Origin of the sequence: Pseudomonas sp. Ant30-3 (genome assembly GCF_000690905.1) — a bacterium.
GTDB lineage: Bacteria > Pseudomonadota > Gammaproteobacteria > Pseudomonadales > Pseudomonadaceae > Aquipseudomonas.
In genome coordinates, this window is sequence record NZ_JMCL01000007.1 from 1 (window position 1) to 113037 (window position 113037).

112 protein-coding genes, 2 tRNA genes and 2 pseudogenes (1 of these 116 only partly in view) are annotated in these 113037 nt (G+C 57.6%); 46 read left to right on the forward strand and 70 right to left on the reverse strand.

Features of this window, described 5'->3' with window-relative positions:
• Both DU29_RS0100995 and ligD read left to right on the forward strand, forming a co-directional pair.
• Window positions 1–386 (forward strand): annotated as a pseudogene (locus DU29_RS0100995) (SAM-dependent methyltransferase); the annotation flags it as partial.
• The gene (gene ligD / locus DU29_RS0101000; protein ID WP_028620005.1) at window positions 383–3058 is read left to right on the forward strand and encodes a DNA ligase D; all 2676 of its coding nucleotides are present in this window, start codon (window positions 383–385) and stop codon (window positions 3056–3058) included. The pseudogene DU29_RS0100995 and the gene ligD, both read left to right, overlap by 4 nt.
• Window positions 3059–3071: 13 nt before the next feature.
• Here ligD and DU29_RS0101005 read toward each other — a convergent pair whose 3' ends face one another.
• Window positions 3072–3473: a hypothetical protein gene (locus DU29_RS0101005; protein WP_028620006.1), complete on the reverse strand. Its 402-nt coding sequence runs from the start codon at window positions 3471–3473 to the stop codon at window positions 3072–3074.
• A gap of 279 nt (window positions 3474–3752) precedes the next feature.
• Here DU29_RS0101005 and DU29_RS0101010 point away from each other — a divergent pair, with 279 nt between their 5' ends.
• Window positions 3753–4652 (forward strand): polysaccharide deacetylase family protein, encoded by a 900-nt coding sequence (locus DU29_RS0101010; RefSeq protein WP_028620007.1) that lies wholly within the window; start codon window positions 3753–3755, stop codon window positions 4650–4652.
• A gap of 81 nt (window positions 4653–4733) precedes the next feature.
• Here DU29_RS0101010 and DU29_RS0101015 read toward each other — a convergent pair whose 3' ends face one another.
• The gene (locus DU29_RS0101015; protein ID WP_028620008.1) at window positions 4734–5618 is read right to left on the reverse strand and encodes a LysR family transcriptional regulator; all 885 of its coding nucleotides are present in this window, start codon (window positions 5616–5618) and stop codon (window positions 4734–4736) included.
• A gap of 123 nt (window positions 5619–5741) precedes the next feature.
• On the opposite strand from DU29_RS0101015, the gene DU29_RS0101020 reads away from it, so the two are divergent.
• From DU29_RS0101020 to DU29_RS0101035, 4 genes are all read left to right on the forward strand, one after another.
• Window positions 5742–6890, forward strand: coding sequence for a muconate cycloisomerase family protein (locus DU29_RS0101020; protein WP_033050211.1), 1149 nt, complete (start codon window positions 5742–5744; stop codon window positions 6888–6890).
• Window positions 6891–6900: 10 nt separating this feature from the next.
• Window positions 6901–7191, forward strand: a complete 291-nt coding sequence (gene catC, locus DU29_RS0101025; protein WP_028620010.1) for a muconolactone Delta-isomerase — start codon at window positions 6901–6903, stop codon at window positions 7189–7191.
• Between the two features lie 51 nt (window positions 7192–7242).
• A complete protein-coding gene (gene catA, locus DU29_RS0101030) occupies window positions 7243–8172 on the forward strand; it encodes a catechol 1,2-dioxygenase (RefSeq protein WP_028620011.1) in 930 nt (309 codons plus the stop codon).
• A gap of 138 nt (window positions 8173–8310) precedes the next feature.
• Window positions 8311–9267: an AraC family transcriptional regulator gene (locus DU29_RS0101035; RefSeq protein WP_028620012.1), complete on the forward strand. Its 957-nt coding sequence runs from the start codon at window positions 8311–8313 to the stop codon at window positions 9265–9267.
• A 281-nt stretch (window positions 9268–9548) separates the two neighbouring features.
• Here DU29_RS0101035 and DU29_RS0101040 read toward each other — a convergent pair whose 3' ends face one another.
• Genes DU29_RS0101040 through DU29_RS0101050 form a run of 3 tightly spaced genes read right to left on the reverse strand, consistent with a single transcriptional unit; the run spans window position 9549 to window position 11883 of the window.
• The gene (locus tag DU29_RS0101040; RefSeq protein ID WP_028620013.1) at window positions 9549–9935 is read right to left on the reverse strand and encodes a hypothetical protein; all 387 of its coding nucleotides are present in this window, start codon (window positions 9933–9935) and stop codon (window positions 9549–9551) included.
• Entirely contained in the window at window positions 9932–11401 is a 1470-nt protein-coding gene (locus DU29_RS0101045; RefSeq protein ID WP_028620014.1) for a hypothetical protein, read from the reverse strand. The genes DU29_RS0101040 and DU29_RS0101045 overlap by 4 nt, the downstream gene beginning before the upstream one ends.
• Complete coding sequence (locus DU29_RS0101050) at window positions 11398–11883, reverse strand: Hcp family type VI secretion system effector (protein WP_028620015.1); 486 nt, start codon at window positions 11881–11883, stop codon at window positions 11398–11400. Before DU29_RS0101050 ends, DU29_RS0101045 begins: the two co-directional genes overlap by 4 nt.
• Before the next feature lie 192 nt (window positions 11884–12075).
• Here DU29_RS0101050 and benA point away from each other — a divergent pair, with 192 nt between their 5' ends.
• From benA to DU29_RS0101070, 4 genes are read left to right on the forward strand one after another with little or no spacing between them, the layout of a single operon-like run.
• Window positions 12076–13440 carry a benzoate 1,2-dioxygenase large subunit gene (gene benA / locus DU29_RS0101055; protein WP_028620016.1) on the forward strand — a complete coding sequence of 455 codons (1365 nt, stop codon included), beginning with the start codon at window positions 12076–12078 and terminating at the stop codon, window positions 13438–13440.
• The gene (gene benB / locus DU29_RS0101060) at window positions 13437–13925 is read left to right on the forward strand and encodes a benzoate 1,2-dioxygenase small subunit (RefSeq protein WP_028620017.1); all 489 of its coding nucleotides are present in this window, start codon (window positions 13437–13439) and stop codon (window positions 13923–13925) included. Before benA ends, benB begins: the two co-directional genes overlap by 4 nt.
• Window positions 13926–13935: 10 nt before the next feature.
• On the forward strand, window positions 13936–14949 hold the full coding sequence (benC, locus tag DU29_RS0101065) for a benzoate 1,2-dioxygenase electron transfer component BenC (RefSeq protein WP_028620018.1): 1014 nt from the start codon (window positions 13936–13938) through the stop codon (window positions 14947–14949).
• Window positions 14950–14961: 12 nt separating this feature from the next.
• On the forward strand, window positions 14962–15735 hold the full coding sequence (locus tag DU29_RS0101070) for a 1,6-dihydroxycyclohexa-2,4-diene-1-carboxylate dehydrogenase (protein WP_028620019.1): 774 nt from the start codon (window positions 14962–14964) through the stop codon (window positions 15733–15735).
• A gap of 6 nt (window positions 15736–15741) precedes the next feature.
• On the opposite strand, the gene DU29_RS0101075 is transcribed toward DU29_RS0101070, so the two are convergent.
• Complete coding sequence (locus tag DU29_RS0101075) at window positions 15742–16104, reverse strand: NUDIX hydrolase (protein WP_028620020.1); 363 nt, start codon at window positions 16102–16104, stop codon at window positions 15742–15744.
• Between the two features lie 217 nt (window positions 16105–16321).
• On the opposite strand from DU29_RS0101075, the gene DU29_RS0101080 reads away from it, so the two are divergent.
• From DU29_RS0101080 to DU29_RS0101100, 5 genes are all read left to right on the forward strand, one after another.
• Window positions 16322–16522, forward strand: a complete 201-nt coding sequence (locus DU29_RS0101080) for an SPOR domain-containing protein (protein ID WP_028620021.1) — start codon at window positions 16322–16324, stop codon at window positions 16520–16522.
• A 175-nt stretch (window positions 16523–16697) separates the two neighbouring features.
• Window positions 16698–16916 (forward strand): hypothetical protein, encoded by a 219-nt coding sequence (locus DU29_RS0101085; RefSeq protein ID WP_028620022.1) that lies wholly within the window; start codon window positions 16698–16700, stop codon window positions 16914–16916.
• A 68-nt stretch (window positions 16917–16984) separates the two neighbouring features.
• Window positions 16985–17320, forward strand: a complete 336-nt coding sequence (locus DU29_RS0101090) for a hypothetical protein (RefSeq protein WP_028620023.1) — start codon at window positions 16985–16987, stop codon at window positions 17318–17320.
• 411 nt (window positions 17321–17731) lie between these two features.
• Window positions 17732–17805 (forward strand) — tRNA-Cys (locus DU29_RS0101095).
• 194 nt (window positions 17806–17999) lie between these two features.
• Window positions 18000–18086: transfer RNA gene (locus tag DU29_RS0101100), tRNA-Leu, on the forward strand.
• Window positions 18087–18413: 327 nt separating this feature from the next.
• On the opposite strand, the gene DU29_RS0101105 is transcribed toward DU29_RS0101100, so the two are convergent.
• The 11 genes from DU29_RS0101105 to DU29_RS0101155 all read right to left on the reverse strand — a co-directional run bounded on the left by DU29_RS0101105 (window position 18414) and on the right by DU29_RS0101155 (window position 26100).
• Window positions 18414–18644 carry a hypothetical protein gene (locus DU29_RS0101105; RefSeq protein WP_028620024.1) on the reverse strand — a complete coding sequence of 77 codons (231 nt, stop codon included), beginning with the start codon at window positions 18642–18644 and terminating at the stop codon, window positions 18414–18416.
• 113 nt (window positions 18645–18757) lie between these two features.
• On the reverse strand, window positions 18758–18979 hold the full coding sequence (locus DU29_RS0101110; RefSeq protein ID WP_028620025.1) for a hypothetical protein: 222 nt from the start codon (window positions 18977–18979) through the stop codon (window positions 18758–18760).
• Between the two features lie 72 nt (window positions 18980–19051).
• Window positions 19052–20122 (reverse strand): DNA topoisomerase IB, encoded by a 1071-nt coding sequence (locus tag DU29_RS0101115; RefSeq protein WP_028620026.1) that lies wholly within the window; start codon window positions 20120–20122, stop codon window positions 19052–19054.
• A 74-nt stretch (window positions 20123–20196) separates the two neighbouring features.
• The gene (modC, locus tag DU29_RS0101120) at window positions 20197–21276 is read right to left on the reverse strand and encodes a molybdenum ABC transporter ATP-binding protein (RefSeq protein ID WP_028620027.1); all 1080 of its coding nucleotides are present in this window, start codon (window positions 21274–21276) and stop codon (window positions 20197–20199) included.
• A gap of 3 nt (window positions 21277–21279) precedes the next feature.
• Entirely contained in the window at window positions 21280–21960 is a 681-nt protein-coding gene (gene modB, locus DU29_RS0101125) for a molybdate ABC transporter permease subunit (RefSeq protein ID WP_028620028.1), read from the reverse strand.
• Window positions 21961–22728: a molybdate ABC transporter substrate-binding protein gene (gene modA / locus DU29_RS0101130; RefSeq protein ID WP_028620029.1), complete on the reverse strand. Its 768-nt coding sequence runs from the start codon at window positions 22726–22728 to the stop codon at window positions 21961–21963.
• Window positions 22729–22938: 210 nt separating this feature from the next.
• Window positions 22939–24003: a bifunctional DNA-binding transcriptional regulator/O6-methylguanine-DNA methyltransferase Ada gene (gene ada, locus DU29_RS0101135; protein ID WP_028620030.1), complete on the reverse strand. Its 1065-nt coding sequence runs from the start codon at window positions 24001–24003 to the stop codon at window positions 22939–22941.
• Window positions 24004–24088: 85 nt separating this feature from the next.
• Window positions 24089–24754 (reverse strand): DNA oxidative demethylase AlkB, encoded by a 666-nt coding sequence (gene alkB, locus DU29_RS0101140; RefSeq protein WP_028620031.1) that lies wholly within the window; start codon window positions 24752–24754, stop codon window positions 24089–24091.
• Between the two features lie 3 nt (window positions 24755–24757).
• Entirely contained in the window at window positions 24758–25465 is a 708-nt protein-coding gene (locus DU29_RS0101145; RefSeq protein ID WP_028620032.1) for a 2OG-Fe(II) oxygenase, read from the reverse strand.
• Between the two features lie 127 nt (window positions 25466–25592).
• Window positions 25593–25763: a hypothetical protein gene (locus DU29_RS1000000132905; RefSeq protein WP_162472726.1), complete on the reverse strand. Its 171-nt coding sequence runs from the start codon at window positions 25761–25763 to the stop codon at window positions 25593–25595.
• Window positions 25764–25797: 34 nt separating this feature from the next.
• Window positions 25798–26100 carry a DUF1883 domain-containing protein gene (locus DU29_RS0101155; RefSeq protein ID WP_028620033.1) on the reverse strand — a complete coding sequence of 101 codons (303 nt, stop codon included), beginning with the start codon at window positions 26098–26100 and terminating at the stop codon, window positions 25798–25800.
• A 212-nt stretch (window positions 26101–26312) separates the two neighbouring features.
• Between DU29_RS0101155 and DU29_RS0101165 the strand changes: the two genes are divergently transcribed.
• Complete coding sequence (locus tag DU29_RS0101165) at window positions 26313–26669, forward strand: hypothetical protein (protein WP_028620034.1); 357 nt, start codon at window positions 26313–26315, stop codon at window positions 26667–26669.
• Between the two features lie 72 nt (window positions 26670–26741).
• Window positions 26742–26972 (forward strand): hypothetical protein, encoded by a 231-nt coding sequence (locus DU29_RS0101170; protein WP_028620035.1) that lies wholly within the window; start codon window positions 26742–26744, stop codon window positions 26970–26972.
• Between the two features lie 11 nt (window positions 26973–26983).
• On the opposite strand, the gene DU29_RS0101175 is transcribed toward DU29_RS0101170, so the two are convergent.
• Both DU29_RS0101175 and DU29_RS0101180 read right to left on the reverse strand, forming a co-directional pair.
• A complete protein-coding gene (locus DU29_RS0101175) occupies window positions 26984–27265 on the reverse strand; it encodes a hypothetical protein (RefSeq protein WP_028620036.1) in 282 nt (93 codons plus the stop codon).
• 142 nt (window positions 27266–27407) lie between these two features.
• Window positions 27408–27596 (reverse strand): hypothetical protein, encoded by a 189-nt coding sequence (locus tag DU29_RS0101180; RefSeq protein WP_028620037.1) that lies wholly within the window; start codon window positions 27594–27596, stop codon window positions 27408–27410.
• Window positions 27597–27884: 288 nt separating this feature from the next.
• On the opposite strand from DU29_RS0101180, the gene galU reads away from it, so the two are divergent.
• From galU to gorA, 3 genes are all read left to right on the forward strand, one after another.
• The gene (gene galU / locus DU29_RS0101185; RefSeq protein WP_028620038.1) at window positions 27885–28724 is read left to right on the forward strand and encodes a UTP--glucose-1-phosphate uridylyltransferase GalU; all 840 of its coding nucleotides are present in this window, start codon (window positions 27885–27887) and stop codon (window positions 28722–28724) included.
• Between the two features lie 228 nt (window positions 28725–28952).
• A complete protein-coding gene (locus tag DU29_RS0101190) occupies window positions 28953–30482 on the forward strand; it encodes an MFS transporter (RefSeq protein WP_028620039.1) in 1530 nt (509 codons plus the stop codon).
• 104 nt (window positions 30483–30586) lie between these two features.
• The gene (gene gorA / locus DU29_RS0101195; RefSeq protein WP_028620040.1) at window positions 30587–31945 is read left to right on the forward strand and encodes a glutathione-disulfide reductase; all 1359 of its coding nucleotides are present in this window, start codon (window positions 30587–30589) and stop codon (window positions 31943–31945) included.
• On the opposite strand, the gene DU29_RS0101200 is transcribed toward gorA, so the two are convergent.
• Complete coding sequence (locus DU29_RS0101200) at window positions 31942–32952, reverse strand: DNA-binding protein (protein WP_028620041.1); 1011 nt, start codon at window positions 32950–32952, stop codon at window positions 31942–31944. The two genes, gorA and DU29_RS0101200, sit on opposite strands and share 4 nt — an antisense overlap.
• Before the next feature lie 181 nt (window positions 32953–33133).
• Between DU29_RS0101200 and DU29_RS0101205 the strand changes: the two genes are divergently transcribed.
• From DU29_RS0101205 to ahpF, 3 genes are all read left to right on the forward strand, one after another.
• Window positions 33134–34072, forward strand: a complete 939-nt coding sequence (locus DU29_RS0101205; RefSeq protein WP_028620042.1) for a site-specific integrase — start codon at window positions 33134–33136, stop codon at window positions 34070–34072.
• 138 nt (window positions 34073–34210) lie between these two features.
• Entirely contained in the window at window positions 34211–34774 is a 564-nt protein-coding gene (gene ahpC, locus DU29_RS0101210; protein WP_028620043.1) for an alkyl hydroperoxide reductase subunit C, read from the forward strand.
• A 127-nt stretch (window positions 34775–34901) separates the two neighbouring features.
• Window positions 34902–36467: an alkyl hydroperoxide reductase subunit F gene (ahpF, locus tag DU29_RS0101215; protein WP_028620044.1), complete on the forward strand. Its 1566-nt coding sequence runs from the start codon at window positions 34902–34904 to the stop codon at window positions 36465–36467.
• 66 nt (window positions 36468–36533) lie between these two features.
• Here ahpF and gloA read toward each other — a convergent pair whose 3' ends face one another.
• A complete protein-coding gene (gene gloA, locus DU29_RS0101220) occupies window positions 36534–37055 on the reverse strand; it encodes a lactoylglutathione lyase (protein WP_028620045.1) in 522 nt (173 codons plus the stop codon).
• Between the two features lie 144 nt (window positions 37056–37199).
• On the opposite strand from gloA, the gene DU29_RS0101225 reads away from it, so the two are divergent.
• Entirely contained in the window at window positions 37200–37724 is a 525-nt protein-coding gene (locus tag DU29_RS0101225) for a DUF4946 domain-containing protein (protein WP_028620046.1), read from the forward strand.
• Between the two features lie 163 nt (window positions 37725–37887).
• On the opposite strand, the gene DU29_RS0101230 is transcribed toward DU29_RS0101225, so the two are convergent.
• Window positions 37888–38253 (reverse strand): histone-like nucleoid-structuring protein, MvaT/MvaU family, encoded by a 366-nt coding sequence (locus DU29_RS0101230; RefSeq protein ID WP_028620047.1) that lies wholly within the window; start codon window positions 38251–38253, stop codon window positions 37888–37890.
• Window positions 38254–38488: 235 nt separating this feature from the next.
• Window positions 38489–40024, reverse strand: coding sequence for an EAL domain-containing protein (locus DU29_RS0101235; protein WP_028620048.1), 1536 nt, complete (start codon window positions 40022–40024; stop codon window positions 38489–38491).
• A 426-nt stretch (window positions 40025–40450) separates the two neighbouring features.
• Here DU29_RS0101235 and hppD point away from each other — a divergent pair, with 426 nt between their 5' ends.
• Window positions 40451–41527, forward strand: a complete 1077-nt coding sequence (gene hppD / locus DU29_RS0101240; protein ID WP_028620049.1) for a 4-hydroxyphenylpyruvate dioxygenase — start codon at window positions 40451–40453, stop codon at window positions 41525–41527.
• A gap of 59 nt (window positions 41528–41586) precedes the next feature.
• Here hppD and rarD read toward each other — a convergent pair whose 3' ends face one another.
• A complete protein-coding gene (rarD, locus tag DU29_RS0101245; protein WP_028620050.1) occupies window positions 41587–42468 on the reverse strand; it encodes an EamA family transporter RarD in 882 nt (293 codons plus the stop codon).
• 254 nt (window positions 42469–42722) lie between these two features.
• Window positions 42723–43736, reverse strand: coding sequence for an aldo/keto reductase (locus tag DU29_RS0101250; protein ID WP_028620051.1), 1014 nt, complete (start codon window positions 43734–43736; stop codon window positions 42723–42725).
• 273 nt (window positions 43737–44009) lie between these two features.
• Here DU29_RS0101250 and DU29_RS0101255 point away from each other — a divergent pair, with 273 nt between their 5' ends.
• From DU29_RS0101255 to DU29_RS0101270, 4 genes are all read left to right on the forward strand, one after another.
• A complete protein-coding gene (locus tag DU29_RS0101255) occupies window positions 44010–45134 on the forward strand; it encodes a sugar diacid recognition domain-containing protein (RefSeq protein ID WP_028620052.1) in 1125 nt (374 codons plus the stop codon).
• A gap of 173 nt (window positions 45135–45307) precedes the next feature.
• Complete coding sequence (locus DU29_RS0101260) at window positions 45308–46450, forward strand: glycerate kinase (protein ID WP_028620053.1); 1143 nt, start codon at window positions 45308–45310, stop codon at window positions 46448–46450.
• 286 nt (window positions 46451–46736) lie between these two features.
• Entirely contained in the window at window positions 46737–48362 is a 1626-nt protein-coding gene (locus DU29_RS0101265; protein WP_028620054.1) for a methyl-accepting chemotaxis protein, read from the forward strand.
• A gap of 40 nt (window positions 48363–48402) precedes the next feature.
• Window positions 48403–49590 (forward strand): pyridoxal phosphate-dependent aminotransferase, encoded by a 1188-nt coding sequence (locus DU29_RS0101270; protein ID WP_028620055.1) that lies wholly within the window; start codon window positions 48403–48405, stop codon window positions 49588–49590.
• Between the two features lie 147 nt (window positions 49591–49737).
• On the opposite strand, the gene DU29_RS0101275 is transcribed toward DU29_RS0101270, so the two are convergent.
• The 10 genes from DU29_RS0101275 to DU29_RS0101320 form a co-directional block, all read right to left on the reverse strand.
• Window positions 49738–50715, reverse strand: coding sequence for an NAD(P)-dependent oxidoreductase (locus DU29_RS0101275; protein ID WP_028620056.1), 978 nt, complete (start codon window positions 50713–50715; stop codon window positions 49738–49740).
• A gap of 21 nt (window positions 50716–50736) precedes the next feature.
• Complete coding sequence (locus DU29_RS0101280) at window positions 50737–52035, reverse strand: MFS transporter (protein WP_028620057.1); 1299 nt, start codon at window positions 52033–52035, stop codon at window positions 50737–50739.
• Between the two features lie 44 nt (window positions 52036–52079).
• Complete coding sequence (locus DU29_RS0101285; RefSeq protein ID WP_028620058.1) at window positions 52080–53162, reverse strand: sugar kinase; 1083 nt, start codon at window positions 53160–53162, stop codon at window positions 52080–52082.
• Window positions 53155–53937, reverse strand: coding sequence for a sugar phosphate isomerase/epimerase family protein (locus tag DU29_RS0101290; RefSeq protein ID WP_028620059.1), 783 nt, complete (start codon window positions 53935–53937; stop codon window positions 53155–53157). The genes DU29_RS0101285 and DU29_RS0101290 overlap by 8 nt, the downstream gene beginning before the upstream one ends.
• Window positions 53938–54011: 74 nt before the next feature.
• Window positions 54012–55037, reverse strand: a complete 1026-nt coding sequence (locus DU29_RS0101295; RefSeq protein WP_028620060.1) for a LacI family DNA-binding transcriptional regulator — start codon at window positions 55035–55037, stop codon at window positions 54012–54014.
• Window positions 55038–55169: 132 nt separating this feature from the next.
• On the reverse strand, window positions 55170–55778 hold the full coding sequence (locus DU29_RS0101300; RefSeq protein ID WP_028620061.1) for a LysE family translocator: 609 nt from the start codon (window positions 55776–55778) through the stop codon (window positions 55170–55172).
• A 45-nt stretch (window positions 55779–55823) separates the two neighbouring features.
• The gene (locus tag DU29_RS0101305; protein ID WP_028620062.1) at window positions 55824–56663 is read right to left on the reverse strand and encodes an AraC family transcriptional regulator; all 840 of its coding nucleotides are present in this window, start codon (window positions 56661–56663) and stop codon (window positions 55824–55826) included.
• Between the two features lie 75 nt (window positions 56664–56738).
• A complete protein-coding gene (locus DU29_RS0101310) occupies window positions 56739–57380 on the reverse strand; it encodes a DUF1345 domain-containing protein (RefSeq protein ID WP_028620063.1) in 642 nt (213 codons plus the stop codon).
• Window positions 57381–57585: 205 nt separating this feature from the next.
• Window positions 57586–60684, reverse strand: coding sequence for an efflux RND transporter permease subunit (locus DU29_RS0101315; protein WP_028620064.1), 3099 nt, complete (start codon window positions 60682–60684; stop codon window positions 57586–57588).
• Between the two features lie 14 nt (window positions 60685–60698).
• Window positions 60699–61856: an efflux RND transporter periplasmic adaptor subunit gene (locus DU29_RS0101320; protein WP_028620065.1), complete on the reverse strand. Its 1158-nt coding sequence runs from the start codon at window positions 61854–61856 to the stop codon at window positions 60699–60701.
• 294 nt (window positions 61857–62150) lie between these two features.
• Between DU29_RS0101320 and DU29_RS0101325 the strand changes: the two genes are divergently transcribed.
• Together DU29_RS0101325 and DU29_RS0101330 are read left to right on the forward strand one after the other, a co-directional pair.
• Complete coding sequence (locus DU29_RS0101325; protein WP_028620066.1) at window positions 62151–62852, forward strand: response regulator transcription factor; 702 nt, start codon at window positions 62151–62153, stop codon at window positions 62850–62852.
• 4 nt (window positions 62853–62856) lie between these two features.
• On the forward strand, window positions 62857–64158 hold the full coding sequence (locus DU29_RS0101330; protein ID WP_028620067.1) for an ATP-binding protein: 1302 nt from the start codon (window positions 62857–62859) through the stop codon (window positions 64156–64158).
• Between the two features lie 176 nt (window positions 64159–64334).
• Here the strand turns inward: DU29_RS0101330 and DU29_RS01000000129335 are convergent, their stop codons facing one another.
• The 6 genes from DU29_RS01000000129335 to DU29_RS0101360 form a co-directional block, all read right to left on the reverse strand.
• Complete coding sequence (locus DU29_RS01000000129335; RefSeq protein WP_236645560.1) at window positions 64335–64538, reverse strand: hypothetical protein; 204 nt, start codon at window positions 64536–64538, stop codon at window positions 64335–64337.
• Window positions 64539–64702: 164 nt separating this feature from the next.
• Entirely contained in the window at window positions 64703–65656 is a 954-nt protein-coding gene (locus tag DU29_RS0101340) for a D-2-hydroxyacid dehydrogenase family protein (RefSeq protein WP_028620068.1), read from the reverse strand.
• 18 nt (window positions 65657–65674) lie between these two features.
• Entirely contained in the window at window positions 65675–66697 is a 1023-nt protein-coding gene (locus DU29_RS0101345) for an alpha/beta fold hydrolase (RefSeq protein WP_028620069.1), read from the reverse strand.
• A gap of 85 nt (window positions 66698–66782) precedes the next feature.
• Complete coding sequence (locus DU29_RS0101350; protein WP_028620070.1) at window positions 66783–67217, reverse strand: YqaA family protein; 435 nt, start codon at window positions 67215–67217, stop codon at window positions 66783–66785.
• Window positions 67217–67663 carry a DUF411 domain-containing protein gene (locus DU29_RS0101355; protein ID WP_028620071.1) on the reverse strand — a complete coding sequence of 149 codons (447 nt, stop codon included), beginning with the start codon at window positions 67661–67663 and terminating at the stop codon, window positions 67217–67219. Before DU29_RS0101355 ends, DU29_RS0101350 begins: the two co-directional genes overlap by 1 nt.
• A gap of 234 nt (window positions 67664–67897) precedes the next feature.
• Window positions 67898–69889, reverse strand: a complete 1992-nt coding sequence (locus DU29_RS0101360) for a methyl-accepting chemotaxis protein (protein ID WP_028620072.1) — start codon at window positions 69887–69889, stop codon at window positions 67898–67900.
• Window positions 69890–70253: 364 nt separating this feature from the next.
• Here DU29_RS0101360 and DU29_RS0101365 point away from each other — a divergent pair, with 364 nt between their 5' ends.
• Window positions 70254–70787, forward strand: coding sequence for a hypothetical protein (locus tag DU29_RS0101365; protein WP_028620073.1), 534 nt, complete (start codon window positions 70254–70256; stop codon window positions 70785–70787).
• Window positions 70788–70964: 177 nt separating this feature from the next.
• Complete coding sequence (locus DU29_RS0101370) at window positions 70965–71153, forward strand: hypothetical protein (RefSeq protein ID WP_028620074.1); 189 nt, start codon at window positions 70965–70967, stop codon at window positions 71151–71153.
• Between the two features lie 19 nt (window positions 71154–71172).
• Here DU29_RS0101370 and DU29_RS0101375 read toward each other — a convergent pair whose 3' ends face one another.
• The gene (locus DU29_RS0101375; protein ID WP_028620075.1) at window positions 71173–71544 is read right to left on the reverse strand and encodes a fe2+ zn2+ uptake regulation protein; all 372 of its coding nucleotides are present in this window, start codon (window positions 71542–71544) and stop codon (window positions 71173–71175) included.
• A 249-nt stretch (window positions 71545–71793) separates the two neighbouring features.
• Here DU29_RS0101375 and pvdQ point away from each other — a divergent pair, with 249 nt between their 5' ends.
• Entirely contained in the window at window positions 71794–74136 is a 2343-nt protein-coding gene (gene pvdQ / locus DU29_RS0101380) for a bifunctional acylase PvdQ (RefSeq protein ID WP_028620076.1), read from the forward strand.
• 47 nt (window positions 74137–74183) lie between these two features.
• Here the strand turns inward: pvdQ and DU29_RS0101385 are convergent, their stop codons facing one another.
• Window positions 74184–75185 (reverse strand): FecR family protein, encoded by a 1002-nt coding sequence (locus DU29_RS0101385; protein WP_028620077.1) that lies wholly within the window; start codon window positions 75183–75185, stop codon window positions 74184–74186.
• Window positions 75186–75281: 96 nt separating this feature from the next.
• Window positions 75282–80093: a dermonecrotic toxin domain-containing protein gene (locus DU29_RS0101390; protein ID WP_028620078.1), complete on the reverse strand. Its 4812-nt coding sequence runs from the start codon at window positions 80091–80093 to the stop codon at window positions 75282–75284.
• 231 nt (window positions 80094–80324) lie between these two features.
• On the opposite strand from DU29_RS0101390, the gene DU29_RS0101395 reads away from it, so the two are divergent.
• Complete coding sequence (locus DU29_RS0101395) at window positions 80325–81365, forward strand: Ldh family oxidoreductase (RefSeq protein ID WP_028620079.1); 1041 nt, start codon at window positions 80325–80327, stop codon at window positions 81363–81365.
• A 67-nt stretch (window positions 81366–81432) separates the two neighbouring features.
• Here the strand turns inward: DU29_RS0101395 and DU29_RS0101400 are convergent, their stop codons facing one another.
• Entirely contained in the window at window positions 81433–81750 is a 318-nt protein-coding gene (locus DU29_RS0101400; RefSeq protein ID WP_028620080.1) for a DUF883 family protein, read from the reverse strand.
• Between the two features lie 164 nt (window positions 81751–81914).
• Here DU29_RS0101400 and DU29_RS0101405 point away from each other — a divergent pair, with 164 nt between their 5' ends.
• Window positions 81915–82166 carry a hypothetical protein gene (locus DU29_RS0101405; RefSeq protein WP_028620081.1) on the forward strand — a complete coding sequence of 84 codons (252 nt, stop codon included), beginning with the start codon at window positions 81915–81917 and terminating at the stop codon, window positions 82164–82166.
• 7 nt (window positions 82167–82173) lie between these two features.
• Here DU29_RS0101405 and DU29_RS0101410 read toward each other — a convergent pair whose 3' ends face one another.
• The gene (locus DU29_RS0101410; protein ID WP_028620082.1) at window positions 82174–83463 is read right to left on the reverse strand and encodes a hypothetical protein; all 1290 of its coding nucleotides are present in this window, start codon (window positions 83461–83463) and stop codon (window positions 82174–82176) included.
• Window positions 83464–83719: 256 nt separating this feature from the next.
• Window positions 83720–83986: a hypothetical protein gene (locus DU29_RS0101415; protein ID WP_028620083.1), complete on the reverse strand. Its 267-nt coding sequence runs from the start codon at window positions 83984–83986 to the stop codon at window positions 83720–83722.
• A gap of 345 nt (window positions 83987–84331) precedes the next feature.
• Between DU29_RS0101415 and DU29_RS0101420 the strand changes: the two genes are divergently transcribed.
• Window positions 84332–85657, forward strand: coding sequence for a sigma-54 dependent transcriptional regulator (locus DU29_RS0101420; protein ID WP_028620084.1), 1326 nt, complete (start codon window positions 84332–84334; stop codon window positions 85655–85657).
• 29 nt (window positions 85658–85686) lie between these two features.
• Here the strand turns inward: DU29_RS0101420 and DU29_RS0101425 are convergent, their stop codons facing one another.
• The 3 genes from DU29_RS0101425 to DU29_RS0101435 form a co-directional block, all read right to left on the reverse strand.
• Window positions 85687–86211 carry an AAA family ATPase gene (locus tag DU29_RS0101425; RefSeq protein WP_028620085.1) on the reverse strand — a complete coding sequence of 175 codons (525 nt, stop codon included), beginning with the start codon at window positions 86209–86211 and terminating at the stop codon, window positions 85687–85689.
• Window positions 86208–86771, reverse strand: coding sequence for a nicotinamide riboside transporter PnuC (gene pnuC, locus DU29_RS0101430; protein ID WP_028620086.1), 564 nt, complete (start codon window positions 86769–86771; stop codon window positions 86208–86210). Before pnuC ends, DU29_RS0101425 begins: the two co-directional genes overlap by 4 nt.
• 351 nt (window positions 86772–87122) lie before the next feature.
• On the reverse strand, window positions 87123–88757 hold the full coding sequence (locus tag DU29_RS0101435) for a methyl-accepting chemotaxis protein (RefSeq protein ID WP_028620087.1): 1635 nt from the start codon (window positions 88755–88757) through the stop codon (window positions 87123–87125).
• Window positions 88758–89044: 287 nt separating this feature from the next.
• Between DU29_RS0101435 and DU29_RS0101440 the strand changes: the two genes are divergently transcribed.
• Together DU29_RS0101440 and DU29_RS0101445 are read left to right on the forward strand one after the other, a co-directional pair.
• On the forward strand, window positions 89045–89875 hold the full coding sequence (locus DU29_RS0101440) for an undecaprenyl-diphosphate phosphatase (protein ID WP_028620088.1): 831 nt from the start codon (window positions 89045–89047) through the stop codon (window positions 89873–89875).
• Window positions 89872–90288 (forward strand): DUF1294 domain-containing protein, encoded by a 417-nt coding sequence (locus DU29_RS0101445; RefSeq protein WP_028620089.1) that lies wholly within the window; start codon window positions 89872–89874, stop codon window positions 90286–90288. Before DU29_RS0101440 ends, DU29_RS0101445 begins: the two co-directional genes overlap by 4 nt.
• Here the strand turns inward: DU29_RS0101445 and DU29_RS0101450 are convergent.
• Window positions 90285–90644, reverse strand: coding sequence for an MmcQ/YjbR family DNA-binding protein (locus tag DU29_RS0101450; protein ID WP_028620090.1), 360 nt, complete (start codon window positions 90642–90644; stop codon window positions 90285–90287). The two genes, DU29_RS0101445 and DU29_RS0101450, sit on opposite strands and share 4 nt — an antisense overlap.
• Window positions 90641–91549 (reverse strand): LysR substrate-binding domain-containing protein, encoded by a 909-nt coding sequence (locus DU29_RS0101455; RefSeq protein WP_028620091.1) that lies wholly within the window; start codon window positions 91547–91549, stop codon window positions 90641–90643. The genes DU29_RS0101450 and DU29_RS0101455 overlap by 4 nt, the downstream gene beginning before the upstream one ends.
• 127 nt (window positions 91550–91676) lie before the next feature.
• Between DU29_RS0101455 and DU29_RS0101460 the strand changes: the two genes are divergently transcribed.
• Window positions 91677–92288 (forward strand): FMN-dependent NADH-azoreductase, encoded by a 612-nt coding sequence (locus tag DU29_RS0101460; RefSeq protein WP_028620092.1) that lies wholly within the window; start codon window positions 91677–91679, stop codon window positions 92286–92288.
• Window positions 92289–92450: 162 nt separating this feature from the next.
• Window positions 92451–93485 (forward strand): alpha/beta hydrolase family protein, encoded by a 1035-nt coding sequence (locus DU29_RS0101465; protein ID WP_028620093.1) that lies wholly within the window; start codon window positions 92451–92453, stop codon window positions 93483–93485.
• 107 nt (window positions 93486–93592) lie between these two features.
• Here DU29_RS0101465 and DU29_RS0101470 read toward each other — a convergent pair whose 3' ends face one another.
• From DU29_RS0101470 to DU29_RS1000000133110, 3 genes are all read right to left on the reverse strand, one after another.
• Complete coding sequence (locus DU29_RS0101470) at window positions 93593–94780, reverse strand: MFS transporter (RefSeq protein WP_028620094.1); 1188 nt, start codon at window positions 94778–94780, stop codon at window positions 93593–93595.
• Window positions 94781–95052: 272 nt separating this feature from the next.
• On the reverse strand, window positions 95053–96642 hold the full coding sequence (locus tag DU29_RS0101475; RefSeq protein ID WP_028620095.1) for an ABC-F family ATPase: 1590 nt from the start codon (window positions 96640–96642) through the stop codon (window positions 95053–95055).
• Window positions 96643–97054: 412 nt separating this feature from the next.
• Window positions 97055–97483 carry a hypothetical protein gene (locus tag DU29_RS1000000133110; RefSeq protein WP_236645562.1) on the reverse strand — a complete coding sequence of 143 codons (429 nt, stop codon included), beginning with the start codon at window positions 97481–97483 and terminating at the stop codon, window positions 97055–97057.
• On the opposite strand from DU29_RS1000000133110, the pseudogene DU29_RS01000000129340 reads away from it, so the two are divergent.
• Window positions 97388–98030 (forward strand): annotated as a pseudogene (locus DU29_RS01000000129340) (aspartyl/asparaginyl beta-hydroxylase domain-containing protein). The gene DU29_RS1000000133110 and the pseudogene DU29_RS01000000129340 sit on opposite strands and share 96 nt — an antisense overlap.
• Window positions 98031–98189: 159 nt before the next feature.
• Here DU29_RS01000000129340 and ku read toward each other — a convergent pair.
• The gene (ku, locus tag DU29_RS0101485) at window positions 98190–99074 is read right to left on the reverse strand and encodes a non-homologous end joining protein Ku (protein WP_028620096.1); all 885 of its coding nucleotides are present in this window, start codon (window positions 99072–99074) and stop codon (window positions 98190–98192) included.
• Between the two features lie 207 nt (window positions 99075–99281).
• Here ku and DU29_RS0101490 point away from each other — a divergent pair, with 207 nt between their 5' ends.
• Together DU29_RS0101490 and DU29_RS0101495 are read left to right on the forward strand one after the other, a co-directional pair.
• Entirely contained in the window at window positions 99282–99632 is a 351-nt protein-coding gene (locus DU29_RS0101490; protein ID WP_028620097.1) for a hypothetical protein, read from the forward strand.
• A 51-nt stretch (window positions 99633–99683) separates the two neighbouring features.
• Entirely contained in the window at window positions 99684–100835 is a 1152-nt protein-coding gene (locus DU29_RS0101495) for a PQQ-dependent sugar dehydrogenase (RefSeq protein ID WP_028620098.1), read from the forward strand.
• Between the two features lie 106 nt (window positions 100836–100941).
• Here the strand turns inward: DU29_RS0101495 and DU29_RS0101500 are convergent, their stop codons facing one another.
• From DU29_RS0101500 to eco, 3 genes are read right to left on the reverse strand one after another with little or no spacing between them, the layout of a single operon-like run.
• Window positions 100942–101259, reverse strand: coding sequence for a DUF2834 domain-containing protein (locus DU29_RS0101500; protein WP_028620099.1), 318 nt, complete (start codon window positions 101257–101259; stop codon window positions 100942–100944).
• Window positions 101260–101298: 39 nt separating this feature from the next.
• A complete protein-coding gene (locus tag DU29_RS0101505) occupies window positions 101299–101604 on the reverse strand; it encodes an NIPSNAP family protein (protein ID WP_028620100.1) in 306 nt (101 codons plus the stop codon).
• 18 nt (window positions 101605–101622) lie between these two features.
• On the reverse strand, window positions 101623–102105 hold the full coding sequence (gene eco / locus DU29_RS0101510) for a serine protease inhibitor ecotin (RefSeq protein ID WP_028620101.1): 483 nt from the start codon (window positions 102103–102105) through the stop codon (window positions 101623–101625).
• Between the two features lie 304 nt (window positions 102106–102409).
• Between eco and DU29_RS0101515 the strand changes: the two genes are divergently transcribed.
• Window positions 102410–102679, forward strand: a complete 270-nt coding sequence (locus DU29_RS0101515; RefSeq protein ID WP_028620102.1) for a DUF1652 domain-containing protein — start codon at window positions 102410–102412, stop codon at window positions 102677–102679.
• 24 nt (window positions 102680–102703) lie between these two features.
• On the opposite strand, the gene DU29_RS0101520 is transcribed toward DU29_RS0101515, so the two are convergent.
• The 11 genes from DU29_RS0101520 to DU29_RS0101560 all read right to left on the reverse strand — a co-directional run.
• Complete coding sequence (locus DU29_RS0101520; RefSeq protein ID WP_028620103.1) at window positions 102704–102970, reverse strand: DUF2790 domain-containing protein; 267 nt, start codon at window positions 102968–102970, stop codon at window positions 102704–102706.
• A 253-nt stretch (window positions 102971–103223) separates the two neighbouring features.
• Entirely contained in the window at window positions 103224–103874 is a 651-nt protein-coding gene (locus DU29_RS0101525) for a DUF2931 family protein (protein ID WP_028620104.1), read from the reverse strand.
• Between the two features lie 17 nt (window positions 103875–103891).
• Window positions 103892–104365, reverse strand: a complete 474-nt coding sequence (locus DU29_RS01000000129345) for a DUF2931 family protein (protein WP_081832413.1) — start codon at window positions 104363–104365, stop codon at window positions 103892–103894.
• A 791-nt stretch (window positions 104366–105156) separates the two neighbouring features.
• A complete protein-coding gene (locus tag DU29_RS1000000130850) occupies window positions 105157–105558 on the reverse strand; it encodes a sel1 repeat family protein (protein WP_152635502.1) in 402 nt (133 codons plus the stop codon).
• Window positions 105507–106028 (reverse strand): hypothetical protein, encoded by a 522-nt coding sequence (locus tag DU29_RS1000000130855; RefSeq protein ID WP_050483050.1) that lies wholly within the window; start codon window positions 106026–106028, stop codon window positions 105507–105509. Before DU29_RS1000000130855 ends, DU29_RS1000000130850 begins: the two co-directional genes overlap by 52 nt.
• 72 nt (window positions 106029–106100) lie before the next feature.
• Window positions 106101–106361 (reverse strand): hypothetical protein, encoded by a 261-nt coding sequence (locus DU29_RS1000000132120; RefSeq protein WP_152635503.1) that lies wholly within the window; start codon window positions 106359–106361, stop codon window positions 106101–106103.
• Window positions 106362–106629: 268 nt separating this feature from the next.
• The gene (locus DU29_RS1000000132125; RefSeq protein ID WP_152635504.1) at window positions 106630–107085 is read right to left on the reverse strand and encodes a hypothetical protein; all 456 of its coding nucleotides are present in this window, start codon (window positions 107083–107085) and stop codon (window positions 106630–106632) included.
• Window positions 107082–108098: a tetratricopeptide repeat protein gene (locus DU29_RS0101545; protein ID WP_028620105.1), complete on the reverse strand. Its 1017-nt coding sequence runs from the start codon at window positions 108096–108098 to the stop codon at window positions 107082–107084. Before DU29_RS0101545 ends, DU29_RS1000000132125 begins: the two co-directional genes overlap by 4 nt.
• A 5-nt stretch (window positions 108099–108103) precedes the next feature.
• Window positions 108104–109090 carry a tetratricopeptide repeat protein gene (locus DU29_RS0101550; RefSeq protein ID WP_028620106.1) on the reverse strand — a complete coding sequence of 329 codons (987 nt, stop codon included), beginning with the start codon at window positions 109088–109090 and terminating at the stop codon, window positions 108104–108106.
• Window positions 109077–112334, reverse strand: a complete 3258-nt coding sequence (locus tag DU29_RS0101555; RefSeq protein WP_028620107.1) for a hypothetical protein — start codon at window positions 112332–112334, stop codon at window positions 109077–109079. The genes DU29_RS0101550 and DU29_RS0101555 overlap by 14 nt, the downstream gene beginning before the upstream one ends.
• Before the next feature lie 36 nt (window positions 112335–112370).
• A protein-coding gene (locus DU29_RS0101560) for a DUF4123 domain-containing protein (protein WP_028620108.1) crosses the window boundary here: on the reverse strand, window positions 112371–113037 show its 3' portion. The gene runs 194 nt beyond the window's last position; only the last 667 of its 861 coding nucleotides appear in the window; its start codon lies off the right edge, out of view; the stop codon is at window positions 112371–112373.

Consider the following 113037-nt stretch of genomic DNA (forward strand, 5'->3'; position numbering starts at 1 on the left):
AATTCGATTTGATCGTTGCCAACCCGCCGTACATGGCCGATCCCGCCGAGCGTGCCTATCGTCATGGCGGTGGCGAGTTTGGCGAACAACTGTCTTTGCGCATCGTCGAGCAAGCCATGAATCGACTGGCTCCGGGCGGTTCTCTGGTGCTGTACACCGGGGTGGCGATGATCGACGGTCACGATCCGTTTCTCGACGCGTTAATCCCGCGCCTGGAATCACCACTGTTCGCCTGGACCTACCGTGAGCTCGACCCCGATGTATTCGGCGAAGAGCTACTGACCCCCGGCTATCAACGGGTGGAAAGGATTGCGGTGGTCGCCTTGATCGTCACCCGTATCGGCCCCGGAATCGGGGGCAGCGTTGAATCGGCAGGTGCGCCATGAGCAAAAATCTGGATGACTACAACCGCATGCGCGATTTCTCGGCGACCTCGGAACCGGCCGCCAAGCCTTCCAAGCGCAAAGCCGCGAAAGACCATGCGTTGCAATTTTGCATCCAGAAACATGACGCCTCGCGTCTGCACTATGACTTCCGATTGGAGCTCGACGGCGCGCTTAAAAGCTGGGCAGTGCCCAAAGGCCCCTCGCTGGATCCGCACGTCAAACGCTTGGCCGTGCATGTCGAGGACCATCCGCTCGACTATGCCACCTTCGAAGGCAGCATCCCTGAAGGCCATTACGGTGCCGGGGATGTGATCGTCTGGGACCGGGGCGTGTGGATTCCGCAAGAGGATCCTGCCACGGCGTATGCCAAGGGCAAGCTCAAGTTCGAGTTGCAAGGTGAGAAGCTCGGTGGTTTATGGAATCTGGTGCGTACGCACATGCCTGGCAAGCAAGAGCAATGGTTTCTGATCAAACATCAGGACAGCGCCGCCAAACCTGAAAGTGACTATGACGTGGTAGTCGCCGCGCCAGACAGCGTGCTCAGCGACCGCACCATCGTGCCGAAAAAATCGAAAACAGCAGCGGCCAAACCTAAAGCGGTGAAAAAACCGGCCGCCGTTGCGCCCAAGGCCAAGCCCACGCCATTGACCGGCGCACATAAAGCCAAGTTGCCGGACACGTTGAAACCTGAACTGGCGACCCTTGTGGAAAAAGCCCCGGGCGGCGAGTGGAGCTACGAGATCAAGTTTGACGGCTATCGCATCATGGCGCGCCTGGATCACGGTGAAGTCAAACTGTTCACGCGCAATGGCCATGACTGGACCCACAAATTGCCGAAGCAGGCCGAGGCGTTGACGGCGTTAGGCCTTGAATCGGCCTGGCTTGACGGCGAAATGGTGGTGGCCAACGAGCAAGGCGTGCCGGACTTTCAGGCACTGCAAAACGCCTTCGATTCGGGACGCAGTGGCAACATCATTTACTACCTGTTCGACATGCCGTACCTCAATGGCGTGGACCTTCGCGAAGTGCCGGTGGAGGAGCGGCGGGCGGCGCTCGCCACGGTGCTCAAGCCGAATGAGGACCCGCTGCTGCGTTTTTCCGATTCGTTTGGCGAAGAACCCGAAGCACTGCTCAACAGTGCCTGTCAGATGCAAATGGAAGGGCTGATCGGCAAGCGTCTCGGCTCGCCTTATGTGTCGCGGCGCAGCAATGACTGGATCAAGCTCAAGTGCAAACATCGGCAGGAATTCGTCGTTGTCGGGTTTACCGATCCCAAGGGATCGCGTAACGCCTTCGGCGCGTTGCTGCTGGGCCTGCATGACCGCGATAGCGGCGAACTGCGCTATGCCGGCAAGGTCGGCACCGGTTTCAATGAGTCGACCCTCAAGCGAATCTACGAACAGCTGAAACCGTTGCAGACGAAGAAACCGGCGGTGGTCAACCCGCCGACCGGCTTCGAGGCTAAAGGGGTGCACTGGCTCAAACCAACGCTGCTGGCGGAGGTCGCCTTTGCGGAAATGACCAAAGAGGGCTCGGTGCGTCACGCCGTCTTCCATGGTTTGCGCAACGACAAGCCTGCCGAAGACATCACTGAGGAGCGTCCGAAAGCCGTGAAAGCCGATCCTGCGAAAAAGCCCGCTGCTGCGGCGAAAAAGTCTTCCGCCGAAAAGCCCGCTGCTGCGGCGAAAAAGTCCGCTGCGGCAAAGAAGACCAGCACAGACAAACCCGCTGCCGCTCCCGTGAAGAAATCCGACAAGGCCGACACCGCTCCCTCACAGCTCGGGCTCGGCGGTGGCAAAGTGCGCATTACCCATCCAGACCGGGTGATAGACGCCAGCAGCGGCACCACCAAGTTGCAGCTGGCCGAGTACTACGCCAGCATTGCCGAGTGGATCCTGCCCGAGCTGAAAGATCGCCCGGTGGCGCTGGTGCGAGCCCCGGACGGGATTGCCGGCGAACTGTTTTTTCAAAAGAACGCCGAGCGCCTGGCGATCCCGGGGATCAGCACGCTGGACAAAGCGCTGACTGGTCAGCCGGTCATGCTGATCAATAATCCTGAAGCCCTGATCGGCGCGGTGCAGATGAGCACCGTCGAGCTGCATACCTGGAACGCCACCTCGGTCAACCTCGATAAACCGGACCGCTTCGTTCTCGACCTCGACCCGGACCCGGCGCTGCCGTGGAAAAGCATGGTCGAGGCGACGCAATTGACGCTCACGGTGCTGGAGGAGTTGGGGCTCAAGGCGTTTCTCAAGACCAGCGGCGGCAAGGGCATCCATTTGATGGTGCCGCTGACTCGCAAGGCCGGCTGGGATGAGGTGAAGGATTTCAGCCACGCCATCGTCACCCATATGGCAAAGCTGCTGCCAGACCGTTTTTCCGCCGTGTCCGGGCCAAAGAACCGGGTAGGGCGGATCTTCATCGATTACCTGCGCAACGGCTTGGGCGCGACCACCATTTGCGCCTACGCGGCCCGCACGCGCGAAGGCCTGCCGGTGTCCATGCCGATCTTTCGCGAAGAAGTGGCGGAGCTCAAGGGCGGCAATCAGTGGAACGTGCACAACGCCCATGAGCGTTTGGTCGAGGTCGGCAACGAGCCGTGGGCGGACTGGAAGAAAGCCAGGCAGACAATCACCGCTGAGATGCGCCGTCGGGTCGGGATGAAGAAATAGTGGGAATGGCCGCTCAGGCGTCGCGCAGCAAGTCGTTGGCGTTAAGCAATTCGTAGGCGATTTCCGGGCGCTTTTCGAGGCCGCGGCGGATGGCTGCCGGAATCGCCTGGCGGGTCTTGCGACACAGCCCCGGCATTTCGTCGATGGAAATGGCGATGCCGCGCATGGTACGCACTTCATTGAAACCGGGCGCGATCGCGACCCGGATCCCCAGCTGTTCAAACATGCGCTGTTGCAGCCGTTCGAGGTCGCTAAGGCTCTGCAGATTCTCCAGGCGATCGAGCAGACGCTTTTCTTCATTGCGCGTCAGCAACAGAATTCGAATGTCTGCATCCGGCTTTTCCAGCAGCGGTTCGCGCTCGCAGTTGCAAGCGCCGGGCGGGCAGGGTTGGCGGATCGAAAGCGGGGTTGTCATGAGCCCAATCATAGAGTGCTGCCCCTAGGTTTGCCCATCCCCGCTGAAGCCCATTCATCTCTCCCGAAAATGCCCAAAGCTGTAATGCCGACTCTGTAGCAGCTGGCGCAGCCTGCGTCCGACTCCGGCACGTCCGAACGCAGCCTTCGGCAGCTGCTACAGAGGCTCAGTTCAGTGGACCAACGTTGTACCCGCACAAGTCCGGAACAAAACCTGTGTACCCTGTTCCTACCCGTGCTCGCACCTTTGGCGGGCACGACGTCAGAGTGCACGGTACACATGAAGCAGTTGTTCAAGGTTATTTCGATGTTCGCCCTGGCAATCAGCCTGTTCGGATGCATCGCTGCGCCCATCGACCTGACACCAGAAACCGAGCAGTGTCTGCGCGAGCAACCGCCGATCCGCTTTCTGCTGACCTTCGACGATGGCCCCAGTGCGTCCAGTTGGTGGAATCCGACCGCAACCGTGCTCGATAGCCTGGCGCTTAATCCGCTGCAGCCCGATATCAAAGGGGTGTTTTTCGTCCAGACTCGCGCTTCCCGCGCGGGCGGCAGTGAGCAGGGGCGCGAGCTAATGGGCCGCGAGCACGCTGAGGGCCATATCCTGGGTTTGCACACCGCCACATCCGGCCACAGCAACCATCGACTGCTGAGTCCGGCAGAACTGGAAGAAACGCTCGGGTATGGCCGCGCGGACATCGCGTCAATCACCGGATCGCCGCCGAGCCTGATTCGCCCACCTTTCTGGAACTACGACAAACGCACCTTCGCAGCCTATCAACGCCATGGCCTGCATGTGCTGCTGACCGACCTGAGCGCCCATGACGGCAAAATCTGGGGTTTCAACGCCAGCCCCCGGCGACGTGCCAACATGCTGCGCCAGTTATCCGAAGTGCGCGAGCGGGTAGCGCGGGGTGAGTTGCCTGTGGTGGACGGGGTGATCCCGGTGGTCGTGACCTTCCACGACCTCAACCGTTACACCGCCCGCCACCTGCGCGAATACCTGCAGATACTGATCGACAGTGCCCGGGCCACTGGCGTGAATCTTGCCCCTAAAGCGTTTTACGATGATCACGCCGAACTGCAGCGAGCCGCCATGGCGCGCACGGTTCGCGACAGTTCAGAACCGGCGGCATTGCCGGGGATGTGGAACTGGATTTGGGGCAGTGATAGCCGTTGAGTGATTCCTGAAACAGAGAGATCGTTTGATAGCTGACGCAGCCTTCGGCAGCTGCTACAAGGGTTGGGAGGGCCGAAAAGTTCACTGGCGGGGCAACAACTCCTCAATCATCCGCAAACAATGTTTCAACCCCGGCGAACCGTCGCCCACGCGCTGGCTTAGGATGATCGGCGAGGTGGCATTGTCTTCCAGCAAAGGCGTGAAGCCGATGTCGTCGCGATGCAGCAGTTGCACCGAGGCCGGCACCAGTGTTACGCCGATCCCGGCTCCCACCAGACCAATGGCCGTTTGCAGCTCGTTGGTCCATTGCGCTACGTTGATGCTCACACCACAGGATTCGAATAAGGCGATCACATGGTCGGCATAACTCGGGCGCGGATTGCCGGGGTAGAGCACGAAAGGTTCTTTGGCCAGTTCCCGCAGGCTGATCGGGCCGGCGAGTAACGGGTGACCGGCGGGCAGGGCGGCAACCAGGCGGTCTTCGGTCAACACCGTCTGAATGATCGCCGGATCGTCGATGCGGATTCGACCGAAGCCGATATCGATGCGCCCGGCCTTCAGCGCTTGTACCTGCTGCAGCGTGGTCATTTCCGACAGCCCCAGCTCAAGCTCCAGAGGCTCACCGCTGCGCAGCCGGCGTATCAGTTCCGGCAGCACACCATATAAAGTCGATGGCGCAAAACCGATGCCCAACCAGGTTTTTTCGCCAAGACCAATGCGCCGGGTGTTGTCACACACCTTGCCCAGCTGCTCGAGCAGCGCGATGGAATGTTCATGAAAAAACCGCCCTGCATCGGTCAGCTTCAGCGGCCGTCCGCGCTCCAGCAGCAGCACACCCAGTTCATCCTCGAGTTGCTGAATCTGCCGGCTCAACGGCGGCTGAGCGATGTGCAGCAGCTCGGCGGCGCGGGTGAAGTTGAGGGTTTGAGCCAGCACCTGGAAGTAACGCAGGTGACGCAGTTCCATGGGACCTCCGAGATGAGTTTGCATACCTTAAAGGTATCAAGCCAGACCAATTCTATATTGGCCGCCCGGAAAAAGCCGTACGAGAATCGGTTCAAGAACTTTAAGAACCTGACGGGTATCGCCATGCGTGCAACAGCCATTGAATCGATCGAGACGATCATTGTCGATCTGCCGACTATCCGCCCACACAAGCTGGCGATGCACACCATGCAGAACCAGACGCTGGTGATCATTCGTGTGCGCTGCGCCGACGGCTTCGAAGGTCTCGGTGAATCGACCACTATCGGTGGCCTGGCCTATGGCAATGAAAGCCCGGAAAGCATCAAGACCAACATTGATCGACATTTTGCGCCGCTGCTGCTGGGCCAGGACGCGAGCAACATCAACGCTGCGATGTTGCGCCTGGAGCGCAGCATCCGTGGCAATACGTTTGCCAAATCCGGCATCGAAACCGCGTTGCTCGATGCGCAAGGCAAACGCCTTGGCCTGCCTGTCAGCGAACTTCTGGGCGGCCGCGTTCGCGATGCGCTGCCGGTGGCCTGGACCCTTGCTAGCGGCGACACGGCCAAGGACATCGCCGAAGCGGAGCAGATGCTCGACCTGCGCCGACATCGCATCTTCAAACTGAAAATCGGCGCCGGCGAGGTCAATCACGACCTGGCTCACGTCATCGCTATCAAAAAAGCCCTGGGCGATCGCGCCAGTGTTCGGGTCGACGTCAATCAAGCCTGGGACGAGGCGGTTGCCTTGCGCGCGTGCCGGATCCTCGGCAGCAACGGCATCGACCTGATCGAACAGCCGATCTCACGCAACAACCGCGCCGGCATGGCGCGTCTGAACCTGATGAGCCCGGCGCCCATCATGGCCGACGAATCCATCGAGTGTGTGGAGGACGCGTTCAACCTGGCGCGCGAGGGCGCAGCGTCGGTATTCGCTTTGAAGATCGCCAAGAACGGCGGCCCACGCGCCGTGCTGCGTACCGCCGCGATTGCCGAAGCTGCCGGCATTGGCCTGTATGGCGGCACCATGCTTGAAGGCGGCCTCGGCACCATGGCTTCTGCGCACGCCTTCATCACCCTGAACAAACTGGCTTGGGACACCGAGCTGTTCGGACCGTTGCTGCTGACTGAGGATGTTCTCGGCGAACCGCTGATCTACCGCGATTTCGAGCTGCACGTGCCGCAAACACCGGGCCTGGGCCTGAATCTGGATGAAGAGCGCCTGGCGTTTTTCCGTCGCGACAAGTCATCTACTGTCGTCCATCAAGTCTAAGGAGAGCATCATGCTGTTCCACGTAAAAATGACCGTGAATCTACCGGTCGACATGAATCCCGAAGCGGCCGCCAGTCTGAAGGCTGAAGAAAAAGCCCTGGCCCAGCGCCTGCAGGATCAGGGCAAGTGGCGCCATCTGTGGCGCATCGCCGGGCTTTACGCCAATTACAGCGTGTTCGATGTCGACAGCGTTCAGGAACTGCACGACCTGCTGATGCAATTGCCGCTTTACCCGTACATGGCGATCGAAGTCACCGCAATGTGCCGGCATCCTTCATCCATTCGCGAGGATGACCGCTGAACCGAGCCTGTGCAGTTCGCTACGCCAATAATTACAAGATGAGGAACCACCATGAACGTCAAGATTTCCCACACTGCCAGCGCCCAGAAGTTTCTCGAAGAGGCCAGCGGGCTGAGCAACGATGCCGGTAACCCGCGCACCAAGGCACTGATTTATCGCATCCTGCGCGACTCGGTGAATATCATCGAAGACCTCGCCGTGACCCCGGAAGAATTCTGGAAAGCCGTGAACTACCTGAACGTGCTGGGTGCGCGGCAGGAGGCCGGACTGGTCGTCGCCGGGCTCGGCCTGGAGCACTACCTCGACCTGTTGATGGATGCCGAAGACGAACAAAACGGCACGGCCGGCGGCACACCACGGACCATCGAAGGGCCGTTGTATGTGGCGGGTGCGCCGTTGTCGGATTTCGAAGCGCGCCTGGATGACGGCGTCGATCCTGGCGTGGTGCTGTTCATGCAGGGCGAGGTGAAAAACACGGCCGGTGAGCCGCTCGCCGGGGCGGTCGTCGATGTCTGGCACGCAAACACCGGCGGCACCTATTCGTATTTCGATACCACGCAGTCGGAGTTCAACCTGCGTCGCCGCATCGTCACCGATGCCGAAGGACGTTACCGTTTTCGCAGCATCGTGCCGTCGGGCTACGGTTGCCCGCCGGACGGTCCGACCCAGCAGTTGCTCGACCAACTGGGCCGACATGGTCAGCGTCCCGCGCACATCCATTTCTTCATCTCCGCGTCGGATCATCGTCACTTGACCACCCAGATCAACCTGGATGGCGACCAGTACCTGCACGACGATTTCGCCTACGCCACACGTGATGAGCTGATTGCGAAAATCACCTTCAGCGACGATCAGCAGCGTGCAGCGGCGTACGGTGTGAGCGGGCGCTTTGCCGAAATCGATTTCGACTTCACCCTGCAGAGCTCCGCGCAACCCGAAGAGCAACAGCGCATCGAGCGGGTTCGCGCGCTCGAGGACTGACAGCGCACTGTGGGAGCGAGCCTGCTCTCGAAGAGGCGTTCAGCAACAACATCCATGTTGACTGAAACTGCGCGAGCAGGCTCGCTCCCACAGTGTTTGCCAATGAAACCCCATAACAACAATGAGAGTGACCCGACGATGCAAGCGCAGTTACTGAGTCAGCGCAGCAGAATATTTGACCATGCCGACCCGTACGCGGTGTCGGGCTACGTCAACCAGCACGTCGGCAATCATTGCATCCGGATGCCCAGGGTCGGGCGACCCTTGGCCAGCCTCGATCATCGCAAGTTCGCCAGCCTCGACCTGTGCCGTATCAGTTACGGGGCCAGCGTGCGCGTGACATCGGGTGCGCTGGAAAGCGTTTATCACCTGCAAGTAATGCTGCGCGGTCACTGCCTGTGGCGCGGTCACGGTCAGGAACATTACTTCGCTCCCGGCGAATTACTGCTGATCAATCCCGACGATACAGTGGACCTGACGTATTCGGCTGATTGCGAAAAATTCATCCTGAAAATCCCCACTAGGCTGCTCCAGTCTGTCTGCGACGAGCAGCGTTGGCGCTATCCGGGGCAGGGCGTGCGGTTTCTGGAAAACCGCTATCAGCTTGATCAGCTGGAAGGATTTGTCGGATTGCTGGCGATGATTTGCCAGGAAGCCGAAGCTACCGATCAGGTGCCCAAAGTGCAGGAGCATTACGCGCAAATCATCGTCAGCAAGATGCTCAGCCTGATGAAGACCAATGTCAGCCGCATCAGCTTAAGCTCACGGACGGCCACGTTCGATGTACTGGCTGACTACATCGCCGACCACCTCAAGCACGACATCGACAGCGAGGAACTGGCGCGCCAGGCCCGGATGAGCCTGCGTTCGTTGTACGGGTTGTTTGAGCGCCACGCCGGCACCACGCCGAAAAACTACATCCGCCAAAAACGCCTCGAACGGATCAACGCCTGCCTCAGCGACCCGACCTGCAACGTGCGCAACGTTACAGAAATCGCCATGGATTACGGGTTCGTGCATTTGGGGCGGTTTTCCGATCATTACCGCAAGCAGTTTGGCGAGTTGCCGTCGGACACCCTCAAGGGGCGGCATTGACCACCTGTGGCCAGCGGGCTTGCCCCCGCTGGGTGGCGAAGCCGGCCTAAATTTTGTCAGATCAAAACGTCTCTGTGCCTGCTGACATCGGGGGCCGCTTCGGGCCCCAACGGGGGCGAGCCCCCTTGCCACAAGGGAATGCTTTAGCCACAGGTTGTGCCATGACCACAGTTGAAGCCTTTAGAAAATAAATTAATCCAATCCAGGCAATTACTGGATTATTGGTCCCAAAATGATCAGATTAGTAATCTCATAAATGCAATTTGCGTCCCCGCAACTATTCAGATTAATTCGAGCTCAGCCGTTGCGACGAGGCCAACCATCGCAAGTAAAAGTGCCCATCCGGTCCATTGCAGGATCACCAGCTTCCGCTTAAGGCTGACGGGGAAGTTTTTCAGGTCTTCAACGCAGGCGCCTCCGTCGCGAAGATACAGGCGGGGTGTAGTCATTACTCCCATGATTGCGCCGAGTACAAACATATGTCCCCATGGCCCACCGTTTCTGAAAGGCGCCCGAATCATAACTGCTGGGCAGTTTTTTAAATGATCAAGCATCACATCCATTTTTGTATAGGCGAGGTGAAGTGAAGCGCCAATTACTATAAATATGCCTCCAAAGGTTATCAAACCGACGCAGAGGAATATTTTGTCAGCGGTGCTTATGCTCATTTAATTGCCTCATAGATTTTTTCTCCCATGATTTCTCCACCTCTTCCTAGCGCTTCCCCTGCCGCCATGGAACTCACGCCAACTATTAATAAGCCGCAGGCTAGGGTTCCCACTCCGCCGGTAGGCACCCCAAGCGCGGCACAAACTACCCCAGTAGCGGTGCCGCTTAGGAACACACCGGCGGCAATTCCGCCGGTCATGCCCCCGAGAAAACCACCTGCTTCGGTATATTTAACCTTCTCACAAGCCTCCACATTCCCTTCTGCACAAACACCCTGAACCTTGAGTGCTGACGCTCCACCTCCAACCGCCGTACCAACCCAACCGCCATACTTCACATACTTTGCCGCCCTGGAAACAGCATCAATATGCGTGGCATAACCGGGGATCTGTCCAGCGGCCCCGGATTTCCTCCAGCGATGGACAAGTCTTTTAGTCGATAGACCTAACACGTTTTTCAGGTTGGGATGATCCGGAAACCCGATGCTTTTCTTTGTTAGTTTGGTAAGTTGGGTATCCAGTTGAGTCAGCAGGCGTTTGCGCTCGGCATAGAAATCAGGAGAGTTGAGGTGACCGTTTGTTTGAAACGTTTTTGTGTGCAACTTATCGATGGCACGCAACACAGCATCCACGTCATTCAGATTCTTCGAGAACATCGCCAGCCCGGCGCTGGCTCCGAGCGATCCTTTGGAAACAAGGAACGCGATTTCGTCATAGTGGCGAGCCATGAAGTCGGCCTCTTCCGCGCTGAGCGGCTCCAGCGCTTTATTTACGGTTTCCGCCGCTTGCATTAACAACGCATCTTCGAAGGTACAGAGATGATTGTCTGGATCACTGAGAACAATCAGCGTCCCGGCTTTTACCTGATCCAGATTCGGGTTCAGGGTTCTGAATTTCGCAATGACCGCGGGGGAGGCTGAACTAAAAAGCTGAGCTTCCAGTTTGTCAGCCGTTGTACTTCTGGGTACGACATAAAAACCAGGTTCTTCCTGGGGTACTTCCGCTGGCCATTGCTCTTGGGGGAAAAATTTCAAATCCGGCACTGGATGGGGCGAGGGTGCTGCCTTCAATACGTTTAGTGAATTCGTAGCATTCGACTTGAGATTTTGCGCATGCACATAGCGCAGTAGACGCTCCGGGTCAGGCTTTGAAGCGGGTTGTATAAGCGTTGAGGCCTGGGCTCTTTTAACCCGTGGGGTTATCGCAACCTTAGCGTTCCGCCTAAGTGCTTGCGATTGGATGATCAAGTCCAGTTGTTCTTGCTGTAGGGCATGTAAACCGTGCACCGGCGTTCGGTGGCCCTGCGCGACATCATCTGCTATGCGCTTGGCATAGAGAGCGACTTCTCTATTGAACCGCTCGCGTGCCACACCGTGTACCAAGTGACGGGCGCTGATTGTCCGGGCCTGTGCTGTAAGTTTGCCTGCCGCACTGTTGACCTCCCTGATGTCATGATTTGAATTCATCCCTCCTCGCCCCACGAGCTGTATCCGGCCGTTTTCGCCAGATGGTGGGTCCAGCTGATATCGCGGTAACGAATCGCCACCTGCTCTTGGGGCTCTGCGTCGTTTTGAAAAATGGCATGAGGCATCTCAAGCGTCAGGTCGGCAATGACCCCGCCATTGATCGAAACGGTATAGAACTTCTCCTGAATTCCGGCGGGTGACACTCGGTAGAAACTGATCGTGCAGTTGATCTCCTCTCTGTTGGAAAGCGCTTGAGCAAGTAGCGGTGATGATTTGTCGACGCCTTTCGTGATGATGATCGGGTTGTGTGTTGACCTGTTGAGGTTCCCGATCGTGGTGATGTTGTGGCTGTAGGCGAGCACCATGATTTCGTCTGTGTGCGCTGCCTGATATTTGTTGCCAATGGAATCCTGGGTCGAGCAGCCTTCTGAAATCAATCCTTGGGCTGTGCCGTTTATGGTCATGTAACCGTGATTAGCCATACAACCACTCCTTGTAGTCAGGGGGGCAGTCTATGCAAAACATGTAAGCAGTTATGTAGTCCGATTCCGAAAATGCTGATGTGGAATGAGTGCTGCACTAATCGGACAAAGTTCTGCACCCCGCGGATAGTCCTCCCCATTGCCCCGTCCTAGCATGGCCCTGCCTGAACAATAACAATGGAGGCGGCGGCCATGACCCTGCGACCCGAATATCTTCATTCCCTGCTCGAAGATGACAAAGAAACCGGCATCTACCGCTGTAAGCGCGAAATGTTTACCGATCCGCGCCTGTTCGATCTCGAGATGGAACACATCTTCGAAGGCAACTGGCTGTACCTCGCCCACGAAAGCCAGATCCCCGACAAAAACGATTTCTACACCACCACCATGGGGCGCCAGTCGATTTTCATTGCGCGCAACAAAGACGGTGTGCTCAACGCGTTCCTCAACGCCTGCAGCCATCGCGGCGCGACGCTGTGTCGGCATAAATCCGGCAACAAGAGTTCGTACACCTGTCCATTTCATGGCTGGACCTTCAACAACTCCGGCACACTGCTCAAGGTCAAAGACCCGGCGCAAGCGGGATACCCGGCCAGCTTCAACTGTGCCGGCTCCCACGACCTGACCAAAGTCGCCCGTTTCGAATCCTATCGCGGCTTTCTGTTCGGCAGCCTGAAGGCCGATGTCGAGCCGCTGGTCGAGCACCTCGGCGAGTCGGCCAAGATCATCGACATGATCGTCGACCAGTCCGCCGATGGCTTAGAAGTGCTGCGCGGTTCGTCCAGCTACATCTACGAAGGCAACTGGAAACTCACCGCTGAAAACGGTGCCGATGGCTACCACGTCAGTTCCGTGCACTGGAACTACGCTGCCACGCAGAATCAACGCAAGCAGCGCGAAGCGGGGGATAGCAACCCGACCATGAGCGCCGGCACCTGGGCCAAACAGGGCGGTGGTTTCTATTCGTTCGACAAGGGCCACATGCTGCTCTGGACGCGTTGGTCCAACCCCGAGGATCGCCCGCTGTACGAACGCCGTGATGAGCTGGCGCAAGACTTCGGCCAGGCCCGTGCCGACTGGATGATCGAGAACTCGCGCAACCTGTGCCTGTACCCGAACGTATACCTGATGGACCAGTTCAGCTCACAGATTCGCATCGCCCGGCCGATCTCGGTCAACCGCACGGAAATCACCATCTACTGCATCGCGCCCAAAGGCGAAAGTGACCAGGCGCGCTCGAGCCGGATTCGTCAGTACGAAGATTTTTTCAACGTCAGCGGCATGGCCACGCCCGACGATCTTGAAGAGTTTCGCTCTTGCCAGGCCAGCTACGAGGGCAGCGTGACCACGTGGAACGACATGTCCCGCGGCGCCGAGCACTGGATCGAAGGCGCCGACGAAGCCGCCAGGGAAATCGACTTGCACCCGCTGCTCAGCGGCGTGCGTACCGAGGACGAAGGTCTGTTCGTGCTGCAACACAAATACTGGCAGGAAACCATGCTCAAGGCGCTCGCCGGCCAGCAGTCCGAACTGATCGCAGTGGAGGCCGTGCAATGACCATCTCTCATGATGCCGTGCGCGACTTCCTCTATCGCGAAGCGCGCTATCTCGACGACAAACAATGGGACGACTGGCTGGAACTGTATGCACCGGACGCGACGTTCTGGATGCCGTCCTGGGACGACAACGACGAGCTGACCGAAGACCCGCAGCGGGAAATCTCGCTGATCTGGTACGGCAATCGCACCGGCCTCGAAGACCGCATCTTCCGCATCAAGACCGAGCGTTCCAGCGCGAGCATTCCGGACACACGCACCTCGCACAACATCAGCAATATCGAGCTGCTGGAACAGGCCGACGGTTTCTGCAAGGTGCGCTTCAACTGGCACACATTGAGCTTTCGCTACAAGACCGTCGACAGCTATTTTGGCAGCAGTTTCTACACCCTCGACCTGCGCGGTGAAAACCCGCTGATCAAGGCCAAGAAAGTGATCCTGAAGAACGACTACGTTCGACAGGTCATCGATGTCTACCACCTCTGAGGCGGCCGTCATGACTCATTCCATCGCGTTCAATTTCGAAGACGGCGTCACCCGTTTCATCGGCGCGAACAACGGCGAAACCGTGGCCGATGCCGCGTATCGCCAGGGCATCAATATTCCGCTGGATTGCCGCGACGGCGCGTGCGGCACCTGCAAATGTTTTGCCGAGGCCGGGCACTATGATTTGGGCGAGGAATACATCGAAGAGGCCCTCAGCCCGCTAGAGGCGGAGCAGGGCTTCGTCCTCACCTGCCAGATGCGCGCCCGGAGCGATTGCGTGATCCGCGTGCCCACCTCATCGCAAGTCTGCCGAACCCGCCAGGCCAGCTACGAGGCGGCGATCAGCGCTGTGCGTCAGTTGTCCGCCAGCACCATCGGGCTGTCGATCAAAGGCGAATCGCTGAGCACCCTCGCATTTTTGCCAGGGCAATACGTTAACCTCGGGATTCCCGGCAGCGAGCAGACGCGCGCCTATTCGTTCAGCTCTTTGCTGCGTGATGGAGAGGTGAGTTTTCTGATCCGCAACGTGCCGGGTGGCTTGATGAGCAGTTTTCTTACCGGCATGGCGAAGGCGGGCGACAGCATTAGCCTGGCCGGGCCCCTGGGCAGTTTTTATCTGCGCGAGATTCGGCGTCCTCTACTGCTTTTGGCTGGTGGAACCGGGCTGGCGCCTTTCACTGCGATGCTGGAGAAAATCGCCGGACTGGGCAGTGAACATCCGCTGCATTTAATCTACGGCGTGACCCACGATTTCGACCTGGTGGAAATGGATCGTCTGGAATCCCTCGCGGCGCGCATCCCCAACTTCAGCTTCAATGCTTGCGTCGCCAGCCCTGCCAGCCAGCATCCGCTCAAAGGTTACGTGACTCAGCACATCGAACCGAAGCACCTGAACGATGGCGACGTCGACGTTTACCTGTGCGGCCCGCCGCCGATGGTCGAGGCGGTCAGTCAGTTCATTCGCGAACAGGGCATCGCGCCAGCGAATTTCTACTATGAAAAATTTGCCGCCAGCGCGGCGTGATCGGGAGCGACCATGAACAGGTTCACAGACAAAGTCGCGCTGATCACCGGCGCTGCACAAGGCATTGGCCTGCGCGTCGCCGAACGCATGGCGGCGGAAGGGGCGCGACTGATTCTGGTCGATCGCTCCGAGCGGGTGTTCGAGGTGCAAAAGCAGTTGGGGGCGGCGGGCCAGGTGCTGGCGTTAACGGCCGATCTCGAGCAATACGAAGAATGCAATCGTGTGATGCAAACCGCAGTGGAGCGCTTCGAACGTCTTGACGTGTTAATCAACAACGTCGGCGGCACAATCTGGGCCCAGCCGTTCGAGCATTACCAAGCGGCGCAGATCGAAGCCGAAGTCCGTCGCTCGCTGTTCCCGACGCTGTGGTGCTGCCATGCGGCTCTGCCGTTCATGCTGAAGCAGGGCAGCGGCGCCATCGTCAACGTTTCGTCGATTGCCACGCGCAGCATCAACCGCGTGCCGTATGGCGCCGCGAAAGGTGGGGTGAATGCGCTGACGGCGTGCCTGGCATTCGAGACGGCCGGGCGCGGCGTGAGGGTCAATGCGACCGCACCCGGCGGTACGGAAGCGCCGCCGCGGCAGATCCCGCGCAACAGCGCCGAACAGACTGCTCAGGAAAAGATCTGGTATCAGCAAATCGTCGATCAGACGCTCGGCAGCAGTATGATGAACCGCTATGGCACTCTCGATGAGCAGGCGGCGGCCATCCTGTTTCTGGCCAGCGACGAGGCCTCGTTTATCACGGGTATGGTCATGCCGGTGGGCGGCGGGGATCAGGGCTGACGGCAACTACAAGCGACGCTGAAATGCCCGGACGATCCTGCGCGTGGCGTCACTGGTGTCGAGATTCTGCACGGCATCCAGCGGGTACCAGATGCAATCGAAGATCTCGTTCTGCGGCCGCGCTTCATCGCAATTCAGCACCGACGCTTCGTAGACATGATGCTCGGTGCTGCGCGAATGCAATTCCATCAGGTACAGCAGGCCATCGACACCCAGACCGGTTTCTTCGCGCAACTCGCGCCTCGCCGCACCCGCCGTTGTTTCACCTCGCTCGACCTTTCCACCGGGCAAGGCCCAGCGACTTCCTGGCTTGCGCACCAGAAGGATATGTCGGTCTTGTTCACAAATAACGGTTGCGCGTATTTTCATGTATTACCTGACCGCTCGGTGTCACAAAAGTGTCATGTAAATGCTATGTACGGGCGCGAGGTGGAGTGTCGAGATCTCATCGATTTGAGTACTGGATTGTTGCAATCGTGCGATCGATCCCGAGGACATCACGACGTCTGGTCGGCCAATTTGTCGGGCGCAGGTGTAAGGTAGGCTGGTCAGTTCTGGATATCAGTACCGAAAATGGAGGTGACTTATGAGCGTTCCGATGCTGAATAAGATGCACATGAACGGTTATGACGTACTCAGCGTGAATAATGGGCCCTGGCGGGTATGCACTCAAGGCGATCGGCTCGGTTCTTTCGCCAGCAGGGAGGAGGCACTGGCGTTCGCGGCGTCGCTGCCGGGCTACCGATCGCGAGCCAAGACTTCGGTGAGTCAAAAGGCCGATAAATAACACTATTGAAACCCCGGTTTGCCGGGGTTTTTTTTGGGATCGGGTCAATAAATTGCTCGCCTGGCCTTTGTGAACAGGCGGTAGCACCTTTTGTCGGGACGGTGCACGTGATCGTCTGGATCGGATGTCGTATTGAAGGTAGTTAATTCTCGCAGGCGCTTGAGGCCTCTTCAAAATGACGACCACCGATGATTTTCGATTCCACGCGCATGAACTGATCGTCGACCTCGACGCAGCCACCACTGAAATGATGAAGCTGATTTGCGCTCATCAACTGAACGGGGCGGAATGGGAGCGGGTCTCCAAATGGCAGCATGAAGCCTACGAAAGGTGGACGACCTATTTGAACGCAAGGTCGTACCCGGACCCCGGCGATCAGAATGCACCGCAATAAACAGCTCAATGATTGGATGTCTGCGCGATGACGCGCTACATTTCCCGTTTTAGGTTAAAGGAAGCATCATGCGGATGTTGTTTGGGGGAGTGGTGATGGCGGCGCTGTCGGGATGTTCGTTGCCTGCTTCGCTGGTACCGGGTGAGCCAAATGTCAGCAAGTACAGTGAAAAGCCGCCCAAGGAATACGCCGCCTGCGTGTTGCCGATCTGGCAGTCGCACGTCTCCAAGTCGGCCCAGATGGGCATTTCCAACGGCTACCGAATCACCGCCCCGAGCATTATCACGTCGGATGAGATTCTCGACATTGTGAAATCGAAGAGCGGTAGCCACGTCTCATTGTACCAAGGACCGCCGTGGGCCAAATCTGGCGCGTTGCGTCAGGCTGTGCGCGATTGCTTGTAGGAGCCGAAGGCAGAGTGAGCGCCCGTACCTGCTGCCCAATAGGTGCAGTCCCCCTTAAAAATGTGTGGATATTTAAAGGGTTATGATTTTTAGTAACTGGATAGTGAGTCATAACATCTTGTTACGAGGTGAAATATTCAGTAATATTCGCCCCGCGTTCACCACCACGGTTTATGCATTTTGAGTCCCGGGCGTCCATCAGCTGCCCGGGATTTTTTTTGCCCGGTATTTGTCCGGACAGATTTTTTTTTGAAATCAAGGGGTTGCCAGCCTTCGGATTTCAGTACATAATTCACGCCATCGAAAGCACTGACCGCTGAAAAAGCTCAATGTTTTCAAGGAGTTAGATCTTGAATCTAATTCCAAGTTTGTACGCGTTAGGTGTTGTGTTTCATGACATCAGATGCTTGAGGCCGAGTAGCAAAATGGTTATGCAGTGGATTGCAAATCCACCTACGCCGGTTCGATTCCGACCTCGGCCTCCACTTTAAACGAGCTCCGTAGATCTATGATTTACGGAGCTTTTTTATTGCCGCCACCTTGCAAGATTTAGTCTTGAAATGATCGTCGGCGAACTTGCTTCACCGGGGGCGGGTGTATATATTTCCCCCTCTGCAATACAAGCGTCAGGACTGCCAGGTTTTATGGGTCTGTCTTAAGACTGTTTGATCGCGCTACCGCCCGAATGGCGAAACTGGTAGACGCATGGGACTTAAAATCCCCCGCTCGTAAGGGCGTGCCGGTTCGATTCCGGCTTCGGGCACCATTTTAAATCAAGGGTTTGCCGGCGAAAGCTGATGCAAGCCCTTGTTTGTTTCTGGCTTCTGACTTTTTCGCTTTTCTTGCCTGAACGATAAAAAGCGGACAAAAAAATGGCCCGCATGCGGGCGGGCCAAGGGGGGTTCATCAGAAGGAGTAAGTGGACTGTACTGCTTCAGTTGTGAATGCCGTGTGAAATCCAAGTCAAAAAAATCCCAGCGCTCGGCTGGGTGACGTGAGACGGTTGGCCTCTCAGGCAAGGACGCACCCGGTGACACAATGGTCGCCGTTCATGCGTCCTGAACTTTCCAGTACCGCGGATTAAAAACGTCGCTCATCTAAACCGCGGCAATGGCCGGTCGACCGGTTTGAGCGACGACAATGTGTTGCGAATCAGTGGCGCGTCTCTCTCTACTTCGTTGAGACGATCACGAATTCTCAGCGCTGTCGGGTGGCCACCTTGATGGTCGACCCAGTCGGCGATTTCCTTGCACGCGGCTGCAAGGCGCGCCTGGCGAGTATCAAGCAAGGTGAGCAGGGTGGTGATGGACTCTTTTTCGGACATGGTGAACACCTCCGTTGAAGAAATCGTGTAATGGCAACATAAGCCCGCCGTGAGCGAGCGTTCTGCTGATGAAGCGCCAGTCCTTGAGCTACCCGTCAGTATAGACCGCGGGATCAGCCCTGCAGGACGGATACCAGCGACCGGGCATTCAATTGCTTACACTCACGCTCGGCGGCTTTTTCGGTGTCGAATCCGTCGCCAATGAAGCCCATGGTGCGAGTATCGACAATGCGATACCAGACTTCGGCTTCAGGTGGCGAGTGACTGGCTTCTCCGGCTCGGCGACCATGAATAATAATTTTGTTACACCGCTTCACGACGAAAATGTCTTCCATGGCCTCACCGAAGCTGATTTGTGTCCCCCCCAACTATAGAAGTCATTCGTCTTCCTGCAAAGAATGTACGGATCAACTCGTCGGTTCGGCGGCGGAGCGTAGTACTTGTACTGCGTCTGCCGATTCCATGGCCTTCTCCAGGAACATCGCCAGGGCCACTTCTTCGGCCTTAAGTCCTTTGCGCACTTTCGGCCGCGGCAACTGCTCAAGTGCACCCGCGAGGAAACCGTCCATCACGGCAGGGTGGATATAACATTTGCGGCACACGGCGGGCGTATTGCCCAGCTGCTGCGAAACGCTCTTCACCATTTCCACTACGTGACGCTTGGCGTCCGTTTCCGGCTGCCACTGCAACTTGCGTAATACCGACAAAGCCAGTGCACTGCCGGCCCAGGTGCGGTAATCCTTGGCGGTAAAATCTGCCCCGGTCAAAGTCTGCAGGTAGGCATTAACGTCGGAAGAACTGACCGTGTGGCGTTCGCCATTTTCATCCAGGTACTGAAAAAGATTCTGCCCCGGAATCTCCTGGCAGCGTTTGACAATCCGCGCCAGACGCCGGTCCTTCACCGTGATTTCATGCTCGACGCCGCTCTTGCCGCGGAACTGGAAGCGGATCGCGCTGCCGTTGATTTCAACGTGACGGTTGCGCAGCGTGGTCAGCCCATAGGACCGATTGTCCCGAGCGTACTGCGTGTTGCCGACACGGATCAGCGTCGCATCAAGCAAGGTAATCACTGTGGCCATGACCTTGTCGCGGCTGAACCCCGGTGCCTCCAGCAAGGCCTCGAGCTGCTTGCGCAATTTCGGCAGCGCCAGGCCGAACTGGTACAGGCGCGAGTATTTGTCGGCATCGCGCACTTCGCGCCAGCGTGTGTGATAACGGTATTGCTTGCGTCCACGGGCATCGCGCCCGGTCGCTTGCAGATGCCCGCGAGGGTCGGCGCAGATCCACACATCGGTATAGGCGGGAGGGACAGCGAGGGCATTGATGCGTTTCACTTCATCGGGGTCAGTTATGCGTTGACCGCTTGGGTCGAAATAGCAGAACTTGCCGCGCAATTTCTTGCGTGTGATGCCGGGCAGCGTGTCGTCAACGTAGTGCAGGTCGGGCGGGAGCCCGTCGAGTAGTGCGGAATCGGGCATGGCGGTAATCCTTGGCGAAGATCAAAGGGCCGATAAGCCATTGACCGCACGCCCTTGCAGTCGTGCCAGCGAATTTACGCCAGCACCGCCACGGCTTTGATCTGTGCCCAGAGTTGCTGGCCGGGGTGCACATTCAATTGATCCCGAGAGTAACGGGTGATGCGCGCCAGCAGCGGCGTGCCGGCCGCATCCAGGCGAATCAGCACGTGAGCGGTATTGTCGGCCGCCAGTTCGCTGATCACCGTCACCGGCAGGCGATTGAGAATGCTGCTGTGCTCGATACTTTGCAGGCTTAGGCTGATATCACGCGCCTGGACCTTGCAGCGCAGCGTCTGCCCAATGTGCATCGGCGTGTGCGCGACGCGAATGTTCAACGCCGTGCCGGGCAGTTGCAACGTCAGCAACTGGTAATCGGCGTCGTATTCACTGACGTGGCCCTCGATGACCACACCCGCGTCATCACCCATCGCCAACGGCAAGTCCAGTCGTGCCAGGGTTTCGCCGATAGGGCCGCTGGCCAGCGCTTTTCCGTCGCTCAGCAACACAATGTGGTCGGCGAGTCTCGCGACTTCATCCTGGGAATGGCTGACGTACAGCACCGGGATGTCGAGTTCGTCGTGCAGGCGTTGCAAGTACGGCAGGATTTCACTTTTGCGCTGAGTATCCAGCGCGGCCAACGGTTCATCCATCAACAGCAGTTCAGGGCTGGTGAGCAGCGCGCGGGCCATGCCGATCCGCTGGCGCTCACCGCCCGAGAGATTGTGCGGGTGTCGGTGCAGCAAATGGCCGATCCCCAACAATTCGGTGGCATGCGCCATGTTCACCCGGCGTTGTTGCTTGGGAACCCGTTTAAAACCGAACTCCAGATTGGCCTGCACGGAAAGATGCGCAAACAGACTCGCTTCTTGGAACACATAGCCCACAGCGCGCTTGTGTGGAGGGACGAAAACATGGTTGTCACTGTCCTGCCAGACGTCGCCATTGACCTGAATGAATGCACGTTCGGCACGTTCGAGTCCGGCGATGCAGCGCAGACAGGTGGTTTTGCCGGAGCCGGAATGGCCGTAAAGCGCCGTCACCCCACGGCCTGGCACTTGCAAGTCTACGTTCAGGGCGAATGAGGAATAGTTCACAGCAAGGCGCATATGGATCATTGATCAGCTCCAGCCTGCTTTGGTTTTACGGCTGGAATAGAGCGCCAGCAGCACAACAAACGAAAACACCAGCATTGCGCCGGCCAGCCAATGGGCCTGGGCGTATTCCATGGCTTCGACGTGGTCGTAGATCTGCACCGACACCACTCGGGTTTTGTCGGGAATGTTACCGCCGATCATCAGCACCACGCCGAATTCACCCACGGTATGCGCGAAGCCGAGGATGGCGGCGGTGATAAATCCCGGCCGTGCGAGTGGCAGGATCACGCTGAAAAACGTATCCCAAGGATTGGCGCGCAGCGTTGCTGCCACTTCCAAAGGCCGAGTGCCGATGGCGGAAAAGGCGTTTTGCAACGGCTGGACCACGAAGGGCATCGAGTAGATCACCGAACCAATCACCAGCCCGGTGAAGCTGAAGGTCAGCGTGCCCAGGCCCACCGCCTGCGTGAACTGACCGACGAACCCGTTCGGGCCCAGTGCAAGTAACAGATAAAAGCCGATCACCGTCGGCGGCAATACCAAGGGAAGGGCAACAATCGCGCCGACCGGGCCGCGCAGCCAGGACCGGGTGCGCGAGAGCCACAAGGCAATCGGCGTGCCGATGATCAGCAGGATGACCGTCGTCACGGAGGCCAGTTTGAAGGTCAGCCAGATGGCGGATAGATCGGCACTCGATAACGTCATTTAGAGTTGGTAACCGTAGGACTTGATAACCGCCGCGGCTTTTGGGCCCTTGAGGTAATCCACCAATGCTTTGGCGGCCGGGTTGTCTTTGCCTTTGTTGAGGATCACCGCATCTTGCTTGATCGGGTCGTGCATATCGGCCGGAACCACCCATGCCGAGCCGCCAGTGACTTTGCCGTCTTTGAAGATCTGCGACAAGGCAACAAAGCCCAGTTCCGCGTTGCCGGTGGAAACAAACTGATAAGTCTGAGAGATGCTCTGGCCTTCGACCAGCTTGGTTTTGACCTTGTCGGTCAGGTCCAGTTTGGCCAGTACCTGCTTGGCGGCCAAACCATAAGGCGCGGTTTTCGGATTAGCGATGGAGAGGTGCTGGTACTGGTTGTCGCTCAGGACTTTGCCATTGGCATCGACGTAATTGTCCTTGGCCGACCACAAGGCCAGGGCGCCGGTGGCGTAGGTGAAACGTGATCCCTTGACCGTGTCGCCCTCGGTTTCGAGTTTTTGCGGAGTACTGTCGTCGGCGGCGAGAAATACTTCGAACGGCGCGCCGTTCTTGATCTGGGTGTAGAACTGGCCGGTAGCGCCAAAGGAGGTGACCAGTTTGTGCCCGGTGTCTTTTTCGAAGTCTGCAGCGATGGCCTGGATCGGCGCGGTGAAATTCGCTGCGACGGCGACCTGGACTTCGTCTGCACTAGCAGTGCCGCTCACGGAAGCAGCAATCAGACCTGCCAGGCATAGTGGGGCGAAGCGTTTGGCGCGCGCGATCATGAAACGGCTCCGAATCTGAAAATGAGTGGTTCGCTGTATAGCGGAATATATAGCGAATATTTCCAGAAAGGAACGCGGATTTAGACGCACACCTGTAGCAGCTGCCGAAGGCTGCGTCTGGTTTGGTAGGTTTTGCGACAGGCGCATAGCCGGACGCAGCCTTCGGCAGCTGCTACATGGGGCGGTCGTTGGGCGAGCGCTTCCTTTGGATCAGTGCGACTCGCGTTCGAGCAACTGCCGTTTACGTTCGACACCCCAGCGGTATCCCGAAAGGTTGCCGTCGCTGCGCACCACGCGGTGACAAGGGATCGCCACGGCCAGGCTGTTCGCCCCGCAGGCTTGTGCCACCGCGCGCACCGCTTTCGGCGATCCGATGCGCAAGGCGATGTCGGCGTAGCTGGCGGTGCTGCCCGGCGGAATTTCCCGTAGCGCCTGCCAGACACGCTCTTGAAACGCCGTGCCGCGCACGTCCAGCGGCAAATCGAGACCGATGGCCGGCGCCTCGATAAAGCCGACAACTCGAGCGATCAACTGCTCGAAATCATGATCGGCGCCCACCAGTGTGGCCTGGCGAAACTTGTCCTGCAGATCGCACACCAGCTGTTGCGGGTCATCGCCCAGCAAGATCGCGCAAACCCCGCGAGCACTTTGCGCGACCAGAATGGCGCCCAATGAACACTGGCCGACGGCGAAACGAATTTCATTGTTCTGACCTTCGGCACGGTAATCGCCCGGCTTCATGCCCAGCATTTGCTCCGCTGCTTCATAGAACCGGCTGTTGGAATTAAAACCGGCGTCGTACAAGGCGTCGGTGATCGAACCGCCTTCACTCAAATGTTCGCGCACCTTGCGCGAGCGATGCGCTGTGGCGTAGCCCTTGGGCTTCAATCCCGTCGTAGCCTTGAACACCCGATGAAAATGGAAACTGCTTAAACCCGCGCCGGACGCCAGTTCACTGAGGGTCGGCAGATTTTCGGCCTGTTCGATCTGCCGACAGGCCGCGGCAACGGTCGTGGCATGCTGCAACGCAATCTCGCTCTGATCCTTTGCCGCTCGTTTGCTCGGACGATAACCCGCTGCCTGCGCTTGCTCAGGCGTATCGAAAAACTCCACGTTTTGCGGATTCGGCAAGCGGGCCAGGCTGCTGGGGCGACAGTAGACACCGGTGGTTTTCACCGCGTACACGAACTGGTCGTCCGCACGGGGATCGCGGGCGACCACGGCGGCCCAGCGTGGATCGGTTTCAGTGGCGACGGGTGTGGTTTGGCGTGTCATGGCTTCATGTCCGTTGACCTGTTTGATCCAGATTAATCAGCCGGCCAGCTCGCCGCACTCCAACTCTTGCGGTCAAACTCATCAATCATCGCGCCGTGCGAAATGTGAAGTTGATACGTTGCTCGCCCAAGCGAGGATGATGACCTTCCTTGATCGGCAATACGCCGTGATAGCGCAAGCGATCGACACCGCCCCAGACCACGATGTCGCCATGCAACAACGGCACCCGCTGGCTTTTATCGCTGCGCTCGAACCCGCCGAACAGGAACATCGCCGGCAGCCCTAGTGAGACGGAAACGATCGGCGCTGCGTAGGAAGTTTCGTCTTTGTCCTGATGCAATGACATCTTTGCTCCAGGAATATAACGATTGATCAGGCAGGCATCCGGCAGGAAATCGCTGAAACCGGCTTCCCGTGCCGCGGCCTGCGCCAGCTGCATGAACGCCTCCGGCATGGGCGGCCAAGATCGTCCCGTCTGCGGATCTTCACGGGAATAACGATAGCCACTGCGGTCGGTGGTCCAGCCCCAGGTGCCGCAGCTGCTCATGGCCGCGGACATCGTGAAACCACCGGGCGTGATCATTTGGCGGAAGGGTGCCGAGGTCAGAACTGTCTCCAGCGCAGGCAGAAGTCGTTCCAGCCACGGCAGGGCAAACCCGCGCAAAACGTAGGACTGTTCGCCAATTTTTTCATGCCGTGGCGGTTGTTCGGGCTCGGCGTCGGCAAACCGGTCGAAAGTGGTAGGTGTCATGGCTCATAACGCATCGTGAAAAATAATTCCCAGGGTATGGCGGTTACCACTGTTTAGGCGACTGACGCCATGCCTCATCGTCACTCGATAGTAGCCACGAACACCCTGAATAGGTCGCTGATTAACGGCGAAGATCAAGGCGTCGCCACGCTTCAGGCTGATCACTTGAGGGCGCGACTGCATGCGCGGCCGTTGTTCGGTGAGGACAAATTCTCCGCCGGTAAAGTCTTCATCCGGTTCTGAAAGGAGAATCGCCACCTGCAACGGAAACACCTGCTCGCCGTACACATCCTGGTGCAGGCAGTTGTAATCCTGCGGACCGTATTGCAGCAACAGCGGCGTGGGTCGTTCCTGACCGGCGGCATGGCAGCGCTCAATAAATGCCTCGTGAGCTTCAGGAAAACGGCCCGGCAGATTCATGTGCTCGTGCCAGCGGTTGGCGATGGGCACCAGCCGAGGGTAAAGCGAGCGGCGCAATCCGGCGACCCATTGCGGTAACGGATAGCTGAAATATTGATACTCGCCGCGACCAAATCCATGCCGGGCCATGATCACGCGCGAGCGGAAGAGAGCCGGTTGCGAATAGAGCGCGCTGACCGCACTGCATTCCTCAGTGCTCAGCAACGACCTGATAATGGCCCAGCCGTCCTGCTCGAGATGCTGTTCCACTCCCGCCCAGTCGATTGCTTCAAGCGAACGCGCGTCATACATTTACCGACTCCTGAATCCTTTGGATCAAGTCGTCAGTCTGGGATGTTGAAGCGGTAATTGAACCCCGGCACTTGCGGTCAAACTCATGGGGAGCGCGGGACATCCTGTCCATTGGTAAGCGTGTCGGTTACAGCGCTTTGCTCACGCTGATCTCGCTGATGACGTCCTCGCTCTCACCATGAATCTTGGCCAGCGCGGCTTTGGCTTCTTCTTCAGTGCCGTTTTCCAGCTGGGCGAATTCGAAGCGGCGTTCACCGTTGAGCTTGTATTTGATGACGTATTTGGTCGTCTGGGCCACGGTCATTCCTGCTTGCGTTGGCATCGGATATCAATCAGCTCAGTTTGGTAGTTGAGCGGCGGATGATCTTGATCGAGTGAGTCAGCGTCGGTTTGCGGGTCACGCTGATCGGGCGGCGATTGACCGTGTCGATGGTGATGTTCCAGAAACCGGTACTCGGTGCAGTAATTCGCGCCGGGAAGGTGTCGAACGCTCCGCCGTGGTAAGTATGGCGGCCGCCGTTTTTGAAACTGCGGAAGTTGGCGTCGTTCATCAAGCGGATGTTGCACATTTGCGAGCATTGAATGACGACGATGTCGTCCTCGTTGAGGTGCTCGCGTTGGTGAATAAATTTCATGAGGCGCCTCCAGAAGGGCTTTTTCTACAAAATCAAAACGATAGCATGGGCGATTGGCGCAGTTTATCAGCCCGAACAGGTTATTATCGGGTCGTCGAGCCCCGCTTTGACAATTTAAAACAGATATTCGGAATTCTATGAGCGATAAAAGCAGTGAGCCTCGGAGAAAACCAGCGTTGGTGCTGTCGGAGGGTGTTTATCGGAGGTTATCTATGAAGTGGGCGGCCTGGGCCTTGCCGGTAGCGTTATTGATAAGTGGCTGCGCGAGCGTCACCGAGATCAACGAGACACTGCCGACCATGAGCGTGATTTCTGGCAAGAAACCTCATGAGTACGCGCAATGCCTGAGCGAAAAACTGGCCAGCAGCCGCGGCGCTCTGCAGGTTGAGTCGCACAAGGATGGAGTGCGTGTCATCGTGCCGCAGAAATTTTCGTCGGACCCTGCTGCGGTGTTCGATATCGAAGAGCGTTCCGGTGGCAGTGGCATCAAGCTGCACGAGCGCATCTCCAATGTGCCGTTTCGGCCCAAGGATGTACCCAACGCAGCGACTGAGTGCATCTCCGGCTGATAAACTGCTCGTGATAAAAATAAATGCCGTCTAAGCCATGCTTTGACGGCATTGTCATTTCTGGAGTAGGGCATGAAGCGGGAACAGGTACGAGAGCAGCATGCGCAAGGACACGTTTGCGCAACTCATGTGATCCAGAATCCGGCAACGCCGGAGGAATGGATCGTATTTTTCAAGAAGAGCGCAGGTCGCAGTTTTTTTCTGGTCGATGACAACGATGAGGTCGAATCCTTCGGCCGTCTCGACGATTTGATCGAGACGGTGCGCGGCCTCGGAATCAAATTCGCCGAAATTCACATGTAGGGCAGGGCGCCCTACTTGCAGACCACCACGACGCTGCGGTTCTTGTAGTTGCCGACATCGACACCGAGGGTCTTATCGCTTTCCTTCGAGGATGGCGTTCCATCGGTGCCGACGATGCGATAGCCAGTGCCGGCGCACGATGCATCGGCTTTCTCATAGCAGGCGGCCCAGGAATTGGCTTCGCCGGAGCAGTCGATGGTCAGGCCGGTCTGGCCGTTGTCGAGGTAAGTTTTTTCAGAAGTTGCGCAGCCGCTCAGGGCCAGTATTGCGAACAGTGGCAAAAATTTAGTCATGTCGTGGTCATCGTCAATGTTGATGGGCTAAGCCTGTGACAGCGCTGGTGTCAAAAGGTTATAGCGAAAGGCCACTTCGTTTCAGGATTTCGTAAAAAAGCCCTGCGCTTGGCAGGGCTTGGTCGTGCAGGGGCGTGCGGAATCAGGTCTTGTCCTTGCCGCGCCGTTTGGGGGCCGGGTGCTCAAGCTCCAGTACGGAGGCTACCTCAATAGCCATTGCTTCGGTCGGGAACGGCCCGGCGATATTCTCGCCGCCAACGCCATCCACCCACCACTGCCCATCTTTTGCCTGATTGATCAGGAACCCGTTGACGCTTTTTGCTTCCGACATTATCTGCCTCGTTGGCTGGTTCAATTGCGCAATGATAGCGCCAAATGCACGTAACCGGTGCTGATGCGCGTATGGTGGTCCGGATGCGATGTCTTGAAACCGCCCGTGCAGGTTGGAATCTCTGCTATCTATAAAGGGCGGCGAAGTGATGCGGAACTATATGCGGAACTATCAGCCTGAATATTTCTCTATGATGGCATCGGTTAGCCAGCGCGGGGCATTGTAAGGTGCACGCCGCCTGATTAGACTGCGCCGAAACTCGTACACACAGCCCTTTCAAGGACTCATATGATCAAGAAATGCTTGTTCCCAGCAGCCGGTTACGGTACTCGCTTCCTGCCAGCGACTAAAGCCATGCCCAAAGAAATGCTGCCGGTGGTAAACAAGCCACTGATCCAGTATGGGGTTGAAGAAGCACTGGACGCCGGCCTGACCGAGATTTCCATCGTCACCGGTCGTGGCAAGCGTGCCCTGGAAGACCATTTCGACATCAGCTACGAGCTTGAAAACCAGATCAAAGGCACCGACAAGGAAAAGTACCTGGTCGGCATCCGCAAGCTGCTGGATGAGTGCTCGTTCTCCTACACCCGTCAAACCGAAATGAAAGGCCTGGGCCACGCAATCCTGACCGGTCGCCCGCTGATCGGCGACGAACCGTTCGCGGTCGTGCTGGCGGACGACTTGTGCGTCAACCTGGAAGGCGACGGCGTGCTGACCCAGATGGTCAAGCTGTACGAACAGTACCGCTGCACCATCGTCGCGATTCAGGAAGTGGATCCGCAGGAAACCAACAAGTACGGCGTGATCGCCGGCGAGCTGATTGCCGATGATCTGTACCGCGTGCGCAACATGGTTGAAAAGCCGGCCCCGGAAGATGCCCCGTCGAACCTGGCGATCATCGGTCGCTACATCCTCACCCCGGACATTTTTGACCTGATCAAACAAACCGAGCCAGGCAAAGGCGGCGAGATCCAGATCACCGACGCCCTGATGAAGCAGGCTAAAAACGGTTGCGTGATTGCCTACAAATTCAAAGGCAAGCGCTTTGACTGCGGTGGCGCTGAAGGCTACATCGAAGCAACCAACTTCTGCTTCGAGAACTTCTACAAGACTGGCAAGGCTTACTGATAGCGTTTGATCTGTTAGCGGCACTTAAAATGCCCCGACTTGTTCGGGGCTTTTTTTGGGCTTATGAAAAGTAAAATATTTCCAAGCGGAAATACTTATTGTGTTGCCTGGCTGCGAAGGGGGAGTCATTAATGGCGTCGTTTAGACCTTGGGCAAGGATGTGCTCGGGCTAATTTGTGATGCGCTCTGAGAGATTCCAGTTTCCTGATGTGACAGGGAGTCAAGTTAATGGCAGTGAACCGTAAGGCGTCACCCTTCGAAACAGCTATAAAACGTTGGTCAGGCCTATGCGTACTGATGCTGCCTGTATTGCTGGTAACCGTTGACAACACAGTCCTCGCATTTGCATTACCAAAGATTGCCGAGGCCCTGCGTCCGAGCGCTAGCCAGCAGTTATGGATGATCGACGCGTACTCGTTAGTCTTGGCAGGATTGCTTGTGTCGATGGGTAGTCTGGGCGATCGAATCGGCCATCGTAAGGTGTTGATGGCCGGGTCCTTGGGTTTTGCCATTGTGTCGGTGATAACTGCGTATTCCGATACTTCCACGCAACTGATTGCCGGGCGAGCTTGTATGGGCGTTTTCGGTGCAATGCTCATGCCCTCAACGTTGGCGTTGATACGTTCGGTATTCGAGGATCGAGAAGAACGCAGGCTAGCAGTTGCCGTCTGGGCGACGACGTTGACGGTCGGCTCGGCACTTGGGCCTTTAGTGGGCGGGGTGTTGTTGGAGTTCTTCAGTTGGGGATCAATTTTTCTGTTGGCGGTGCCTGTGTTGGTGCCACTGCTGATACTGGGGCCATTACTGTTGCCTGAATCCGAGCGAGATGCTTCAGGACCGCTCGATCCGGTAAGCATCCTGCAATCGATGGTGGCCTTAGGTGCCATTGTTTATGGCATCAAACACAGCGCCAGTAATGGTATCGACTGGATGACTCTGACTACATTTGCAGTAGGTGCGGTGGCAGGCAGGATGTTCGTGCGCCGACAGTTACGACTGCCAGTACCGCTTATGGACCTGAGTCTGTTCAAAAGTGGCACCTTTAGCGGCTCTGTCGCGATCAATTTGATGAGCCTCGCGTTTCTCGTGGGCTTCGTATTTTTTGCCACCCAGTACCTGCAAATCGTTCTTCATATGTCGCCCTTGAGTGCTAGCCTCGCGTTGGTCCCAGGTCAGATCATGGCCGTTATTGTGGGGATGGCGGTCGTGCCCGTTGCGCAGCGATTACGAGTGCACGTGTTGGTACCGATTTTGATGGCGTTCGCTGGAGCGGCATTTTTGCTGGTGGCCAGCATGGGCAGTAGTCTGATCGTTCTAGTGGCTGCTTTTGCGTTGCTGAACATTGGCGTAGGCGCGATCGCGACAGTGTCAAATGATGTGATTCTGTCAGCCGCACCGCCTACAAAGGCGGGCGCCGCCTCGGCCATTAGTGAAACGGCCTATGAAGTGGGAGTCGTGTTGGGGACGACTGTGCTCGGCGGTCTCGTCACTGCCTACTATCGTGGAGCACTGCAACTCCCGGGGTACCTCAGCGAGCTACAGATGATGCTGGCAACTGAGACGCTGTCTGGCGCCTATCATGTGGCGGCGGATTTGTCGGGCGATCAAGCACGCGAATTGATCGCGCAGGCAGGAAAGGCATTCGAAGGTGGAATCGGTTTGGTCTCATGGGTGGCTTTCGGTCTGGCACTCATGGCGATCTTGATCGCTTGGCGCACTCTGCGGGCACCAGAAACGCAATTTGTAGAAAGGCATTGATCGAAAACGAAAATCGAAATGTGCAGCAGCGATCAGCATTTCAGCGCAATGCTTGCTCAACGGCCGCCCGCGGGTATGCTGGTAACCTGCCGAGGAGATTGAAGATGGCCTACGATTTTGACCTTTATGTGATTGGTGCCGGTTCCGGTGGTGTGCGAGCTGCGCGGTTTGCGGCGGGGTTCGGCGCGAAAGTGGCCGTGGCCGAGAGCCGTTATCTGGGCGGTACCTGTGTGAACGTCGGCTGCGTGCCGAAAAAATTGCTGGTCTACGGCGCGCACTTCGCCGAAGACTTCGAGCAGTCTGCCGGCTTCGGCTGGACGTTGGGTGAGGCGCAATTTGATTGGGCGACGCTGATTGCCAACAAGGATCGCGAGATCAATCGTCTTAACGGTATCTACCGCAATCTGCTGGTCAACAGCGGCGTCACGCTGCACGAAGGCCACGCCAAGATCGTTGATCCGCATACGGTCGAGATCAATGGCGAGCGCCACAGCGCCAAGCACATTCTGGTCGCCGTCGGCGGCTGGCCGCAGATTCCGGAGTTTCCCGGGCACGAACACGCGATCAGTTCCAATCAGGCGTTCTTTCTCAAAGAGCTGCCCAAGCGTGTACTGGTCGTTGGTGGTGGTTACATCGCTGTTGAGTTCGCCGGGATTTTCCACGGCCTTGGCGCCGAGACGACCTTGCTCTATCGCGGCGACCTGTTCCTGCGTGGCTTCGACGGGGCCGTGCGCAAGCATTTGCACGAAGAACTCACCAAGCGTGGCATGGACCTGCAATTCAATGCCGACATCGAACGCATTGAAAAACTCGCTGATGGCAGCCTGAAGGCGACGCTGAAGGACGGTCGTGCGCTGGAAGCTGATTGCGTGTTCTACGCCACCGGTCGGCGCCCGATGCTGGATAACCTCGGGCTGGAAAATACTGGCGTCAAGCTCGACAAGAAAGGCTTCATCGAAGTTGACGAGCAGTATCAGACCGCCGAGCCGTCGATCCTGGCCCTGGGTGATGTGATTGGGCGTGTACAGCTCACGCCTGTTGCGCTGGCTGAAGGCATGGCCGTGGCGCGTCGCTTGTTCAAGCCTGAGCAATATCGACCGGTCGATTACAAGATGATCGCGACTGCAGTGTTCAGTCTGCCGAACATCGGCACCGTCGGTCTGACCGAGGAGGAGGCGCGTGAAGCCGGCCATGACGTTGTGGTCTTCGAAAGCCGCTTCCGCCCAATGAAACTGACCCTGACCGATTGCCAGGAGCGCACGCTGATGAAGCTCGTGGTCGACGGCAAGAGCGACAAGGTTCTGGGCTGTCACATGGTCGGGCCGGATGCCGGCGAAATCGTTCAGGGTCTGGCCATCTCTCTCAAAGCGGGGGCGACCAAGCGCGACTTCGACGACACCATCGGCGTGCACCCGACGGCGGCCGAAGAGTTCGTGACGATGCGTACGCCCGTCGCCGGTTAATCGTCCTTGTCGGCGTCTGCCGCTGTCGCAACGACAGCGGCCAGGCGCGCGCTTTCATCGAGGCTCGCCTGAGTCTTGAGTAGCGTGACCTCCAGCGTCTTATTGATCTGCGACTGTTCCTCGACGTTCTGCTTCAGCGACTGGCTTTCCAGCATCGCGGCGCGCAAGCGTTCCTGAAGGAGGGTGCGTTCGCTGTCGATGCGGTTGACCTGTTCCAGCAATTGATCCTGCCGGGTGTGCGTTTGCTTGAGTTGCTCCTGCAGCAGGCTCAGTTCGCGCAACGTGCCGCGATTCTCGGTCAGCAAGCGCTCGTTGTCGCGGTGCAGCTGGGTGATCTCGTCCTGCTTGATCAGCGCGCTTTGCTGGGCCTGACGCAACTCCATCTGAATCTGCTGCACCTGACCTTCGTGGCGGCGTTGCTCCTGTTCGCGCTGTTCTTTGACCGCGTTGCGATAGTGGTCCAGTGCATCACGCGCGTGCAGGTGTTTTTCTTCCAGCGAGCGGATTTGCTCTTCTTTGTCCTGTAAGCGTAATTCGAAATCGGCCAGCGCCTGGTTCAACCCGGCGTTGCGCGTCTGCTCGCTTTGCAGCAATGAGAGGGTGTTTTGCAGCGTGTCCGATTCCTGAGTCAGCGCCAGGGTTTGCACCTCGTATTGCTGCTGCAACTCGTCATTTGCTTCCTGTGCATCTGTCAGCTCGCTGGCCAGCTGTTGGCGTTGCTGCTCGAACTGTGCGCGCGCCTGATCAATAGGTTCCTGGGCTTGCTCTTTGAGGCGCCGTGCAAGGCGCGCAACAAGCGCAGCCAGCTCGTCGTCGATGGGTTCGGAGGAGGGCGCGTCGGGTTCTACGCCGTCGTCTAGCTCCTTCAAGTAACGATGAATAGTGGTTTTTGAACCGGTGTTACCCATCTCGATTCTTACAGCGTCGATGCTGGGGTGTTCGCCCCGAGCCAGAATCGCCAACCGTGCTGTTTGAACCACTGCTTTGTTAATGCCGCCGCGAGCCATGTGCTCTCCTACGATTTCGTACTGTGGTACGTACCACCTATGACGTAATGTACCATGACTACGTTAAAGAGAAGAACTGTAAGTTTCTAATACGGGATATACTGGTATTACCCAAGGTGAGGCCGTTAATCGCCTGCAAATGCCACGATCGATGTACACGGGAATCCAAAAGGCTAATTTCATGAGCGATCTGGATCGATACCTGGAAGCTGCCACACGCGATAACACGCGGCGCAGTTACCGCGCGGCCGTTGAACATTTCGAGGTGACCTGGGGCGGTTTCCTCCCGGCCACGGCGGACAGCGTTGCGCGTTACCTGGTCGCCTATGCCGGTGAGTTGTCGATCAATACCTTGAAGTTGCGCTTGTCGGCGCTGGGCCAATGGCACAACAGCCAGGGCTTCGCCGACCCTACCAAGGCGCCCGTGGTGCGCAAGGTCTTCAAAGGCATCAGGGCGCTGCATCCGGCGCAGGAAAAGCAGGCCGAGCCATTGCAGCTTCAGCATCTGGAGCAAGTGGTAGCCGCGTTGGAACTGGAAGCCGAGGTTGCAAGGTCAGAACACGACCAGCCTTCACTCCTGCGCGCCCGGCGTGACACGGCCCTGATCCTGTTGGGCTTTTGGCGCGGTTTCCGCAGCGACGAGTTATGCCGCGTGCACATCGAGCAGGTGCGCGCAGTCGATGGCTCAGGCATCACGCTGTACCTTCCGCGCAGCAAAAGTGATCGCGAAAACCTCGGCAAGACTTACCAGACCCCGGCGCTGCAACGGTTATGTCCGGTGCAGGCGTATAGCGCGTGGATTACCGATGCAGCGTTGGTCCGCGGCCCGGTGTTTCGCGGTATCGATCGCTGGGGCAATTTGAGCGAGGAGGGGCTGCACGCCAACAGCGTCATCCCGCTATTACGAAACGCACTTCAGCGTGCCGGTATCGCCGCCGAGCATTACACCAGCCACTCCTTGCGACGGGGATTCGCCAGTTGGGCGCATCAAAGCGGCTGGGACCTTAAATCCTTGATGAGCTACGTCGGCTGGAAAGACATGAAGTCGGCGATGCGCTACATCGAAGCGAGTCCGTTCCTTGGCATGGCGCGGCTTGAGGAAAAGGTCATGCCAGGCTAGAGACGCTTTTCTTCTATTAATAGCCTCGGCTAATAGCGAATACCCATCAACAGCATCAAGTTTGCCAATGAGCCATCCGTCCATCGAGTCGGTAGAGTTCACTCCATCAAGTTCTTAACCCCTGACGGAGAGTCACTGATGCCTATCATCAACAGCCAAGTTAAACCGTTCAAAGCAGACGCCTTCAAAAATGGCGACTTCGTGAAAGTGTCGGACGCTGACCTGAAAGGCAAATGGTCTGTCGTATTCTTCTACCCAGCCGACTTCACTTTCGTTTGCCCGACTGAACTGGAAGACCTGGCTGACAACTACGCCGAGTTCGAAAAACTGGGCGTCGAAATTTACAGCGTTTCTACCGACACCCACTTTGCCCACGCTGCCTGGCACAACACTTCGCCAGCCATCGGCAAAATCCAGTACACCATGATCGGCGACCCGACCCACGTCATCTCTCGCAACTTCGACGTACTGATCGAAGAAGCTGGTCTGGCTGACCGTGGCACCTTCGTGATCAACCCTGAAGGTCAGGTCAAAATCGTTGAATTGAACGATGGCGGCGTTGGCCGTGACGCTTCCGAGCTGCTGCGCAAAATCAAGGCTGCTCAGTACGTTGCTGCTCACCCAGGCCAGGTTTGCCCAGCCAAGTGGAAAGAAGGCGAGGCCACTCTGGCTCCGTCCCTGGACCTGGTCGGCAAGATCTAAGTCTGTGACGCGCACCATCAGGGCGGAACTCCGCACCTACTAAGTAAGCTGCACCGCCCTCAAAAAACGCCCGGGCGAGATTCGCTCGGGCGTTTTTTTATGTCTATGTCAAAAGGAAATCGCCCGTATGTTGGACGCCACTCTTAAAGCCCAGTTGAAATCGTACCTGGAACGGGTCACCCAACCGATCGAGATCGTTGCTTCCCTCGACGACGGTGCGAAATCCCGGGAAATGCTCGAAATGCTGAAAGACGTTTCCAGTCTTTCCACTCAAATTACTCTGCTCGATAACGGTGACGATAACCGTAAGCCATCGTTCTCGATCAATCGCCCCGGTGCCGATATCAACCTGCGTTTCGCCGGCATCCCGATGGGTCACGAATTCACTTCGCTGGTGCTGGCCTTGCTGCAAGTCGGCGGCCACCCATCGAAAGCCAGTGCTGAAGTCATCGAACAGATTCGTGCGCTCAAAGGCGAGTTTAGCTTCGAGACCTACTTCTCGCTGTCCTGCCAGAACTGCCCGGACGTGGTCCAGGCGCTGAACCTGATGGCCGTGCTGAACCCGAACATTCATCACGTCGCTATCGACGGTGCGTTGTTCCAGGCCGAGGTCGATGAGCGTCAGGTCATGGCGGTGCCGAGTGTCTACCTCAATGGTGTCAACTTCGGTCAGGGTCGCATGGGTCTGGAAGAAATCCTCGCCAAGCTCGACACCAGCGGCATCGAACGTCAGGCCGAGAAGATCAGCGCCAAGGACGCTTTTGATGTGCTCGTGGTTGGCGGCGGCCCGGCAGGTGCCTCGGCGGCAATCTACGCTGCGCGTAAAGGCATTCGCACCGGCGTTGCGGCTGAGCGTTTTGGCGGGCAGGTGTTGGACACCATGGCCATCGAAAACTTCATTTCCGTGCAGGAAACCGAAGGGCCGAAACTGGCCAGCGCGCTGGAAGAACACGTCAAGCAGTACGACGTCGATATCATGAATCTGCAGCGTGCCACTGCGCTGATCCCGGCGAAAAATCCTGGCGAACTGCACGAAGTGCGCTTCGAAAGCGGCGCGACGCTAAAAACCAAGGCGCTGATTCTGGCGACCGGCGCTCGCTGGCGTGAAATGGGGGTTCCGGGGGAGCAGGAATACAAAGCCAAAGGCGTCTGCTTCTGCCCGCATTGCGATGGTCCGCTGTTCAAAGGCAAGCGCGTTGCGGTGATTGGCGGCGGTAACTCCGGCGTTGAAGCGGCGATCGATCTGGCCGGTATTGTCAGCCATGTCACGTTGCTGGAGTTCGACAGCAAGTTGCGTGCGGATGCTGTGCTGCAGCGCAAGCTGTTCAGTCTGCCCAACGTGGACGTGATCACCAGTGCGTTGACCAGTGAAGTGAAGGGCGATGGCCAGAAGGTCAACGGTCTGGTTTACAAAGACCGCGATTCGGGTGAGTTCACTACGATCAACCTGGAAGGCATTTTCGTACAGATCGGTTTGCTGCCCAACACTGACTGGCTCAAAGGCACCATCGAGCTGTCACCTCGCGGCGAGATCATTGTGGATGCCCGCGGTGAAACTTCGATGCCCGGCATATTTGCTGCCGGTGACGTGACCACCGTGCCGTACAAGCAGATCGTGATTGCGGTGGGCGAGGGCGCGAAGGCTTCCCTGAGCGCATTCGATCACCTGATCCGGTCGTCAGCCCCGGCGTAAACACCCCGACGCTGAAAACACAAAACCCCATGAGCGATCATGGGGTTTTTTGTTTCACGCCAGGAATTACATCGCTGCAGGCTGAATGATCTCGACCCAGTAAGCATCCGGGTCCTTGATGAAGGCCAGGCTTTTCATGCGGCCATCGTTGAGGCGCTTCTGGAAGTCGCAGCCCAGCGCTTCGAAGCGCTCGCACGCGGCCACAATGTCTGGAACCGAGATGCAGATGTGGCCGAAGCCGCGTGGGTCGGTGTTGCCATTGTGGTAGGCAAAATCCGCGTCGTTTTCGGTGCCGTGGTTATGCGTCAGTTCGAGAATGCCGGGGATCGACTTCATCCATTCGGTGCGAGCAGCCGCGTCGGCCGGGATCTGGTTTTTGTCGACCAGTGCGAGGAAATACAGGCTGAATTCCGCTTCCGGGAAATCACGTTTCTCCACCAGCGAAAAACCGAGTACGCGGGTGTAGAAGTCCAGCGACCTGGTGATGTCCTTGACCCGCAGCATGGTGTGGTTGAACACGAATTTCTGGGTCGCGGTGTCGGGTTGGGCGGTGACGCCCGGGACGTTGTTCAGTTCTTGCAGGCTCATGGGCCCTCCGGAAAATAGTTGGGGCTGTCGATGCGTCAATGATACGCAAGGGCGCCTGCATCACCAAACGCAAACCGCCAGCTATTGCCTGTCCGTCGCGTGAGGCTCAGACTTTGACGGTCAATTCACGAGTGTCTTCCCGCGATGATTCGATTCCATCAAACTCTGTTTGTGCTGATTTGCCTATTGTCCGGGGGCAAGGCTGCGCTCGCCGACACACCGTTGATCAGTTGGCCGAACGGCTGGGAAGTCGAGGCAGTGCCGCAAGATGACGCCTCACCCAAGGTGTCCCGCCAACGGGCGGTCAAAAACGATGCGGGAGGCACGCCGGTGGTCGTGATGGAGCTGACCATGACGCCAGTCGCGAGCGACCATCAGGTCAATCTCCAAGGGGTGTTGCTGGAGATGCGCAAGTCGGTGCAGAAGGATTTCTTTCAGAGCGGTTATCAGAGTGTTTGCAACAAGATTCACCCGGCCACCCTGAGCCGACTGACAGCACTGGAAACTACCTGCACCATTACGCAGAACGGGCGGCATGTACTCTCGCAGACATTGGTCGCGGCAGTGGATGCTGACAAGGCCTATGTTTTGTCGTATGCAGGTCAGGCTGGAGCTTACAAGGCGAGCCAGGTCGAGATAGAGGCTGCACGTAACAGTCTAAAACTTTAATGACAGGCATTTTTCGGGTGGTTTTGTTCGCGTAGATAACTGCTTAGAAAATTAGAATAAAGTTGTCCCCCGATTCGAAAAAAATCCTGGTCAGCTCGTCGCCTTTAGAAGAAGTTCATGAAAGGCCCTGCACATACAGGGCTACTGCGAGTGACTGTTGTACTCAACCGCGCAACCAGGAATCGACGGTGGACGCGCCGTACTTTTCCTTCCACGCTTTCAGGCCGCGATGATTGCCGCCTTTTGTTTCAATCAATTCGCCAGTGTGTGGATTCTGATACACCTTGACCACGCGCGCGCGGCGGGTTTTCGGTGCGGCAGACTGTTGCAGGCCTGATTTCGCCGGATTCGGATCGAGAATGGCAACGATGTCGCGCAAACTCTTGCCATAGGTTTTCATCAGTCCCTGGAGCTTTTCTTCGAATTCGATTTCTTTCTTGAGCCCGGCGTCGTTCTTCAGGGATTCCAGCTGCTTGAGCTGTTCTTGAAGAGCCTTTTCAGCTGCACGGAATTCAGCGAGTCTGGACAATATCTTTACTCCAATAATGGGTTTGGCTGATACCAACCGCAAACAAAGCTACAAGCCAAGAGCCTTGAAGCGACTCGGTGATAAGAGGCTCATCCGCCCATCTAGGGCAGGTACCAAAAAATTGTAGTAGTTAATCAGCAAAGAGTAAATCTTGACCTTGTCTGCATGTAACAAGTGTAATGTTCTGATTCAATTTGGTGCGTTAACTCGTTGTCTTGCCATAAATTAATTCGAGTTAATGATTACTTAATGCGCTAATGAAATCAGCACCGGACATCGGTCGTCCATACAGATAACCTTGCAGAAAGTTGACGCCGTGGGCAGTGAGGTATGCACTTTGCTTTTCTGTCTCCACGCCTTCGGCAACGATGCCCAGGTCGAGCTTGGCCGAGAGTTCGATAATGGTCTCCAGAATGTGTCCAGAGAGCGCGTCGGCGCCGATCATGGCCACGAAACTTTGATCGATTTTCAGAAAATCGACGTTGAATTGCCGCAAATAGCCCAGGCTTGAATGCCCGGTGCCGAAGTCATCAATGGCAATCATCACACCCAGTTCGTGAAGCCGTTCGAACAGTTGATGGGTGATGGCGGTCGGCTCGATGAGTTCGCGTTCGGTCAGCTCCAGCACCAGGTTGACCGCACCGGGCGCGAATGCATCGAGAAACGCACGGCAATCGTTGACCAGTTCCAGATCTTTACAGTGGCTGGCGGTGATGTTTATGCCCACATGAAACGGTCCGTTGAATGAAGCCTGCACAGGCGCGAGTATGCGCGCCGTCTGCTGCATCAATGAGCGCGTCATCGGTACGATCAGTCCGGAGTGCTCGGCAAACGGAATGAACAAGTCCGGTCTCACCAGGCCTTCCCTCGGATGATTCCAGCGCATCAACACCTCGGCGCCGGACCACTTTTTATCGTCGCCATGCACGACGGGTTGAAAGTACGGAATGAACTCCGCCGCTTCCAGGGCGCGCTGCATTTCGTGGCTGGGTGAGGTCGCGCGCTTCTGCAGGATGTGCCCGATCGCACCCGAGACGATGCCAAAGAAAATCAGCAAGCTGAACAGTGGGGGATACTCGCTGCTCATGTAGCGCCAGGTTTCACCTTCGGGGAAACCGGCAGCCACAGTGAACGCATAGCGGCTGGAGCTGAGTTTGCTTTCGGCGACCGGCAGATCGGGAAGGGCGTCGCGGTGCACCTTGCCGTCGGCAGACAGCCAGTTTGGGCCGACCTGCAAGAGCAGGGAGGTTTTACGGCCGATCAAACGGAGCACATTGCTCAGGTGATAGCCGTCCAGCGTGGTCAACGCACCCTGTTTGCCTTCGCTGAGCCGATACACCAACAGAGACGTATTGGGCGTGACCGGATTGCCGTTCATCAGCCACAACTTTCCGTCGGTGTAATCACCCGGGTTGACCTGCTCTTGAAAGTCGCCGAACAACGAACTGCAATAAAGATCGTTGTCCCACACCAGATTGGTCGAGCGCACGAACGGGCGGCGAGTGACCTGCTCACGCAGCGCGAGTTTGACCTCTTCGCAACGTTGACCCGCCAGCGGCAGTAGTTCCCGCGCCGCTTGGGCAGTGTTATCGAGCATCAATTCAAATTGACGAACGGCCTCTTCGGCGGTGTGCTCGGTGCTCTGTTGAAGAGTACGCTGGGCTTGCATGTAAAGAATGGCGACCCCGAGTGCCATCGGGATCAAGCCGCTCAACACAGTGACAGCGATGCGGGCGCTGCGGTTGCGTCGGGATTTTACGCTCAGTGGCATTTGCGAAACCTGTGACGAATAAAGGGCTATCAAAATGCTGGCAGGTCAACGGCCTCCCAAAAAGAGTTCGATCAGCAGGCCATGATAGTTGGCCTTGACGGCTTGTGCTGCTTACGTGGGCAATTTTCGTGTGTGACGGGGCCTTGCGCCGGCCGCGAAAAGGGGGATTTCATACAGAAGACGGACAAACCTATTTACGCTGTGTAGAATCCGTTTACGCATATAAGAATAATCGTCTTCTGGCAGCAGAAGCCTCGCTCGTATCAGCCCTGGGTCGTCAATGAAGAGTTTCGGGTTTCAATTGATCTACGGTGACTTCCTCGCCCGCAGCGTGCGGGGCATCTCCTGCGCGCCACCCGCCGGTCTCAGCATTACTCGTTAGTAACGATTCGTTAATTGACAAGAAAAATGATGAGGCGCCAAACCATGGCAGATTTATACGAAAACCCGATGGGCCTGATGGGCTTTGAATTCATCGAATTCGCATCGCCAACTCCGAACACGCTGGAGCCGATCTTCGAGATCATGGGCTTCACCAAAGTCGCGACCCACCGTTCCAAAGCCGTGCACCTGTATCGTCAGGGCGCGATTAATCTGATCCTTAACAACGAACCTAACAGCGTCGCCTCATACTTCGCGGCCGAGCATGGCCCGTCGGTGTGCGGCATGGCGTTTCGCGTCAAGGATTCGCAACAGGCCTATAAACGTGCGCTGGAACTGGGCGCGCAACCGATCCATATCGAAACCGGTCCGATGGAGCTGAACCTGCCGGCGATCAAAGGCATTGGCGGCGCGCCGCTGTACCTGATCGACCGTTTTGGCGAAGGCAGCTCGATCTACGACATCGACTTCGTGTACCTCGAAGGTGTGGACCGCAACCCGGTTGGCGCTGGTTTGAAAATCATTGACCACCTGACCCACAATGTTTATCGCGGGCGCATGGCCTACTGGGCGAACTTCTACGAGAAGCTGTTCAACTTCCGTGAGATCCGCTACTTCGACATCAAAGGCGAGTACACCGGTCTCACGTCCAAAGCGATGACCGCGCCGGACGGTATGATCCGCATCCCGTTGAACGAAGAGTCGTCCAAAGGCGCGGGGCAGATCGAAGAGTTCCTGATGCAGTTCAACGGCGAGGGCATCCAGCACGTGGCTTTCCTGGCGGATGACCTGGTCAAAACCTGGGATCACCTGAAGAGCATCGGTATGCGCTTCATGACCGCGCCGCCAGAAACTTACTACGAAATGCTTGAAGGCCGTCTGCCGAATCACGGCGAGCCGGTTGATGAACTGCAATCGCGCGGCATTCTGCTGGACGGTTCTTCGGAATCGGGCGACCGTCGTTTGTTGCTGCAGATCTTCTCGGAAACCCTGATGGGGCCGGTGTTCTTCGAATTCATCCAGCGCAAAGGCGATGACGGGTTCGGTGAAGGCAACTTCAAGGCCCTGTTCGAATCGATCGAGCGGGATCAGGTTCGTCGGGGTGTGTTGTCCACTGACTAAACCTGTCGCATAAAAAAACCGGTCGCTGACCGGTTTTTTTTGGATCAAACAATCGCAGCTTATGGCCGTCGCTGTCGCATCAGATGCTTGAACCCCTCAAACACCAACACCACCACCGCCAGCCAGATCGGAATGTACGTCAGCCACTCGCCGGCTTTGATGCTCTCCCCGAGCAACAACGCCACGCAGAGCAGCAGCACCGGTTCGACATAGCTCAGCAAGCCAAACAGGCTGAACGGCAGCAGCCGGCTGGCGATGATGTAGATCACCAGCGCCGAGGCACTGATGACACCCAGCAGCGGGATCAGCAGTGACAGCCATGGGTATTGATCGAACACCGCAAAACCTTGCTCGCCGGTCTGCACGAACCAGAACGCGACGGGCAGCGTCAGGGCCATGTCCAGCCATAAGCCGCCGAGATTGTCTGTGGCCAGCCGCTTGCGCAGGATGAAATACGTCGGGTAGCCAACGCACACCAGCAACGTCGCCCACGAAAAACCACCGACCTGGTAGATCTCGTTGAGCACGCCAAGGCAGGCCAAAAATACCGCAACTTTCTGCAGATACGACAGACGCTCACCGTAAGCAACACGTCCGGTCAGGACCATGGTCAGCGGCAACAGAAAATAGCCCAGCGACACATCAAGGCTATAGCCGTTGAGCGGCGCCCACATGAACAGCCAGAGTTGCACACCGAGCAGGGCGGAAGAGGCGACCAGGCCGGCAATCAGTTTTGGCTTGGCACGCACATGCCTGACGATCTCGACCACCCGTTTCCATTCCCCGGACACCAGCATGAACGCGGTCATGCAGGGCACGGTCAAGAGCATTCGCCAGCCGAAAATTTCTACACCGCTCAGCGGCGTGAGCAGAGACGTGTAGTAATACATGACGGCAAACAACACCGAGGCTGACACCGAGAGAGCGATACCTTTAGACAAACTGTCCTCGCGAAGTAGAGTGTGAAACAAGGGGGGCGGAGGATACGTGGTTTTTGCCAACAGTATTGACCAGTGATCAATACGAAAACTGTGGGATGAGTCGAAGCATAGTTGAGTGATCGACATCAAACTCTGTGGGAGCGTGCGATGCGGCGACCCGACTTGCCCGCGATGCAGGCGCCGCGGTTCATCAGTCTGACCGCGTCGATGCCATCGCGGGCAAGCCACGCTCCCACAGTGACTGTGTGTGTTCCTCAGTTCTGGCGTGGTTGTCTGCCCGACACAAAATGGCTCACATCATTGAAACCCGGTGTAGACGCATGCCCCGGGGTCACCAGGGAATCGATAAACGCTTCATCGTCGGCCGTTATCTTCACCGTTTGCGCTTTAGTGTAGGCGTCCCACTGGGCTTCGGTACGCGGACCGACAATGGCCGAGGTCACAGCGCTGTTGTTCAGTACCCAGGCGATCGCGAACTCGACAATGCCCACGCCACGACCTTGCGTGTATTGCTGAATTTGTTGGGCAATGCGCAGCGATTCAACGCGCCATTCTGTTTCCAGAATGCGTTTATCGGCGCGGCCGGCGCGACTGTTGGCGTCCGGTTGCGCATCCGGCGCATATTTGCCGCTCAACACGCCGCGCGCCAGCGGGCTATATGGCACCACGCCCAGACCATAATTCTGGGCCGCGGTGATCTGTTCCGACTCTGCCTGGCGGTTGACGATGTTGTACAGCGGCTGACTGATCACCGGTCGGTCGATGCCCAGCTTGTCGGCCACACGAATCACCTCGGCGATGCGCCAGCCTCGGTAGTTCGACAGGCCCCAGTAACGAATCTTGCCCACGCGGATCAGGTCGCCCATGGCCGACACCGTCACTTCCAGCGGCGTGTTGTGATCTTCGCGGTGCAGGTAGTAGATATCGAGGTAGTCGGTGCCCAGGCGAGTCAAACTGGCGTCGATGCCGTTGAAAATGTGCTTGCGACTCAGGCCGCTGCGGTTCGGCACACCGTCGACGGGACCGAATCCCACTTTGGTGGCCAGCACCCATTCGTGGCGATTCCCGGCGATGGCTTCGCCGACGATTTCTTCCGAGCGGCCATTGGTATACACGTCAGCAGTGTCGATGAAATTGATGCCCTGGTCCCAGGCCTTGTCGATGATTCGCAGTGAATCTTCGGTGCTGGTCTGTTCGCCAAACATCATGGTGCCCAGGGTCAGGGTGGACACCTGCAAACCCGAATGACCCAGCGTGCGGTAGCTCATGACGAAATCCTTTTGCCAGTGGGAAAGGCTCAATCAGATACCACAACAGTCTGGCGAGGCAAATGAAAAAGATCGCAGCCTGCGGCACCTTGGTGATAAGGAGGCTCTCTCTTTATCATGATTTTTTGCGAGGCTAAGGGTAACGTTGATCGCTCTGAGCGTTTTGCGGCCACACCAGTGGACCGCATTCGTTGTGTCTGCGCGCGGGGTTTGCCGATCTGCTCTGTGCAAGTGAACAACCGCCAATTCGTCACGCTGCCAAGGATCAACCCTATGTTCGAACTCGATCACGACCTTGCCCAGGATATCGTCGACCGGGCAATGGCCATCCTGCCGTACAACGTCAATGTCATGGACAGCCAGGGCCTGATTCTGGGCAGTGGTGAACCGGAAAGAGTCAACACTCGCCACGAAGGCGCGCAGCTGGTGCTGGCCAACGGGCGAGTGGTGGAAATCGACGCGCAGACCGCGATCCATCTCAAAGGTGTTCAGCCGGGGATCAATCTGCCGCTGCTGCTTGATCAGCGTTTGATCGGCGTGCTTGGCATTACCGGCGACCCCGAGCAATTGCGCACTTATGCCGAGCTGGTTCGCATGACCGCGGAAATGCTGGTGGGCCAACGCAACCAGCAAGGCGAGCAGCAATGGCGGCGCCAGCGTTGCGCTGATCTGCTGGCATTGCTGATGACTGAGGCTAGCGATTCGCCGCGGCTGATCGATGAAGCGCAACAGCTCGGCCTCAAGCCGCAGCTTAACCGGGTGCCTTGTCTGTTCGAGCTGGGCATGGAACACGGACCGGGGCAAACCGTTGACGCTCTTGGCGCCTGGCTGACCAGCCGTTATCCGGACAGTTGGTGCGTGAGTTCCGCGAAGTCTTCATTGCTCTGGTGCCGACCGGCCAGCCAGGCGATTGAAAACGAACGGTTGCTGGAAAAGCTGGAAGGCCTTGGCTGGAATATTCTGCGCATTGCCGTGGGCGGGCAGGCCGAGGGCCTGGCGGGGTTGCGCCGTTGTTATCGGCAGGTGGCAGATCTGCTGGCGTATGGGCGCGACGTTTTGCCCGCATCACGATTGTTGACGCTGAGCCGCCATCAGCTACCCGTGTTGCTATGGCGGCACCGCGCTGATGATGCGCTGGACGAGCTGCTTAGCCCTTTGCGCAAAGTCATCGCCAGAGACGGTAACGGCCAGTTGCTGGCGACGTTGCGCAGATGGTGCGATCACGATGGCCAGAGCCAGGCTTGCGCCGATGCGCTGGGCATTCATCGCAACAGTCTGCGCTATCGCATGGAGCGCATCGCCGAGTTGAGCGGCGTCGATCCGCTGCGGCTCGACGGCATGCTCGCGCTGTACCTGGGCGTTCAACTGCTCCCGCACCACGAAGTCCCGGCGCTGTAGCAGGTAGCGAGGCCGCGAGGCTTATTTGTAGCAGCTGTCGAGCTTGCGAGGCTGCGTCCGGGCAGCGGGTTTGTCAGAATGAACAATAATCCTCTCTGCCGCTTGTGCAGCCGACCGGCGTTATTGTCCGGGGCAGATGGCAGCATGAAGGCATTGCCCAGCGGAGAATTCCCATGAAAATCGTCATCGCCCCCGATTCGTTCAAGGACAGCCTGAGTGCCCAGGCGGTGGCCGACGCCATCGCGTTGGGGTTGGCGGACGTCTGGCCCGATGCGCAGTTGATCAAGTGTCCGATGGCCGATGGCGGCGAAGGCACGATCGAGTCGGTGCTGGCGGCCTGCTCAGGCCAATTGCGTCGGGCCAGCGTTCGCGGGCCGTTGGGGGCTGCGGTGGATGCCGCTTGGGGCTGGTTGCCCGACAGCCACACGGCCATCATCGAAATGGCCGAGGCCAGCGGGCTGCAACTGGTCCCGACAGGGCAGCGGGATGCGTGCGTCAGCACTACGTTCGGCACCGGCGAGCTGATTCGTCAGGCGATGGATGCTGGAGCGCAGCGGGTGATCCTGGCGATTGGCGGCAGCGCCACCAATGACGGTGGCGCGGGTGCAATGCAAGCCCTGGGGGTGAAACTGCGAGATGCTCAGGATCAGGAATTGCCACCGGGCGGCCTGGCGTTGGCGCAATTGGCGCGGATCGATCTGAGTGAACTTGATCCGCGCCTCGCGCAGGTACGCTTCGACATTGCCGCTGACGTCGACAATCCACTGTGCGGCCGCCACGGCGCCTCAGCGATCTTCGGACCGCAGAAAGGCGCCACGCCGCAGCAGGTCGAGCAACTGGACAGCGCCCTCGGACACTTCGCCCAACACTGTGCCGGCGTCCTGGGCAAAGACGTCCGCGACGAGCCGGGCAGCGGCGCTGCAGGCGGCCTGGGGTTTGCGGCCAAGGCGTTTCTGGGGGCGCAGTTCAAGGCCGGGGTCGAGGTGGTGGCTGATCTGGTCGGTCTCGCTGAAGCGGTGATAGAGGCTGATCTGGTCATCACCGGCGAAGGTCGTTTCGACGCCCAGACCTTGCGCGGCAAAACGCCCTTCGGTGTCGCGCGGATTGCCCGGCACCAGCGGGTGCCGGTCATCGTCCTCGCTGGCACGCTGGGCGAGAATTATCAGGCTCTCTATAAGCATGGCATCGACGCCGCATTCGCGCTGGCCAGCGGGCCGATGACGCTGGAGCAAGCGTGCGCCGAGGCGCCACGGTTGTTGCGAGAGCGAGCCACCGATATCGCCCGGGTCTGGCGGCTGGCCACGCGCAACACCTGATCAAATTTGAGTGGATGGGAGCGATACGCCCGCAATGATGGGGGAGAGCGTAGCAGCGGACGCAGCCTCGCAGGCTCGGCAGCTGCTACAGATCAGGACGCAGCTGCTACAGACTCAAATATATTTTCGCGGGTGCACGCGGGAATTCTTAACACCAGCCGATACAGCTAACAGGCGCACCCACCTTCTTACATCAGTGCCGCCAAACTGAACCGGGTGCCGCAAACCCGGCCATTCAGTCACCTCGGCAAGGACGCTCGCCGTTTCATCATCCGAGTATCGTCCTATGTCCCTGCGTAATCTGAACATCGCGCCCCGAGCATTTCTGGGTTTTGCCTTTATTGCTTTGCTGGTGGTCGTCCTGGGCATGTTCGCTGCGAGCCGTATGACGATCATCCACAAGGCTTCCATGGACATGGGCGCGACACAGCTGCCCAGCGTCGGATTCCTCGGCAACATGACCGAAAATGTCCTGCGTATGCGCATTCTTTCGTTCCGGGTGCTGGTCAACCGTGATCCGGCCGCGTTGCAGGAAGCTCAGGCACGAATTGCCGTTCTCGTCGACAAGCTCCGCAGTGCGCAGGCCAGTTATGCGGCGCTGCCGGCTCAGCCGGAAGAGATCGCGCTGTACAAGACATTCACCGCGACCCTCGACAGCTACATGCAAGCGCAAACGCAAATGTTAGAGTTGTCGCGGCAGGGCAATCTCGATGAAATGCGCAGCCTGATCAATACGCGGATCAAGGACGGCACCGACCAAATGGGCGAGCAGCTCAACAAACTGGTGGCACTCAATACGCTTTACGCGAAGGGCGCCCTGGCGCAGGCGGGCGAAGAATACCGCAACGCCATTACCGGCATCATTGTTGTGTCTGTTGTTGCCGCATTGATGACCGTATTGTTGGCCTGGTTGCTGACTCGAAGCATCGTCACGCCATTGAATCGCGCGCTGACAGCCGCGCAAACCATCGCGAGCGGCAATCTGAGTAAAGTCATCGAGGTCGACGGCAAGGATGAACCGGCGCGTTTGCTTGGCGCCTTGTCCGCCATGCAGGACAACTTGCGCAAGACCATCGAACAAATCGCCGGTTCCGCCACTCAGTTGGGGGCCGCAGCCGAGGAACTCAGCGCGGTGACCGAAGAAGCATCCCGCGGGCTGCAACAACAGAATAACGAGATCGAACAGGCCGCGACCGCCGTCAACGAGATGACGGCGGCCGTGGAAGAGGTCGCGCGCAATGCGGTTTCGACTTCGCAAGCCTCGAACCATTCGACCCAGGTGGCACGTGATGGACGTGATCGAGTGGTGGAAACCGTCGACGCTATTCAGACCATGACCCATGACGTGCAGAACACCTCCCTGATGATCGAAGGCCTGGCTGCTCAGGGGCGCGATATCGGCAAAGTGCTGGACGTGATCCGCGCCATCGCCGAGCAGACCAACCTGTTGGCCCTCAACGCTGCCATCGAAGCGGCGCGTGCCGGGGAAGCCGGTCGTGGTTTTGCCGTAGTGGCGGACGAGGTGCGGGCGTTGGCCCATCGGACGGCGCAATCGACTCAGGAAATCGAGAAGATGGTCGCCGGCATCCAGAACGGCACCGGTGAAGCGGTCTCCTCGATGCAGCAAAGCAATCATCGCACTCAGAGTACTTTGGAGATGGCCCGTGCCGCTGGCGTGGCCCTGGATCAGATCACTCAATCGATCCAGCTGATCAATGAGCGCAACCTGGTGATCGCCAGCGCTTCGGAAGAACAGGCGCAAGTATCCCGTGAAGTCGACCGCAATCTGGTGAATATCCGCGACCTGGCCACGCAGTCCGCCGCTGGCGCCAACCAGACCAGCGCAGCCACGCATGAACTGTCGCGCCTGGCTGTAGATTTGAACGCGATGGTGGCGCGATTCGTGATTTGAGATAGGGTTGAGACTGGATCCCGCGCGACAGGAGAAGTAAATGCGCTATTCAGCCTTGACCCAACGAATCGCCGGTGACGGAGCGGCGGCCTGGCAGATTCATTATCGAGCGCTGGAATTGCGCGAGCAGGGCGTCGACGTGCTGTTGCTGTCGGTGGGTGATCCGGATTTCGACACCCCCCGACCCATCGTCCAGGCCTGCGTCGACAGCCTGCTGGCGGGTGACACGCATTATCCTGACGTGCGCGGGATTCGCGGATTGCGCGACAGCATCGTCAACCGCTATCGACGGCACTGCGGCCAGGTGCTGGAGGCCGATCAGGTGATCGTCGTACCCGGCGCTCAGTGCGGCGTCTATTCGGTCGCGCAATGCCTGTTGAATCCAGGTGATGAAGTCATCGTCGCCGAGCCGATGTACGTGACGTATGAAGGCGTGTTCGGCGCCATCGGGGCGAAAGTGGTGCCCGTGGCGGTGCGTCCGGAGAACGGCTTTCGCATCGATCCGGCAGACGTCGCGGCGCAGATCACGGCCAAAACTCGCGTCATCGTGCTCAACAGTCCGAATAATCCTTCTGGTGCGAGTTTGTCATTGATGATCTGGCAGCAGTTGGCAGCGCTGTGCATTCATCACGACCTGTGGCTGATCAGTGACGAGGTTTACAGCGAGCTTTTGTACGAGGGCCACCACATCAGTCCGGCCAGTTTGCCCGGCATGGCCGAGCGCACGGCGACCATCAACAGCCTGTCCAAATCCCACGCCATGAGCGGTTGGCGGGTGGGCTGGGTGCTGGGGCCGAAAACGTTGATCGACCATCTGGAGCACCTGTCGCTGTGCATGTTGTTTGGCATTCCGGAATTTGTCCAAAAAGCGGCACAGGCGGCGCTGGAAAGTGATCTGCCGGAAGTGGCGCTGATGCGCGATGAGTATCGTCAGAGGCGTGACCTGGTGTGCGCGAGCCTGAGCCGCTGCCCGGGCATTCGACCGATTCGGCCTGATGGCGGGATGTTCGTGATGGTTGATATTCGCCAGACCGGGCTCTGTGCGCAGCGATTCGCCGAACGTTTGCTGGACGGATATGGCGTCTCGGTGCTGGCGGGCGAAGCCTTCGGCCCGAGCGCGGCGGGGCATATCCGTATTGGTTTGGTGGTGAGCCAATTGAAACTGGCCGACGCCTGCCGGCGGATTGCGTTGTGCGCAGGGGATCTTATCGAAGGGCGGCGCGCCTGAAGATTTTATGGTGTGTGTGTTGGCTTCATCGCGAGCAAGCTTGATCCTACAGAGGGTTTTGCGGTGTTCACAATATATGTGTTCAACGCCAAGACCCTGTGGGAGCGCGGCCTGCCCGCGAAGACTGGCTGACAGGTGCTGAATTCCTTAGCCTTGCCACGCGTCTGTATTCACCAGATTCTGTGGCCGTTCACCCGCCAGCGCCGCCAGCAGATTGTCCACCGCACACGCTGCCATCGCCTCCCGAGTCTCATGGGTCGCCGAGCCGATATGTGGTGTCGCTACCACGTTGTGCGTTTGCAGCAATGGCGAGTCAGAGCCAAGCGGTTCACGCTCGAACACATCCAGCCCCGCCGCGCGAATTTGCCCCGCACGCAACGCATCGACCATCGCCGCTTCGTCCACCACTTTGCCTCGAGAGATATTGATGAAAATCGTCTCCGGGCGCATCTGCGCAAATTGTTCTGCACCGATCAGCCGTTCGGTTTCAGCGGTCAGCGGTAATGTCAGGCAGACAAAATCCGCTTCTTGCAACAACGCCGCCAAGCTGCGGTATTGCGCATCGAACCGCTGTTCCACCGCCGGTTTTGGCGAGTGGCTGTGATAGATGATCGGCATGCCAAACCCGAAATGCCCACGCTGAGCCAAAGCCTCACCGATACGCCCCATGCCGATGATGCCGAGGGTTTTGCCGTGCACGTCGGTGCCGAAGTGCGCCGGGCCGACATTACGCGTCCATTCGCCGGCGCGAACTATGTTGGCCAGTTCCACCACCCGCCGGGCTGTCGTCAGGATCAGCGCAAAACCGGTGTCGGCGGTGGTTTCAGTGAGTACGTCCGGCGTGTTGCTGAGCAGGATCCGGCGCTCGGTCAGGTAGTCGATGTCGTAGTTGTCGACGCCTACCGAAACGCTGGCAATCGCTTGCAGATGCGGCGCCAGATCCAGCAGCGCGGCGTCGAGTTTGAGGCTGGCCCCGAGTAACCCGTGAGCACGGGGCAGGGCGTCGTGTAGTTGCGCCAGGCCGGCGGCGTCGAGGCTCTCGATCAGCGTGACCTCGGCCTGCTGCTGCAATCGAGCCATCAGCGGCGGCGAGAGTTTTTTGTACAACACAACGTGCTTTTTCATCGTCGTCATCTCAACTTCAATTCAGGAATGAGTTGCCATCGGCTGTTGCCCAACCGGTTTGGCAACGACCCGGTCACTGGCGCCGGGCTTGAGGAAAATCGTCAGCACCACGGACAGCATCAGCGCGCCGCTCATTAACAGATAGGATGCTCCGGGCGAACCGGTGGAGCTGTTCAAATAGCCGACCAGATACGAACCGCCAAACGAACCGAGTGCGCCCATGCTGTTGATTAGCGCCATCGCGCCCCCCGCAACGTTGGCTGGAAGAATCTCCGGCACAATCGCGAAGAACGGCCCGTAAGGCGCGTACATGCAAGCACCGGCAATCACCAGCAAGGTGTACGACCACCAGAAATGTTCGGCACCGAGGGCGTAGGAACCGTAAAAAGCTATAGAAGCAATCAGCAATGGCGGCCAGACAAAGCGTTTACGTTTCTGCAGTTTGTCCGAGCCCCAAGAGACCAGCAGCATGGCGATCACTGCGGCCAGGTAAGGCAATGCCGAGAGCCAACCCGCTTCAACCATGTCCATCTGCGCGCCAGCCTTGAGGATCGATGGCAACCACAGCACAAAACCATAAACACCGATGCTCCAGCAGAAAAACTGCAGCGCCAGAATAATCACCTTCGGCGAGCGAAACGCTTCGGCGTAGTTCTTTACCGCTTTCATACCAACCTGTTCGGCGGCGAGGGCGCTTTCCAGGTCATGCTTTTCCTCATCGCTCAGCCACTTCGCTTGGGACGGTCGATCATCCGCGAGGCGCCACCAGATGAACGCCCAGAATACCGCCGGCAAACCTTCGATGATGAACATCCAGCGCCAGCTGTAATGCTGCACCAGATAGCCAGACACCACTGACATCCAGAGCATGGTCACCGGGTTGCCGAGGATCAGGAAGGTGTTGGCCCGCGAGCGTTCGGCACGGGTGAACCAGTGGCAGAGGTAGACCAGCATCGCCGGCATGACCGCGGCTTCGACCACGCCGAGCATGAAGCGGATGACGATCAGCCAGTAGGCGCTGGAGACCACCCCGGTCAATGTCGCGAGGCCGCCCCAGAGAATCAGGCTGACGAAAATCAGCTTCTTCACGCTGTGCCTTTGCGCATAGATCGCGCCCGGCACCTGGAAGAAAAAGTAGCCAAGGAAGAACAGCGCGCCGAGCAAAGAAGACATCCCGGGTGTGATCATCAGGTCGTCGGCCATGCCGGAGGCGGCGGCGAACCCGTAGTTGGCGCGATCCAGATACGCCAGGCTGTAGGTGACGAACACGATGGGCATGATGTACCACCAGCGGCGGGCGGCGAGTGTTGCAGTTTTCATGAGGGTGCTCCTGAGCTTGTTGTTTTTGTCGCAGCAGGTAACGGTTAAAGATCTTCAGTGACTGGGCGGGCCTCATCGCGAGCAGGCTCGCTCCCACAGGGATTGTCTAAGCTCTGCAGATCCGCTGTAGGACATGGGCGGTGTGAACACCGCAAATCTCCTGTGGGAGCGAGCCTGCTCGCGATGGCGGCCTCGAATTCGACGGACATCTGCGACCGGCTCGGCAACCCCTCCATGTCCCCACGACTCTGCACCGCGCGGCTGCCAATCCAGTTGGCACGCTCCACGGCGTCGGCAAAGCTGAGGTTTTCCAGCAGTGCGCTGATCATCCCTACCGCAAAACCATCACCGGCACCTACAGTGTCCACTACCTTTTCCACCGCTACGCCGGCCACAAAACCAGCGTGCAGATGAGTCCGGTAATAAGCACCGTGCGGGCCGAGCTTGATCGCCACGGCCTCAGCGCCCTTGTCCAGATAAAACGCGGCGATGTCAGCGGGGTCGTCCAAACCGGTGAGCAGTTGTCCTTCGCTCAACCCTGGCAACACCCAGTGGGCGAGGGCCGCAAAACGGTTTATCTCGGTGATCATTTGCTGCGTACTGGCCCACAGGTTCGGGCGCAGGTTGGGGTCGAAAGACACGCTGCGCCCGGCCTCACGCATGCGCGTCATCAATTCAAAAGACATTTCCCGAGCCGTCGCAGACAGCGCCGGTGGAATGCCGGTGGCGTGCAAATGCCGAGCCTTGAGCAGCTCGGGCATGATCGACTGCGCTGACAAATGGCTCGCCGCCGACCCGCGGCGGAAATATTCAACCAGCGGATCGCTGCCATCGTCGGCGCGGGATTTCATCTGGAAACCAGTCGGGTGTGTCGGGTCGATGGCGACATAGCTGCAATCCACGCCTTCCTTTTGCAGCGTATCGATCACAAAACGGCCGAGAGAATCATCACCGACCCGACTCAACCACGTCACGTTGAAACCCAGCCGTGACAGGCCGATCGCGACGTTGCTGTCCGCTCCGGCAATGCGCTTGTGGAAGTGGTCGACGTGGGCCAGGTCGCCGTTGTAGTCAGCAACGAACATCGCCATGGTTTCGCCGAACGAGAGGATATCGATCTCAGACATCAACACTCTCCAGTCGGGTTTGGCCAAGGCGGGCGAGGGTGGCGACATGCTCAGTCGTGAGTTGTACAAGGTCGTCCCCCTGCAGCGGATACTCAGCTGCACGCATCACGCCCTGAGGCATGTGGCGCAGCAGTTGTTCCCACTCATGCAGATCGCTCACAGCGGGCGGTGTGGCGACCAGTTTGCCGTCGGCGCGGCGCTGAACGGCTTTACAGTGCACGTAGCCGACGTGACGACCCAACAGGCGCGCGGCGCTGGCGGCCGGTTGGTCCTGCCAGTGCCAGTTGCCGATGTCGAAGGTCATTTTGATCGGCAAACCGTGCTGCTCGACTTCGGCGAAAAAGCGCTGGAACGGTTCGATGCGACCGCCGTGCAAGGTCTGGTCGTTTTCCACCAGCAGTTGCACCGGGCTTTTGCTGAGTACCTGGCTCAAGGTTTGAAGGTCGCTGTTATCCGTGAAGTACCCGAGCGAGACCTTAAGCCATCTGGACCCGAAAGCCTCGGCGCGTTGCAGTGCGTTGATCAGTTCGGGATTGGGTCTGGTTTGACCGGCCAGCCACAGCTCCAGCGGCGACGAAAACACGCTTTGCAGATTCTGGCCCTCGGTGGCTTTCGCGAGCTGAGCGGGATCTTCGACCGTCAGCAATTCTTCGCGCCATTCGATGCGGGTGGCGCCGGCGCTCGCCAGCGTTTCGATGAACGAGCCTTGGCCGCGTTGGCGGACAAGGTCGGCGCCGTAGCTCGACAGGCTGATGGAGACAGGTGGTTTTTTCATTTGTTATCGACCTCTGAAACCGGTTTCATTTTTGTTCAAAAAAATAGATTCGTGTGTTTCGCGGGCCATCACATTCACCGGAGATTCCCAAGGGTCGAACCCCTGACAACCAACCGCGCCGCAAAATCCAGAGTCCGCACCGGCCCGTCATCCCCGCGCAAGCGCTTAAGCAAACACTCAAACGCACGCCCGCCGATCTCGGCCGTCGGCTGCGCCAGTGCGGTGATGCCACTGCCCACCAACGGGTACCAATCCAGATCATCCAGAGCGATCAGCCCGACATCGTCAAACAGCTTGCACCCCAGCTCGCGCAGGGCATGAGTGCTGGCCAGCGCCGCGATACCGTTCGCGCAGAACAGTGCTTTCTGACCAGGGCCGGGAGATTTTAGAAACGTATTGAGGTTCGCGGTCAGTTCGCTGCCGGTCTCTACGATGGCGCCGCGCAGGGTAGAACGCTGCGCGATTTGCTGCTTAAAACTGCTGACCCGCTCGATGCGTGAACTCGTGCCGTCGAAGGGCTCAGTCACCAGCATCACATCGCGATAGCCGCGTTCTTCGAGGTGGTCGAGTGCGATGGCGATGGCCGCCGGGTTGTCCAGCCCGACCATGTCACTGTCGAACTGCTCGACCTTGCGGTCCACCAGCACCAAAGGCATCTCCCGCTGCAGTTCCTGCAATTCATCGCGATGGTGCCCGAGGGTGTTCACGATCAGCCCTTCGATATTGTATGAGCGCAGCAGGGCGAGGTGCTGGCGTTCCTGCTCGTCATCACGGTCGGTGTTGCACACCACCAGGCTGTAACCGTGCTGACGGCAAGCGGTTTCCACCCCGTGCATCACGGCGATCGAATAGGGATTGCGGATGTCAGCGACCAGCATGCCGATCAGGCGGGTTCTGCCACGTTTCAGACCACGAGCCATCTGGTTGGGGCGGTAGCCGAGTTCGGCAATCGACTGCTCGATGCGCAAGGCAATCGCGTCGGACAACAGGGCTCTATCATCGCCGATGAATCTCGACACGCTGGCCTTGGAGACCTTGGCGTGTTCGGCCACGTCAAGCATGGTTACGCGGCTGCGCTGGGCGGCGGAGAAATCGTTCACAGGCTGAAACCTTCTTATTGGATTTATAAGGTTTGGTGCGTTGCACTGAAACCGGTTTCAGAAGACACCAGAAACGTACCTTGCGTCAACCCTCAGGTGAAATTGCAAACGCCTCAAGCCGACGGATGGCTCTCATATTCCCACGGTCGACCACGCCGAAATCAGCAGCAACAGCGCCATGCACCGGTTGAAGCGTCGCATCGCCTTGGGCGAACGCAGCCACCGCGCCGACCCGGCGCCCAGCAGCGCCCATACACCCAGGCACGGCAGGGAGATCAGAAAAAACGCCAATGACAAAATCAACACATGGTTGAAACGCTGCTCACCGCTGCTTGCAAATACACTGACCACGGCCAGCGCCATCATCCAGGTTTTTGGGTTGATCAGTTGCAGGCTGGCGGCCCCCACCAATCCAAGCCGTGCCTGCGTGTCTCCGGGGGCGAGCGCTTCAGCTGGCGCAGTGAAAATCTGCCATGCCAGGTAACTCAGCCACAGCACGCCAATCCACTGCATTGTCGTCTGCAGCATCGGCGAGGATGTCAGTGTCGAACCGGCGCCGGCACCCACCAGCAGCACCAGTATCGCGGCACTGGCACAGGCACCAAAAATAATTGGCAGGGTGGCAGTCAAGCCGTAGCGAGCGCTGTTGCTCAACACCAGAACGTTGGTCGGGCCGGGCGTGATCGAGGCTACGAAGGCGAACAGCGCGAAGGGCAGTAACGTCGGTAAGCTGGATGACATGGTGGGCAACTCCAGAGAAGATCGCTTATCTTCTCTGTCCCGCTGTCATGCGTCTGGAAGATTTGAGCAGCGCCTGCGATACAACGCCGGCGTCAAGCCGTAGGCCCGCACGAACCAGCGGCCCAGATGGCTCTGATCGGCAAAACCCAGAGCCATCGCCACTGCTGCTGGCTGTTCACCACGAGCCAACTGGCGACGTGCCTTGGCCAGGCGCAATTGCACCAGATAAGCGTGCGGCGCGATGCCAAAAGCAGCCTTGAACGCCCGAGTCAGCCGATAGCGGTCGACGCCGGTCGCAACGCTCAGATGATCCAGCCCGATGTCTTCCTGGAAGTGCGCATGCAAAAACGCGCGGGCCTGTTGCGCCACGCGTGGCAGACGCGGGTCTTCGCCGTATCGAGCGCGCCAATGTACGTGGGCAGTCAGGCGCTCGAGCAAGCCATCCAGGGCGGTCTGGCGCACAATTTTCAGTTCGCCGCGGTGCAGTGTCTGAAACGCCTGGTGGGTGGCATGGGCCAGACGCACGTCGCCGGTCAGGGTGTGGGCAAAACTTAGTTGAGTATTGTCAGGGGCGTTGTCGAATACCTCGCTCAGCTCGCGTTTCAACCACTCTGGATCGAGGTACAGCATTCGGTAAGTGAAGCCATCTTCCGTCGGCGCTTCCCCATCGTGGATCTCGCCTGGCTCAAGCAGGAACACTTCGCCCGGTGTGCTCTGGTGTTTGGCCCGACGACAATTGAATTGCTGAACCCCTTGCTCGGTAACGCCCACCAGAAAACTGTCATGCCAGTGCGGGTCGTAGGCGTGACCTTCAAAATGCGCGCGCAACGTCTCAATGCCGGTGTCGGCGTCCTGGGCGAGGTCGATCCAGTTATGAGTCGTCATGGTGCACCTGTGGGACGGAGGTCCGGGACAGTTAACGCTGGTAGCCAGCGCCTGCCTAGAACATTTGTGCAGGCGTCAGTTGAACAGCCCGGCAGCGATATTGATCGAGAACCCGAGTATCGCCGTGTTGAAGAGAAATCCGATCAGCGATTGCGCCAGCACAATCTTGCGCAGATCCCGGGTAGCCACCCCGACATCGGAGGTTTGCACGGCTGCGCTGATGGTGAACGAAAAATACAGAAAGTCCCAATAGTTGGGCGTTTTCAGGCCCTCGGCGAAACGCAACGCTGGGTCTTTGCCACCCCACGTGTAAAAAAGACGGGCGTAATGCACGCTGAAGATCACCCCGATCAGCAGCCACGAGCCGATCACGGTGAAGGCGGTAAATCCGTAATGCAGCAGTTTGCTGGTGCTTTCCAGGTCTTTGCTGCCCGCCAGTTCGAAGGTGATGGTCGCCAGGCTGGCGATCGCCGCGAAGCACACCACGAACAGCACCAGCCCGGCGTTTTCATCCTCGACCTCGGCGATCCGTTTAACGTCCGGTGCCTTGGCTCGTGCGCTGAGCCAGAACATCAACAGCAGGTAGGTCCATACGCCGGCATTCCAGCCGAAGAGGATTTTGCTGATGATTGAATCGGTTGGGGTAAGAATCCCCACCGCGACACCGAGTGTGGCGGCAGCGGACAGGCGAGGGTGGGTGCGGGCGAGGTGGGGCATGGGGACTCACTATGGCGGCGGGTCTGTGCACCATAGCGCACGCCACTGGGCTTTGCGTAGCGGCTGTGTATGAGCTGTGTAGGAGCTGTCGAGTGAAACGAGGCTGCGATCTTTTGAACTTGGGGTCGCAGAAGCAAGATCAAAAGATCGCAGCCTCGTTTCACTCGTCAGCTCCTACGGAGGGGATTTATCCCATACCGGTGGGTCAGGGCTGTGTGTGGCGCTTACGCACCAGTTTCATCACCACCACAAAAAACACCGGCACAAACACCACGGCCAAGGTCGCCGTGATCATCCCGCCGATCACCCCGGTGCCGATGGCTTGCTGACTTGCCGAACTCGCGCCCGTTGCAATCGCCAGCGGCACGACGCCCAGAATGAACGCCAGAGACGTCATGACAATTGGCCGCAGACGTAAGCGCGCCGCTTGTAACGTGGCGTCGATCAGGTCGTGCCCTTCGTCGTACAGGCTCTTGGCGAACTCGATGATCAGGATCGCGTTCTTCGCCGACAACCCGATGATGGTGATCAGCCCGACCTTGAAGAACACGTCGTTGGGCATGCCGCGCAAACTCACGGCCAACACCGCACCGAGCACACCCAGCGGCACCACCAGCAACACCGAGGTCGGGATCGACCAACTCTCGTACAGCGCCGCCAGGCACAAAAACACGATCAGCAACGACAAGCCGAGCAGGATCGGTGCCTGACTGCCGGACAAGCGCTCCTGCAACGACAGCCCGGTCCATTCCTGACCCAGACCTGCCGGCCCCAGTGCGACCAGTCGCTCGATTTCCGCCATGGCTTCACCGGTGCTGTAACCCGGTTTCGGCTCGCCGGAAATGCTGATCGCCGGGTAGCCGTTGTAACGGGTCAGTTGCGCCGGCCCCTGAGTCCATTTCGCCTCAACGAAAGCGGACAGCGGCACCATCTTTCCGGCATCGTTGCGCACGTTGATCTTCAACAGGTCAGCAACCTGACTGCGTTGATCGCCTTCAGCCTGTACCACCACCCGTTGCATCCGTCCCTGATTGGGAAAGTCGTTGATGTAAGCAGACCCTATCGCTGTGGACAGCACATTACCGATGTCGGCGAACGACACACCCAGAGCATTCGCCTGTTTGCGGTCGACTTCCAGCTGCACTTGCGGCGCTTCAGCCAAGGCGCTTTCACGCACGTTCATCAGGATCGGGCTGCTCTCGGCGGCTTCGAGCAATTCGCTTCGGGCCTTCATCAATGTCGCATGTCCAAGGCCGCCACGGTCTTGCAGGCGAAACTCGAAACCGCTGGAGGTCCCGAGGCCGTCCACCGGTGGCGGCAGGACCGAGAACGCCGCGGCATCCTTGATCTGACTGAAGGCGATATTGGCGCGGTCGGCGATCGAGCTGGCCGAGTCGTCGCTGTCGCGATCTGACCAGTCTTTCAATGTAGTAAAGGCCAATGCCGCGTTCTGCCCGCTGCCGGAGAAGCTGAAACCAAGGATGACCGTGCTGTCACCGACACCGGGTTCGGTCGCGTTGTGCGCCTCGATCTGCTTGACCACCTGCACCGTGCGGTTCTGGCTCGCGCCGGGCGGCAGTTGAATGTCGGTGATCGTGTAACCCTGATCTTCCACCGGCAAAAAAGAAGACGGCAGGAGACTGAAGCACCAACCCAATGCGATCAGCAACACGCCATAGATCAGCAGATAGCGGCCGCTGCGTTTGAGCGCATAGGCTACCCAACCCGAGTAACGCTCGGTGAGTTGCTCGAAGCGCCGGTTGAACCAGCCGAAAAACCCGCCCCTGGCGTGATGCTCGCCTTTGGCAATGGGCTTGAGCAACGTCGCGCACAATGCCGGGGTGAGGGTAAGCGCGAGAAACGCCGAGAACAGAATCGACGTCGCCATCGACAACGAGAACTGGCGGTAGATCACGCCGACCGAACCCTGCATGAATGCCATCGGGATAAACACCGCGACCAGCACCAGGGTGATGCCGATGATCGCCCCGGTGATCTGCTTCATGGCTTTGCGCGTCGCGTCCTTGGGTGACAGGCCTTCGGTGACCATGATCCGTTCGACGTTTTCCACCACCACGATGGCGTCGTCCACCAGAATGCCGATGGCCAGCACCATGCCGAACATGGTCAGCACGTTGACCGAGAAGCCTAGCGCCAGCATGGTCGCGAAGGTGCCCATCAGGGCCACCGGAACCACCAGTGTTGGGATCAGCGTGTAGCGGATGTTCTGCAAAAACAGAAACATTACCGCGAACACCAGCACCATTGCCTCGAGCAGGGTGTAAACCACTTTGGTGATCGAGACCTTGACGAAAGGCGAGGTGTCGTAAGGGATCTTGTATTCGACGTTGGCCGGGAAGTAGCGCGCCAGATCATCCATCTTCGCCCGGACCAGCGTGGCGGTGCTCAGCGCATTGGCGCCCGGCGAAAGTTGTACGCCGACCGCGGTCGAAGGCTTGCCGTTCAGGCGTGTGCCGAACTGATAATCCTGACTGCCGATTTCAACTCGCGCCACATCGCGAATGCGCACGGTGGAGCCGTCGGGATTGGCCTTGAGCACGATGTCGGCAAATTCTTCCGGCGTCGATAGCTGCCCATTGACCAGGATTGTCGCGGTGATTTCCTGGGTGCTGCGCGTCGGCAAATCGCCGATGCTGCCGGCCGAAACCTGCGCGTTCTGCGCGACGATGGCGGCATTCACGTCGGCCGGCGTCAGGTTGAAACCGAGCAGTTTCTGCGGATCGATCCAGATGCGCATGGCCCGCTCGGCGCCGTACAACTGCGCCTTACCGACGCCGTCCAGACGCTTGATCTCGTTCATCACGTTGCGCGCCAGATAATCACTGAGCGCGACATCGTCGAGCTTGCCGTCACTGGACGTCAGAGTGATCAGCAGCAAAAATCCGGCGGAAACTTTTTCCACCTGCAAACCTTGCTGGTTGACTGCTTGCGGCAGACGGGACTCGACCACTTTCAGGCGGTTCTGTACGTCGACCTGGGCCATCTCTGGGTTGGTGCCCGGCTGAAACGTGGCCTTGATCGTCGCGCTGCCGAGGCTGCTCTGGGATTCGAAATACAGCAGATGATCGGCACCGTTTAGCTCTTCCTCGATCAGGCTGACCACGCTCTCGTCAACGGTCTGCGCCGAGGCGCCGGGGTACACGGCATAGATTTCGATCTGCGGCGGCGCAACGTCGGGGTACTGCGCCACGGGCAACTGCGGAATCGCCAGCGCGCCGGCCAGCAGAATGAACAGCGCAACCACCCAGGCGAATACCGGGCGGTCGATAAAGAACTGCGGCATAAAAAGCGTCCTGCTTACTGACCAGAAGCCTGGGCAAGTGGAAGAGGGGTGTCGTCGATCTGCACTTTCTCGCCGGGTTTGGCGTGTTGCAGGCCTTCGGTGACGATGCGGTCGCCGGGCTTCAGCCCGCCGGTGACGATCCAGCGATCGTTCTGCACGGCGCCCAGTTCGACGGGCTGCAGGCCGACGCGTTGATCCGCATCGAGCAGCAGCACTTGCGCGATGCCCGCGCTGTCACGCTGGATGGCCCGTTGCGGCACGCTGATACCGTGCTGATCGACCGCCTGTTCCAGCCGCACGCGCACGAAACTGCCGGGTAGCAGGTCGAGGTCCGGGTTGGGGAATTCGCTGCGCAAGATGATCTGGCCGGTACCGGGATCCACCGTGATATCGGTAAACAGCAGCTTGCCCGGCAGCGGATAGAGACTGCCATCGTCCTGAATCAGCGTGGCTTTAGCCTCGCCCCGGCCGACTTCTTTCAACTGACCGGAGCGAAACGCGCGGCGCAAGTCGTTGAGTTCGCGGGTCGATTGGGTGAGGTCGGCATGGATCGGGTCGAGCTGCTGAATCAGCGCCAGCGGCGTAGTCTCGTTTTGCCCGACCAGCGCACCTTCGGTGACCAGTGCACGCCCGATGCGTCCGGCAATCGGAGCGGTGACCGTGGCATAGCCGAGGTTGAGTTTCGCCCGGTCGACGGCAGCTTTGTTGGCGGCGACTTCAGCGGCCGTTTGCCGAACCGCGGCACGGGCGTTGTCGTAATCCTGACCGCTGATGGCGTTGCCTTCGACCAGTTGCGCATAACGCTGCTCTTGCAGGCGCGCCTGAAACGCATTGGCCTCGGCTTTGCGCAAGTCCGCTTCGGCGCTGTCCAGGTCAGCCTTGAACGGTGCCGGATCGATGCGGAACAGCACGTCACCTTTTTTCACGTCGGTGCCTTCGCGGAAGACCCGCTGCAGGACCACGCCGGCCACGCGCGCGCGCACTTCGGCAATGCGCGGCGCGGCAATCCGCCCGCTCAGTTCACTGCTGATCGACAGTGGCCGGGCGGACAAGGTCTCGATGCGCACGCTGGCCAACGGCGCCGCTTCCTCGGCGGTCGTGGCCTTGTCACATGCACCCAGCGTCAACGCCAATGCAATCAGGCTGAGCCTGGCGAGCAGATTGTTCGACATGAATTACCCCACTAATGATCCCCGGCATCCTACGGGGAGGCGACGAGAGTAGCGGTGAAGCTTTGTAGTTGCTGTGTGAAATTGTGTAAGGGTTTTACGCAGGAAGGCAGGAGGGCGTATATCCTTCAGGTCTTGAAATTTTTGCGCCTGTCCGGCCGCTTTCGCGAGCAAGCCCGCTCCCACATTTGATCTCCGGTGTGTCAACCATTTCCGGAACATCGCCAATCCCATGTGGGAGCGGGCTTGCCGCGAAAGCGGTGGCACATACGCCACCGCACCTTCTGGAAACACCCCATGCCCAACATCCTCCTGGTCGAAGACGACTCCGCACTCTCAGAACTGATCGCCAGTTATCTGGAGCGCAACGGCTATAGCGTCAGCGTGATCAGCCGTGGCGATCAGGTGCGCGAGCGAGCGCGGGCCAATCCTCCGGATCTGGTGATCCTCGACCTGATGCTGCCGGGGCTGGACGGTCTGCAAGTGTGCCGCTTGCTGCGCGCCGATTCGGCAGCGCTGCCAATCCTGATGCTCACCGCCCGTGACGATAGCCACGATCAGGTGCTGGGTCTGGAAATGGGCGCCGATGATTACGTCAGCAAACCTTGTGAACCGCGGGTTTTGCTGGCCAGGGTGCGCACTTTGCTGCGTCGCAGCAGCCTCAGCGAACCGCAGAGCGCCAACGACCGCATTCTGATGGGCAACCTGTGCATCGACCTGTCCGAGCGCACCGTGACCTGGCGCCAGCAACCGGTCGAACTGTCGAGTGGCGAATACAACTTGCTGGTGGTGTTGGCCCGGCACGCGGGTGAGGTGCTCAGCCGCGACCAGATTCTGCAACGCCTGCGCGGCATTGAATTCAACGGCACCGACCGCTCGGTGGACGTGGCGATTTCCAAGCTGCGGCGCAAGTTCGACGACCACGCCGGCGAAGCGCGCAAGATCAAAACGGTGTGGGGCAAAGGGTATTTGTTCAGCCGCTCTGAATGGGAATGCTGAGCCCATGTTCAGACTGCTGTTTCGCCTGTACCTGGTGACGATCGTTTCCTATAGCGCCGCGATTTACCTGGTGCCCGAGGTGGTGATCAAACTCTTCCATGAGCGTTTTGTTACCTACAACCTCGACTATTCGCGAGGGCTGCAAACGCTCATCGTCAAGCAGTTCCACGCGGTGCCGCAGGCGCAGTGGCCGGCGCTGGCAGCGCAAATGGACAAAGAATTTCAGCCCCTGCACATCGTTCTGGCAGGTACTGACGACGAGCAATTCACCCCGGTGGAACAGCAGCGTTTGCGCCGCGGCGAAAATGTGGTGCGAATCGGAGACTGGGGCTGGCGGACGCTGGCAGTCACGCCCTTGAACGAGCAGACCGTGGTGCAAATGGTGGTTCCACCGGACCCGATGGATGTGGACCTGTTGTACTGGAGCATCAACGTGCTGATCGGCGCCACGTTGCTCGCCTGTCTGTTGCTGTGGTTGCGCCCGCACTGGCGTGATCTGGAAAAGCTCAAAGGCACTGCAGAGCGCTTCGGCAAGGGTCACTTAAGCGAGCGAACGCAGATCCCTGCGCATTCCAACATTGGCAGTCTGGCGCATGTGTTCGACACCATGGCCAGCGACATCGAACACCTGCTCAACCAGCAGCGCGACCTGCTGAATGCGGTTTCCCACGAACTGCGCACACCGCTGACCCGTCTGGATTTCGGCTTGGCTCTGGCACTGTCGGACGATTTGCCGGCCACAAGTCGCGAACGTCTGCAGGGGCTGGTGGCGCATATCCGCGAACTCGACGAGCTGGTGCTCGAATTGCTGTCGTACAGCCGTTTGCAAAATCCGGCGTGGGTTCCTGAACAGGTCGAGGTTTCGCTGGACGAATTTGTCGACAGCATTCTTGGCAGCGTTGACGAGGAGCTGAGTTCGCCGGACATCGTGATCGATGTGTTGCTGAACGGTCAGCTTGCGCGCTTCAGCCTCGACCCACGTCTGACGGCGCGGGCGATCCAGAACCTGCTGCGCAACGCGATGCGCTATTGCGAAACTCGCATCCAGATCAGCGTGCAAGTCAGCGGGAAGGGGTGCGAGATCTGGGTCGATGACGACGGGATCGGCATACCGGAGGATGAGCGTGAGCGCATCTTCGAGCCGTTTTATCGGCTGGATCGCAGCCGTGATCGCGCCACGGGCGGATTCGGCCTGGGCCTCGCCATCAGCCGCCGCGCCCTCGAAGCGCAAAACGGAACACTGACCGTCGAACCGTCTCCCTTGGGGGGCGCACGCTTCCGTCTGTGGCTTCCCTCCCCCGCCTGACGTTTCTGAATACCGACCTCCGCCCGACGCAAATCCCCGTAGCAGCTGCCGAGCACCGCGAGGCTGCGTCGGCCGCGCTGCGGTTTCTGGGCCGGTTGGTAACCACGCAACCCCTGACGCAGCCTCGCGGTGCTCGGCAGCTGCTACGGGGGCGGTGGCGGTGGCAGTGGTGGGATCTATATCGTGCGAGACAGGTGCGAGACCAGACTGCTGTTTTGCATCAGGCAGCGCTGGGATTTACTGTCCCAGACCTGGCCTTTGGGGCAATTGGCTTTTTCCGGCTCTTCTTTCTGTTTGTCGCTGGTAGCGAGCGCCATAGAGCTTGAAAGTGCGACGGCCAGCAGAAGTGGCGTGCCGAATATAGCGAAACGAATGTTCATGACGGATGCTCCACGCAGTGTTGCATTACAGTCGAATCATGCCCCGACTGCGCTGATGCACAATTCGGGGTGATCACTGTTGGGACATCGCCATGGTCAGGAAGGTCGAACGGATGTGAACAGTCCGGTCGAATCGGAGGCGGCGGCCATTCGTTGAGGCCTTGTCAGCCTAACAGCCGCACAGGCGCCCCGGCCGCCCAAGCCTGGATATCCTCAATCATCTGCGAATAGAACTGCTGATAATTCTGCCGGCTGACATATCCGACATGCGGCGTGGCCAGCACATTCTCCAGCGTTCTGAAAGGGTGTTGAGCCGGCAAGGGCTCCTGCTCGAACACGTCGAGCGCCGCGCCGGCCAGTTGCTTCTTCTGCAACGCCTTGATCAACGCTGCTTCATCGACAATCGGCCCGCGCGCGGTGTTGACCAGCAGCGCTGCAGGTTTCATCCAGGCCAACGCCTGCGCATCGACCAACCCCCGGCTGCGCTCGCTGAGCACCAGATGCACCGACAGTACGTCGGCCTGTTCAAACAGCTCCTGCTTGCTGACATAAGTCACGCCGGCGGCGGCAGCCCGCTCAGCGGTGAGGTTCTCGCTCCAGGCGATCACGCGCATGCCGAACACCTGACCGAACTGCGCCACGCGCTGGCCGATGCTGCCCAGACCGAGAATCGCCAGTGTCTTGCCATGCAGGTCGCCGCCCAGGCCTTGTTGCCATTCACCCGCGCACAGGGCGTTGGCTTCGGCAACGAGGTTGCGTGTGGCGGCCATGATCAGCGCCCAGGTCAGCTCCGGCGCGGCGTGTTTGTAGCTGTCGGTGCCGCTGACCTGAATACCCAGGGCAGCAGCGGCCTGCAGGTCGAGCGCCGCGTTACGCATACCGCCGGTGACCAGCAATTTCAGCTTTGGCAATTGACGCAGCAGGTCTTCATCGAACCGCGTGCGCTCGCGCATCACGCAGATCACTTCAAACTCGCGCAAACGCCCGACGAAGGTGGCGTTGTCGGCAGGGTATTCGTGGAGGAAATGCACCTCGCCGACGTCGCTTAACGCCGACCAGTCTACGACGTCCCGCGCTACATTCTGCCAATCATCAATCACAGCAATCTGCACCGTCATGGGCCTGGCCTCATCAACTCAATTTACCGGATTGGTCTTGTTCAGCCAGTCGAGCAGGGCGGCGTGGAATTTCGCCGGTTCTTCCATCTGCGGCGCGTGGCCCATGCCGGGGAATTCGACCAGAGTCGATTGCGGAATCAGCTTGGCCACTTGCTTGCCGAGCACCCCGTAATGGCCGATTTTCGCCTTCACTTCCGGCGGCGCAATGTCCTTGCCGATGGCGGTGGTGTCGGACGTGCCGATCAGCAACAGCGTCGGGACTTTCAGGTCCTTGAACTCGTAGTACACCGGTTGAGTGAAGATCATGTCGTAGATCAGCGCCGAGTTCCAGGCGACCTGCGTTTTGCCGGGGCCTTTGCTCAGACCGGCGAGCATGTCCACCCAGCGATCGAATTCGGGTTTCCAGCGGCCGTCGTAATAGGTATTGCGCTCATAGTCGCGAATGCCTTGAGCGGTAACTTTCAGTTCGCGTTCATACCACTGATCCACGGTGCGATACGGTACGCCGAGGGCTTTCCAGTCTTCCAGGCCAATGGGGTTGACCATGGCCAGTTGTTCGACCTGATCGGGGTATTGCAGCGCATAGCGGGTGGCGAGCATGCCGCCGGTGGAGTGCCCGAGCAGGCTCGCTTTCTGGATACCGAGGGCCTTGAGCAGTTGCTGGGTGTTGGTCGCCAGTTGCTGGAAACTGTACTGATAATGCGCCGGTTTGCTCGAGGTGCAGAAACCGATCTGGTCCGGCGCGATGACGCGGTAACCGGCGTCGCTCAGGGCCTTGATCGAGGTGTCCCAGGTGGCACCGCAAAAATTCTTGCCGTGCATCAACACGACGCTGCGCCCGTTCGCCTTGCCGTTGGCGGCGACGTCCATGTAGCCCATCTGCAGGGATTGGCCTTGCGATTCGAAGGCGAAATGCTTGACCGTGTACGGATACTCGAAACCTTGCAGCTCCGGTCCGTATTCCGGACCTTCAGCTGCCAGGGCGGGCAGGGCGGCGGTCAGGAGCAGACCGGGCAACCAACGGGAAAGTGTCAAGGGCATAGAAAAACTCCGTAGGAAATCCGCCGATCGTGGATCGGCATGATTAGGGCGACATTAAACACAGGCAATCGAGCGGGCAGATCGTTCATCCCAACCAGCCCATCGTGATGAGCGTCAGCACGCCGTAGCGGGCGCCTTTGGCAACGGTAACGATCAGCAGGAAGCGGCCAAGCGGCTCGCGCATCACCCCGGCGATCAGGGTCAATGGATCGCCGATGATGGGCAGCCAGCTGAGCAGCAACGACCAGTGACCGTAGCGCTGATACTGAACGCGGGCCCTGTCGAGGTTGGCGGGGCTGACCGGAAACCATCGCCGCTCGCGGAAACGCTCGACACGCCGGCCGAGCCACCAGTTGACCAGCGAGCCGAGGACATTGCCCAGCGTCGCTACCGTCAACAGCAACCACAGCCAGTATTGGTCGCTGAGCAACAGTCCCACCAGCAACGCTTCGGACTGCAGAGGCAACAGCGTCGCCGCGCCGAATGCCGCGAAGAACAGCCCGATGTAGGCACCGAAGATCAATGGGCAGGGTAGTCCGCCACGACCACATCAGTGCCGTCTTTTTTCAGACCGATCACCTGGTAGGCGTCGCTCATGCCGTCCATTTCCATGCCCGGCGAGCCCATCGGCATGCCGGGCGCGGCAACGCCCAGCAGATCGTCGCGTTTGCCCAGCGCCAGGACCTGCTCGGCCGGCACGTGGCCTTCGACAAATTTACCGTTGATCAAACCGGTGTGACAGGAGCCCAGACGGGGAGGCACGCCGTGCTGTTTCTTGAATTCGCTCATGTTGCTTTCGACGTGATCGGCGACCTTGAAGCCGTTGGCTTCCAGGTGACTGATCCATTTTTTGCAGCAACCGCAGTTGGCGTCGCGGTGGACTTCAATCGGGATGAGGTCGGCGGCCTGGGCGAGGGAGGAAACAAACAGGGCGCTCAGGGCAGCCAGACGCAGGTGATTTCGCATGGGGGATCTCGTCTCGGTGTGCGGGCAAAAATGCATTCTGAACATTTTAGCCAACCATGAGCCAAGAGAGTGTTTCAGAGTGTGAGGTACAGCGAATCCTGTAGCAGCTGCCGAAGGCTGCGTCCGGCTTTAGACGCGATCATGCGATCGCACGATCGCACGATCGCACGATCGCACGCGATCGCACGCGATCGGACGCAGCCTTCGGCAGCTGCTACAGGGTTGCAGGTTCACTCAACGGACTTTAAAGCGCCCCATGATCGCACTCACGCGGCTATTGGCGTCCAGCAATTGCCGGGTATTGAGTTCACTCGCCTCACCGCTTTTCACCAGTTCATCCACCATGTGGCGGATCTGCACCATGCTGCGGTTGATCTCTTCGGTCACGGCGCTTTGCTGTTCGGCGGCGGTCGCGATCTGTGTGCTGAGGCTGTTGATATGGCTGACGGAACCCGCCATTTCGTCCAGTCCGGTGTTTACCCTCGAAGTCGCGTCGGCGGCGGATTGGCAACTGACCTGAGTGTTTTCCATGGCGCTGACAGATGAGCTGACACCTTGGGTCAGGCGCGCCAGCATTTCATTGATTTCCGAGGTGCTCGCCTGGGTGCGGGCGGCCAGTGCACGAACTTCATCGGCGACCACTGCAAAACCACGACCTTGTTCACCGGCTCGCGCCGCTTCGATGGCCGCGTTGAGCGCCAGCAGGTTGGTCTGACCGGCGATTGCGCCGATCACACCGAGAATCTCGGTGATGCGCTGAGCGTCCTGCTGCATGCTTTCGACTTTGCGCGTCGCGCTCGCCACTTCATCGATCAACGCCACTACGCTGCTGGACGCTTCACCAACCACCACCCGCGAGCGATCGGCGTTTTCGTTGGCGCGCTGTGTGAACGCTGCGGTTTCGGCAGCATTCTGCGCAACACTTTCGGCGGTCGAACTCATCTCCGTAATCGCAGTAACGGTCTGATCAGTTTCCGAGGCGTGGCGGATCAGAATCTGACTGGTGTGGGCGGATGAGCGCTGCAGGTTGTCCAGGCCGGATGCCATGGCCCCGGTGGCCTGGGTGACTTCACCGATCATGCTCTGCAAGTAGGCGATGAATGCATTGATCGAGTGACCGATGGCGCCGAGTTCATCTTCAGCACGAATGGTAATGCGTTTGGTCAAGTCCGCGTCGCCAGCGGACAAGGCGTCGATGTTGGCCTTGAGGGCTTTCATGCGCTGGATCAGCTTACGGATGGCGTAAACCTGCAACAGCAGCAGCAGAATCACCATCGGGATTTGCAACATGCTCAGAGTGTTGAGCACATCATCACGCTGAGCAGTGATCAAACGCGTCGGCACGGCAGTGGCAAGGAACCACGGCGAGCCCTCGATGGGGCGCATGAAGAAGGTGCTGGCTTCGCCGTTGTTATCGAACTCGGCCCGCTGGGCCTGATCCCGGCCTTGCAAGCCCGCTTTCACCTGATTGGCGAACGGTGAGGTTCCGGCCAGTTCATTGATGTTCTTCAACACGATCGGCCCGCTGATGCGCGAGCTGTTGCTGATTATCTTGCCGTCGGCTTCGACGATCAGCATTTCGGCGCCGAGGTCTTTTTCCTTGCGCGCCACCAGTTCGTTGAAAAAACCGAGGGTCACATCGATTGTCGATACGCCCCAGGCGCTGCCGTTCTTTGTAATTGCCATGGCGCAGTTGGTGCGCGGTTCGGCACTCGCGTCATCCTTGTATGCCGCTGCCCAGGCACATTGGCCGCGCGGGGTTTGCATGCCGCCCTTGTACCAGGTCTGGTCGTAGTAATTGGGAGCGGCGTCGCTGTTCCAGAACGTATTCACCGCCAGCTTGCCGGAGCCATCGCGGTGCCAGAAGGTGCTGAACTTGTTGCGCCCGGCTTCACGCTGCCCCGGCAACGGCCAAATGCCGCCGCCGAAAACTTTCAACTCGCCGTACTGATCAACCAGGCCTGGCAGCACCGTGTCGATAGCGGCGCTGTCGAGCAATGGGATGGTTTGGGTAATGCTGCGTTGCTGGGCCTGAACTTTGTTCAGTTCGCCTTGAATCTGCTCGGCGACCTCGGCGATTCGGTTAAGCGCTACTTGCTCTTCGGTCTGGCGCAGCTTGGGCGCGACCAGTTGGCTGATGCCCACTACGGTCAACACGGACAGTAACAGCATGAAAAGGACCAGAAACAGCGTGTAGCGAGCCTGAATGGTTCGGAATGCGGGCATGAAGTCGGGTCCTTTTGGTGCAGCAGTCTTGTTTGACGGGATCGTGCAAGTCACTTGGCTATCGGCCCGGCAGCGCCCAGCTTGAGGTACAAGCGTGCAAGTTGAGCGGTCAGTGACGGGCGGTGAAGCAGATGCTGATGCTTTCGTCGATTGCTTAACTATCCAAAACGTCCAAAGCTATGCGTTGAATGAAATCAATTAGAAGAAAAGTCTGTAGTCCATTTACTTCAAAAGCATGCAGCAAATGTACGAAAACTGTAAGCGCCTGAAATTTTAATGGCGTGGGTTAATACTTGTCCCGATACTTCTGCGCCTGTCTTCTTATTTCATACAATTCAATGATTGCCTTACAAGGAATTAGGCCATGACGATTGGATATACCGGCGCCTGGACCTCCAAAGCCGGATTGCTCGTGAAATCTACCGGCAGCAGCGCCAAGCCCGTTTCCCACAGCTTCAAAGTCAAGCAAATGCTGGCCCTGGTCGGCAACGACCCCAACGCGCTCGATATCGCGAAGATGGACAAGCTGAAGATTCACAAGCAAATAAAAGGCTTTAACCCGGAAAACGTTTCGGCCAGGTCACTTGGCAACCTGACTGCCTTCCTTAAAGCGCAAGGTCTGATTGGCGATGTAACAGCTGTGACATTGAGTAATGCCGGTGACAAGTTCGACCGCTTCGGCGTGCCGAAAGATTCTGAAGCGCCGTTTAATGCGCTTGAATACTTTGCCACGCAACTGGACACCATTCAGAACAATAACTTGAAAGGTAACAAGTATGCCAACTACTTGATCCCTGAATACAAGAAGGCCATCTACGTACTGCAGAACCTGGCCAACTACGGCAAGGGCAACGGCACCTCGGTCCCTACCGACCAGAACCTTTCGGCCAGAGCGTGAAGCCGGGGTGTTGATCCGGTGTGACGTCAGGAATTGAGCGGCGATAACGCGGCAGGGAAGCCAAATCGCTTCATCGGCGCTAACATGAGCGCCGATCCGCAGGCCCGTCGGTGAAATCCGGCGAGGCCCGGCCGGCAACTGACTACACACCGCAAACCCCAGCTTCAGGAAATGGCAATGACCCAGTCGCAACGTTTGAAGTACTCGATTCTGATTTCCCTGGTGGTACTGGGAATCATGTTTGGCTTGTCGTATCTGCAGAACACCGGCGTGATCAGCGAGAAGCTGTTTCAGTACATTGCCATTGGCGTGGCGGTGATCGTGGTGGTGATCAATGGCGTGATGCGCCGCAAGGTCAAACCCTGAACGACGCCTTCACGCGCGATTATTCGCCGTGCAGCACAGCGGCAGCTTGCGGGTGCAGGCTGTAGCTTTTATCCGCGTTCAACGTGATCACCCCTTCGCTGCACAAGCGTTTCAAAACCTCGCGCACACTGAGAAACGACAGCGGAATGTCGAGGTCCAGCAGGTGACTGTGCACACCGCGCACGCCCAGGCTGCGTTCGCCGTCGGCCGCAGTGAGCAGGGCGTCGATGACCTTGAGGCGGATTAGGCTGGTACGCAGGCCGAAGCTCTTGAGCAGCACGCGAATCCGCTCGTTGCCGCGACGCTCGGTGGTGTGATTGAACAGGTTTGAGCCCATGGATGTTCCCACTGGCGCCTTGCTACCGTCCGTTGGCAGTTGCGAGTTGTACATGCAAAAACTCCTTCTCAGAGCCTGAACCGGAAAATGTGATGGGTGCTCTTACTCAATAAGACGTACGAGAAAGCCAAATCATGAAGACCCGGATGTAGAAAATTTGTCTCCATCGCGTCGCAACGCCTCAAAGCCCCGCAAAAATGCGCTTCTGCGCGGTAAATTTTTATTGCCACAATCGTTTCTGAATAAGGCTCATTGCGTGTCGACGCGCAGGGTGTGACCTTAGATTTTCGATCAGGAGCGAGCGTGATTATTTCCAGGCAATTAACGAGGCTGAGCCTTGCAGGTGTCATGCTGGGCTTGAGTCTTGCGGCCAGTGCACGCAGCCAGCCGGAGCAAGTGACGGTGGACATCCGGCGCACTACGTTCGGTGTGCCGCATATACGCGCCGAGAACGAACGTGGCCTCGGTTACGGGATTGGCTATGCCTACGCGCAGGACAATCTGTGTTTGCTGGCCAACGAAATCACCACGGTCAATGGTGAACGCTCGCGGTATTTCGGGCCTGATCAGCTGACGGTCGAGGAGCGCCCCAATCAAGTCAGTGACCTGTTTTTCACCTGGCTGAACACGCCTGAAGCGGTCGATGCTTTCTGGAAAGCGCAGACGGCCGAGGTTCGCGACCTGATTGGCGGCTACGCAGCCGGTTACAACCGAGCATTGTCAGAACGCCGGGCTCAAGGTTTGCCGCAACAATGCCAGGGCGAATGGGTCCGCGATATCACCGCGCTCGACATGGTCAAGCTGACCCGTCGTCTGCTGGTCGAAGGCGGAGTCGGGCAGTTCGCCGAAGCGCTCGCCGGTGCCACGCCACCCAACGCGGCCACTGCGTCGCTTCGTGATGCGGCGGCGTTTCAGGTCGCCGATTCGCGTCTGCAACGCTTTGCCCTGGAGCGTGGCAGCAACGCGGTCGCGGTGGGCAGTGAGCGCTCGTTCAACGGTCGCGGCATGCTGCTGGCTAATCCGCATTTTCCGTGGGTCGGCGGCATGCGGTTCTATCAAATGCACCTGACCATTCCGGGCAAGCTGGATGTGATGGGCGCTGCGTTGCCCGGTTTGCCGATGATCAATATCGGTTTCAACCAACACCTGGCCTGGACCCACACCGTCGATTCGTCCAAGCATTTCACCTTGTACCGTCTGCAACTCGATCCCAAGGATCCGACCCGTTTCATGCTCGATGGCAAGTCCACGCCCATGACGCAGCAGACCGTGACGATCAAGGTGAACCAGGCGGATGGCCAGGTCAAAGCGGTTTCCCGAGTGATCTACAGTTCGCCGTTCGGTCCGGTGGTGCAGTGGCCCGGGAAACTCGATTGGGACAAGCAGTTTGCGTACAGTCTGCGCGACGCCAATCTGGACAACGACCGTGTGCTGCAGCAGTGGTACGCGATGAACCGCGCCGCCAGCCTTGCCGAGTTGCAAGCCTCGGTTCACAAGATTCAGGGCATCCCGTGGGTCAACACACTGGCTACCGACGATCAAGGTCAGACGCTGTACATGAACCTGTCGGTGGTGCCCAACGTCAGTGCCGCCAAACTGGCCAGCTGCAGTGATCCGCGCGCGGGGCTGAGCATGATCGTGCTCGACGGTTCCAACAGCGGCTGCGCTTGGGACAACGACCCCGCAGCAGCCCAAACCGGTATCTACGCGGCCGATAAATTGCCGCAACTGAACCGTCGGGATTTTGTTCAGCATTCCAACGATTCGGCGTGGATGGCCAACCCGTCGCAACCGCTGACGGGTTTTTCGCCTTTGATCAGCCAGGAGGGTCAGCCACTGGGGTTGCGTTCGAGGTTTGCGCTTGACCGTCTGGCGACGTTGAACAAGGCCGGCAAGGTCTCAACGAAGGATCTGGAAAGCATGGTGATGGACGATCAGGTCTATCAGGCGGCGCTGGTGATGCCCGACTTGCTCACCTTGTGCGCGCGTCTCGACGCTGATGCGCCAACCCTGGCGCCGGTGTGTGCCAGCCTCAAATCATGGGACCGCGGTGCGAATCTGGACAGCGGTCTGGGTCTGCTGCATTTCCAGAATGTCATGCACGCATTAGAGGAATTACCTGATGTGTGGCAAGTCGCGTTCGATCCGAAAGATCCGCAGCACACACCGCGTGGCCTGGCAATAGACCGACCAGAGGCGGCCAAGGCAATCCGCGATGCAATGCTGGGCTCTGTGGAAATGCTCAACAGAGCGGGAGTCGATGCGGCGACGCAATGGGGCGATATACAGGTGGTCAGCAGTGGCAAACAGCAGACACCGATACACGGCGGGCCGGGCACGCTGGGGGTGTATAACGCCATCCAGAGCGTGCCGAGGTCTGACGGCAAGCGCGAAGTTGTCAGTGGCACCAGCTATCTGCAATTAGTGACCTTCGATGACAAAGGTCCGCAGGCGCGCGGGCTGCTGGCGATGTCGTTGTCCAGCGACCCGGCCTCGAAACACGCCAGTGATCAAACGCTGGCCTTCTCGAAAAAACAGCTGAGCGTGTTGCCATTCACCGAGCAGCAAATCACCGCAGACCCTCAGTACCAAGTGCTGACGATTCGAGAGCAGGAAGAAAAGACCGGGAAGGTGGCCAGACAGTAAAAAGTTTGAGGCAAAAAAGAAGGCCGCACCCGTAAGGGTCGCGGCCTTCAGCTTTTTGGCGGTTGCTGCGGAATGGAATTAAGCACCGGATTGCCGTGCTTGTTTCGAGTCACGTACACCGGCAGGACCTTGGGCAGGGAGCCCAACAGGCTGTCCAGCTCCTTGATGTTGTAGATGCCGCCGAGACGAATCGCACCGGTACCGCTGTCGGCGAGCATCACCGGTTTGCCCAGATAACGATTGATCAACGGCAAGGCTTCGGACAGCGCCAGATTGTCGAGCACCAGCTTGCCGTGACGCCAGGCAAGGGAGTTGTCGCCGACGTTTGTCTGGCTGATGCGAGGCGTGTAGTCGCCTCGTTTATAGCGCGCCTGCATTGACGGGCTCAGACGCAGACCATCGCCCGGCAGGTCATCGTTGCTGCTGACCAGCACCGAACCTTCAATCAGGTTCACGCGAACCTGGTCTTCGTACATCCATACATTAAATTTAGTGCCAGTCACCCGAATCCGGCCATCTGCAGCCTTGACGATAAACGGGTGAGTGGCGTCGTGGCTGACACTGAAGAACGCTTCGCCTTTCTCCAGGGTCAGCCGGCGCTGATCCTTGTAATTGCTGAACGTCAGCTGCGTGCCAAGGTTCAGCTCGACCTGAGTGCCATCGCTCAGGGTGACCTGACGCACCGCATTGGTTGCTTCGAAACGCTGCCAGGAATTGGGCAGCAGCCCAAAATTCCATCCGGTAAAGGCCGCCAATGGCAACGCCACCGCGCATACGGCGGCGGCGATGCCCAAGGTGCGCCAGGGTGTGGCCGGTTTGCTGCGAGCGGCGGGTGCAACCTGGGCCAGGCCTGGCAAATCCCCCGCAACATTCCAGATTTCAAGCATGGCCTCGTACTCGATCGCATGCTGCGGATCGGCATTAAACCAGTGCTCGAATGCCTGCCGTTCCTGCGCAGTGCAGTCGCCGGCGTGCAGACGCATGCACCAATGCGCTGCGGCATCGGTGATGGCGTCATGTTGGGCTTGCGAGGGAAGTGTGTCGGTCATTGACTCATCCTGATTTCCCGCATTCTAACCCTGAGACGAATGCTTGGAGAACAACCGTCATGGCAATTGCCTATCAAACACCAGGTTATTTTCCTGTCATGGCGTGCTGACGTGCAATTCGCGACCCAGATGTGAGATCAGCCAGGCGACGCTGTCAGCATTGGCAAGCTGCACCGAGAGCCTGATCAGCGGATCTTTCTTGAACTTCTCCCTTGCGCCGGCGAGGTTTTCTGCGCCGGTCAACTTCAGGATTATGTTCTTCGCCAGAAAGGTTTGTTCAGGGTAGGTATCGCCCAAGTCTTCCCAATCGCCCGTATCGGGATGCTGGTACATGAATAATTGCGTGTAGGGCGTATGGCGCGACAGTGCATTTTTCTGCGTATCGACCAGCAACGTCTTGAGTTCTTTACCTATCGCGGTGGATTCATCAATAAGATCGGGGAATGGCCTGGAGGATTCGACGTAACAGATATCTTCCGTACCGCCGACCAGGTGCGAAAGCTCATGGATCAGCGTCACAGCTCGGGCATGCGATTTGATCGGGAAGGAGGTGTCAGACAAATAGCGGCGGTAGTAATCGTATTGGGGTCTAAAGAATTTTTCGGCCAGATAAATCTTGTTTTTCTCATCGGTCGGCACCGTGAAGGCGAAGGTGTGCTCGCCATCTTCCAACAGCCGGCCGACTACGAAACGTTTGGATTTCGCGTTTCTGAGCGTGGGCTCCAGCAGAGCGGAAAAGATGTCACCGATGGTTTTCTCGAGCTTGACCACAAAGAGATTATCGATGTCTTTCACATCCAGGAAATCCATGATCAATTGATGCACTGGCGTGATCTTGTCGTCCGTAGTCTTGAGCAACTGCAAGTTGCGCAGACTGTTCCAGGCGTAGCGCGTCGCCTGGTCCAGTGCTTCATTGATCTGACGCGCCTTGATCGGATACAGCAGACGAATACTCTCCATACCCCGGGCTTCAACGTTCATGTCCCCGTAGACCGCGGCAGCGGTATCCAGGCGTTTCAGAAGGCTGTAGCGGGCTGGCGAAGCCGACCTGCTGAACACCCAGTTTTTTTTCAGGTTTTGCAAGACCTTGGGCCCGCGGGCTTTGCCTCCGGTTATGCGCCATTGCTTTCCTTTTTTTTGCACAGGAAAGACTTTTCCGGCAATCGGCGCGTAAGTCGTTTTCGTGGTGTTGTCGGTGTACAGACCCTCGGCGACGTCGTGCGCCAGAGCGCTCAGATCAATGTCATTTCTCGCCAGTTTCTGCAGGTGCGTGCGATCGGGAGCGGTAAGGTCAACGTCTCGCCAAGGCGCGGGTGTGGCTGCCTCGGGCGCCGCTACGTCGGCAGTCGAGACACTGTCCGCCGGGCCTTCCACCGATCTGCGCAACATCACTAACTGTGCGATGGCACCGATGAACTCCTTGAAGGCTGCGCCCCACTTGTGCGTCTGCAAATCTTCAGCGGACTGTTTGATATTGCGAAAGCTGCGCCAGACCGTGATGGGGAAGGCGAGTTTGCCCATGACAAAGGTGCTGGCGACGTCGATGTCTTCACCAAAGACCTGTTTGATCGCTGCCCACTCTTCCCGGGAGTCGGTATCGCCTTGGCAGCCGAGCAGTCGACCGAGCAAGGCAACGTTATCGTCGAGTAATTGTTTGAACAGTCCGCCTTTGATCGGGGTAGAGGCAAGGGTCGCAGAGATTTTTTTCGCCTGCGCAGCCCAGTGCGCCTTGCACAACGTGCGGTCGGCGGGGGGCAAACTGTTTAGCGTCCAATCCTGCAATGGCCCTTCGTTTTTCAGCTCGGTCAGTAGCTGATTTTCGTCTTCGTATTCTTTCACGCTGTGCGTCGGGCTGTGCGGCGCGATGAGGATCTGGCGTCCCGAGGCCGATTGTTCGGGGCCAATCAGCCACATGCCTGGCACCTTGATCGTGGCCCCGGTTTTGATGCCGATGAGTTCCAGCGGGCGGATGATTGCGTTCGTGCCTTCCACAGCCTTGCGTGCCGTGGCGTCGGGCATGTCCATGATCTGGCAGATGAGGTCGAAACCCGCCGGGCTCAAGCGCTCCTGCAATTTTTCCGCGTGGGCGTGCAGCATGAGCTGCCAGGGTAACTGCGCGGCAAAGCGCTTTTTGCGATCGGTGGCGCCGGTGTCTGTGTCGGCGAACGCGGCGGTTAACGCTTTCTGCAGATGTTCACCGGCCTTCAGCTTTTTAATCAGGGTTTTGATGTAACTCTCGGTCAGCCCGGGCGGAATTGTGCTGGCGTCCAGCGACTTGACGGTGAACCGCGCCTGTTCCAGATCGTGCAAATGAGTGAGGGCGAACTGCGTCAGGGTTTGCTCGCTGGCGGCAGACATCAGGCGCGGATTGATTTGCACCTTGTCCGGGTCAAGATCGAAAGTGTCAGCCTTGAGTTGTTTGCGTAGTTCCCGATGCGTCGTGCGTGCCAGCGTGTCCATCCCGCTGAGGAAATCCTGGTCACTGCTGACGTTATCGAGGTATTGCTGGGCCAGTTCCGCGTGCAGTACCTGATCTTCAACGGACGCTCTGGCTAGCCATGCCGGGAGTTTCTCCGGCGTTGCCAGGTAATCGGCAATACTGCTGGCGCGGTGCAGCCCCGTTTGTGGTTGGCGAAGTGCGACCAGGTTCAGCAGGTTGGTTTTTGTCTTCGCGGACAGTTCGGTGGCCAGCGCAGCGGTGACACTCGCCTTGTCCAGCTGGACGTTGGGTTTTAGCAGGTATTCAACAAAATGCTCATCGATCCGCTGCAACGGTGCCAAGGCGTACGTCTTGGCAGACAGTCGCTCGCTGCGTCCGAGGTTCTCCAGCAGGAAGGTGCGAAGGTCTTCGTCCTTGAGGCGACGATTCAGCTCGTCCAGCAAAGGTCGCACGCTCGGAAAAGTTTCAAAACCCTGCGCTGGAGTCCACAGTATCGCTTTGCCTGAATGTCTGGCGTCCAGGCCGCCCCGTTCGGTGACGACAAAACAGCTCGCAAGCTGGAGTGAGTCGGCCGCGGGCTCTGGCTTGAGCGTCAGCGCATACACGTCGGGGAAAAAGCCGTTCAATGCCGCGCGCTGCGAACGGACGGGGCTGTCCAGCAGCGTTTTGATAATTGCCTGTTCCGGGGCGTCCAGTGAGCGGTCGATGGCGCGCAATTTGAGTTCACTGCGCAAAGCCGCCGTCATCACGTGCGTGACGTCCGCCTGCAGGCCCGGTAGCGATGAATTGATCAAAAGCTCGGCCTCGGCCACCGTCTTGGTGGTCGGCGTGATGGCGGGGCGTTCTTCCAGACGTTTTTCCAGTGCCTGCTCGAAAGTGGTCAGCACGGTCAGCTGCTCCTTGGCCGACTCGGCACGCACGGTGGCTGGACGCGAGCTCCAGCGCTGGTCGACGCGGATGCTCCAGCGCCCGCCAGTTTCGGTGGTCAGGAGCCGGTCATCTATCAGGCCGCGAACGTCCAGCGCACTGTCACACAGGGCGCCAGGGTCGAGCGCGCCTTCACTTTCCCGGAACCGGTTGAGTGCGTAGGACAGGTTGTCCTGCTGCTTGCCGAGGATGCTGCTCATCAGTTGTTCAAACACTGCGCCGTTGATGGGCACACCTTTGATCTCGCGCTCATTCGCCGGCAACGCGAGAAAGGTGCCGCGCTCTTCCAGCGACATGAAGTTGAGCAACGTGTCCTCATGACCTTCGCTCTTCAACATGTCCAATACGACGGATTTGGCAGCGGCCAGGTCGTCAGTCGCTTCGAGTCCCCTGGACTGGGTGTAAAGAAAACCGAGTGTATTTTCTCTGCCAATCGTCAACGTTGAGGCAAGCTCTGCGTAATGTTTGAGGGGCGCCGTCACTCGCACTTTTTCGATGCTGAGGAGCGCATCCGCATCGGCAGCCTCGCCGACAGTTCGTAGTCGCACATACTCGTCAGCCTTGAGAACGCCCGACTGGCGCTGCAACAGGATTTTTGTGTAATAGGTGTCTCGGATTGCGTCGCCAAAAAATGCCAGACGGGATTTACCGGTACCCATCGGTGAATTCCAGAATGTCTCGATCAGGCTTTGCAGATGCGGTGTGAAACTTTGCGCAATCTCTTTGACGGCGGATTCCCACGCCTGATTGTCGGCGTCGGTGCTCACGCTGTGGCGCGGGTTACTGAAAACTCTGGAACTGCCCGCAGGCCACTGATTGTGCAAGTAGAAATACATCAGTGCATCGCTCAGCGAGAGCGAAGAATGCGTGTGAAGGTAGTCACTGCCATCAAATGCAGAAATGGTCTTGAGGTAAGTGGTTAAGCGGGTCAGGCGCTGGTCTAGCGCAGGGAACGGTTTACGCAGCGCATTCTTCAGGGATTCGTCGAGCATCGATTGCAGGGTCGGTGTTTTGAGCAGCTCGGTGCTCATCAACTGCAGGTTGTGTTGCTGATTCAGTTCAAGGAGTGCTTCCTGGTCCTCGAACACCGCACCGTCAATCTCTTCGGTAGAAATGTCCGCGACCGCGGTATCCGCCCAGACGCTGCGCTGCTCGATGGACAGAAAGCGCAACAACTCGCGCTTGCCGTCGTCCAGCGCAAGCCACTCCTTCAGTTTGCTTTTCAGATCGTCCATGTCTGCGAATTTGATCAAGCCCTTCCAAGGCGTGTAGAGCATCACTTCTTTGCCGTTGGACCGGCTCAACGCAAACGCGCCTGCCAGTGGTGTACTTGCGATGCCGGTGCCCGTTAACAGGAGCCGGTTCGCAAGCATTGGCTCTTTATGGGCTACGCGCGCTGCCTGCGTGGCCAGATACACGTTCTGCAGCCACTTGAGGTCTTCGATACTGAAGTTGAGGGCCTTTTCACGATCGCGTGGTTGTTTGGACCTGGAGGCGGTGGTTGCCTCGTCAAAAAAATACGGCAGTGGGGATATTGTCATGGGTGTTTCCTCGGGGGTTGCGACCGACGCTGATCGCAAGGCGTTGAATCGAGGAAGCAGGTTAGGGGCAGGCCAATGTATGAGTGCGGTACATATTGCTGGGCGCCACTGCGCTGCCGAGACTTGACAGCACGCTGGTGAAACAGCACTTAATCGGTCCTGGTTGTGGAATGCCCTGCATCCTTCGCCTGAGCCTGTCGCCCGTACTCAATAACAAAACTGGAGCTTCAGATGACCGCAACGCCCGAAGTAGCCGTCAGTGCACCCGTGCATTCGCTTGAATTCGACGCGCTCGTTGTATTGCTCGAGCAGATTTTTCTGCGCCACGGCACCTCTGCCGATGTCGCCCGCACCCTCGCGCTCAACTGCGCCGGTGCTGAACGGGATGGCGCCCACAGTCACGGCGTGTTTCGCATCCCCGGCTATGTGTCGACCCTGAAGAGCGGCTGGGTGGATGGTCAGGCCGTGCCGGTGGTCGAAGATGTGGCATCGGGGTTTGTCCGCGTTGATGCCGGCAATGGTTTCGCCCAGCCGGCCCTCGCAGCCGCTCGTTCGTTATTGGTAGAAAAAGCGCGCAGTGCCGGAATCGCGGTGCTGGCGATTCGTAACTCCCATCACTTCGCCGCGCTGTGGCCAGATGTCGAGCCATTTGCCTATGAAGGGCTGGTGGCGCTGAGCGTGGTCAACAGCATGACCTGCGTGGTGCCGCATGGGGCTGACCGGCCGTTATTTGGCACCAATCCGATCGCCTTCGCCGCCCCGCGTGCCGATGGCGAGCCGATTGTGTTCGACCTGGCGACCAGCGCGATTGCCCATGGCGACGTGCAGATCGCTGCACGTAAAGGTGAGCGTTTGCCGCAAGGCATGGGCGTCAACAGCCTGGGCCAGCCGACTCAGGACCCGAAAGCGATTCTTGAGGGCGGCGCATTGTTGCCGTTCGGCGGGCACAAGGGCTCAGCGCTGTCGATGATGGTGGAGCTGTTGGCAGCGGCGCTGACGGGCGGCAATTTTTCGTTCGAGTTTGACTGGTCGAATCACCCGGGCGCCAGAACGCCATGGACCGGGCAGCTACTGATCGTGATTGATCCGAGCAAGGCAGCGGGGCAAAGCTTCGCAGAACGCAGCCAAGAGCTGGTGCGGCAGATGCATGGGGTGGGATTGAAGCGCTTGCCGGGTGATCGGCGTCATTCTCAGCGGGCGAGATCCGCGGAGGAGGGCATCAGACTGGACAATGAAACGCTGGAGCATTTGCGGGGATTGGCGGGGCTTTGAACGTAGGTAGCGTGTTGCAGACCGGCGGGTGATTGATTCCCGCCGGGCGTTACTCAGTCATTGGCGCTTAACGACGACCCAGTAGCAGACCAACGACCAGACCAAAACCGGCGGAGATCGCTACGGTTTGCCAAGGATGGCCACCGATGTAGGTTTCTGTCGCCTGAACCGCTGGCATTGTACGGTCGCGCACGTTGCCGACCGAGTCCCGTGCCTGCTGCAACTTCTGGGCGATCTGGCCGCGCAGTGTTTCCGCTTCTTCGCCGACCAGCGAAGCGCTGCTCCTGAGCAGCTTTTCTGACTCTTCGATCAGCGAATGAAGTTCGCTGAAAGCCTGATCCTTGATCTGTTCTTCGGCGGATTGTCCGGCAGTTTTCCGAGCCATTGAGGTTACTCCTTGCAGTTAAATGAGCAGTGAACAATGGAGTCCCCCAGCGCCTGAAAAGTTGCACAGGTTGAACGCATTCGGCTGACCCTGGAAAAAATCCAGCGCCGGACTTTTCGCCCTACGGTGTAAGATGTCGCCTATTTACGCAGCAGGAAAATCCCATGAGCTTCAATCTGGCCGACAAACCCCATGCCGAGCGTGCGGCGCTCGAAGATGAAAAGTCCCGTCTGTTCGATTTGTGGCAAAGCAATCTGGGCAAAGCCAAAGGCGAGGCCGCACGTTTGTTTGGTGAGCGCGCCAAGCGCAAGGGTAAATGGGCCGAGTGGGTCCGTTCGGAGCTGGATGGCATGTCGCCTCCGGAGTTCGCGAACATGGTGCGCAGTGAAGTCAATCGGCTGATGGCCGCCAAGTAATTCAGGGTTATCCCAAGTAGCGTGCGACGACCGCCCGGTAGTTGCCGTCCAGTGAATAGCCGCCGACAACGATATTGCCATCTTGCTGTACCGCCAACGATGTGGCGGTATCCAGGCTGCGCCCCAGACGCGTGCGTACCCAGCCAGCGCCGTTGCCAAAACACTCATCCAGCTGACCATCCGGCCGATAGCGGGCCAGAATAAAATCAGCTTCGACACCGCCAATCGTAGCGCCAGCGCACACCACGCTGCCATCCGCCTGCGCTTGCGCGGCGGTCCATTGGCAACCGTACTGGCCGATTTCCAGCAATTGCGCCAGGCCGCCGTTGCAATGCTGGTCCGGACGACCGTTGCTGTGAATTTTCAACGCCATGCAATGCATCGGGTCGCGGCTGCTGCCAAAACACAGCACGTCTGCGTCGGTCAGTTGGACAAGCTGGCTGACCTGAACACTGCGCCCCCTTGCGGTGAAACTCATAAACCCGTCAACCGCGAAACACTCGTCCAGCCGACCGTCGGGGAGATAGCGCGCCAGCAGGCCTTCTTCAGGGAAATTCATCGATCCGCCGACCAGAATTCGTCCATCGGCCTGTACTAGCAAGCTGCCGAGCCTGGAGTTCATCAGCAAATGCCGGACCATCACAAAGCCACGGCCGTTGAAGGACTTGTCCAGCGACCCGTCACTATTCAGCCGAATCAGCATCGCCGCCTGGTCCGCCAGCTCGAAATGATGATTGGCCACCAGCACGATTCGACCGTCGTCCTGCACGCCAATGGCGCACGCCTCGGCACCGGGGATGCCAGGTGGCAACCATGTATCGCGTACCCCCAGGGAAAGGTTGCCCGGTAGACGCACGACACAGCTGCCGTTGTCGCCAAACGCTTGCACCGGTTTGCCGTTTTGATCAAACAGTGCGAGCGCAGGCAGTGTGCGATGGGCATTTTCGTAATGCAGGCCGGCCACCAGGATATGGCCGCTGGGCAGGACACGAACTTGCCCGGCCATGGCCTCAAAGCCGTGTTGAAACTGCCCGACCACGCTGCCCTGATGAGCGAACGTCAAATCGGCCGATCCGTCCTGGAGTAATCGCGCCAGACCAAAACGGCTGCCGCCCGGAGTACCGACCTTCGCCGCCACCAACAATCGGCCACTGCCATCAATGGCAACGCCGTTGGCCATGCTGGAAACGCTACCGGGGAAGTACACATGGGTTTTGCCGGCGGCAGCGAAAGTCTTGTCGAGTGTTCCAGCGTCAGATAGCTCTGGAGTGAGTGCGGGATCGTTCTGGACGGACATGCACGCTTCTCCTTGCGAGTCGTCCTGGTCCAGGGATTGGAAGGCGACTTATATAGGAGAGGTATTCAACCGCTGAACACGTTGGTACACAACTACAGATTGAGGGTCGTTGTGTGCCAGAACAGTGGCTTTACGACCCACTTCAAAGCCTGACAAGTAACCGTAGTTCGAGTTACGGCTTTCTGAATAAACGCGCCGGGCACAACCGCATTGCAAAAAAAAGCGCGGATTACCTTTGCAGTAATCCGCGCCGATATCAGTGCGGCATCGACCAAGATTGCAACGTGTAGCCATCGCTCCTCAATTCTTCACGCGCCTGTTCCAGCACGTGTTCAAGTTGCGCCGGGTCGGTGTAGGCACTGCTGGGAATCTGTTTGCGACCGATGCGGGTGCTTGTGCGATCGATGACGGTCAGGCTGAGCTCGCCGTTACCGTCCTGTGGGGCCCAGGCCACGCATTGGAAAGGTTGGAATGCACGGTCGGCAATCAAAAGAGCTTCGTTGATACGGAGCGGGGCGGTCATGGGATTGTCTCTCTCTATGCCCAATCAAGTGATGTGCCGTCGGTTGGGCTTACCGTGCGGCTGGTTACTTGTACTGATGTCCGAACTCTGGGTCCGGGTCACACTTGAGCGAAAGAAATTTCAACTTTCTTTCATTCGGTCAATGGTTGATTGGCTGGCGAAAGCACAATGAAAGATGCAACTTTGTTAGGTAGCTAACAGTGCATTTTTGCTTATAACTGATTTTATACAAACGCTATAGTCAATCGGTACAAGGCGCCGTCAAATTCTTGCTAATGTTACAGCCAGGTCCGCCAAACGACTGTTTTTAATGTTATTTCTTATATTTGACGCCAAGGAACAGTCATGATCGAAGCGCCTGCTCCAAGACGATTATTGGTAGTGGATCCCTGTGATGATTGTCATCGTCTGCTTCCGGGCTTGCGATCAATAGGGTGGGACGTCGACAGCTGCACGCTCGAAGATGCTGTTGATCGGACTTGCGATGTCGGACTTCTGCGCTTGCAACCTTTTCATCTGGACCAACCGGAAGCGGTCAAGGAGCTGATCAGTCGCAGTGGCACGGAGTGGATTGCCGTGCTCAATCAGGACGTCCTGCGGCGGCAAAACGTCGGCGATTTTGTCTGTGAATGGTTTTTCGATTTCCACACATTGCCGTTCGACGTGTCGAGGGTACAGGTGACTCTGGGCCGTGCGTTTGGCATGGCACGGCTGCGCGGGCAGGGCACGGTTCATATCAATCAGCCTGAGCACGAGCTGCTGGGCGACAGCAAACCGATTCGTGAACTGCGCAAATTGCTCAACAAACTCGCACCGACCGAGTCGCCGGTATTGATCCGTGGCGAAAGCGGCACCGGCAAGGAGCTGGTCGCGCGCACCCTGCACCGGCAATCGCAACGGCACAGCAAACCCTTTGTCGCGATCAATTGCAGTGCCATCCCCGAACACTTGATCCAGTCCGAATTGTTTGGCCACGAACAGGGCGCGTTCACCGGCGCGCATCAGCGCAAGGTCGGGCGCATCGAAGCGGCCAACGGCGGCACGTTGTTTCTCGATGAAATCGGTGATCTGCCTCTCGAACTTCAAGCGAATCTGCTGCGCTTCCTGCAGGACAAACACATTGAGCGGGTCGGCGGCAGTCAGCCAATTGCGGTGGATGTGCGGGTTCTGGCTGCGACTCACGTTGACCTCGAAGCGGCCATCGAGAAGAAGCGCTTTCGCGAAGACCTGTATTACCGCCTCAACGTTCTGCAGGTCGTGACTGCGCCGCTGCGTGAGAGGCATGGCGACCTGTCGATGCTGGCCAACCACTTTTCGCATTTCTACAGCCATGAAACCGGGCGGCGGCCGCGTAGTTTCAGCGAAGACGCGCTGATTGCCATGGGCAAACACGACTGGCCGGGCAACGTTCGCGAGCTGGCCAACCGCGTGCGCCGTGGTCTGATATTGGCTGAAGGACGACAGATCGAAGCTCGCGACCTTGGTTTGATCAGTCAACACGCCGTCTCCGCGCCGATGGGTACCCTTGAGGATTACAAGACTCGCGCCGAACGCCAGGCGTTGTGCGATGTGTTGAATCGTCACAGCGACAATCTAAGCGTCGCCGCCCGCGTGCTGGGTGTGTCGCGGCCTACTTTCTACCGTTTGCTGCACAAGCATCAGATCCGCTAGGGCGGTTGAAACGAAAATGCCCGCTGCGGTTACGGGCCCAGCAGGTGTTTGACTGCTTCGAATGCCTGGCGCCGACGTTCGGCCCAGTCGCCCCGCAAGATTTGCAGCGGTTGTCGATGCTTCTCCAGCCAGGCCAGTGTCTGCTCGAAAAATGCCCGGCGTGCGCTGAGTTCGGGTTGGCATCGCTGGCCATCGTCGGTCCATTCAACCTGTTCGGGAGACAACAGCAAGTGCAGGTCGTATTGGCGCGAGAGCAGGGCTTGTTCGATCCATGCCGGACAGTCACCAAACAGGGTCTGGCTCCAGAGGACATTGCTCAGCAGGTGCGTATCGAGAATCAGCAGCGGCGGTTGCTGCGTGCGGGCCGTGTCCTCCCATGCAAGCTGGCCGCGAGCGATGGCGGGTATGTCGGCCAGCGTCGTCTCGCGGGGATTTTGCTCGATGAACCAACGCACGTATTCATCGACCAGCAGGCCGCCGAACTGCGCCTGCAGTTCTGCGGCCAGCCAGCTTTTGCCGCTGGATTCGGGGCCGGTCAGCACCAGGACTTTCATGTGCGCAAGACCGGATCGGCACGCCACTCGCGCCAGCCTTGCACCGCCAGCAGAGTGAACAGCCCGTAGAGCGCAGCAGTCAGGTACAGCCCTTTGTAGACAAACAGGCCGACGAAAATCACATCGACGACAATCCACAGCGGCCAGCACTGCACGCGCTTTTGCGCCATCCATAACTGCGCGACCAGGCTGAAACCGGTCAGCGCGGCATCCAGCCACGGCTGCGCTGCGTCCGTCCAATGGGCCATCGCGGCGCCGAGCAACAGGCTGCCGATGGCTCCGATGGTCAGGCTGAACACCACGGCTTGCGTGCCAAGGCGACTGACCTGCCGACCTTGATGCGCGTCGCCCGCCCGCGTCCACTGCCACCAGCCGTAGAGCTGCAAACCTGCGTAAATAACTTGCAGCAGCATGTCCGAATAGAGCTTCACTTCGAAGAAAATCCAGCTGTAAAGCAGCACCATCACCAGCCCGACAGGCCAGCACCACGGGTTCTGTTTGACGGTCAGCCAAACGGCAATGACACCGAGGGCGGCGGCAAACAGTTCAAGCCCGGACATGGAGTTTCCTTGGGGAAGTCGCGAAGGGTGGCGATTGTAACGGTAGGCGCAGCCAAAGGAGAACCTCCAGGACCGACACCAGCCCCGTAGCAGCTGCCGAGCCAGCGAGGCTGACGGATCCTGTAGCAGCTGCCGAGCCTGCGAAGCCTGACACAAATCCTGTAGCAGCTGCCGAGCCTGCGTCCGGCTGCGCAGCAGTCGTAAAACAGGCAATGCGGTGCATCAGGAAAACCGCGTTCTCCGGGTTTACGACTGCTGCGCAGCCGGACGCAGCCTCGCAGGCTCGGCAGCTGCTACAAAATCAACGCAGCCTCGCAGCCTCGGCAGTTGCTACAAGATCATGCCGCGCGGTTAAACGCGAAACTGCCTTAGCAACCCGTTCAGCTGTTCACTCAACTCTTTGAGCCTAACGCTGGCCATGCTCGATTGCTCTGCCGCCATTGCGGTGCTGTGGGACAAGCCGGCCGCTTGGGTGACGTTCTGGTTGATGTCCTCGACCACCTGAGCCTGTTGCAGGGTCGCGCTGGCAATCGACGCGTTCAATCCGTTGAGATTGCGCAAAGCCTGGCCGATCGCATTCAGGCTCGCACCGGCAAGGCCAGCCTGTTCGATGGTCAGTTGCGAGGCGCGGCTGCTATCGCCGATCACCTTGACCGCCGCTTCCGAATGATTTTGCAGACGCTCGATCATCGACTGAATCTCGGCCGTCGACTTCTGAGTGCGCTGCGCCAGCAACCGGACTTCATCGGCTACAACGGCAAATCCGCGTCCCTGCTCGCCGGCTCGGGCCGCTTCGATCGCGGCGTTGAGCGCCAGCAGATTGGTCTGTTCGGCGATGGAGCGAATCACTTCCAGAACGCTGCCGATCTGCGTGCTTTCGGCTGCCAGGGTGCGGATCACTTCCACGGCCTGATTGATCGTCGAAGACAATTTGTCGATCTGCTGCAGGCTCCCGTCAATGTTGACCTGACCCTGCTGCGCCTGCGACTCGGCATCGCGCATTTCACTCGCCGCGTGCTCGGCGTTTTTTGCCACGTCCTGCACGCCGTAAGTCACCTCGTTGATCGCCGTGGCCACCAGCTCCATTTGCTGCGATTGCTGTTGGCTGCGCTCTTGCGCCTGGGCCGCATCGTTACCCAGCTCACTGGAGGACTGGCCGAGTGCGCTGGCGGAGATTTGCAGCTCGCCGATCACCAGGCGCAGCTTGGCGGTGAACGCATTGAAATGCTGCGCCAGTTGCGTCACTTCATCGTGGCCATGGGTGTCGAGGGTGCGAGTCAAGTCGCTTTCCCCACTGGCAATGTTGGCCATCGCGCTCACGGTTTCCTGAAGAGGGCGAACGATGCTGCGGGCAATCAGAATCACCAGCAGCGCCATGATCGTGGCAATCACCAGCCCAACGAATGTAGCCTTCCACACTTGGGAGGCGAATTCGGCTTGCATGTCATCGATATACACGCCCGAACCAATGATCCAGCCCCAGGGTTCGAACAGTTTCACGTAGGAGGTTTTTTCCACCGGTGCGTCGGCACCCGGTTTTGGCCAGCGGTAATCGACAATGCCGGCGCCTTTGCTCTTGGCCACCGCGACCATTTCATTGAACAGCGCAAAGCCGTCGGGATCGCGGATCGCCGCGAGGTTCTGCCCATCGAGTTTCGGGTTGGCCGGGTGCATGACCATGACCGGCGTGAGATCGTTGATCCAGAAGTAATCGGTCTGGTCGTAGCGCAGGCCGCGTACGGCGGTCAGCGCCTGCTTTTGCGCAGCGTCGCGGGTCAGGGTGCCGGCGGTTTCCAGACCATGGAAATACGTCAGAATGCCGCTGGCCGTCTGCACCACGTGTTGGGTTTTTTCCACCTTGGCGTCATAAAGATCCTCATGAATCTGCTTGAGCATCAGCACGCCCAAGGTCAAAAGCATCAATACCGCCACGATCAGAATGAGCCACAAACGGCGGCTGATCGACATGGTTCGCAAGCTGTTCATACCGCTGTCACTCCTGTTTCTTGTTCTGGTCATAAATGATCGCCAGCATCCCTGCACGCTTTGCTCTCCGGACGTGTCCGACGCAAGTCTTATAACGTGGCAGCGTTAATCAGGCTTGTCTGATAGGATTTCGGCCCCGCGCGGGAAAACCTGAATACCGAACGATATTTCACCGATGCTTTTCGGTGTCGTCCGAGGAAGAAGCGCGGGGCAGACACGTTGACCGCAGTGAACGTTTTAAAATTATTATCGGGGCATGCCGCAGCGCATCGCCTCCTGGGGGATTGATGGACCTTTGGACCGCCGTGCAGGCATTGATACTTGGGGTTGTAGAAGGGCTGACGGAGTTTTTGCCGATTTCCAGTACCGGGCACCAGATTATTGTCGCGGACTTGCTCGACTTCGGCGGAGAACGCGCCATAGCGTTCAACATCATTATCCAGCTGGGCGCCATTCTGGCGGTGGTCTGGGAGTTCCGCCGCAAAATACTCGATGTGGTCACCGGCCTGCCTACTCAGCCCGGGGCACGACGCTTCACCGCCAACCTGTTGATCGCCTTCATGCCCGCCGTGGTTCTGGGCGTGCTGTTCTCCGATCTCATTCATGAATACCTGTTCAACCCGATTACCGTTGCAGCGGCGTTGGTGGTTGGCGGGATCGTGATGTTGTGGGCCGAGCAGCGTCAGCATGAGGTGCACGCTGAAACAGTCGATGAGATTACCTGGCAGGACGCGCTGAAAGTCGGCTTCGCTCAGTGCCTCGCGATGATTCCCGGCACCTCGCGCTCCGGCTCGACGATCATCGGCGGTTTGCTGTTCGGCTTGTCGCGCAAAACCGCCACCGAGTTCTCGTTCTTTCTGGCGATGCCGACCATGGTCGCTGCGGCGGTTTATTCGGGCTACAAATACCGCGACCTGTTCGTCCCGGCTGATTTCCCGGTGTTTGCCATCGGTTTTGTCACCGCATTCATCTTCGCGATGATCGCCGTTCGCGGTTTGCTCAAGTTCATCGCCAGCCACAGCTACGCGGCGTTCGCCTGGTATCGGATCGCGTTCGGTCTGGTGATTCTGGCCACGTGGCAATTCGGTTGGGTCGACTGGACCGCCGTTCAGCCATGAATAACGCCAGCGCGCGCAATCCTTCCAAAGGAGCAATCCAGAATCCACGGCTGAAGCTGCTGGTGTTCGCGATCGTGTGCGCGCTGCCGTTGTCGGGTTCAGTGACGATGTGGCTGCGCGGGATTTCGATGGTGCCCCTCGCGGCTTACGGCATCGTCAGCCTGCTGGCGTTCTTTCTGTATTGGGGCGACAAACGCAAGGCGCGCACTGATCGCTGGCGTACGCCGGAAAACGTTCTGCACGCTGTCGAGTTTGCCGGTGGCTGGCCGGGCGCGTTGCTGGCCCAGCAAGTGTTTCGGCACAAAACCCGCAAGGTCTCGTTCCAAATACTGTTCTGGGCCATCGTGCTGCTGCATCAGGTGTTCTGGATAGATCAGCTGTTTCTCGGCGCTAATCTGCTGGCACTGTTCTAGAGCAGCAGGCCGACCTGGGTGCGCTTCGGTAATCTGCTCACCACCAACTGATGTGAACGTTGAAGCAAGTCTTTCAGTTCTGCGGCGCCCAGCGGGTAGGGCGTCTGCATGATGATCCACTGCGCCCTCGCCAGATAAGGCGCCGGGTGAATGCCCGGGCGGTCGCAATGGCCCAGAAACACATCCTTGTCGACTTTGAACGCCAGAGAATCACCGCGCAGGTTCTGCAAGGCGAACATCTTGTTCCCGGCAATTGAAAATACCCGCACGCCGCCCCATTTGTAATCCTCCCGCGCACCGGGCAGTGACAGGCAGAAAGCTGCAACGTCGTCTTCGCTCATAAGTCCCGCCTTCATAGCAAACGCTCCCCGCAGGCGTCGAATGATTCCACCATATGGTCGATCCAGGCGCGCACCGCCGGCATCACCCCACGCCGATGAGGGTAGACCGCTTGCAGCCAGCCGCCCGGCAACGACCACTGAGGGAGTAATTGCACCAGCGTGCCGTCCTTCAATTCTTGTTCGCAGTACATCATCGGCAGCATCGTGAAGCCTTGGCCGGCAAGCGTGCAGGCTTTGCGCACGATGAAGTCATCAATGCCCAGCCGGGCTTCGAGGCTCAGGTCAACTCGTTTATCGTCCTGATCGAGCATGCGGATGTGCACCATGCGATCCGCTTCCAGGGCGCCGAGCACCGGCAGTTTCTTCAGGTCATCGGGCTGATTGATCACTTGTCCGTGCAAAAACGCCGGGCTGGCGACCAGCAGCATTTGCGCCTGACGCAAGCGGCGAGTGACCAGCAAGGGGTCTTCATCACCCAACTCGCGCACGCGCAGGGCGACGTCGACGCCTTCAGTCACCAGGTCGACGCGGCGGTTCAGCAGCATCACCTCAAGTTGTACCAGCGGACATTTCTCCAGAAATTGCGCGATGATCTCCGGCAAAATTTCGTGCGCCAGGCCTACCGGGCAAGACACCCGCAAGCGTCCGCGCGGTTCACTGGACATGCTGGCCACCGTTTCGTCAGCCATCTCGGCTTCCAGCAGCATCGCCTGGCAGTGCCGCAAATAGCGCTCGCCCACGGCGGTCAGTTTGAGTTGTCGAGTGGTGCGTTGCAGCAGGCGTGCGCCCAGACGTTCTTCCAGCTCGGCAATGCGTCGCGATAACCGTGATTTCGGAATGCCGATCAGGCGGCCGGCCGCCGCGAATCCACCGGCTTCGACCACTTTGGCGAAGTAATACAGGTCGTTGAGATCTTGCATCTGCAGGCTCTATTGTTCTATCAGTGGGACAAACTATCGCATTATTGGCGTCTAATCAGCTATTACTTTCATCTGTAGGATGAGTTCATCAGATCGCCCCGTGGCGGTCCTCACCTGGAGATCCCACATGAAACTGTTGCACATTGATTCGAGCATCCTCGGCGACAACTCGGCCTCCCGCCTCCTGAGCCGCGAAGTGGTTAACGCCTGGCAGGTTGCCGAGCCCAACGTTGCAGTCACTTATCGTGATCTCGCTGCCGATGCTATCAGCCATTTCTCCGCAAATACTCTGGTTGCCGCCGGCACCACCGCAGAATTGCGCGACGCTGCCCAGCAGCACGAAGCGGACCTCAGCGCTTCGACCCTGGCCGAATTCCTCGCCGCTAACGCCGTTGTGATTGCCGCGCCGATGTACAACTTCACTATTCCGACCCAGCTCAAAGCGTGGATCGACCGCATCGCGGTGGCCGGTCAAACCTTCCGCTACACCGAAGCCGGCCCTGAAGGCCTGTGTGGCAACAAGAAAGTCGTGATCGTTTCGACCTCCGGCGGCTTGCATGTCGGTCAGGCCACCGGCGTGGCACACGAGGAATACCTGAAAGTGATGTTCGGCTTCTTGGGCATCACCGACATTGAGTTCGTCCGCGCTCATGGCCTGGCCTACGGTGACGAAGTCCGCACCAAAGCGATGAGTGACGCGCAGGCGCAAATCAGCGAGCAACTGTTCGCCGCTGCGTAAGGCCTGAGCTTGGTACTGAACCAAGCCACACCCAAAAAACTCTGTACTCTGGTCACGCAAGTGGCAGATGCGGAGTTTTTTGTTTCTGGCCATTACCGGTGCTGGCGCGGAGTATGCAGTCCGGAACCAAGGTCTTCGGTCAGGTAACGGGGTGTTGCATCGATGCTGCGTCTTTGTGCGATTCTGCTGATGTGCCTGCTCGGCAGCCTTAATCCAGTGCTCGCCGCGCCTGGCGGGCATCACTGGAGCGTCGGTTTCCATGAGATGAGTGTGCTCGATCCGCTGGATCTGCAACCGATGCGTGCCATCGCGTTCTATCCTTCCAGCGCCCGCGAACACGTCAGCAGGCTTGAGGGTTACGAAGTGGAGGCGAGCGAAGACGTGCGGGTCGCCATCGGCCGTTTCCCGCTGCTGATGTTGTCCCATGGCAATACCGGAACGCCGCTGGCACTGCACGACCTCGCGACCTCTCTGGCACGCAAGGGGTTCGTCGTGGTCGCGGTGATTCATCCGGGCGATAATTCCACAGACCATAGCCGTCTCGGCACCTTGAGCAATCTTTACGGTCGGCCCATCCAGATATCTGAAGCAATCACCGCAACGCTGGGTGATCGCATGCTCGCGCCATTCGTCAATGCCGATCAGGTCGGTGTCATTGGTTATTCGGCGGGCGGCGAGACGGCGTTGATTCTGTCGGGCGCGACGCCTGATCTGGAGCGTCTGCGCCAGTATTGCAGGGAGCGTCCAGACGATCAGGACGCCTGCAACACTCAAGGCGAGCTGATTGCCGATCGCGATGACCTGCAACCGGTAGCGGATCCGCGCGTTCGCGCTCTACTGTTGATGGCGCCGCTGAGCCTCAAGTTCGGCCGGCATACCCTGGCCGATGTGCACGTGCCGGTGCTGCTTTACAGCGGCGACGGCGACAAGCTGGTGGCCTTCGACAAGAACGCCGCGGCGCTGGCGCGCAAACTACCGATCGCCCCGGATTTCAAATTGCTCGCGGGGGCAGGGCACTTCGTGTTCATGGCGCCGTGCAATGAAGAGCAGATTGCCGCGATGCCGGCGTTGTGCACCGACGCGGATGGCGTTGATCGCAAGGACATTCACCGGACGATGATCACCGAGGCTGGGCGGTTTTTTGCCCATGCGCTCGGCAAACCCAACCGAGCCGGTCTGCAAACTGCTGATCAATAGATCGCGATATCTTGGCCTGCCTGAGCCCTGTAGGAGCCGGCTTGCTGGCGATGGCGTGCTCGAAGGCGCTATCGCCAGCAAGCCGGCTCCTACAGATTGCGTGTCGATCAGGCCATCGCGCGGCGTTTCAGTACCAAGGTCAAACCCAACCCCGTCACTGATAACAACGCCGCGCTAAAGAAAATCCATGAATAACCCATATTCAACGCCACGGCGCCCATCAACGGACCGGCAATCGCCAGTGCCAGATCGAAGAACACCGCATAGGCGCTCAGCCCCGCGCCACGGCTGGAGGTGGGGACTTGCTTGATCGCCTCGACCCCCAGCGCCGGGTACACCAGCGACAAGCCAAAACCGGCGAGGCCCGCACCTATCAGAGCAAACCCGGTCGACGGCGCCAGCCACAGCAGCACCAGGCCGACGGTTTCGATGCTCATGCAGACAATCGCAGTGGTGAAACCACCGAAACGGTTGATGCTCGAGATGAATATGAGTCGCGCCAGAATGAAACAGATGCCGAACACCGTCAGGCAGTACGCCGCTCCCGTCCAGTCACGACTCAAGTAATACAAAGTGATGAAAGTGGTCAGGGTGCCGTAGCCGATCGACGCCAGGCTCAAGCCCGCGCCAAACGGCGCGATGCGCCCGAACACCGCCCAGAAGGGCAGCCGCTCGCCGCGAACCACCGGCACCGAGGGTTTGTTACGGATCAGTAGTAGTGCGAACAGGGCCAGTAGCGACAGAGCGATGCCGAGGCTCATGAAGCCCAATTCCGCGACCATCACCACGCCCAGCGGCGCTCCGATGGCAATCGCGCCATAGGCGGCAATGCCGTTCCACGAAATCGAACGCGCCGTGTGTTCGACCCCAACCTGGCCCATGCACCAGCTGATAGTGCCGACCCCGATCAAACCCTGCGCAACCCCCAGCAACAAACGGCCGGCAATCAGAATCAGCAGGCTTAGCAACGGAAAGCTTTGCAGCAACACCGACAACAGGGTCAACAAGCCACTCAGTACAATCCCCGACAACCCGTAAACAATCGCACGCTTGGTGCCAATGTTGTCCGACATCCGCCCGGCCATCGGCCGACTGAGTAGAGTCGCCAGGTACTGCGAGCCAATCGTCAATCCGGCAACAACTGCACTGAATCCGAGTTGTTCGTGGACATACCCCGGCAACACCGCAATCGGCAGTCCGATACAGATGAAGGCAATAAAGGTATAGAAAACGATGGAAACGATCTGCAGAGTGATCGCCATGGAACTCGGCGTAGGCAGTTGCTGCACGGACATGAGGGCTCTTTCGCGGGCGGCGGTGGGAGATCAGCATCATGGCGTGGCTGTGAGATAAAGGAAAGCAGGCTAACTATATACTCGGATTGCTCGTTCCCACGCTCTGCGTGGGAATGCCGCAGCGGACGCTCCGCGTTCGGCACCAGAAGGGAAGCTGAGCGTCCCGGTCTGCATAGCGTAGGAACGATCTTCTGATCTTCAGCCAATAAAAAGCCCCATCACCAGGACAGGGCTTTGACTTGCAGCTTGCAGCTTGAAACTAAAAGCTGCTCTTAAAACACCACACCCTGGCTACGCAGGTAATCGTCATACGTACCGCTGAAGTCGATCACGCCGCTAGGGCTCAACTCGATGATGCGGGTCGCCAACGACGATACGAACTCACGGTCATGGCTGACGAAGATCAGCGTGCCCGGGTAGTTCTCCAGCGCCAGGTTCAGCGCTTCGATGGATTCCATGTCCAAGTGGTTGGTCGGTTCGTCCATGATCAGCACGTTCGGCTTCTGCAGGATCAGTTTGCCGAACAGCATGCGACCCTGTTCACCACCGGAGATGACCTTGACCGACTTGAGGATCTCGTCGTTGGAGAACAGCATGCGGCCCAAGGTGCCGCGAACGATTTGTTCGCCGCCCTGAGTCCACTGGCCCATCCAGTCGAACAGGTTGCAGTCGTCTTCGAAATCGTGGGCGTGGTCCTGGGCGTAATAACCCAGTTCCGCGGCGTCGGTCCATTTGACGGTGCCAGCATCCGGGGTCAGTTCGTTGACCAGGGTGCGCAGCAGGGTGGTTTTGCCGATACCGTTCGGGCCGATGATCGCCACACGCTCGCCCGCTTCAACCTGGAAGCTGAAGTCTTTAAACAACGTCTTGCCGTCGAAACCTTTGGCCATTCGATCAACGATGACCGCCTGACGGTGCAGTTTCTTGGTTTGTTCGAAGCGGATGAACGGGCTCACGCGGCTCGAAGGCTTGACCTCGGCCAGCTGGATCTTGTCGATCGCCTTGGCGCGGGAGGTAGCCTGCTTGGCTTTCGAGGCGTTGGCCGAGAAGCGGCTGACGAACGATTGCAGTTCGGAAATCTGCGCTTTCTTTTTGGCGTTGTCCGACAGCAGCTGCTCGCGGGACTGGGTCGCCACGGTCATGTACTCGTCGTAGTTGCCCGGGAACAGGCGCAGCTCGCCGTAATCCAGGTCAGCCATGTGGGTGCACACGCTGTTCAGGAAGTGACGGTCGTGAGAGATGATGATCATCAGGCTGGAGCGCTGGGTCAGGATATTTTCCAGCCAGCGGATGGTGTTGATGTCCAAGTGGTTGGTCGGTTCGTCGAGCAACAGCACTTCCGGATCGGAGAACAGCGCCTGCGCGAGCAACACGCGCAGTTTCCAGCCTGGCGACACTTCGCTCATCGGGCCGAAGTGCTGCTCGATGCCGATACCCAGGCCCAGCAACAGTTCGCCGGCACGGGACTCGGCGGTGTAGCCGTCCATCTCGGCGAACTCGGTTTCCAGTTCCGCGACGGCCATGCCGTCTTCTTCGGTCATTTCCGGCAGCGAATAGATGCGGTCGCGCTCGGCCTTGACCTTCCACAGCTCTTCGTGACCCATGATCACGGTGTCGATCACGGTGAATTCTTCGTAAGCGAACTGGTCCTGGCGCAATTTACCCAGACGCACGTTCGGCTCGAGCATGACCTGGCCACCGGACGGCTCGAGGTCACCACCGAGGATTTTCATGAACGTCGACTTGCCGCAACCGTTCGCACCGATCAAACCGTAGCGGTTGCCCGCGCCGAATTTCACCGAGACGTTTTCGAAGAGCGGCTTGGCGCCGAATTGCATCGTGATGTTAGCTGTAGAGATCAAAGGTTTTTCCTGTGAAGCATTCAGAGTATCCAGGGGTGCGGCAGTACCGATTCAGTACCCGTGTCCGTTGTCCAGACCACGGGAAATGCATCCCGGTCAGAAGCGGAAGGTCCATCTGGCAATAAGTGGACAGCAGCATGAGGTGCGCTTGGCCCGAGTCAAAGTGCGCTGAAGACGTTTCAAACCGTCATCAACCAAGGGAGGCGCATAATGTTTGGCGGCGATTGTACTGGTCTGGCTCTTTAAACGATAGGGCGTTAAGGCCGCACGGGAGCATTGGCGGCATGAGTGGACAGATTTTCACATTTGAAGGTTAACCATAGGTTACAGATTGTGACTAAAATGCCATCTTTCCCCTGATGCCGGTGGTCGGCATAGCTCAAGGACGCGCTTCAGGAACGCTGGATCGAATTCAGACGCTGCTCAAGCCTCGGGCGAATGGCCGGAAGAGGCGCAGTTTGTTCACTTCTGACGTGTGACGATTTCCTTGAAACTGATCATCGCTGCTATCTATGTTGTTTCGATTGCGTACGTTCATCTGCGCGGTCACGTGCGCCACAAACTGGGCCGGCAACTGAGCGACCACTCGACGTTCCTGGCGCCGATCAATTGCTTCCTGTATCTGTGCTCGAAAATTCCCAACCGGCCTTACCTCGACCCGGCCGATTTTCCGGACCTCAGCCCGTTGCAAATCCATTGGGAAGAGATCCGCGCGGAAGGGCAGAGCCTGCTTCAGGCGGGCGAGATCAAGCGTTCGAATCAATACGATGATGTCGGCTTCAACTCGTTCTTCAAAACCGGCTGGAAGCGTTTTTATCTGAAGTGGTACGGCGACAGCCATCCTTCGGCGATGAAGCTGTGCCCGCGCACCACCGAACTGGTGCAGAGCATCGGATCGATCAAGGCAGCCGATGTTCGCCGAGCTGCCACCGGGCTCGAAACTGGTGCGGCACCGCGATCCATATGCGGGCTCCTATCGATATCACCTAGGCCTGGACACGCCGAACGACCCGGGTTGTTACATCAACGTTGACGGTGAAAATTATCACTGGCGTGACGGTGAAGCGGTGATCTTCGACGAGACCTTCATTCATTACGCGGAAAACGCCACCCAGCAAAACCGGATCATCCTGTTTTGCGACATTGAGCGGCCGATGAAATACCGCTGGGCGGCGGCGTTCAATCGTTGGTTCAGCCGTAATGTGATGTCGGCAGCCGGCGCACCGAACGAGGTCGGCGACAAGACCGGTGGACTGAATCGTTTGTTCGCGAAAATCTACAAGATCCGTCTGCGTGGTAAAGCGTTGAAGAAGCGTAATCGCAAACTGTATTACCTGGAGAAGTGGGCGATCTTTGCCGGGTTGTTGGCGATTTTTGTCTGGATCTAATTGGCCTACTGCGTTAGTGACGCCGTATTCGGAATGCCGCACAGCGCAAACCCGCTCCCACAATGAAATCGCGGCGCATACAGAGCCAATGTGGGAGCGAGCCTGCTCGCGAAGAGGCCCTGAGATTCACCTCAAAACCCGCGGCCATCCAACAACTCATCAACCACTCGACCGCTTCGAAGCCTTCTTTGCCGGAGCCGCTTTCTCAGTCGTCTTCGCCGCCGTTTTACCCTTGGCCGCCGGTTTCGCCGGTGCCTTACCGCCAAGACTGCGTTTAAGCAGCTCGGTCAAATCGATAACATCGGCAGTCTTGCGTTCCTCCTGGCCCGACACCGTCTCCACGTCCTCGATCTTGCCTTCGTTGGCTTTCTTTTCCACCAACGCCATGATCTTGTCTTCAAAACTGTCGCGATAATCCTCGGGGCTCCAGTCGCCGGCCATGTCTTCGACCAGTCGCTTGGCCATTTCCAGCTCTCCTTTGGCCAATTTCACGTCTTTGACGTCGCTGCCCAGTTCAAGCGTGTCGAGGCTGCGGACTTCTTCCGGCCAGCGCAACATCACCAATACCATTGAATCTTCCAGCGGCATCAATGCCGCCAAGTGCTGCTTTGTATGTATCACTACATTGGCGAGGGCGACCTTATTGGTTTGTTTCAGGGTTTCACGCAGCAGGGCGTACACCTTGCCGCCGCGCTTGTCCGGCGCAAGGTAATAGGGCTTATCGATGTTCTGTAACGGGATCTGTTCGCTGTCGACAAACGAGAAAATGTCGATGGTTTGGGTGGATAGCGGGTGCGCCGATTTGATTTCCTCTTCACTGAGCACCACGTAGCGGCCCTTTTCATACTGGACGCCTTTGACGATGTTCTCCTTGTCGATTTCCTTTCCGGTGACCTTGTTCACCCGTTTGTAGCCCACCGGGTCCATGCTGCGGCCATCGAGCCAGTCAAAATCCACCCCCTGAGATGACGTCGCTGAAACCAGCGCCACAGGGATATGGACCAGTCCGAAACTGATTGCGCCTTTCCAGATTGCACGTGGCATCGTCGTCTACTCGCAAGTGATGATCAGGTGACCGGCGCCCACGCGAAAAAGTTTCAGCGGCTTTACCCCAGGCTATACGGGCGGATCAGCGGTACGGTCAAAGGGTGTTACATCTTGCTGGACAGGTTTGGGTTAACAAATCCGAACCCTCGGCGTAGCGTGCTATCGAAAGGCATGCTGTTGATGTGAGCCTACAGAGAGGTTGCCATGAATCGAATAATGCTTGGCCTTGGCGTGTTGACGTTGAGTGGCGTGCTGAGTCATTCCGCGCAGGCTGAGGTCGCCACGTCGCCCCTGTTATTGGCGCAAAGCCCGACGGGCAATGCCGGCAATCCGTACAACAGCCCGATTCGTCGGGCCAATCCCAACAGCATGCAAGGCACTCAACCGAGCGCGCCGGCGATTCGCGGGCCGAACACCGTGCCCGTGCCGCGACCGCCAACGCTCGACAATGGCGGCATCGGCAATCGCTACCCGCAAGACCGCTCGGCGCCCGTCAGCCCGCCGAAATTCATTTCCAATCCACCGCACCGAGATGCACCCACCGGCAACCGTTGATCCCAGGGCATAAAGCTTTGTTAGCCATTTTGACGACAAAAGGAATCGTGCATGTTGCGTAAAACCCTTCTGGCCACATTCTGCGCCAGCGCACTGATCACCACTGCATCGCCGGTTTTTGCGGCGTCGACCCAGGAATTGAAAAGCGAACAGGGGACGCTCGAAGTTACCCAAATTGCCAAGGGCCTCGATCACCCGTGGGCCTTGGCGTTTTTGCCTGATCAACAGGGCATGCTGGTTACTGAGCGCCCCGGCAACCTGCGCGTGGTCAGCGCAGACGGCAAACTCTCTGCGCCGCTGGAGGGCGTGCCGAAAGTCTGGGCCAAGGGGCAGGGCGGTTTGCTCGACGTGGTTCTTTCACCGGACTTCAAGGAGGACCGCACGGTGTATCTGTCTTATGCCGAAGGTGGCGGTGCTGGCGACAAGGCCGGCACAGCGGTCGGTCGCGGGCAATTGTCTGAAGACTTGAAGACGCTGAAGAACTTCAAAGTGATCTTCCGCCAGGAGCCCAAGCTCTCGGTCGGCAATCACTTCGGGTCAAGGCTGGTCTTCGACCGCGATGGCTATCTGTTTATCGTCCTGGGTGAAAACAACGACCGGCCGACGGCGCAGGACCTCGACAAGCTGCAAGGCAAAGTGGTGCGCATTTACCCGGACGGCAAGGTGCCCGACGACAATCCTTTCGTCGGTCAAAACGGCATACGCCCGGAAATCTGGTCATACGGCCAGCGCAATCCGCAAGGCGCCGCGCTTAATCCATGGACCGGAGTGCTCTGGGAAAACGAGCATGGCCCCCGTGGCGGTGACGAAATCAACATCATCGAGCGCGGCAAGAATTATGGCTGGCCGACAGCGACCCACGGCATCAACTATTCCGGCCAGCCGATACCCGAAGCCAGTGGCAAAACAGCCGAGGGCACCGTCGCCCCGCATCACGTTTGGGAAAAATCTCCCGGCCTGAGCGGCATGGCATTCTACGACGCCGACCGCTTCAAGCCATGGCAGCACAACGTATTCATCGGAGCGCTGGTCACCCAGGAGCTGATCCGTTTGCAGTTCGACGGCGACCGCGTAGTGCATGAGGAACGCTTGATGGGTGAACTCAACAAGCGCATCCGCGACGTGCGTCAGGGTCCGGATGGTTATTTGTACGTGCTGACCGATGATGACGACGGCGAGCTACTCAAAGTCGGCCTGAAATAGCGTTCTAGACGCGACCCCTGTAGCAGCTGGCGCAGCCTGCGTCCACGCGATCCCTGTAGCAGCTGGCGCAGCCTGCGTCCGGCTGCGCAGCAGCGGTCAAGTTAAATCATCCACGCAACTCCCGCCCCCGCCAACCCAGCACCACCAGATACAACAACGGCCCAACCGAAACAAAAACAGCCGTGATCAACAGATAAGGCAACACAGACCAACCCGAGTGCCCACGCTTGCGCGCATCCCTGTACATCCAGATCCCCGCCAGAGTCGCCAGCAAATACAGATCAATCACCACCTGCGCAGTATCAGGCCGGGACATCAGACTGATACCAAAATCGATCAGCGACTGCTCGGCCTGCATCATTACCGAAAGGGTATAACCAGAGAATGCGATCAAAGCGAGCAGGGGCAGGGCGACAGATTTCATGATGGCCTTCCTTGGTTTAAATGGATTTGCAGTTCCATGTCAGGCCATCAACGGCCGTAAAAACGTTCGTTCATAACTGACGATAAACTTCTTCTCGACTAACAACGCCACCAACGCGGTACTTTCCGTGTCAGTCATCGTGATGTGCCGGTAACTTTCATAGTCCGCCAGAGAAGGAAAACTGAACAGGCAGTAAGCAATATTGCTCGCTCCCTCGGAGGGCAAGAAGTATCCGTGATGCGTGCCGCCGAGACGCTCCACAATACGCAGCCACGCTTTTGCGTAGGCCTCGAATTCCGGCAGTTGATAGGGGTCGATCACATATTTGACATGGCAGGTAATCAAATCGAGCGCTCCCTTAGATTATTCCTGAACGGCTTTCTCGACTGTTTCCGAAGCCGACCAAACTCGGTAACGAACCTCGACGTCCTTGGGTGCATAAACAACAATCGGCAACTTGCTGTTGTAGCGCAACATAAAGCCGTCACCCACTACCGGCACGAAGTCTTGCTTACGTTCGCCATCGGGACAGGCCATTTGAGTGCTCATCGGCCCGATAACCGTTTCCAACCGGTAGAACGGATAACCCCAACCCTCGAGATTCTTTTCCTCAAGCATGCCGCCCAGGCGCTGTCGGTTGCAATCTACGGTAAGCGTTTTGCCGGCAAGGATCTCGACCTGAAAACTGTCTTCCCGGGTTTGTGGAGCGAGATGAATGACCTGGCGGGTGAAGCCATCCTCAGGCTTGGGGAATGGAGCAAATTTTTCAAGCGGCGCGGCGTCAGCGAATGAGGACAGCGCCGTAGCGATCAGCCCAACGGTAGTGACACAGGTCAGTGAACCCATGTTGCCTCCTTGCGTGTAAGTGAGGTCAGCGGATACTGAACTGACAGACTGCATTCTCACTGCCGTTTGCTGCCAATGCAAACGAGAGTGACGGGTTTGCAAAATGCATGAGAATCGAAGCCTATCTTGCAAATTGCATGAGGCACTCGATGGGTGATTTCGCTAAGTCCTTGATTCGCCGATGAGCTGCAGCGCAGGAATTGAGGCATGTTTTATGCTGTAGATGTCTGTTGAAGCTGACCGGATTTATACAGAGCCAGCATTGATCATTAATTGGCTATCTCACATTTAGGAGAGTACTGCCATGTTTCTGTCTGCCTTGGAAATTCGCAACATTGTTGAAACCGGTTTTTTACCGAAACGCTGCCAATGCACGTTGTCACCCGATCTGCAGATGACGGTTAAGGTGTTCGCCGACACGAGAACTGAGCAGGTCGAGCTGCTGGTGACCGGCATCAACGCGAGCAAGTTGAACAGTAGCCGCGCGATCAGCGAACTCATTGCTGGCCTGCGCACCGACTTGCAGCGTCAGACGAACGCTCAGCTTCTGCACCCGAACAGGCGCGCGCTGTAACTGCCCGCCGACGCTGCATCTCAGTCAGTTTTGCAGCCGGCATCCTTCGGACAGTTTGCGATAAGTGATCTCCGCAGGTCGGCCGGCGGGATCGATGTATTTCATATTGGCCGACACCACTTCACATTCCACCGTGGACGTCTCGGTCAGGGAAATGACCCTGGCCACATGCAACGGCATTCCGTATCGATACGACGCTGCGGTGGGCGACACGTCGTCTGCAGCGTGTGTCACACCAACAGATAAGGTGCAGGCGAGGGCGGTGGGAATTAGCAAAGCGCGCATGTTCATGAACGTTCTCCATTGCGGACAATGAGTCACCTCGACGGTGAGTCGGGTGTGCCGCACTGGGCGTCAGACAGCTCTGTGGCGTGCGGTCCAAGGGATTTTTAGGCCGGAAGGTTAAGCGGTGGTTAACGTAGCTGAGTGTTGGATTCCAACAGTCCCGTAGAAAAGCGCAATAGCCAGCAGTGTTTGCATTCGCAGAGCTCTTTTTCTTTTAGTTTTGAAAAAAAGTCCTCATTGGGTTATTAGGCTTCCGGAGTTACCAAGAGCCGTATGGCACCCCAAATTTCTCGACATAGGCTTTGGAAACGGCTGAAAGAGGCCGATGGTGTCCGCCGGACTTACCTTCATACGGGCCACGTGGATCAATCACGGCTTTGACCATAGTCACTTCAATCGGTGGCAGGCATGAACCGCCCACCCAGACTTTGGCGATACCTCCAGGCGCCAGTCCTATATCGATCGAATCGCGATATCCAGTGATCCATTTACCATCAAATCTGCAGAAAACCTTTTCTCCCCTGCGAATGAGCTCCCGAGTAGCCTCTGGGATATTAATCACCATCAGGTAGGTTTGCGGTTCGACCAGCGATTGCCAGCGGACATAGATCTGTTTGGGCAGGTCAGCCCCTGTCACACGCTTGCCGCCGCCGATGGCTGCTCTTTTAGGCCAGCCTCGCGGGTCGCCGGAATTGTTCGAAGGCTTTGATATTGAGGCAATTCCGCTCCACGCACGTGGATACACATGGTCCTGAACATCGACAACATCCGCTGTTTCGATCCAAACCTCCATATAATCGGGGGCCGAAAACCCCAATTCCCAAGAATCGTAAGGCATTGACTCGCTGTTGGCGAATGTGCAGCCACTCAGCAGCAAGGCGGGAAGAGCGACGCGTATAAAATTACTTATCAGGATCTTGATGCGGGTCACTCCCATGAGCCGTATGGCACACCAAATTTCTCGACATAGGCTTTGGAAACATCAGTGAGAGAGTCGTACTTGCCACCAGATTTACCTTCATAGGGGCCACGAGGATCAATCTCTGCTTTCACCGTGGTCACTTCGATCGGTGGCAGGCACGGGCCCAGTACCCAGACCTTGGCGATCCCCCCGGGGGCCAAATTCACAACCAATGCTTCGCGGTAGTCTGTTATAAACTTTCCATCAAAAGCGCAAAACACTTTTTCTTCTCTGCGCATGAGTTCCCTCGTCGACTCTGGTATTTCGATTACCATCTTATAGGTCTGAGGTTCGACGAGCGATTGCCAACGCACATAGATTTTTTTGGGTAAATCTGCGCCTGTCACGTACTTTCCTTTACCCCATCCAGGATTTTCAGGCCATCCTTTCGGATTCCCGCCATTATTTGGAGGTGTCTGTATCGCAGCGGTACCGCTCATGGCGCGCCGATAGACTTGCCCTTGAACATCAATTACATCCGCGGTCTTCGTGAAGTCAGACCTGGCGTTTTTCTTTTTCCCTGAGCGTATTCCATCAGCTTCTCATAAATTGGGATGAGCTCGACGGGAAGCGCTAATCTTGGATCTTCTTCGGGGATCTGTAAAAACGGTACGCCGTTTTGTACTGCCAATTCCCGCATGATTCGAAAATAGATTAATGACAGATCACTGCGAACTTCGCGTTGGCTGCTGACAGCCGCATAAACATGTTTCATATTTTTGCGATTATTCTTGCCAGTGCCACGGAACGGGACTTCCCAAGTCCTTACCTCCAGCGGGAGGTTGTATTGGGAAAGTTCCTGTGTAAGACGCCTCAAGTCCTATTGGGCCAGCTTGTAACTATTCGATTCTATGAAAGATAATTTCTCTTCGATGTCGCTTTTGCGAGGTTTGCTGAGCAATATTCGCTCCATCGCCCTGGGTAAATAGCCACCGCCCAGGTCCGAATGCACGCCTGGTAAAACAATATCCGCCGCCCCAATGCTGTTCAGAGCAGAATTATAACGTCGTTCATGACTGGCAACCAATTGTACGATTTTTTTGCGGCGTTTGGCGCTAAAATTATGTTGATGCCAGATTTGTAGGCGTTATTACCATCCAAATCCCCAATGAGCGGGTTGGCGATCGCTGCAGCTGTGTCATAAACGCCAATAAAATTTATGGAGCTATCGGTCTGCGGCTCCCATGCAAAATTGGCGGCTAAGCCAGGAGTGCCAGGGAGAACTGCTTAGCTAAAATACGTCATCAACGTCCCTTCGCACGTTGCCTCCGCCATCAAGCTCATACAGTAGTGAAAGCAACGCATAGGATTTAACCAGATTTTGTACGAATCGAAACGCGGATTGGTCATTTCCCAAATAAGATCCATAGCCGAAAACTGCTTCGACATAGCCAGTATTGGCCGCCTTTTCGTTCCATAGTCTGAAATTTTTGAGATCTTCTTTTTCAATGTATATGGCGGCAAGTCCCATCATGCCAGGTGGATACCCATTTTCTGCAGAGGCTTTCATCCAGCGCTCGATAGCGTCAGCGCGCTGGCCACGAAGCAGGAAAACCCCACCACCTTCCTGATACTTTGTAGCTAAGCGGAACTGAGCAAGCGCGAATCCATTCTCCGCTGATTTTCGATCCATTCATCATCGCCAGTTTTCTTGTACATCAAATACATGGATTCTGCATTCCCTCGCTCGACTCCTTGATTTGCGGTTTTATTGGCCAGGTCCATCCATTGTTTCGGAGTTCTCTGTGCTTTGGGACAGTTATTCATCTTGACGCACAGGTCGTCGGATGCTTGACCAAGCCTGATCATCGAATATACGTCACCAATTGCGGCAGAAGCCTCATACGCGGTCTGTGCTTCCGTAGTCATGTATCTCTTGTTATTCCGAATCGCCTCCCCAAGGTAGTATTGCGCTTCATGGTCACCCGCGTGGGCAGCGATCTTGAGGTGAGGAACCGCGGAAATCGCTTTGTACTGGTTAAAGAGAGCGATTCCAGTTGTCTTAGCAATTTCTTGATCTGGGGTAAGCCCGGCCAAAGTAGATGGCGAAACTATTAAGCAAATCAATCCAAAAACTACAGCGCTCTGAGGCAATATGTTCATAGCTTACCTGGATAATCTAATCATGACTCCACCGTTTTTAGTATTCGGTAATCAGTATCGACGAGCGCTCGCTTAACGACTCAATTTAAACGGAAAATAAGAAAGCGCCGGGTGATTTTCTTTCCACTGCGACGCCATCTTTCCTGCCTCATCCAACTGCGCCGGACTCATCGAGCTTCTAAATTTGGCTATGAGATAGTCTGCGTCTTCCTTCGCGCCGCCTCCGCCATCAAGCTCAGAGAATAGCGAGAGCAGCGCATGGGATCGCACGAGGTTCACGGGAAAACCGAAATCAGTGTTTTCGCCCGATAAGTAATAGGCGTAGTTAAACACAGCCTCGACATATCCTGTCGATGCGGCCCGCTCGGTCCAATTTCTCGCGCCTTCCAAGTCATTTTTCTCAACAAAACTGCTGTAAGACTGGTCATCGCTCTCGGATACCCTCCTTCTGCAGAAGCTTTCATCTAGCGTTCGACAGCATCCGCCCTGCGTGAGGGGGTGATGAAAAACCCACTACCTTCACGGTACTCAGTCGCGAGAAGATACTGCGACAGTGCAAATCCGTTTTCAGCTGATTGCTCAAGCCATGTTTTCTCGCCAGTCAATTCGTAGAGCAAATAATCGATTCTGCATCGTGTTCGGAGGCCTGTGCCAATGCCGTCGATTTTGCGGTTGCTATCCACTCTTGAGGCGTCCTTCGGCTTTTGGAGCAGTTGTTCATCGCCACACACAGATCAGAGTCCATCTCACCCAGTCGGATCATGGCGTAGATATTTCCTTGCTCCGCGGAAGCCTCATAGGCTTCCCTGGCCGCAGCGTCTATGTACCGCGTGTTTTTTCGAATGGCTTCGGCCAGATAGTAGCGCGCCTCAGCGTCACCACCCTCAGCTGCAGTTTTGAGAAAGGGCATTGCACTGACGGCTTTGTGTTGATTGTAAAGAGCTATTCCGTGCAATTTAGCAGCATATTGCTCCGCTGATAATTGAGCCCGGGTGTGAGGAGAAACCAGCAAGAGCAATATTCCGAGTCGCATCGCTTTTTTGAAAAAATCTTTCATAATTTATCTGGAAAATATGAAAGAGGAGGGTGATTCGCTTTCCATTCTTCCGACATCTGCTTTGCTTGTTCTATTTGTTCGGAAGTCAATTTTGCTGCAATTTCAGGAAGTATGTCATTTGCATAGTCTTTCATCCCGCCTCCGCCATCGAGTTCGAGTAATGTAAAGATCAGGGCGTATGATTTAATTGGGTCATATTCAAATCCATATTGTGAAGGCTTCTCGGATAAGTACGAACCATAGCCAAACACTGCGCTTGCATATCCTGCTTCTGCAGCTTTGATATTCCACGACCTGAAACCGTCGTAGTCCTTTTTATTTGCGAGTATCTCTGCGTAAGCCATCATACCTAATGGATAGCCTTCTTCAGCCGAAGCTTTCATGTAGCGCTCGACGGCTTCAGCTCTTTTGGATGGGAGTATAAACAATCCTTTTCCACTAAGGTATTCGGTCGCCAAATAGTATTGAGAGAAGGGGTATCCGTGCTCTGCAGATAACTCGAGCCATTTATTCTCGCCAGTCATATAGAACATCAAATACATGGCCTCCGCGTCCCCATTCTCGGCCCTTTGTTCGGTGGAAGTCGTGGCCAGTTTACGCCATTCGCGTGGTTCTTTCAGACTTGTTGGACAGTTTTTCATGGTGTTACAAAGATCATTGTCCCGTTGAGAGAGTCTGATCATCGCGTAAACATTACCTTGTAGCGCTGACGCTTCATAAGCATGTTGAGCTTCAAGTGTGATGAATCTGTTCTTTCTTCGCAGAGATTCGCCCAGATAATACTGAGCATCTGCGTCTCCTGCTTCTGCAGCCAAACTCAAATGAGTTATCGCGGAAGAAATTTTGAATTGATTATAAAAGATGATCCCTTTTTGTTTTTCTTCACCAACTTGGGCTTTGGACTGGTTGAAGAGAATAATCCCACGGTCTCGGTGCTGCTGTTCTGGCGATAGCTGGGCGGACGCTGCGTTCGCCCATGCTATACACGCCAGAAGGATGGTTAAACTTTTCATCTACATTAGCGACTCAGTTTATCTGGAAAAAATGATAGCGGCGGGTGGGTTGCTTTCCATTTCTTTGCAAATTCGCTGGCTTGCGCTAATTGGTCTGGTGTCATTTTGGCAGCAATTTCAGGCAGCTTTCCTTCAAGATATGTCTTAGCACTGCCGCCCCCATCCAATTCCTTAAGAAGAGAAACCAGTCCGTATCCCTTTACTAAGTCCAATTGAAAACCTACTCTGTCGGGTGTGTGAGATAAGTATGCTCCGTAGGTGCTAACGGCATTCTGATCGCCGGTCTTAGCTGCTTCTTCCAGCCAATAACGAACGCCTGGTAAGTCGCCTTCTTCGTATAATATTGCGACGTATGCCATCATGGCCTTGGGATAACCACCCTCGGAGGATAGCTTTAGCCATTTTGATATAGATTCCGATCGTTTCCAAGGCAGCAAAAACACTCCGCTCCCTTCTTGTTCGCCTATCGCCTTCCAATATTGCGCAATTGGATAACCTGCGTTTGCGGATTTCTCCAACCAGTCTTCCTCTATTGTAATTTGATACATTATAAACATTGCTTCGCTGTCACCTTGCTCGGCTTTTGGCTTGGCAAGCTTTTGCGCTTCATTCAACCATTCGATAGGTTGTTTGTTGGATGTAGGGCAATTTTTCATAGTCCTACACGTATCGTTCGAACTTCTACCCAATTGAATCATTGCATATAAATTGCCTTGTTCAGCTGATTCCTCATACCATTTAAGGGCTTCGAGAGTCATGTAGTGATGGTTTTTTCGCAATGCTTCGGCTAAGAAATATTGAGACTCGCCATCACCGGCCTCAGCCGCAATAGACAAAAGAGGGACTGCCGAAACAGCCTTCATCTGGTTGTAAAGTTCGAGCCCGCGGATTTTTGCCGCTTCTTGCGTTGGGTTTAACTGCGCGAACGCATGGGCTGCAAAACACATTAATACAAATGCGACTATTTTATGTGTAGCTTTATGTGTGATCATAAGTTTCCGATAAATCCGCTTTGATATATTTAACGGTGCCGCTTGGAATATATGTTGTTCCACGATATTGGCTTCTTTTACAAAATCCATCAATATTGGCGCCAAGGGTTGTCACGTGTTTTTTGTAAGCGGCGCGTATCGAATCACTTTGATCGTTGAACAAGCTGAGAACACTTTCTGCCATAAAGCTATCAAGTGCTAGTCTGGCTTCGCAGTATGTCTGTCCGTCATCTTTAGATATCTCGCCAAATTTGTTCATGCTCATGCAGATATCTTCAAATTGTCGTTGGGCTTTATCGATAGATCCTTTCGACTTTGCATTATTTAATATCCAGCCAAGTATTCTTTCGATCGCTTGCTGCTGTAAAAGGTGAGTGTCGGACTTTCCATACTTAAGCTCTCTATTTGATTCACCCGTGGAGCTCGTACGAGTAACGGAAAAATCAACGGGAGGGCTTATTAGTGTGTTTAATAGTGCTCCAAGGGCTCCAGGAATAGCGTTAACGCACCACTCCTCGAGCTCTGATTGATTTTCATAATTAATGATCGTATCTGCAATCGGGCCGCCTTTTTCCGAAGCAGTCAAAGACTCATAAATCGACATAATGGTGTCGATCCCAAGTAAATACACCATCCCAACATCAAACCCACAAACTGCCAAAGCATTCAGGTTCGACATTACGGTAAGTGCTTCGTCATCAACCATGATGAACGGATTTTGCTTGTTTTTATAAAGCTCACGCCGGAACAGGTTAATCAACTCTGTTACAGCGTCGTAGCCCACTTCAAATTTAAATGCGCCACCGACACCGGGGCCAGCGACTAACGATGCCTTCAGTACAAGGATTAATTTGCCGTTATGCAGCGAAATGCTTGCCTCACCTTTTGCGCCTAAACCTGCAGCGACATTTAGCTCTGCGGTCAGACGAGCGAGACTGAACCACTCGTTGGTCTTCATCGGATCTTTAGATCCCGACGTGGGAGCTCGTTGAAGCATGGCGACTTCCGAAGGTGGGGCCCAGTTCAACGCGCCGGTCACCATGATCCCTGACTGCAATCCCGCGTATAAATTGAAAGCTGCTTTACCGCCTTGCTGTATTTGGAGATTCGCAGGGGCTCCTTTGATTTGAGTGCTGGTTGCGGTGTGAGCGAAGTCGCGTTTGTCGCCGGTACGTACCACGGGCTCGGGCGGTGCCAAGTGGAACCCTGCATTTCCAACGTCGAGCGCTATCTCGGAAGACAGCAGTAGAGATGCACCCGCGTAGCCCCACGCTTTGGCGCCAAGATACAGCGAAAATCTACCGAGATTCAGTGTTTGCTGGATGCTGTTGGCATCCAGGTAGTTAAACGTGATTTCTTTGGCTTTGCTGCGGTCAGGCAAATCCACTTTGAAAAGTTCCACTTCACCACGTGCGAGATCAACGCCGAATGAAGCTTTCGCAGACGCTTGAAAGCCTTCAGCTACGGTAAAGGCCGGACCTTCGACTTTTGTTGAGCCGTGGATGATTTCGCTGGACGACGATGTCAGGCAACGTACCAATTGCGCTTGTGGGCTGACATCAAAAATGCGGAAAGTCTTGCGAACGTTGTCTTTGAATAGAACCTGCTGCAGTCGGGTTCCCCACTCTTTACGGTTGCCGGCGCTATCGAGTGATGTGACTTTGTAATTGCGGGTTTGCAAGTAAGCGTAAAATTTTTCGATGTCGAACCAGCCCTCTGTTGAAAACCAATCGCTTTCCTGGTCTTTGATCCGGAGGGCACCTTCTTGCTGAAGCCATTGGCCGAACAAGTTCAACTCACTGTCTGCCGCAGCTTTGCCGCTGCTATCGCCTGGCCGCTTACTCAAGTCCTTGACTTTAGCGCCGACTTTTCTCCAGTCGTTTTTGATTGTCGCTTGGAGTCTCGGGAGCGAATACATGCTGAGGTAAGTGAGTGGTTTCTTCAGGTCATCAAGCATGCTCATTTCGTGAAGCGGAAAGCCGTCCTTGACTAGCCTGTCCATCGGTTTGGGCTGAAACTGTTCCGGCTCCCAGAGCAGGTGTCGGCGGACAGGTGCCGTTTCTGTATTTTTCTCCGCTTGCTGCCTCAGCTTTTCCTTTTCAGCTTGTAACCGGTCCCATTCGGCTCGTTCCAGCGCAACCAAATTCGCAGGGGCTTTGGCCTGCCGGCCGCTTGCTTCTATCCATCCTTTATATTTCGTGCTCAGACGCTCGTTGACTTCTTTCTGCTGCTGCTCTAATGCGAGGTACTGCTTGAACAGATCGACGCCTCCTTCCAACGAAGCACCGCTAGTGGGAATCAGGGCAAATTCGGGGAGAGCGATCCCATATTGAGCAACGTTGGTAATCGAATCCAGATAAGCGACATAAATCGCCTTTCTAGTTAAACGCTGTACTTCCTGATCACGCACATAAGTACACAGGGGAAGATGGTTATTGGTCCCGCAAGTCGCGACCTCGTCCAGCCGCTTTTTGTCTTCCGCCAATAACGGGGCCAATTCTGCGGAGCCCAAAGTTGCCAGGTCCTTTACTTTGAGTAACGTTTCTCGAGCTTTTAGATAGCGCTGAACGCCTTCGCGTGCGGCGATGGCTTCGGGGGAGTACAGGCTTCCACTTTCGTAGGCATAACCCTTTTCTTTAGCAGCCGCGATGGCAACGCGCTTCAACTTTTGCCATTCACTATGAACTCCGCGCACTAGAGTGGCGTCCTGCTGTGCTGCCATCCATTCAGACTTTTTGATGTCATCTTTTTCGGCACGGGTCAGAGCCGCTGACGTCTCTGATGCGATGGGTGCCTTAGCTTTTCTGCGCTGCTGCGCCTCTTGTAACGTGGCATCCAGGTCACTGATGGTCGGATATTGCGCTTCGATCTCCAGCATTCGAGCTTGCTGTTCGCCAGCGAGAAAATTGCCCAGCTTCGGTTCAAGGAAGTATTCCAGTAGACCCGTGCTGTAGAGGCCTTTCTTGCGCTCCTCAGCGGTTTTGCTTGAATTCACTTTTTGATCGAGGTCATTCGCTGCTTCTTTTAAGGCTGACGTCGTACGTTCTGGAAGCAGCCAGAACGATTCATTTTCTGTGTCATAGATCGCGCTGCCGTATGTTGTTGAACACGGCGTTTTCACTTTGTCGAAGGAGGCGAGTGATTCCTCGGGGGCGCCGGGCTGCTCACCAATATCCCGAGGGGGTGGCGCACAGACTTCTGCGACAGGCGGGACAACCTTTGTGTTATCTGCTTCAGATTCCATAAATGCTTCCATTCATTCTTGACGCGGACGGTTTCATCAGGCGGCGCTCATGGCAAGTTGCCGTAGCTGTTCAACTTTGATGAATGACTCTTCCTTGGATTGCAGGATGGCCATGGCCTGTGGCTGCGCGTTGAATAGCGCGCCGTTGGTTATGCGGGCCAATTTCAGTAAATGGCGACCTTCATAGACGTTGTAGTTGACTAGCAGGTCCAGGTTTTCCGCGATGCGGGGCAGCTCTTCCGGAGTGGGTTTGCCGAAGGCCTCGTAATTTTCGTCGACCCAATAAGCCCAGGCCAACCCTTGTTGAACCTTTGGAGCGTGTTCCGGGATGTTGAATGCCGAGAAGTCACCCTGCCATTTGAGTTTCGAGTGGGGCCAACTCAACCACCCACCACGCTCTTCACCAAAGTGAACCGGCCCAGGCGAGAACACCCCCCGCCAAGGACCAAAAAGTTGCTGCGAAGCCTCTCCCGCCGTATACACCAACGCAGCCCACAAACTCGGTTTGTGAAAACTCAACAGACTCTGCCCGCCAGACCCGTCGTTCGCGCGCAGTAACCAGCGCGCGTGCGCCAGTGCCGCGGTCGCGTCTTCTGCTACCAGCGCAATTCCGGAATAGTTCTCCTCACACAACCGCGCAGCTTCGGCTGCCAACTGGCTGCCCCACGGTGCCACAAGCCACAACGGGCCATCGGCGGCGAGT

Bases quoted from the DNA above. Each gene is read 5' to 3' on its own strand.
- gloA (WP_028620045.1), bottom strand. From the start codon at position 37,055: ATGAGCCTGCAAGAACTGAACAACGTCCCGGGCGTCACCGCCCAACCC.
- DU29_RS0101010 (WP_028620007.1), top strand. From the start codon at position 3,753: ATGAAGCAGTTGTTCAAGGTTATTTCGATGTTCGCCCTGGCAATCAGC.
- DU29_RS0101310 (WP_028620063.1), bottom strand. From the start codon at position 57,380: ATGCCCCACCTCGCCCGCACCCACCCTCGCCTGTCCGCTGCCGCCACA.
- DU29_RS0101035 (WP_028620012.1), top strand. From the start codon at position 8,311: ATGCAAGCGCAGTTACTGAGTCAGCGCAGCAGAATATTTGACCATGCC.
- ahpF (WP_028620044.1), top strand. From the start codon at position 34,902: ATGTTGGACGCCACTCTTAAAGCCCAGTTGAAATCGTACCTGGAACGG.
- DU29_RS0101520 (WP_028620103.1), bottom strand. From the start codon at position 102,970: ATGAACATGCGCGCTTTGCTAATTCCCACCGCCCTCGCCTGCACCTTA.
- DU29_RS0101155 (WP_028620033.1), bottom strand. From the start codon at position 26,100: ATGAAATTTATTCACCAACGCGAGCACCTCAACGAGGACGACATCGTC.
- DU29_RS0101090 (WP_028620023.1), top strand. From the start codon at position 16,985: ATGCGGATGTTGTTTGGGGGAGTGGTGATGGCGGCGCTGTCGGGATGT.
- DU29_RS0101005 (WP_028620006.1), bottom strand. From the start codon at position 3,473: ATGACAACCCCGCTTTCGATCCGCCAACCCTGCCCGCCCGGCGCTTGC.
- galU (WP_028620038.1), top strand. From the start codon at position 27,885: ATGATCAAGAAATGCTTGTTCCCAGCAGCCGGTTACGGTACTCGCTTC.
- DU29_RS0101275 (WP_028620056.1), bottom strand. From the start codon at position 50,715: ATGAAAAAGCACGTTGTGTTGTACAAAAAACTCTCGCCGCCGCTGATG.
- DU29_RS0101305 (WP_028620062.1), bottom strand. From the start codon at position 56,663: ATGACGACTCATAACTGGATCGACCTCGCCCAGGACGCCGACACCGGC.
- modC (WP_028620027.1), bottom strand. From the start codon at position 21,276: ATGATCCATATGCGCCTTGCTGTGAACTATTCCTCATTCGCCCTGAAC.
- DU29_RS0101040 (WP_028620013.1), bottom strand. From the start codon at position 9,935: ATGAGCATAAGCACCGCTGACAAAATATTCCTCTGCGTCGGTTTGATA.
- DU29_RS0101415 (WP_028620083.1), bottom strand. From the start codon at position 83,986: ATGACCGCCCCGCTCCGTATCAACGAAGCTCTTTTGATTGCCGACCGT.
- DU29_RS0101105 (WP_028620024.1), bottom strand. From the start codon at position 18,644: ATGTCCGAAAAAGAGTCCATCACCACCCTGCTCACCTTGCTTGATACT.
- DU29_RS0101440 (WP_028620088.1), top strand. From the start codon at position 89,045: ATGGACCTTTGGACCGCCGTGCAGGCATTGATACTTGGGGTTGTAGAA.
- DU29_RS0101470 (WP_028620094.1), bottom strand. From the start codon at position 94,780: ATGTCCGTGCAGCAACTGCCTACGCCGAGTTCCATGGCGATCACTCTG.
- DU29_RS0101320 (WP_028620065.1), bottom strand. From the start codon at position 61,856: ATGTCGAACAATCTGCTCGCCAGGCTCAGCCTGATTGCATTGGCGTTG.
- DU29_RS0101255 (WP_028620052.1), top strand. From the start codon at position 44,010: ATGTTCGAACTCGATCACGACCTTGCCCAGGATATCGTCGACCGGGCA.
- DU29_RS0101050 (WP_028620015.1), bottom strand. From the start codon at position 11,883: ATGGCTAATCACGGTTACATGACCATAAACGGCACAGCCCAAGGATTG.
- DU29_RS0101405 (WP_028620081.1), top strand. From the start codon at position 81,915: ATGAGCTTCAATCTGGCCGACAAACCCCATGCCGAGCGTGCGGCGCTC.
- DU29_RS1000000130855 (WP_050483050.1), bottom strand. From the start codon at position 106,028: ATGAACATATTGCCTCAGAGCGCTGTAGTTTTTGGATTGATTTGCTTA.
- DU29_RS0101315 (WP_028620064.1), bottom strand. From the start codon at position 60,684: ATGCCGCAGTTCTTTATCGACCGCCCGGTATTCGCCTGGGTGGTTGCG.
- DU29_RS0101170 (WP_028620035.1), top strand. From the start codon at position 26,742: ATGAAGCGGGAACAGGTACGAGAGCAGCATGCGCAAGGACACGTTTGC.
- DU29_RS0101325 (WP_028620066.1), top strand. From the start codon at position 62,151: ATGCCCAACATCCTCCTGGTCGAAGACGACTCCGCACTCTCAGAACTG.
- DU29_RS0101110 (WP_028620025.1), bottom strand. From the start codon at position 18,979: ATGGAAGACATTTTCGTCGTGAAGCGGTGTAACAAAATTATTATTCAT.
- DU29_RS0101180 (WP_028620037.1), bottom strand. From the start codon at position 27,596: ATGTCGGAAGCAAAAAGCGTCAACGGGTTCCTGATCAATCAGGCAAAA.
- DU29_RS0101250 (WP_028620051.1), bottom strand. From the start codon at position 43,736: ATGAGCTACCGCACGCTGGGTCATTCGGGTTTGCAGGTGTCCACCCTG.
- DU29_RS0101385 (WP_028620077.1), bottom strand. From the start codon at position 75,185: ATGACCGACACACTTCCCTCGCAAGCCCAACATGACGCCATCACCGAT.
- DU29_RS0101175 (WP_028620036.1), bottom strand. From the start codon at position 27,265: ATGACTAAATTTTTGCCACTGTTCGCAATACTGGCCCTGAGCGGCTGC.
- DU29_RS0101085 (WP_028620022.1), top strand. From the start codon at position 16,698: ATGACGACCACCGATGATTTTCGATTCCACGCGCATGAACTGATCGTC.
- DU29_RS0101375 (WP_028620075.1), bottom strand. From the start codon at position 71,544: ATGTACAACTCGCAACTGCCAACGGACGGTAGCAAGGCGCCAGTGGGA.
- DU29_RS0101390 (WP_028620078.1), bottom strand. From the start codon at position 80,093: ATGACAATATCCCCACTGCCGTATTTTTTTGACGAGGCAACCACCGCC.
- DU29_RS0101450 (WP_028620090.1), bottom strand. From the start codon at position 90,644: ATGAAGGCGGGACTTATGAGCGAAGACGACGTTGCAGCTTTCTGCCTG.
- ahpC (WP_028620043.1), top strand. From the start codon at position 34,211: ATGCCTATCATCAACAGCCAAGTTAAACCGTTCAAAGCAGACGCCTTC.
- DU29_RS0101115 (WP_028620026.1), bottom strand. From the start codon at position 20,122: ATGCCCGATTCCGCACTACTCGACGGGCTCCCGCCCGACCTGCACTAC.
- benC (WP_028620018.1), top strand. From the start codon at position 13,936: ATGACTCATTCCATCGCGTTCAATTTCGAAGACGGCGTCACCCGTTTC.
- DU29_RS0101260 (WP_028620053.1), top strand. From the start codon at position 45,308: ATGAAAATCGTCATCGCCCCCGATTCGTTCAAGGACAGCCTGAGTGCC.
- modB (WP_028620028.1), bottom strand. From the start codon at position 21,960: ATGACGTTATCGAGTGCCGATCTATCCGCCATCTGGCTGACCTTCAAA.
- DU29_RS0101550 (WP_028620106.1), bottom strand. From the start codon at position 109,090: ATGATCACACATAAAGCTACACATAAAATAGTCGCATTTGTATTAATG.
- DU29_RS0101545 (WP_028620105.1), bottom strand. From the start codon at position 108,098: ATGAAAAGTTTAACCATCCTTCTGGCGTGTATAGCATGGGCGAACGCA.
- catC (WP_028620010.1), top strand. From the start codon at position 6,901: ATGCTGTTCCACGTAAAAATGACCGTGAATCTACCGGTCGACATGAAT.
- DU29_RS0101345 (WP_028620069.1), bottom strand. From the start codon at position 66,697: ATGCCCTTGACACTTTCCCGTTGGTTGCCCGGTCTGCTCCTGACCGCC.
- DU29_RS0101165 (WP_028620034.1), top strand. From the start codon at position 26,313: ATGAAGTGGGCGGCCTGGGCCTTGCCGGTAGCGTTATTGATAAGTGGC.
- DU29_RS0101365 (WP_028620073.1), top strand. From the start codon at position 70,254: ATGACGATTGGATATACCGGCGCCTGGACCTCCAAAGCCGGATTGCTC.
- DU29_RS0101270 (WP_028620055.1), top strand. From the start codon at position 48,403: ATGCGCTATTCAGCCTTGACCCAACGAATCGCCGGTGACGGAGCGGCG.
- alkB (WP_028620031.1), bottom strand. From the start codon at position 24,754: ATGACACCTACCACTTTCGACCGGTTTGCCGACGCCGAGCCCGAACAA.
- eco (WP_028620101.1), bottom strand. From the start codon at position 102,105: ATGGGTTCACTGACCTGTGTCACTACCGTTGGGCTGATCGCTACGGCG.
- DU29_RS0101190 (WP_028620039.1), top strand. From the start codon at position 28,953: ATGGCAGTGAACCGTAAGGCGTCACCCTTCGAAACAGCTATAAAACGT.
- DU29_RS0101435 (WP_028620087.1), bottom strand. From the start codon at position 88,757: ATGAACAGCTTGCGAACCATGTCGATCAGCCGCCGTTTGTGGCTCATT.
- benA (WP_028620016.1), top strand. From the start codon at position 12,076: ATGACCCTGCGACCCGAATATCTTCATTCCCTGCTCGAAGATGACAAA.
- ku (WP_028620096.1), bottom strand. From the start codon at position 99,074: ATGCCACGTGCAATCTGGAAAGGCGCAATCAGTTTCGGACTGGTCCAT.
- DU29_RS0101495 (WP_028620098.1), top strand. From the start codon at position 99,684: ATGTTGCGTAAAACCCTTCTGGCCACATTCTGCGCCAGCGCACTGATC.
- DU29_RS1000000130850 (WP_152635502.1), bottom strand. From the start codon at position 105,558: ATGGATCGAAAATCAGCGGAGAATGGATTCGCGCTTGCTCAGTTCCGC.
- DU29_RS0101340 (WP_028620068.1), bottom strand. From the start codon at position 65,656: ATGACGGTGCAGATTGCTGTGATTGATGATTGGCAGAATGTAGCGCGG.
- DU29_RS0101225 (WP_028620046.1), top strand. From the start codon at position 37,200: ATGATTCGATTCCATCAAACTCTGTTTGTGCTGATTTGCCTATTGTCC.
- DU29_RS0101285 (WP_028620058.1), bottom strand. From the start codon at position 53,162: ATGTCTGAGATCGATATCCTCTCGTTCGGCGAAACCATGGCGATGTTC.
- DU29_RS0101200 (WP_028620041.1), bottom strand. From the start codon at position 32,952: ATGGCTCGCGGCGGCATTAACAAAGCAGTGGTTCAAACAGCACGGTTG.
- pnuC (WP_028620086.1), bottom strand. From the start codon at position 86,771: ATGTCCGGGCTTGAACTGTTTGCCGCCGCCCTCGGTGTCATTGCCGTT.
- DU29_RS0101445 (WP_028620089.1), top strand. From the start codon at position 89,872: ATGAATAACGCCAGCGCGCGCAATCCTTCCAAAGGAGCAATCCAGAAT.
- DU29_RS0101460 (WP_028620092.1), top strand. From the start codon at position 91,677: ATGAAACTGTTGCACATTGATTCGAGCATCCTCGGCGACAACTCGGCC.
- DU29_RS0101515 (WP_028620102.1), top strand. From the start codon at position 102,410: ATGTTTCTGTCTGCCTTGGAAATTCGCAACATTGTTGAAACCGGTTTT.
- DU29_RS0101490 (WP_028620097.1), top strand. From the start codon at position 99,282: ATGAATCGAATAATGCTTGGCCTTGGCGTGTTGACGTTGAGTGGCGTG.
- DU29_RS0101555 (WP_028620107.1), bottom strand. From the start codon at position 112,334: ATGGAATCTGAAGCAGATAACACAAAGGTTGTCCCGCCTGTCGCAGAA.
- DU29_RS0101075 (WP_028620020.1), bottom strand. From the start codon at position 16,104: ATGAAAATACGCGCAACCGTTATTTGTGAACAAGACCGACATATCCTT.
- gorA (WP_028620040.1), top strand. From the start codon at position 30,587: ATGGCCTACGATTTTGACCTTTATGTGATTGGTGCCGGTTCCGGTGGT.
- DU29_RS0101300 (WP_028620061.1), bottom strand. From the start codon at position 55,778: ATGTCATCCAGCTTACCGACGTTACTGCCCTTCGCGCTGTTCGCCTTC.
- DU29_RS0101080 (WP_028620021.1), top strand. From the start codon at position 16,322: ATGAGCGTTCCGATGCTGAATAAGATGCACATGAACGGTTATGACGTA.
- DU29_RS0101360 (WP_028620072.1), bottom strand. From the start codon at position 69,889: ATGCCCGCATTCCGAACCATTCAGGCTCGCTACACGCTGTTTCTGGTC.
- DU29_RS0101330 (WP_028620067.1), top strand. From the start codon at position 62,857: ATGTTCAGACTGCTGTTTCGCCTGTACCTGGTGACGATCGTTTCCTAT.
- DU29_RS0101145 (WP_028620032.1), bottom strand. From the start codon at position 25,465: ATGTATGACGCGCGTTCGCTTGAAGCAATCGACTGGGCGGGAGTGGAA.
- DU29_RS0101455 (WP_028620091.1), bottom strand. From the start codon at position 91,549: ATGCAAGATCTCAACGACCTGTATTACTTCGCCAAAGTGGTCGAAGCC.
- DU29_RS0101500 (WP_028620099.1), bottom strand. From the start codon at position 101,259: ATGAAATCTGTCGCCCTGCCCCTGCTCGCTTTGATCGCATTCTCTGGT.
- ada (WP_028620030.1), bottom strand. From the start codon at position 24,003: ATGACACGCCAAACCACACCCGTCGCCACTGAAACCGATCCACGCTGG.
- DU29_RS1000000133110 (WP_236645562.1), bottom strand. From the start codon at position 97,483: ATGGCTGTCGCCGTACCACTTCAGATAAAAACGCTTCCAGCCGGTTTT.
- DU29_RS01000000129335 (WP_236645560.1), bottom strand. From the start codon at position 64,538: ATGAACATTCGTTTCGCTATATTCGGCACGCCACTTCTGCTGGCCGTC.
- DU29_RS0101355 (WP_028620071.1), bottom strand. From the start codon at position 67,663: ATGCGAAATCACCTGCGTCTGGCTGCCCTGAGCGCCCTGTTTGTTTCC.
- DU29_RS0101070 (WP_028620019.1), top strand. From the start codon at position 14,962: ATGAACAGGTTCACAGACAAAGTCGCGCTGATCACCGGCGCTGCACAA.
- benB (WP_028620017.1), top strand. From the start codon at position 13,437: ATGACCATCTCTCATGATGCCGTGCGCGACTTCCTCTATCGCGAAGCG.
- DU29_RS0101465 (WP_028620093.1), top strand. From the start codon at position 92,451: ATGCTGCGTCTTTGTGCGATTCTGCTGATGTGCCTGCTCGGCAGCCTT.
- DU29_RS0101265 (WP_028620054.1), top strand. From the start codon at position 46,737: ATGTCCCTGCGTAATCTGAACATCGCGCCCCGAGCATTTCTGGGTTTT.
- DU29_RS0101410 (WP_028620082.1), bottom strand. From the start codon at position 83,463: ATGTCCGTCCAGAACGATCCCGCACTCACTCCAGAGCTATCTGACGCT.
- DU29_RS0101045 (WP_028620014.1), bottom strand. From the start codon at position 11,401: ATGAATTCAAATCATGACATCAGGGAGGTCAACAGTGCGGCAGGCAAA.
- DU29_RS0101015 (WP_028620008.1), bottom strand. From the start codon at position 5,618: ATGGAACTGCGTCACCTGCGTTACTTCCAGGTGCTGGCTCAAACCCTC.
- DU29_RS0101420 (WP_028620084.1), top strand. From the start codon at position 84,332: ATGATCGAAGCGCCTGCTCCAAGACGATTATTGGTAGTGGATCCCTGT.
- DU29_RS1000000132125 (WP_152635504.1), bottom strand. From the start codon at position 107,085: ATGAAAGATTTTTTCAAAAAAGCGATGCGACTCGGAATATTGCTCTTG.
- DU29_RS01000000129345 (WP_081832413.1), bottom strand. From the start codon at position 104,365: ATGAGCGGTACCGCTGCGATACAGACACCTCCAAATAATGGCGGGAAT.
- DU29_RS0101290 (WP_028620059.1), bottom strand. From the start codon at position 53,937: ATGAAAAAACCACCTGTCTCCATCAGCCTGTCGAGCTACGGCGCCGAC.
- DU29_RS0101020 (WP_033050211.1), top strand. From the start codon at position 5,742: ATGCGTGCAACAGCCATTGAATCGATCGAGACGATCATTGTCGATCTG.
- hppD (WP_028620049.1), top strand. From the start codon at position 40,451: ATGGCAGATTTATACGAAAACCCGATGGGCCTGATGGGCTTTGAATTC.
- modA (WP_028620029.1), bottom strand. From the start codon at position 22,728: ATGATCGCGCGCGCCAAACGCTTCGCCCCACTATGCCTGGCAGGTCTG.
- DU29_RS0101370 (WP_028620074.1), top strand. From the start codon at position 70,965: ATGACCCAGTCGCAACGTTTGAAGTACTCGATTCTGATTTCCCTGGTG.
- catA (WP_028620011.1), top strand. From the start codon at position 7,243: ATGAACGTCAAGATTTCCCACACTGCCAGCGCCCAGAAGTTTCTCGAA.
- DU29_RS0101425 (WP_028620085.1), bottom strand. From the start codon at position 86,211: ATGAAAGTCCTGGTGCTGACCGGCCCCGAATCCAGCGGCAAAAGCTGG.
- ligD (WP_028620005.1), top strand. From the start codon at position 383: ATGAGCAAAAATCTGGATGACTACAACCGCATGCGCGATTTCTCGGCG.
- DU29_RS0101235 (WP_028620048.1), bottom strand. From the start codon at position 40,024: ATGCCACTGAGCGTAAAATCCCGACGCAACCGCAGCGCCCGCATCGCT.
- DU29_RS0101400 (WP_028620080.1), bottom strand. From the start codon at position 81,750: ATGGCTCGGAAAACTGCCGGACAATCCGCCGAAGAACAGATCAAGGAT.
- DU29_RS0101205 (WP_028620042.1), top strand. From the start codon at position 33,134: ATGAGCGATCTGGATCGATACCTGGAAGCTGCCACACGCGATAACACG.
- DU29_RS0101395 (WP_028620079.1), top strand. From the start codon at position 80,325: ATGACCGCAACGCCCGAAGTAGCCGTCAGTGCACCCGTGCATTCGCTT.
- DU29_RS0101280 (WP_028620057.1), bottom strand. From the start codon at position 52,035: ATGAAAACTGCAACACTCGCCGCCCGCCGCTGGTGGTACATCATGCCC.